We start from the raw sequence: 111,573 nt of genomic DNA on the forward strand, positions 1-111,573 counted from the left end.
TGGTACAGACGGCCCCGACGCCTGACCCGCCCGGGCCCGGAACCTACGCATGCGTTCGCGTCAAAGACCGTGGTTGCGGCATGGCTCCGGAAATCTTGCGAAGGGTGTTCGACCCCTTCTTCACGACGAAGGGTGAGAAGGGCACCGGGATAGGAATGTTGCAAGTGCAGGCATTGGCGCAGATGGTTGACGGTCGGATCAGGATAAGGAGTGAACAAGGAATAGGAACAACGGTCGACCTTCTTTTCCCGTCAATCCAAGCGGACATATAGACCCCTAACAAGAACGACTACAATTTGATGTCGGCGCTCGCGACGGAATGCAATCCTGCCAGGGCAGGACCTACCACGCTCTCGTCCGCACTTGCGGATTGCACCGCGTAAACCGGATAGGAGAACTGCGGCATTTCAGGCACAAGGTGCAGCCGGCCGGCTTCTATGTGAGGCTGCACGGAACTCATCCTGAAATAACCGGAGCCGCCGGTCGCAAGAACATAGTTCAGCGCGAGCGGACCGAGATCGAAAGAAAGATCCGGCGCAGCACTCGGGAAATTCATCCCGTGGTGAAGTTCAAAATCCGGCCCCCAATCCATATAAACATAATCGGATTCATCCAGGAGGCGCGTTTCGGAATTGGTAGTCACGAGGACGAGTTTCTCGTCCAGAAGCAGATCGATCTTCAAACCCGGTCTGTGCGGAGGGGCGTACATGATAGCTAAGTCGACCATTCCAGACGCGACCTGATTGATCAAATCCCGCGGCACATCGACGTGTACTCGAAGTGCGATGTCCTGCAGCGAGCGGCGCATCCAGCGGACCCAATCGAGCAGAAGAGGTTGCGCAAGGCTGACTTCGCTGCCGACCGTCAGAACAGCCCGGCGTCCCGGGGGCACGGCAACCTGGTGGAGGGTGCGTTGCCATAGTTGGACGAACATCGGGGCGTGGCGCAGAAATTGCTCACCGGCCGGGGTCAGCGAAGCTCCGCCTTTGTGACGAACAAAAAGCGTGCGGCCCAATTGCTGCTCGAGGTTGCGGATTCGTGCGCTTACGGTCGTCTGGGCGACATTCAAACGCTCAGAGGCTCGAATGAAGCTCCCTGTTGAAACGATCTCGATAAAAGTGCGCGCGAGCTCGATATCCATGAGCGAGATAGCATAAAAATTGCGCTTAAATGTCAATGAATTTCGTTTGCTAGATAGTAAGCGCAAGCACTAGGCTTCGGACAAATCCACCAAGCTTAGCGCTGGATGCTGCGCAGCGCCGGTTGGAGAGGGCGCCAGCTCTCTCCATCCTCACCCATCCTTTGCCTGCAGCGTCACAGGAGAAATCATGTCGACGAGAGAGAAGAGTAGGCAAGGCGGTGTAGGGCGTCGTGACTTTCTGAAACTGTTCGGCGCGGCAGGAGCGGCAGCGAGTACTCTGCCGCTTGGTGGATCCGCATCGGCGGACGAAATCATGGCTGCGACCGCCACAGATACGAAACATCATCACGCCGCTGCCGCACCTCATGCCGGGGGCCCCGGCTACGAATTCTTCAATCTCGACGAGTCCGCTTTCGTCGAAGCGGCGGTCGATACGCTCATTCCCAGCGATTCAACTGGCCCCGGCGCCATGGAACTCGGCGTAGCGACGTACATCGATCGGCAAATGGCCGGCGGATACGGCAAGGGCGATCGGCTGTATCTGGAAGGGCCATTTGGCGAGGGTACGCCCGAGCAGGGCTATCAATTGCCGATGACGCCCTCGGAGCTGATCCGGGCGGGCATCGCCGATGTCAATGCCGTTGTACAGAAAAGCCACAAGAGCAGCTTCGCGGCCCTTTCGGCAAAGGATCGCGCCGCGGTGATGGCCGACCTTGACGGCAAGAAGACTGAGCTTCCAACAGTGCCGACCGCGACCTTCTTCGGACTCCTGCTGCAGCTCACGATCGAGGGTTATTTCGCGGACCCCATGTATGGCGGAAACAAGGAGGCGGCTGCCTGGAAGATGATCGGCTTCCCCGGCGCGGATGCCATGTACACGGACAAAATCGAACCGTTTCGAAACAAACCATACAAGGCTGAACCGAAGGGCATCCAGGATCTCATTTAATCGGCGGAAGAAGAAGGAGACTTTGACATGGCCACCAAACTGAACGCGGTCGATGTCCTGATTGTCGGTCTTGGGTGGACAGGCGGCATCATTGCCAAGGAGCTTGCGTCCACCAAGCTGAAGATCGTCGCCCTTGAGCGGGGAGGCCCGCGTGACACCAATCCGGACTTTATCGACCCTGAAATCCATGATGAACTGCGCTACGCAGCCCGCTACGACCTCATGCAGAACGTGCGGCGGGAAACCATCACATTCCGCAATAGTGAATCGCAAACGGCGCTGCCTATGCGTCAACTCGGCTCATTCCTGCCCGGCCAGGGCGTCGGAGGCGCCGGCGTGCACTGGAACGGCGTCACCTGGCGCTGGCTTGAATGGGATCACCAAGCGCGTAGCCGGACGATCGACAAGTACGGCGAAAAGATCATCCCCGCGGATATGCACCTGCAGGACTGGCCGATCACCTATGATGATCTCGAACCCTACTACGACAAGTTCGAAAAGACATGCGGCACCTCCGGCAAGGCTGGCAATCTTAACGGCAGGAAAATCGACGGTGGCAATATCTTCGAGGGATCGCGAAAGGAAGAATACCCCAATCCGCCAATGACTGCCGCGCAGAGCATGGTGATGTTCGAGAAGGCGGCCCGCAATCTCGGATACCATCCTTTTCCCAATCCCTCGTCCAACGCGTCGCGCGACTATGTCAATCCTGATGGCGTGGCCTTCGGCCAATGTCACTATTGCGGCTTCTGCGAGCGCTTCGGCTGCGAGGCGAATGCCAAGGCCAGCCCGCATTTCACCGTCATTCCGCTGGCGGTGAAGAACCCGAATTTCGAACTGCGCACAAATTCGATCGTGCTGAAGGTCAATCTCGATTCGACCCGCAAGAAGGCGGTCAGCGTCACCTATCTCGACGCACGCGGGCGCGAATTCGAACAGCCTGCCGACCTGATCATCCTGTCAGCCTATGCGCTCGGCAACGTCAACCTGCTGCTGCAGTCAGGGATTGGCGTGCCCTACGACCCGGCAACCGGGAAGGGCGTGGTCGGCCGGAACTATGCCTATCAGTGCGGTGGCGGGGCGACCGCATTCTTCGACAAGAAGACCGTTCTGAATCGTTTCATGGGCGCAGGCGCGCTCGGCACCTGCATGGATGATTTGAACGGCGATAACTACGATTTCGTGAAGGCCGGCTACATCGGAGGCGGCGGCATCAGTTGCAGCAACTCGGGCGCTCGGCCCATCCAGTCACATCCAACGCCGCACGGCACGCCTCGTTGGGGCTCCGAGTGGAAGAAGGCAGTGGTCGACAATTATGACCACGCGGCCAGCGTCGGCAATCAAGGCGCGGTGATGGCCTACCGGCAGAACTATCTGAGCCTTGATCCGACCTACACCGACGTTTTTGGACGTCCGCTTATGAGGATGACATTCAATTTCCAGGACAACGAGATAAAGCAGATGAATGCTCAGGCCGACATCTGCGTGACCCTCGCGAAGGAGATGGGTGCGACCAAGATCGATCGAAACGTGCCGCCCGTGCCCTATTCGATCGTGCCCTATCAGAGCACGCACAACACAGGCGGTGCAGTTTTCGGAGCCGACCCAAGCACCAGCGTCCTGAACAAATATCTTCAGGTCTGGGATGTCTCAAACGTATTCGTCACCGGCGCTTGCGTGTTTCCCCAGAACGCCGGGAAGAATCCGACCGGTCCGGTAGGCGCTCTTGCCTACTGGGCAGTGGACGCGATCAAGAACCAGTATCTGAAGAACCCCGGCCCACTGGTTCCCTCCTGAGACGACGTCTGCCGGATCCGGATCCGCGGTTCGGATCCGGCAGAGCTGGGTGTGTTTCGAACCCCATATTGCCCTGGGCCGGTTCGGCCGGAATCAGCCCTCAGCTGATTGAAAGAAGCAAACATGAAATCGACCATGCTTGGATTGACGGCCGCCATTCTCACTGCAGTTGGTTCGGCCCATGCGCAAGACCCATCTCCTGGCAACGCCGAAGCCGGTGCCGTCATCTTCAAGAGGTGCATGGCCTGTCACAAGGTCGGCCCTGACGCAAAGAACGGGGTAGGTCCGGTCTTGAACGGGGTCGTCGACCGAGCGGCCGGTACGTATCCGGGCTACAGCTATTCCGCGGCGAACAGGAATTCGGGTCTGACCTGGGATGAACCGACGCTGACGACCTATCTGCGCGCGCCGCGCAAACTGGTGCTAGGCACAAAGATGACATTCGCCGGTCTCAGCAAGGACCAGGAGATCGCCGATGTCATCGCCTATCTGAAACAGTTCAATGCCCAAGGCCAGAAGGTCGGGCCATGAGTGAGACGGTCAACCAGCCCTTTGCGAAAGCACAATCTTGACGAAGTTTCTCCTGCACAAGGGTTTGGGATACTCCACGGTCCATCAGATCGGTGACTATCTGCGCAGCTATGGTACAGGCCGTCACTGGATCGAGCGATATCGCGGCGACATCTTCGTGTTCGTATCGGATCGGGCAGACGAGGTGATCTTGAGGACAAAATTCTCCAGCCTTCTCGATGCTGTCAACGACACGGAGATGAACGGGATACGACGTCGATGAGCGAAGGTATCTTCAACGAGAAAGTAAAATTGAAACGGGCATATGAGAGCCCTTCTACTGACGATGGCAAGCGGGTGTTGGTTGACCGGCTTTGGCCGCGCGGGGTCAGGAAGTCCGAAGCCGCCATCGATTATTGGATGAAGGAACTTTCGCCAAGTACCGAGCTTCGGAAATGGTTCGGACACGATCCGGCCCGATGGGATGAATTCCGCCGGCGATACGCGGCGGAAATCCATCAGCATCGCGGTGAACTCGGCCAATTGCGCAGCCTCATGCAGGAGGGCGCCGTCACACTCGTCTACTCAGCTCATGACGAGGCCCACAATGATGCCGTCGTCCTTAGAGAGATTTTGCTGAGACATCGATAGAGTCGTCACGTCGGCTCATGCACGTGCCGCTGGCTTCAGCGACATAGGGCGCGCGATCACGAAAGCGACAACAAACTCGTCTCCCCGGGAACCATACCAAAGGAAATTGATCCAATCGTTGAGCGCGTCCGGTTGAGGAGAAACGCAATGAGATTCTTTGTCGATACCGCAGACATATCTGAAATTCGCGACCTTGCTACCGCCGGGTTTCTCGACGGAGTGACCACGAACCCGTCCCTTATCGCAAAGACCGGCCGGCCGATCAGGGACGTGATCAAGGAGAATTGCCAGACAATCGAGGGGCCGGTTTCAGCGGAAGTCACAGCGGCCGACTTCGACGGCATGATCGCCGAGGGAGAGCGTTTGGCCGACATCGCCGCCAATGTGGCCGTCAAGGTACCATCGACCTGGGATGGATTGAGAGCTTGCCGGGCGCTCAGCCAACTCGGACACAAGGTCAACGTCACCCTGTGCTTTTCAGCCAACCAGGCGCTGCTCGGAGCCAAGGCAGGCGCGACCTTCATTTCGCCGTTCGTCGGCAGGCTCGACGATCTCGGTCTGGACGGCATGGAGGTGGTCCGAGAAATCCGCGCGATTTATGACAACGACAAATCAATCACGACGGATATCCTCGCGTCTTCAATTCGAACACCCCTCCATGTCAAACAGGCGGCGATCGCAGGCGCCGATATCGCAACCGTACCGCCAGCAGTACTTAGAAACCTTGCCAAACATCCGCTCACCGACAAGGGTCTGGCATCTTTTCTTGCCGACTGGAGCAAGACGGGACAAGCGATCCTGTAAGTGCACGCGGCCCGTCGGCTCCTATCATAAAAATTGCTCGCAACTGCCGATTAAATTCGTTTGCAGGATGTCTGGAGTGGCGAGAAACTGTCGCTGAGTTCTAAAGCTATGATTAAGGAATTCCGGCTTCTCGACCGCAAAAGGCGCATCCGCTTCCGGAACGCCAAGGGAGAAGGCAATGGCCCAAGACCAAAGTAAGCCGACTGGACCGGATCTGATTCAGGGCATCGCGCTCGCGGACCTTCCTGATGGCGGCAAGCTGGTCGGCCGATGTGGCGACGACCAGGTCCTGCTGGTGCGCCGCGGCACCGAGGTGTTCGCGGTCAGTGCGACATGCACGCATTACGGCGGGCCGCTCGTCGACGGCCTTGTCGCGGATGATACCGTCCGCTGTCCCTGGCACCATGCCTGCTTCGATCTGCGGACGGGCGAAGCGTTGCACGCTCCCGCATTCAATCCTCTCGCCTGCTGGGCGGTCGAACAGCGGGACGGCCGCATATTCGTCGGCGAGAAACTGAAACGGACAGCTCGGAAACCGCGCTCCGGAAGCTCCGGCCAAGTGCCTGAGAAAATCGTCATCATAGGCGGCGGCGCGGCGGGGTTCGCAGCGGCCGAAATGTTGTGGCGGGAACAGTTCCAGGGCAGCATCGTCATGCTCAGCGACGACCAAACGCCGCCAGTCGACCGGCCGAACCTATCCAAGGACTACCTTGCCGGAAAAGCCCCGGAGGACTGGATTCCACTCCGCGGGGAGAAATTCTATTCCAAGAACAACATCGACTTGCGTCTCAAGACGGAAGCCGTTCAGGTCGATGCCCGTTCGCGGCAGGTGGTCCTCGCGGATGGAGAAAGGATCCCCTATGACAGGCTTCTGCTTGCGACGGGCGCGGAACCTGTCCGCCTGGCGGTCCCCGGAGCCGACCAGCCGCATGTCCATACGTTGCGCTCGTTCGCAGACTGCAAGGCGATCATCGCACGAGCCGCCACCGCGCGCCGCGTGGTGGTGCTTGGCGCCAGCTTCATTGGGCTCGAGGTTGCCGCGGCTCTCCGTGCGCGCGATATCGACATCCATGTCGTGGCGCCGGAAAAGCGGCCCATGGAGCGTGTCCTGGGCCCGCAGATGGGCGACTTCATCCGCGCCCTGCATGAAGGGCATGGCGTCGCATTCCACTTGGAGGAAACCGCAACCAGCATCGACGGCGGGAAGGTGCAACTCAGCGGCGGCAGTACCGTGGCGGCCGATTTCGTCGTCGTCGGCATTGGTGTGAGGCCGCGCACCGGGCTTGCCGAAGCGGCAGGGCTGGCCGTTGACCGCGGCGTCGCCGTCAACGCCTTCCTGGAAACCAGCGAGGCGGGGATCTTCGCGGCCGGCGACATCGCGCAGTGGCCCGATCCCCACAGTGGCGAGAACATCCGGGTCGAGCATTGGGTGGTTGCCGAGAGACAGGGGCAGACCGCCGCGCTGAACATGCTCGGACATCGCGCGAAATTTGTCGCGGTGCCGTTCTTCTGGAGCCAGCACTACGATGTTCCCATTAACTATGTCGGCCATGCCGGGCAATGGGACGAGATCGCGGTCGACGGCGACATCGGTGCCAAGGACTGCCTGCTGCGATACAAGCGCGAGGGGCGCACGCTGGCCGCCGCTTCGATCTTCCGCGACATCGAGAGCCTGGAGGTCGAGGTGGAAATGGAACGCCAAATGGCAACCTAACAGGCACTCTCTGGCGCTCCAATCCGAGAAGAGCGCGGTCAGAAATAGCGAAGCGGAATTTGGTTGTGATTGAAAGGAGTTCGACTATGTCCACAGTGCAGCAGGAACTTGGCGTCACCAGCGATTTGCGCACTGCTGCGCCCGCCCAGCATCATTCAAGAATCGTGAAATTCGTCGACGAGGTCGCCAAGCAGTCTGCCCACGAGGCACCGACCTCGGTTGAAATCTTCTCGGACAGTGGCCGCTGGTACTGCCGGGTTCGTCGGGGCGATGAAACGACCCGGCCGATGGGTCCCTATACCAAGCAACAGGCTGAGCGAGTCCAGGAGGCTCGGAGAATGTTGATCGCAAAAAGAGGAACCGCTCGGATCATTTTCGAGTAAGCTAGGAGCCCCCATCGCGCCGGCCGGGCGGCACAGCTCGAGGATCGTTCAGGCAGGTATCATCCGGCATACATAACCAGGGAGAAAGCCATGTCGATCAATACCTTGCGGCTTGCCGGCGCCCTTTTCGGAGCCGTCGCCCTTTACAGCGCGCCGGCCGTGGCGGAAGATCTGGTCTTGGGCGCCTCGGTGCAGCTTACCGGCCCGGTGGCCAATACCGGCCGTTACTACAAGGACGCCTACGAATTCACCATCGACAAGATCAATGAAGCCGGTGGCGTCAAAGTCGGCGACAAACAGTACAAGCTGGCGCTCAAGCTCTACGACAACCAGTCGGACGTAAACCTGTCGGTGCGGCAGTACACTCAGCTCATCACTCAGGACAAGGTCAACCTGCTGCTCGGGCCGTTCGCCAGCAACTTCGCACTGGCCGATTCGGCTATTTCGGAAAAATACCAGGTTCCCATGGTCCAGGGCGGGGGCGCTTCGGACCAGATTTTCTCGCGCAATTTCAAATACATCTTCGGTACGCTGGCACCGGCGAGCAACTACTTCGGCTCCACCATCGCGATGATGAAAGAACTCGATCCCGCGCCGAAGTCGGTGGCGTTGCTCTACGCCGACGACTCCTTTGACGTGTCTGTGGCCAAGGGCACGCGCCCGCTGCTCACGGATGCCGGCTTCACCATCGCGCTGGACGAGCGCTACACCTCGAACGCAAGCGACTTCAATTCGCTTCTCTCGCAGGTCAAGAACGCCAATGTCGACGCCGTGTTGATGGCGGGGCACGAAACAGAGATCCTGAACTTCGTGCGGCAGGCCAAGAGCCTTTCGGTGGCGCCGAAGCTCTATTCCTTTACCGTCGGCGTGCCGAGCGAGGATTTCCGCAAGGCTCTTGGCAAGGATGCCGACTACGCGTACGGCATGAGCGCCTGGCTGCCGTCGACCGATCTCAAGGACAGGTGGTTCGGCGATGCTGCCGCTTTCGCCGAGGCCTACAAGGCCAAGTACGGCTATGCGCCCGACTATCACGCCGCCTCTGGCGCGGCCGACGTCGAGGCCCTGGCGAAAGCGGTCGAGGCCGCCGGTACGATCGATCCCAAGGCGGTGCGCGACGCTATCGCCAAGTTGAATTTCGACAGTCTTTACGGCACCGTCGCCTTTGGCGAGAACGGCCAGATCAACCTGGCGCAGACGGTCGTCCAAATCCAAGACGGCAATCTGGCGGCAGTCTACGGCGGCAAGGGCTTCATCGAAAAGCCGAAATATCCGATGCCGACATGGGACGCGCGTTGAGGGTACGACATTAACGGGTGTCGGCCGGTTCCGCCGGATTGGCACCTATCCCAAGGGCGGCGGCGCAGCGAACTTGAGGCGTCCGCCGCCTCGGAGAGAAAGTACGAGGGACCGACGGCTTGGATCTACTCGCACAAGTCTTTGTCAACGGCATTCTCCTGGGCGGGCTCTACGCGATCATGGCGCTGGGGCTCGCTCTCGTATGGGGCGTGCTCAACATCGTCAATCTCGCCCATGGCGCCTTCATCATGCTGGGGGCCTATCTGTCATGGTATCTCTTCAAATATCTCGGGATTGATCCCTTCCTTGGCCTGCCGATAACCGCGATCGTTATGTTCGGGGCTGGATACGCCGTGCAGCGGGGCATGCTAAACCTCATCGTGCGCGCGCCGATGTTCAACACGCTGCTGGTCACCTTCGGCTTGGAGGTTGTGCTGACCTATCTGGCGCAACTGGCCTTCTCTGCCGATTTTCGCACCATCAACCCATCCTACGCCGGTTCGAACATCGCGATCGGTCCCGTCGTCGTTCCGATCGTGCGATTAGCCGCCTTTGGCGTCGCCATCGTGCTCGCCGTCATAATGTGGCTGTTCCTGTTGAGGACGCGGCTCGGCCGCGCTATCCGCGCCACCGCGCAGAACCTCGTCGCAGCTCGGCTCTACGGTGTCGAGCCTCGCCATCTCTACGCCACGACCTTCGGCATCGGGATCGGCCTGGCTGGCGTCGCCGGCGGTCTGTACGGCACGGTTTCGCAGATCAATCCCTATATCGGCGCAACGTTGACGGCGAAGTGCTTTGCTATTGCCATCATCGGCGGGCTCGAAAACCCGCTCGGCGTGATTGTCGGCGGACTCGTTCTCGGTATCATCGAATCGCTCGCCATTCTTTATATCGGCGCCACCTTCGGCGATGTCGCCAGCTTTGGCGTGCTGGTGCTGGTGCTCATTGTCAGGCCGAGCGGCCTTCTCGGGAGGACGGCATGAACAGTGCGATCCGCATCGCCATCGCGCTGCTGGCCGTTGTTGTTCTCGCGGCTCTGCCCTGGTTCGGCTCAGACGTTATCGTGCAATTCGGCATTTCGACGCTGCTCCTCGCGGTGCTGGCGCAAGGGTGGAACATTATCGGCGGCTATACCGGCTATCCTTCCTTCGGCAATTCCACCTTTTTCGGCCTGGGCGCCTATGGCGTGGCGGTCGCCATGGTGCAATGGAACATGCCGTTCTGGGTCGGCATGGTCTTCGGTGCCGCGATGGCGGTTTGCTTTGCCATCCTACTTGGTCTGCCGGTGCTCCGCCTGAAGGGGCATTATTTCGCCATCGCCACGCTGGCGCTGGCGCAGGTGGTTGCCGCGATCGTCTCCAACATCCCGCTTTTCGGCCAAAATATCGGCCTGGTCCTGCCGCCGCTCAACAATGACGCAATGTTCTATGAACTGTCGCTCGCGCTGCTGTTGATGGCGACCCTCACTGTCTGGTGGCTGACGCGAAGCCGTTTCGGCTTCGGCCTTATCGCCATCCGGGAGAACGAGGAGGGTGCGGCCGTGATGGGCGTCAACACGACGCTCTACAAGGTGATGGCGTTTGCGCTTTCGGGCCTGTTCTCATCGCTCGCCGGCGGCATTCAGGCCTATTGGATTACCTTCCTCGATCCAGCCAGCGCCTTCGACATCAGCCTGAACGTCAAGATGATAATCATGGCCGTGTTCGGCGGCCCGGGAACCGTGCTCGGTCCAATCGTGGGAGCCGTCGTCCTCTCCGCCGTCTCCGAAGTCCTCTCCAGCGAAGTGACCAACGCCGCCGGACTGTTCTTCGGCATCGTCGTGGTGGCCGCAGTCGTGCTGATGCCGCGGGGGCTTGCCGACATCGTCCACCACTTCCGCAAATCCGGCTGGCGCTATTTCGTGCAAAACATCAGGGCGCACCGCATATGAGCGCGATCCTGGAAATCGTTCATGTGACGCGGCGCTTCGCGGGGCTGGTCGCCGTCAACGATGTCAGCTTCGCCCTCAACGAGGGCGAGATCCTCGGAGTCATCGGTCCGAACGGCGCCGGCAAGACAACGCTGGTCGGCCTCATCAGCGGAACGCTGCCGCCGAGTTCGGGCGACATCGTCTTCAAGGGACGCTCCGTCACGTCGCTGCCGGCCTTCCGGCGCGCGCGACTTGGCATCGGCCGCACCTTCCAGATCATGCGCCCTTTCCCCGGCCTGTCGGTGCTCGACAACGTCGCTGTCGGCGCCCTATTCGGCTACGGAAGGGGCACTTCCGATCTTGAGGAAGCGCGCCAAAAGGCGCGCCGCAACCTCGAATTCGTCGGTCTGAGCCGGTTCGCCGACCATTTGGCCGACGAGTTGGGCGGACCCGGTCGCAAGCGTCTCGAACTCGCCAAGGCGCTCGCTATGGAGCCGAAGCTCCTGCTTTGCGACGAGGTGATGGCCGGCCTCAACCACGTCGAGATCGACGAAGTAATCGGCATCATCCGCAAGGTGCGGGATTTGGGCATCACCATCCTCGTCATCGAGCACGTCATCAAGGCGATCAAGAGCCTTTCCGACCGGCTGCTGGTGATCCATCACGGCGAGAAGATCGCCGACGGCATACCGGACGCAGTTTTGTCGGACAAGACCGTGGTCGAGGCCTATCTCGGCAAGAGGCAGGCATGAGCGTGGCAGGGAAAAGCACCGATGGCGCGCTGCTCAGGGTCTCCGGCCTCGGTGCCGGCTATGGCGGTATGCCGGTGCTGCACAGCGTTTCGCTCGAAGTGCGCCCGGCCGAGATCGTCGCGGTGGTCGGTTCCAACGGCGCCGGCAAGACGACCCTGCTGCGCGCGCTGTCGCGCGTCATTGCCGCGACGGGTCAGATCGAGTTCAAGGGCCGGGACCTTGTGCCTTTGACGCCGGACCAGGCGTTCGCTGCCGGTCTCGTCCAGGTGCCGGAAGGCCGGCAGCTTTTCGACCGCATGACCGTCGAGGATAATCTCCTGATGGCCGCCGACCGCCGTTCCGACAAGGCTGTCGCCCTCGAGGATCTAAGGCGCATGTATGCGCTGTTTCCTCGCCTCGGCGAGCGGCGGCGGCAGCTTGCCGGCTCGATGTCGGGCGGAGAGCAGCAGATGTGCGCCATGGCGCGAGCCCTTATGGCGCGGCCGATCCTGCTCGCGATCGACGAGATGAGCCTCGGTCTTGCTCCTGTGGTGGTCGAGCAGTTGATGGAAGTTCTGGCGAGAATCCGCGACGAGGGAGTAACCGTGCTTCTGGTCGAGCAGGATGTGCATCTCGCGCTTTCAGCGGCCGACCGCGGCTATGTGATGGAGACCGGCCGCATCGTGCACGAGGGCGCGGCCAAGGACCTGATTGACGATCCGGCAGTGCGAAAGGCCTATCTGGGGCTCTGAACCGGCAGCACCCCTCATGTGTTGAAGGGCTTTGGCCAGCGTCGTCGAGCGAAGTTTCATCAACACACATCACCCTCGCATCAAACTAGGCTATGTGAATATCGGGCGCGCCTGACCGCGGCCGCACCATGCCGGGCATTCGAGGTTGGCCGCCCACCAACTGCGAATAGCCTGTCAGGCAAACGTGTCGGATTTGCACATACTTGTTATTCGCCTTCGGTGGCGATCAATATCCAGTTGCGCTGCGTCGACGGGATTTCACAGGCGAACGTCCAGGTATCGATCACCTCGACGATCTGCCGGGGATCACCGGCGACGACCGCATCGTTTGCCGAGCGTGTAACGCTGACCACGTCGGAAACGTACCGGACAACAATCTCGGCGGCACCATCCTCCTTGAAAGCGTCGACGACCTTTGCTTCGCGCGTAACGATGACGGTGAGCTGCAGCATCTCCTGCCGATCCCGGCGTCCCGCAATCTCTCGCTCAAACTCTTCAAGAACTTCCGGCCCGACAAGGCGCTTCAACGCCTGGATGTCACTGTCCGCATAGGCCTGCAGGATAGCTTCATAGGCCCTCTTGGCACCGTCCAGAAATGCGGCGAGGTCGAAATCCGGGTCGATCTCACGAAGTGCATTCTGGGGCGTGTCCACGGAGGACGTGTGTTCGGTACTGCCGTCCCACCGCGTCGACGCAGCGTCCCGCTTGGCCCTCTCGTCGTTCCAGCGCGAGAGAAGCTGGCTCCAACTGCCCAGCATTGCCCAATAAAACGCGATGATAGCAACGAGCAGGATCTGGCTGTTCGCATCTGCGGTCTCGTTCATGAGATTCACCCGACGACTTGTCGAAGCATACAACCCGATTTGTTCAGTGGATGTGGGGCAGCCTTTCCCATTGATGAAAGGGCGGCGGCGAGGGCAGCTGCCATTCAAGCGTGGTCGCCCCTTCGCCCCATGGATTGGCGCTGGCCGGGCGCTTGCGGCTGAAAGCTTCCGCGACCGCGACGAAGAAAATGATCAGCCCCGCGGTCGAGATGTAGGATCCGATCGACGCGACGAAATTCCAGCCGGCGAAAGCGTCGGGATAGTCAACGTAGCGGCGCGGCATGCCGGCCATGCCAAGGAAATGCTGCGGGAAGAAGACGAGATTGACGCCTATGAACATCGTCCAGAAATGCAGTTTTCCCAAGGCTTCGCTGTACATGTAACCTGTCATCTTCGGGAACCAGTAGTAGAAGCCCGCGAAGATGGCGAAGACCGCGCCCAAAGACAGCACATAGTGGAAGTGGGCGATCACGAAATAGGTGTCGTGCAACGAGCGGTCGATGCCGGGGCTGGCGACCATGATCCCGGTGACGCCGCCGATGGTGAAGAGCAGGACGAAGCCGATCGCCCACAGCATCGGTGTCTTGAACTCGATCGACCCGCCCCACATCGTGGCCAGCCACGAAAACACCTTTACGCCTGTGGGAACGGCGATCACCATCGAGGCGAAGGCGAAGTAGCGCTGGCTGTCGACGGAGATGCCGGTCGTATACATATGATGCGCCCACACGAGGAAGCCGATCACACCGATGGCCACCATCGCATAAGCCATGCCGAGATAACCGAAGATCGGCTTCTTGGCGAAAGTCGAGATGACGTGGCTGATGATGCCGAAGCCAGGCAGGATCATGATGTAGACCTCCGGATGGCCGAAGAACCAGAATAGGTGCTGGTAGAGGATCGGGTCGCCGCCACCGTCGGGAACGAAGAATGTCGTGCCGAAGTTGCGATCCGTGAGCAGCATCGTGATCGCGCCGGCCAGCACCGGCAGCGACATCAGCAGCATGAAGGCGGTCACCAGCATCGCCCAGGCAAAGAGCGGCATCTTGTGCATCGTCATTCCCGGCGCGCGCATGTTGAAGATGGTCGTGATGAAGTTGATCGCGCCGAGGATCGATGACGCTCCCGCAAGGTGGATCGAAAGAATGACGAGGTCGACCGCGGGGCCTGGCTGGCCGGAGGTCGAGAGCGGCGGGTAGAGCGTCCAGCCGCCGCCATGGCCCAGCGTGCCTGGCGCTCCCGGCACAAACATCGAGGTGATGAAGAGGACGAACGACATCACCAGCAGCCAGAACGAGATATTGTTCATGCGCGGAAACGCCATGTCGGGCGCGCCGATCATGATCGGCACCATCCAGTTGCCGAAGCCGCCGATCAGGGCCGGCATCAGGACGAAGAAGATCATGACCAGGCCGTGGGAACTGACGACGACATTGTAGGCCATCGGATCGCTGAATATCTGCAGTCCGGGCTCCTGAAGCTCCATCCGGATCAGCACCGAAAGCGCGGTGCCGAGTATCCCCGCCATGATCGAGAACAGCAGATAAAGCGTCCCAATATCTTTGTGGTTGGTCGAGCACAACCACCTGACGAGAAAACGGGGCTTGTGGTCGTCGAACGTTGTGGCTGGGTTCGACATGGTGCTCTACCTGCCTTTCATTCAGGCATGCAGGATGGTTGCCACGATGGACGGCGTTCAGTTGCCGTCGCGATCGGGGAACCAGGCGCTGTCTGCTTCGTGTTTCAGTCGTCCGTGACGATGATGTCCATCGCAATGTCGTGGGGCTGCGGACGGATCGTTCGGAGCCGGCTTCCCGCGTAACCCACTCCGAGGACCAACGGCCGCCTGTGCATCGCCGCGAGCGTTCTGTCGAAGAAGCCGCCGCCATATCCCAGGCGGTAGTTCGCTCCGTCGAAGCCGACCACCGGGGCGATCACGATATCCGGCAGGACCGAGGGCCCGCGTGAGGGAACCAGGATGTTCCAAACGCCGCGCTCGAGCGGATCGCCCGGCCGCCAGACCCGGAACTCCAGCGGCCAGCCCTTCCTGATGACGACGGGAAGCGCGATCCGGCCGCCCCGCTCGACGACCTTGATCGCCCAGTTGCGAAGGTCGGGCTCGCCGCGGAACGGCCAATAGCCGCTGACGATGCGCCCGCTGACCTTGCCGATGGCAAGATCGAGGCGCGATGCGATGCGGTCCGACTTGATCTTCCTGTCATCGGCGTCGATGGCGAGGCGCTCCTCGATCAGCCTCTGCCGCTCCGCCTTGCGCCAGCGCAAGTTTTCGCTCCAGGATTCTCCAAGCTCCGAATGCCCGCCATACTCGGGCGAAAGCTCGTGCGCGAAGCAGGGCGGGGATGCGTATTCGTGGATTTCAGGGTCGGTGTATCTCTTCTCGGCCATCGCCAGCTCCGTGTCCGTGCCCACATGTTTGCTGGAACGTGCTCCGCAGGAAACAAGAAGGCAAACGGAATTAAATGCTGTATGAATGCAAAATTATTGCATTAATAGGAGGAGTCGGTGGACATCGATCGAGCGCGCACTTTCCTTGAAATCGTCCATTCGGGCAGTTTCCTGAAGGCTGCGGATCGCCTTCACGTGACGCAGACCACTGTGAGCGCGCGCATCCGCACGTTGGAGGACGAGCTCGGACGTCGCTCTTCATCCGTAACCGCAACGGCGCGCAACTGACGCCGGCCGGGCGCGAGTTCGAGCGGTTCGCCCAGTCGTTCGTGCAGATCTGGGAACGGGCTCGCCACCAGCTCGCAATCCCCTCGGGACGGACGAGTGTGGTGGCGCTGGGCGGCGAGCTGAGCCTCTGGAACCCGCTTCTTCTGGACTGGCTGGTCTGGATGCGGAAGGCGAGGCCGGAAATCGCCATCCACGCACAGGTCGGCGTGCCGGACCAGCTCATCGAGCAGCTCAGGACCGGGGTCCTCGATATCGCGGTGCTTTACGCGCCGAAGCTGCTCCCGGGTTTCAGGGTAGAGCTTCTCGTCGAGGAGCAACTCGTCCTGGTCCGGACGGCCGACAGAGACGGAGAACCTGCCGGCTCCAAGCACTATGTCTATGTCGACTGGGGGCCGCTGTTTGCGGCCCAGCATGATGCCAGTTCCTCTGCCTTTGGCGAGCCGGGATTGATGGTTGGCCTCGGTCCACTCGGGCTGAGCTACATCCTGCGCGCCGGTGGCATGGGATATTTCCGCAGGGGCGCCGCAGCTCCTTATATCGAGACGGGGCAGCTGGAGGTCGTGGAAGGTGCGCCGGAGTTCACCTATCCCGGCCTATGCCGTCTATCCGGAAGCAAGCGAGGCGCGAGCCGACGTGCAGGAGGCGCTGCGCGGCCTGAAGCAAGTTGTGAAATGATCGTTGCTCCCAGGCGCGAAGCCAAGTGGCTGGAAGGACGGATCGCTACGGATTGACCGAACATGCCTTATCCATTCTACACCATCGGTCACTCGACCCGGTCGATTGTCGAATTTGTTGGCCTGCTGCGAGTTGGAGAAGTCGCCCTGGTGGTCGACATAAGGACCGTCAGACGATCACGGGCCAATCCGCAATTCAACAGCGAGGTGCTTCCGGAAAGCCTGGCAGCATTCGGCATCGGTTATGAGTACATTGCCGAGCTTGGCGGCCTGCGCGGCAAGGCACACGACATTCCACCGACGCTCAACGCATTCTGGATCAATCAGAGTTTTCACAACTACGCTGACTACGCGCTGTCAGCGGAGTTTCATGGCGGCTTGAACCGGCTTGTGTCCCTCGGCAGGCAGCGCCGGTGTGCCGTCATGTGCTCGGAAACGCTCTGGTGGCGCTGTCACAGGAGAATCGTGGCTGACTATCTGATCAGCCACGGCGAAACCGTTTTTCATCTGATGGGCCATGACAAGGTCGAGCCGGCGAAACTCACCGACGGCGTGAGGGCCAGGGTCGACGGAACGCTTGTCTACCCGCCTTCACAGCCTTCGGGATAGTCGAGTTCTCAGGCGGCAGACGGACCCGGGTCGTCGAACCCGGCATCGAAGGCCGCCGCAACCTTGCTCTGAGCTTCGTCGTGCGGTTCATCGGAACGATGGACGACACGCAGACCCGGTCCGCCCAGCCGGTACGAGCCCGGCGCAGCAACTCCCGCCAGCTTCAGTCTCTCGCGCCTTGCGGCTTCTGGTTGATAAACCACTTCATGCACGGTCAGCGTTTCAAGGCTGCCGTCCGCTGTCGGAATGCACATGGACTGACCCTCGGCCAGACCGAGCAACGCCAGGCCGCGTGGATTGGTGATAGGCAAAAGCATGCCGACCAGACCGCGCATCTGGTCATGGGCCACGATGCGGGTTTCGGCAGGGCCGTCGTTCACCCGATAAGCCACGCGGCTGCTGAGTGTCACGACGTTTGCCGGGATGTCTTCCCGAAACATTACAACTGCGCTCGAAATCTTCCGTTGAAGAATAGTCGAGAAGGTTTCGTCGCGGATCGGATGGCGCTCCCGTATCACCTCAAGAATGGTGTAGTCCTTGGTCGTCAGTTGACAGGTGTCGGTAGTGGGCATGGCTGGTCTCCAGCCGGTCCATGAAAGGGAATCCGGCGCTAGGCAATTGATCGGATGTGGAAGCCGCCCCTGCGCCGAACCTAGATAGGCCGGCGCAGGGGTTAGCCTCCCGCGATCAGGCTCCCCGCATGATTGAGGAGACGTACGGAGATGCCCATGTCTAGACACTCGCCGCAATCGTTGGAGACGCAGGTGCGAGCCGCTCGGCTCCATCGCCTTCCGGGGCGGGCTGGTTCACGGCAAGGACCAACAATTCGTGCCGGCGCCCGTCTCGGGCGGTCCACATAATCGACTGTCCAGCCGAGAGGCCGATCAGGGCCGTGCCAATCGGTGTAAGGATTGAAACCTTGCCTTCAGAGATGTCCGCATCGCCAGGAAAAACCAGTGTGATCGTTTTCCGATCGCCAGTGTCGGGCTTGAACGTCACAGTCGAACCCATCCGGACGGTGCCAGCGGAGACCCAACCATCGGCGACGATGCGTGCGCGCTCGAGTTCGGCAAGCAGTTCATCGGAAGCCTCCGGATTTCGAGCGGCCACAGTGCTCGCAAGCACCGATAAACGTGCATGGTCCGACTGCGAGATGCGGATATTGGGCTTACGCCGGGTCTTCGTGTTGTGTTGCATTTGAATTCTCATAATTTTCAATGAGCCAGCCGCCATCAAGGGTGGCGGAACTGGCCATTTCGGGGAGATTTTTTAGCTTGAAGCGGCGATGTCCGGGGCCGTGCAGTCCCCTGCGGATCATCCCATGTCGATGGAAGTCATGCCCCTCGGCTCGGAGCACATGGCGGCCGAGCCGGAGGTTACGATCCCGCGATGGGGCAAACCCGGAAAAGAAAATCACAAAGAATTTTAGCGGCGGCATTCATAAGACCATAGTTGGGGAAGCAATCCCGGAAGTCAAGGCAGCCGCCTCAGCGGTGCCACTCTTGAGCTATTCGGGACGAACGCCGAGCAACGTGTTTATCACCAGTTCTCTTCCAGTCCTGTTTATGCCGGTTCCGCGCGATCTCTCTTCCGCCAGCCCGAGGAAGACGAGACGTTCGGCCAATGCTTTCGAGAGAGCCGGGTAGGGTCCGCGATTCATGCGCTTAAGCGCTGTTTGCTCCTCCTCCGTGAGATCACCCCACATAACCTTCATGACGCTCTCCTTGCTTGCACCTGGTCAGCCAATGCGGGATTCTGAATTGTCCATCGAGGGGGCTGCGACCGTGAATTCATCGATGCTCGGAAACCTGAGCCTATGGAACGGCATCTATCCCGACGATCCCACCTTCATTTTCGAGAACGCCAATTCGCCTGACTTCCGAGCGGTTGAGCTTGAGGCGAACGCCGATACCGCCACCGTTCTCCGCAATGAAAACTGCCCCGCGCTTTCGAGTGCCGTCCGTAGCCTGTCGCAGATGTCTCCGTCCGGGAGCGTGATCCGACGCTCGAATTCTTCGATGACCAACGCATCCACACCTGAGTTGCTGGCGAGCTTTTCGCGGGTCCATTCGACCAACGCGCGAGCGGCGCGGCATTGGGCTCCAGTGATCATCATTCAATCCCCTGTTCCGACGCTTTCGGGAGCGATATCACCGTCTACTGAATGCCAGCACGCCCCGGCACGATGGCTCGATCCCTCGAAAATGGATATCGAATCCGGAAAAGGGAAGGGCCGATGCCGCTCGCCGGTATCGAAATTACGATGCAAAAAAGTTATGCTAAAGCGACAATAAATTTCGTTTGTACTGCATATTCGTTTGTACTGCATAAATGAAAGGGCGAAGCTTTCGCCACGGCTTGGCGGCCGACGCTGACGATTCAAAGCGGCGAGAGTGCGAAATCTTGCGAAAGGCGCGGCGAGGCCCGCACACGATGGATAGGTCCAAACGCGATAGCTACCAGGTGCCTTCGTGGCCTGGCGTTCGGCCTCGCGGCAGGGCGCGGGCGCTGATCGCAATGGACATCATGACGTCACCAGTAGTCGCGGTGGGGCCGGACAGCACATTGGACGAAGTGTGCGACCTCCTCGTCACGCGCGATTTGAGCGCCGTTGCGGTGATCGACCAGGGTGTGCTGCTCGGGATCGTAAGCGAGGAAGACCTGATCCACAGAGCGGAAATCGGGAAAGCCACACCGCGGCGTTCTTGGTGGTTTCAGCTCTTCGGCAACAATACGGCGCTCGCGGCGGACTATTTAAGGTCGCACTCCATCCATGTGACGGACGTCATGACCAGAAAAGTGGTCACCGTTTCGTTGAGCACCCGATCGACGAAATCGCCGCACTGCTTGACGTCAATCGCACCCGGCGCGTCTTCGTCGTCAATAGCGAACGCGTCGTGGGGGTCGTCGCCCGGGCGGACCTGGTGCGTGCGCTGGCTTCCGTCAGGAAGAGCCTGCCTCGCCCGGTCTCATTCCATGACGATGCCAGTATCAGGCGCGAAATTGTGAGTGCCCTGCGCTCCGAGGCATGGCCGTCGATCGGAGAAGCTGATGTGATGGTGACCAACGGGGTGGTCGCCCTTTGGGGCGGCTACATGTCGGAACAGGAACGGAAGGCATCGCTTGTTCTGGCCGAGAACACCGCCGGCGTTCGGGCGGTCGATGATCACCGCGTTCCGCTCGACATTGCCTACGCGATGGTTTGAAGGCTCGACACGGACCGAACCAGTGGGCATCGACGTTAAGGCGCGCCGCCGCTGGCACCGGAAATCACGATGCTCTAAGGAGCCTAAACGATGTGAAGTTCGCGCGATGAGCGAAATTCCAGTGGACAGCGCGGTCATCGACGGTGAGGTTGTCGTCCTGAACGAGGGAAGTCTCTCCAACTTCGCGGCGCTGCGCAAGGCAATCACAGCGCGCCAGCATGATCTCTAAATTTAGAGCGCCAGCGCCCTATTGAGATCATCGTGCTCAAAGGCGCTCGCCATTCGGTTGATCTCGGCCGACCGCGCGCCCACCGCCTTGGCCGTATCACGCCACGTCGTGGTCACCGTCGCGACTTCCTTGATGATCGTTCGCGCCTGCGCGAGCGTGAGTCCAAAGAATTCCGATGCCGCCTCCAGCAGATCGAGAGAACACGTACCGTCGTCGAGGTCGATATTGGTCGTCAGAACCCGTGGTTTGAGATCAGTCGGGACGGGATTGATGTCGTAGGCAGGCGAGAGCGACCATCCGGCCTTCCCCGACCAAAGGAAGCCGTGGTTGCGCAGGTGATCATCGACGTTGGAAATAAGCACGTTGAAGACGACACGGCGATAAAGCGCATGCGCATCGGGTTTTCCGTGGGCGCCATGTTGCGTGAGTGCATCGACCATCTCGGGGTAGCTGCCGTGCTCACCGTCCTTGGCTCCCATCATCGCCATCGCGGACAGGAACGGGATACGGATCGTGCCGTCGCGATCGAAGCGTCTCGACAGCATGACCGGCTTGCCGGCGACTTTGATAAGATCGTGCTGCGGCGTGGTGATGCCGGCCTGGCCGGCCATGCGCAATGCGATCTCTTCCCAGGTCTCTATGCTGTAGTCATCTGTCTCCTTGGGAAACTTGGCGATTGCGAGATGGCCGTGTTGGTCGATGACCGACGCCTTCGGCCGCGCGCCACCCAGGGAAGAGCCAGGGGCAAAGATCAGTCGGAGATCTTCATCCGTCTCCTCATCCCGAAGGATTCGCTCGGTGATTTGTAGAAGCCGCCCGAGTTCGATGAGTGCAGGGACGCCGTCATGGATCGGCGCTTGGTAAACCTCTTCGCCGACCCATCGGAAGCGGAGAGCGCCAAGCCTCGTCTCATCCGCGACGCCGAGAAGGTAATCGCTCTCCATAAGGGTGCGAACGGCACGTCCATCGCGCTCCGCCAGGCGACGCTCGGAACGCTGCATGAGGCGTCGTCCCCAAGTGTCGGGAGCGGAGTCACCGATCGAGCCGAATGTGGCCAGTCCGGCAGGGGGGGCAAAGGCACCGCGGGTCAGCGCGAGAGCGGGTTCGAGGGAGAACCGGTCCGAATCCTTGAGCCATCCGCTGTCATATTCGAAGAGGATCGTCTCCGTGCCGCGGCCGCGATTACTCCTCGCCAGCCCGACGGGACGCGTGTGGCCGCCAAGATCGATATGGACCTCGAAGTCAGTCATCGCGACGTCCCGGGTGGCCGCTTAAGATGGACGTGCTTGGGTAGTTCCGCGCTGGCCAGAGCCTGGCCGACCTTGTCATTGCTGATGTCGGCCACCAGGCTCAGACCATCGAGCAGGCCGAGTGCTTGAAGAACGCCTGCATATATGCCGATGCTGACGTTGGTGTCGCCGGCTTCGACCCGTTGCAAGGTCGAGCGCGAGGTGAAGGCGCGTTCGGCGACGACAGCCATTGGGAGCCTGCGCCGCCGCCGGGCATCGTGGATATCCGCTCCCAGCTTGCGCAGGGCGCGTCTAACAGCGGCTGGAGGATTGTGTGGAGTGGGCATTTGACACCTTCGCACTGCAGATTAGGCAATTATGTAGCACGAAGATTACAATTTTCCTAGTGTGACCAACATGATCCGATCTCGAAGCGTGCGCTCGCCTGCATCGAGCACCCGGCCGTCTGATCGAAAGTCAGTAGGTTCAAAGTGGGTCCGGCACGTCTCCAACCTATTTCGCCAGAAACAGCGTGGTTCTGACATCAGGACGCCTTGCGGCGTGTCATGGAGCCGAGTTCGGCAAGATGGCCAGCAGCTACCGCGCCATAGGCGACCGACAGCGCGGCCTGATGGCCGCAGCACTTGCCGGTGTCGCTGCGCATCCCAATGACAGCGGTCTCAAGAGAGGCTACCGCAAAATCCGTGGCGGGCGCTTGAGGCAGGTGGTGGCGTTGAGGAGACGGGCAACCTCGTCGCGGCTGAGCACCACGGGCAGCTTGCGCGGATGCTTTCATCGCGCCAGACAAGGCGTGCCCCTTTCGAAGTTGCCGGCAACCACGCTGCGCCGTCATCTGGCGGTGCTGGTCGACTGCGGGCTGGTCATTCGCCCGGACAGTCCGAACGGCAAGCGCTTCGCGCGCAACGGCCGGGGAGGGGAGATCGAGCAGGCCTATGGCTTCGATCTGGCGCCGATCGTGGCGCGCGCGGAAGAGTTCAGGGAGCGCGCCGAAGCGGTTCAGGCCGAGAAGAAGGCGTTTCGCGTCGCCCGGGATCGCCTCACGCTGCTACGCCGCGACATCGTCAAGATGATCGACGCCGGCATCGAGGAGAAGGTGCCCGGCAATTGGGGCCGCATTCTGCAGGCCTATCAGGCGATCATCGGCCGGCTGCCGCGCACGGCCTCGAGACAGTTGATCGAGAGTATCAACAGCGAGCTTGAGGACCTCTGGGCGGAAATCCGTGACACACTGGAATCATTCGCAAAAACTCCGAATCCGGACGCCTATGAGTCCCATTCCGGTCGCCACATACAGAATTCAAACCCAGACTCTCCATCTGATTCTGAAAGCAGCTCTAGAAAATATGATGAAGCGGCGACGTTTGCGGAAACCGAGAACGTACGCAGCCTGCCAAAACGGGATTTGCCCTTGGGTATCGTGCTGGATGCATGCCCGAATCTGCGCGAACTGGCCCAGGGCGGCCAAATTCGCCATTGGCGCGATTTTCTGGCCGCGGCGGAGGCCGCCCGGCCGATGCTCGGCGTCAGTCCCGGCGCCTGGAAGGCCGCGCTGGATGTGTTGGGCGAGCAGCAGGTCGCGATTACGCTCGCCGCGATCTACCAGCGCAGCGCGCAGATCAACAACGCCGGCGGTTACCTGCGCAGCCTGACTGAGCGTGCCAGGGACGGCAAATTCTCGACTTGGCCGATGGTGATGGCGCTGCTCAGGGCCAAGCTCGATGCCGGCAAGCCGGAACAAGCGGCCAGGAAGGGGCAGGGCGCGCCGCAAGCGAGCCGTCCACCGAGTGGCGAAAGTCTTCAGGTGTCGGACGCGCTGCGCCGCAGCCTGGAAAAGCCGAAATGGTGATGTGTTGCGTGGAAAGTCGATGCAAAGAGCCGGGTAACGGCTTCGGAGCAGGGGGAGGGGGCTCTTGAGCCCGCCTTGAGGGAATAATGCAGGAGCTTCGCATCATGCTTCGTCAAGCAGCGCCCGGCCCAGATCCTGCAAGGGCATCGCTTCGATGCCATGCTGGAGCGGAAAACGCTCCGCTCCTGGAAAGACGACGATACGCCGCTCCGGAGCAAGGTCCTCGCAGGCCTGGTGGAAGCCTTTTTCCACCTTTGGCGTCAGGCTTCGCTTGATTTCGATGGCCCAGAGGCGCTGGCCCGGCAATGTGAGCAGCAAGTCGATCTCCGCACCCGCGGCTGTTCGGTAGAAATTGCTCATCGTGCCCGCGGGTGCGGTCGCGGTGAGGGTTTCGATCACGAACCCTTCCCAGGAGGCGCCGGCCACCGGATGTCCGAGCACGTCTTCCTGCGTGGCGAGCCCAAGCAGCGCATGGGCAATGCCGCTGTCGCGGACATAGACGCGTGGGGATTTGACCAGCCGCTTGCCGACATTGGCGTGCCAGGGTTCCAGCCGGCGAACCAGGAGGAGATCGACGAGCAGGTCGAGATAAGACGCGACTGTCTTGCCATCGACGCCGAGCGCGCGGGCGAACTCGGCGGCGTTGAGCAGGCCGGCCTGGTGGTGCGCCAGCATGGTCCAGAAACGGCGCAGCGTCTCGGCCGGGATGCGCGGGCCGAGGAGGGGGACGTCGCGCTCCAGATAGGTGCGGATGAAATCCTGCCGCCACCGCTGACTGGCCCGGTCGCTGGCTGCCAAGAAGCTGTCGGGGAAGCCGCCGCGCACCCATAGCGGACCAAGGTCGGCGGCGCCGACTTCTATACCGTCGATCGGCCGCATTTCGAGATAGGCGATGCGGCCGGCAAGGGTCTCGCCTGACTGCTTCAGGAGGTCGATCCATGCCGATCCCAGCAGCAGGAAGCGGCCGGCTTTCCGACCGGCGCGCCGGCCTCGGTCGATCAGCCCGCGCAGGTTCTGAAACAGGTTCGGCAGCCGATGGACCTCATCCAGGATGACCAGCTTGTCCTCATGCTCGCCCAGATAAAGCTCCGGTTCGGCAAGCCGGGCGCGGTCGGCCTCGGATTCAAGGTCGAGGTAAATCGAAGGCCGCCGTTCGGCTATTTCGAGCGCAAGTGTGGTCTTGCCGACCTGACGCGGCCCGAGCAGCGCCACGGCGGGCATGCTGTCCAGCAGCTCGGTGAGTTCGGTCGTGATGCGGCGCGCAATCATCCTGGCAATTATGGAGTGTAGTTCCAATTTTGCAAGGAAGAAACGTAGCAGCGGTCAGGATAGCGGCCCGGAGCATGACATCTGAAACACGATGACGAAGTGCAACGGAGACCCAGTCCACGCGATGAGGAGGAAGTGACGCTTCGCCTGGAAGTCGGGGATTGCCCGGTTGGACGATGCGAAGCCGCCCTGTCAACAGTTGCGCCTACCAGGGAAGTTTCAAAGTAGGTTCTGATGATGCATTACTTATGGCGTCAGGGCGTCGGCGCCGACCGCTTGAAAAGATGACAGGCGTCCTCGAAAACAGCCTGGGGAAGGACGCGAAGCTCTTTTGCTTCGTACGGAAGGTGCTCGAGATATTGCGCCGTAAGACAAGCAACTGCATGCGCTTGGGCTAGGTCGCGCCGGCGCTTAATTGGCTCGCGATCAGGCTGTTTCGAGACCCAGAATTTGTGAGCAGCAAAGATCCTGGGATCGGGAACGATCAGGCGTAACGGTCCGCCTTTTTCATCAATCGCGATTGCTTCGAACGCCGGGGCATTCTCCAGCCATGCCAAACCGGCGATCTCGGCCGCCACCAATTCGTCGTCGGCCTTGCCAACAGTTGCGCGCGTCTGCTTCCAAGCCGGGTTCGCAAGCGGCTTGATCAGATCAACAAGATATCCATCGCGGTTGACCGCGCGGAACGTCGCGGACGACCGCTCGAACGAACGATCGACCTTGCGTAAAAGGTTGATGAGTGCCCCATCTTCAATGTTGGTTCCGGCAACGATTCTGAGCGATTGGCGGGCATCCATGAGGAGATCGATATCTTCGGTCGTCGTGATCCCCGGATCCACAAAAACCCCGGCCGCCGCCTCGTAGGCATAGATGGCGTTCGTTCCCACGATGCGAATGCCTTCACCCAGAATACCGGCATCATCGATTGCTCTGATAATCCGTGCGGCGATCAAGGGAACACGCCCAAGCCTGAGCGCTCGATTAACCGCGGATTGACGCTCCATTTGCTCCTGTCGCGCCGAGAGCGTCTGCCGGGCGGCAGCGCGAGACGCCTCCCAATTGGCTTTTCGAGTTTCGGTTGCAGGCGAGCGCCGGCCTTCCACCTTCTGGCGTCGCGCCCCGGTGGAATCGTAGTAGCTGCGCATAAGGTGTTCGGTGCCGTTTACCGTATGCCAAACGAGGGACCCTCGAAAGCTCTTCGCCTTTCTCCTGCCCTCGGTCAGCGCGGCGAAGCGCTGATCGGAGTTGATTTTTTCGCGCCGTTGATCGTTATTTAACTCAATAAAATCAGTCACTTCAACAGATGCTCCGTCAGCGCCTTGAAACTGTTGCAGATTACTCGGAGCGAAGGCCCACTGCAACAGTGGAGCACAAATTCATGCGAGACTGTTGATGTTATTGTAAAAAATGAAGAATTGATACCGCGCAGCAGACATTGCCTGTTCTCGGCGACCTGCGTGCATCCAACTGCGGGCAGACCCCCGGAATTAGATGCCAACCACCAGCGCTCCACCGGTTAGGCCTGCTCCCCGCCGTCCGCCAGCAGCAGTTTATCGCCCGGCCGAAGCGGTTGAACGTCCTGCAACTCCAAAGCTCGCGTCTTATTCTTCGCGGGACAATACCCAGAATGCGGACGCGCATCTTGCACTTGGGCGGCATTGGCAGGATCTCGTTTGCGAGATGGCCCCGGCCGAGACGACCTCAAGTCTCCTTCTTAGCGGCCCACCAATTTAGCCCGGGGGCGGCGCGATTTGGAATCACGAGAACGCCCATTTTGCATCGGATGCTCCGGTCGCCTGATCCTGTAGCCTTACGCAAAGCTCGGTCCAACGAGGGTCGGAAACAAAGCCGCCCATGCTTCCACATGCTTCTACGAAGGGCATGTTGCCGAAGTGGTACATGATGTCGCCGATTTCGCTTTTGAATAGCTGGAAGGGATCGTCGTCGCATTCAATTACCCTATGCCCCCAAGCGCCTGGCAGATCGTCGCTTGCGAGCGCACGTCGAAGATCGGCATCCGCGCCGACGGCTTCGAGCGCTCGACAGAAAACGTAACGCATCAGGGGATAGTAGATTGGCTGATGGCTCCCTCCGAGCGCGCGTACGCCAGGCAGGATCGACAAGACCAGAAACATCAGGAGTAGATTCGGAACAAGGCTGCGGCTCGTCAGTCCGTCGGTGATGTCGGGAACAGCGAAGCGAGCTACCTTCGATCCGGTTGCCGGATTGATGAGTTCTCCAGCCATCAGCCGCAGTGGCAGGCGTCTCCCGTTTTCATAGAACCAGAAGAAATCTGTACCGCGCGCGAGCCAACCGCTCCAGGGCCCGTCCACAAGCCTATCGATCTCGGCAAGGATGTTCGTAGCGAGCTTCGGATCTTCCAGAAAGCGCGCCCGTAGCCAGGAATTCTCGTCCGACAGATGGTCCACCACAAGGTCGGCAATATCCTCGTCATCGATCTGGAGGAAAGCAAAACCGCCTCCGAACAGCTTTGGCCAAAGGGCGAGATTGGCTGCCTTGATGGCATGCGCGGGCCGCTCGAATTGCGGGTCTGGCAAAAGGCTGCGAAGCAGCCGGAGAGCGTCTGACTCAGTGCCTTGCTCCGCAGGCACCAGCTCGAACCGATAGGCTCCCGGCCCGGTCAGGAGGTTATATCCAATCATCCGGCTTCGGCTGAGGCCGAAGACGTTGATCGGCTTGCCATCCACGGTGAGCCAGCCAGGCCCCTTGCGCGGCCTTTCGACAAGGCTGACCGTTGAAACGGCATAAGACACGTAACTTGAGCAGCCGTGAGTCGAGAGACCAAGGAGACTGAAGAGATGAGTATAGTATGCTTCCGGTTCCATCAGGAGAAACAGATGAGGGCCTGTCTGCAGCACGCGGCGTTCTTCGCATTCCCTGCAGATTTGCTCGACAGTACTGAGCGGCAGTCCGTTTCGCTTTCCTGCCTTCCCGATCGCGTCAAGCAGCTTGGTTAGGGCACGACGGCGGATTATTGGCTCGGCTTTAGCGCTTGGCGCTTCAAACAGGCGAGAAGCGTAGTCGCGGAGGGGCTTCAAATAGTAGGGTCGCATCCACGGGTAGAGCGCCGCTAGCGATCCAAGGACGGCCCCTTTCGCATCGGTGTCTGCCAGATCGTTCACCTCATGATTTCTCCTTTTGCCGCGTGATACCGATGCTCAATGCAGGAACGCTGATAAGCAGCACAACGCCGAAACTGAAGAAAACCGTTGAAGGAAATACACTGTCACCCAAAAGGGCTGCGGCGCTGAAAATGAGCATTCCCAGCGCCACAGCGAAACTATGCATGACGCCTTTGGCCCTGCCCAATGCACTATCGCATACCCGCGACTGCAATGTGACCTCGACGCTGACGCGCCCAAGGTTGTACACAAACCCAAGTGCCGCAAAGATGATCAGCGACCAAGGTAGGGGCATAAGTGGCAGCGCCGTCAGCGAGAGCGCAGTTGGGCCCAAAAGCACGAAATGCAGTCTGTGAGCACTTATTGTTCGTGTCAGCCTGACGGCAAGAACAGCTCCGATCAGTGAGCCTACCGACCACGTCGCCTCGACGTAGCCGAAATCGACGGCGGTACCTTTCTGTTCTTCGAAAACAAAGCTTGACCCCATCACACTGACCAGCACCGCGCCTCCATAGAGGAGCGCGTGGACGGTAAAGAGGCGAGCCAAACGCAAGTCAATGTTGAGTGCAAAGCTTTGGGCCCCGTTCACACTGTCCGACTTCGAATCCAACCGCACCGAAAACAGGCTGATTGCTGAAACAAAGAAGAACGCAGCAAGGACGGTGAACGCCAGGGCAGCGGAGTGCTCACCCAGCACGGGCCCGAAAAGCAGAGCCGCCCCGAGACAGCCGGATTGAATGACGAAGAAGACAGTGGAATTTGAGGTCGCGAGATCGCCGCCCCGCGTCACAACGGGGATCACTGACTGCGAGCTCGTAAGAGCCACTCGGTCACAAAATGCGAAGAGGACCGCTGAGAGGCAGATCGTCAGGAACACGTCCTCGTAGAGAAGCGCGCAAGCTGTGGCGAGCATGATAGCGAAGCGACCGAGGTCCCCAGCGATATTCAACCGCCGTCGGTCAAACCGATCCGCCACCACGCCGACCAGAGGGCTAGCGACGAGTTCGACTACACTGACGATCGCAAGCATCGTCGCCACACCGGTGCTTCCGTGCCCCGCGTCGACAAGGACCCATGCGGATGCAATGTAGTAGCCGTTTCGTCCGACGGCCGCCGACATCGTACTGGCCAGGAACCCGAGGAGCACCCGGGATTGGACGGTCGGTCTTTGGTCACAATAAATTCGACATGCCTCTGACATGGGCGGCGCATCCAACCATACAGCCGCTCGTCATACCCGCTGCAGCGAAGCCTTCTTTACAGCGATGCCGGACTTTTTAGATTCTTGCTGAAATCAGCCAGACCGTAGGGGTCTATGTCTTGCACTTGCGCCGGAATTCGATCGGATTGGCGCCGAAGGCTCGCCTGAAAGCGGTCGTGAAATGGCTCGAACTGCTGAAGCCGCATTCCATCGCGATTCTGGTCGCCGACAAGTTGGTCGATCGAAGCATATCCGCGGACTGCTCCAGCCGACGCCGTGCGATGAATGCATGCGGCGTCATTCCTGTCGACTGCTTGAAGGCCCTGCTGAAATGAAACCGGCTGATACCAAGCTCTCGTGCGAGGTCGGCCAGAGTGGGCCTGTCGTCTGACAACGACTCGATCATTGCCATCACCCGTTTGAGATCGAAAGCCGACAGACCGCCCTTTGCCGGCTGACGGCTGTTTCGATTCAACCTGACCAACTGCACGAACAATTGCGCGACCTGGCTTTCAACCATCGTGGCGCTGATCGGATCGGGATACCTGAGCTCGTCGGCTATCCTCTGCAGCGCCATCTCTATGGTGCTGTCTCGAAATCCGATCCACGGTGGCAGTTCCGCCGGGCGGCAGAAGGCTGATCCCCCAAAAGTCTGTTCGGCGAATTCCCGGTCGATCGACACCAGCAGGTAGGACGCTGTCGCATCACCCTCGTCCCAGCCAGTCCACTCGCGATCGGCAGGGATGTATATTATCGAGCCAGGCCGCCTTGCCGAGAAAGAAACCCGGCGCCCATCGATGAAGTCTTCTCCGCGCCGCGCCGCGCCCTTCAGGTTCATCAGGAACATATGCCGGGGATGCGAAATCCTTGTTTCCTGTCGCTCCAATCCCGTCCTACTAATTAAGTCCACCCGTATATTTCCCCAGCTCTCATAGTGATGAGCCAGCGTCTGGTGCCGTGAAGGACGTATCTTGTTGGGGTCAAGGTAAAAGGTCTCCGCCAATCGAAACGACCTCCTTTTAACGAGAAGCTCGCGCTCGTGTTTTGCAGAACCCCAGGTTGCTGGACAAATCACAAATAATTCTGAGTTGGTGGAAGATGTGGCTTTAGCGAAAAAACGGCAAACGAATGAAAGCCGTTACTACCAGGCCGGTCTATCCGATCCTTCCGCCTATACTCGACCAAGCGGAATATTCAGTCACGCTAATTTTCATTTTTTCGTCGAGCTTTAGGCGTCTCACCGATCAAACGGTTGTGGAGGTATATTGCTATGCGGGGACTCGATGATTTTCTGGCCGAATGCGACCGAGGCCCGCGGATCAACGAACTTACAGGCTTCTTTGCGGCGACCGCCGCCGGCCAGAGCGGAATGCCAATCCGGAAACCCTCAGTCGACGCGCGGCTGCTGCCCAGCGATGATCTGCTTCGCGGTCTGGTCGGCCTGCATGCGGCCCGGCAAGGCTTTTTCGACCAGCACTACCACGGCAGCATTCCCTACCGGTTGGAGGAGGAATGCCGAATGGCCTACGCCATGCTGAAATACGCGCGGTATTGTCTGGCTCCGCTGTCGCTATACAGCCTTGGGACAGCGGAGGGCACCATGGCGAGGACACTGTCGGAGTTGTCCGGTGGAAAGATCCGCAGCCTGTCGTGCAGCCCCAACGCGGAAAACTACAAGTGCTTCATGGCATATGGCGAACCGCCGGGCGCCGACTTCTTCGTTGGGCCCTTTCATCGACTGACCAAGGACGTTCTTAGCTCAGACGTCCGGCTGGCAAAGTTCGCGTCTGGATTCGATTTCATTCTAGAGGACACCACCTTCCAGATGTACTCGCCAAACAGGTTGAAGCAGATCGAGTTTGTCACGCAGCACCTCAAGGACGGAGGCATCTTCGTTTTCGTCGAAAAGTTTCGAGCGGCTGACGAAAACGACTACGCGCGCCGGGAGTGGCAGAAGGATTTCGGTTTCAAGGCGCGGTACTTTCCACAAGATGAAATCGAGAAAAAGAAGACCGCCGTTCTCAAGACGATGTTCAACAATGAGGTGACGCTGGAAGAGATGTTCCACGCAGCGGGCAGGCATTTCAATCACTGCGTCCTTACATGGAACAGTGGAAACTTCTGCAGCCTTGCAGCGAGCAACAGCAGAGAAAATCTCAACCTGTTCCTTTCGCAGATGGCGGACCCGGCCATTCCAAGCGAATATGTCTACGAGGCCAGTTTGAATCGGGGCCCCACCGACTACGCTGCCGGCCTGCAGCAAAAATGATGGCTCAGCGATGCTCTTTGAGACCGCGTCGTGCGGGCAAACGCACCCCTTCTGACCGCGATCCGCGCGGAGAACTGCCCGAACGCGTTGCGCCAAAACAGACATGATCCATGACAATATCCGCAAGACGCCCGATGCATGATGCGCAACGGCAACGCCCTTCGATTACTGGCCTACGCCTTTGCAGCCGTGGATCACGGCAGCCTGCGTCAGGCGGCAAGAGCCCTTAGGGTCCGGGAATCCTCCGTAAGCCGCAACGTCGTTAAACTTGAACAGCTTTTGGAGATGCAGCTGTTTGAGCGCGACGTTCGCGGCGTTCGTTTGACCGAGGCAGGGCGAGCCTGGACCGAGGTCGTACGGACCCATTTCGAAGGTTTGCAGGAAGCTTTCCGGGACACCGCCCGCGACAATAGGGACGCAAAGACGGTCCGGATTGGGCTGTGCGCGATAGCGGGAGGAGAATTCCTGAAGCGCCTTATCGATCGCTTCCGCAAATCCTGTCCAGATGTCAGTTTGGCCATCGAGGATATTCCGCGCGAACAATGCCTGGCGGCCGTATACCGTCGGCGCTTCGACATCGTCTTTGCGCCAAGCCTCGGCACCGTCACGTCGTGCTGCGCCGAGATGCTTTGTCGGGAGCGTGTCTTCGTTCTAATGCCTGCTGGTCATCCGCTCACCGAAAGGCGGGTTGTCACATGGGCGGATCTTGCGGACATGCAACTGCTCGTCCCGGTCGGAACGATCGGACCGTTGCTGGATTTCCATATGCTGGAAGGCATCCTTGCCGAGGGGTGCCGCCCAACTGTCAAGATGTGCAAACCTGGCCAAGCGACGGTCATCTTCAATGTACAGCTAGGCCAAGGCGTTACGTTGGCAGGGGAGAGCTTCGCTCAAACAGTCGCCATTGATGCAACGGCGTGGAGGCCTCTTGATGGCCACAACAGTCTCTGCTCGATCAAAGCCTTTTGGCTTGAAACGAATCCGAAACGTGCCGTTTTGCGGCTGATTGGCCTTGCCAGAAAGATGGCGAATACGATTCCGAGACCAGAACACCTGCGGTCCGCATGCGTTCGTGACCGCCTCGATCGTCGTCCCTAGCCCAGCGATCACACCGCAAAGATTGAGAGATCTTGTCGCGCAGCCGTTGTTGCCTGTTCCCGGATCCTAGCAAACCGAACACGGGGGCCTCTGACCCGCCAACAAGCCTATTGCCCTTGGTTGGCTGCGCGTTCGCTGATGTGAGCAGCCATTTCACGCGATGGTGGGCAGCTATTTCACGCGATGGTGAGCGCTCGTTTCATTTGATCGTGAGCAGGGATTTCGCGCGATCATGAACTGGGAGGTTTCGCGAGCGCGCCTTGGAGACGATCGCGTCGGCCGCATCTGCTTGGAAGTCGGGGTGGTGGTGGCCATAGGTCTGGATCAGCATGTCGACGGTCATGCCGAGGAAGCCGGCGGCTGCCCAGGGATCAGAGCCCTGTTGCATCAGTCGAGGTTACATAGCCTTCTCGATGATAGTTGTTCAGCGCTGACCGCAGGTCCTCCAGCTGTCGCCTAACGGCGGCACCGCCCCCGTGCGCTTTGGCATAGTCACGGCAGATCTTGCCGTGGATGTCGCCAATCATCATGTCGCCGAACCAGTTCAGCACCGCGACCATACGGCCAGCGGTTTCTTTCGGTTTGGCCTCCCGCGCGAGCTTTCATCGGAGCTGGACCTGCACTACGACGACGAGGATCTCCACGCCCTTGGGCAACAATCAAAACATTCCGCCGTGCTGCCATGTGGTCCTAACATAGCAATCCAACAACGAAAGTTCCACGGCGCCCAACCGCGCTGTGATCGCCAACCTCAGCCTGCAGAAAGACAATCAGCCCGTGAAACCGCGTCGCTTCGGCTGGAGATAGCGGCCAGCATCGCGTTCCCAGACGATACGATGGGCGCAACCGACCTACGCAACTATGAGGACGGTTGGTCACCGAAATGATCGCCAAGAAAAGTATGTCACCTTGGCCGCGATCGCCGAGATGAGGGAAAGATGTCGAGGACTTCGAAAGGGGCACGCCTTGTCTGGCGGGACGAAAGCAGGAAGCAGGACGGAGCCTTGCGCAGCCGGGCCGGCTGGTTCATCCGCGATGGCAGCACCTTCATCAGCGCTTGCGGCGGCACTGGCAACCGCGAACGCGCTGAAAAGCGGCTCGCCAGTTACATCACCGAAAAGTACCAGCCAGTCCGCGAGCGCGGTCGTGATCCCGCTACCGTCGCGATAGCAGACGCCGTTAGTGTTTACCTAACAGACGTCGCGCCCAATCACGGTCCGCCAGCACCTTTGCCGTTTGTACGGTCGATGGTCATGTGGGGGTCCTTTTGGGTTCGTTTAGGATAGTCCATATAAAGTACCATAGTACTATATTCGATACATAAGTAGCAATAGGGGACTGCAATGGGTTGCGAAAGTTTTTGGCGGAGAATGTTCGGATGACCGAATCCGAGTGGGAGCGGTTGATAAGCGGCGTGTTGAAGGCCGAGCTGAAGCTCCAAGGCCTGAGCTATACCGACTTAGCCGAGAAGTTGGCAGCCATCGGGGTCGAAGAGAAAGTGCCCAACATCCGCAACAAGCTATCGCGCGGGCGCTTCACTGCCGTCTTCTTCGCGCAGTGCCTTAAGGCGATAGGGTCGAAGAGGCTGAAGCTCGACTGAAAGTGAGAGGGGCCTGGCCGACCGTTGGGCCTTCCTGCGTCATCTGAAGCCTGTTCGCAGCAGTCTATGCCAAGCCGGCCTTCGCCGGCCCCAAGCGGTGCTCGCCTACCTTTCGCACTACACTCAGCGGGTCGCCATCTCGAACTGCCGCCTGATCGCCTGTCCTGCCGCGTGGGTTCCACCGCATCCGTCGCTATGGGCTGCTCTCCGGCTCCGCCCGCAGGGCCAGCCTCGCACTCGCGCGCGAACTGCTGAACGTCGCTCCGCCGGAAGACGACACTCCGGAAGAACCAGCTAACGTCCGCCCGCGTTGCCCTTGCTGCGGCGGACGCACGGTCATCATCGAGACGTTCGAACGGTGGAGGGAGTCGCGGACCGCCGAACACAAGGGCGACCAACCGGACAAGGCATCATGACCCGGCATGGCCCGTTTGCCCACACGACCGCGCCACGATCGAGCGTTCAACGGGTGTACGTCGCTGTGTCGCCAGTCGCGCGGCACGCGGACCCCGTCAGAATCACCGCGCAGTCCCTGCGACCTGGCCCGGAAATCCCGTACGCGACATGCCGACTGCACCCTATGCGGAAGTTCGCGACAGGCGCTGGCACGCCCCGAAACACAAATCCCCATAACTCACCACGGGCGGCCCGCGGGTTCCTGCATCAGAGACCTTCGTACGCCTGACAGCACCCGAAACCCTTCAGCATTCTAAGACAATCGATTGCCAGCATCTCGATGTTATATACCGAGCAGCGGGTATACTTTTCAACCATTCTGTGGGGATATCTGTGGGGTAGCCGAAGTGTCAAATCGCTAACCCATTGTTTTTTCTGGTCGGAGTGGCAGGATTTGAACCTGCGACCCCATCGTCCCGAACGATGTGCGCTACCAGACTGCGCTACACTCCGTGACCAGACGGCGGGCTTATAGCCGCCGCTTTCCGATCCTGCAAGCGCCAATGGCTACTTGTGTCGCATTTCGCCGGCTTTCACCAAGGTTGTCTGGAAGGCATGGGATTTAGCCATCGGGTAAAGACCGGCTTAAAGGCTTTTATGATAAGCCGCAGGCCCATAAATCGGCATTCCGGTCCCCCTTGGAGTTTCCACCATTGCCCCTGACGATTGTTGGCGAAGCCCGGCCCAACAGCTTCGAATTCGAGACCTCGGCGCTGATCAAGGCGTCGGGCTTTCGCGAATATGACGCGCGCTGGTGGTTCGGCCATCCCGGCTCGACGAAGGCGCCGGAGCTCAATTTGATCGGCGTCCAGGCGCTCGGCATGGGTCTGGGCACGCTGATCCGCCGCCTGGGTGCCGGGCAGGACATCGTCACCGGCCATGATTTCCGCTCCTATTCGCTATCGATCAAGCTGGCGCTCGTTTCCGGTCTGATGGCGGCGGGCGCACGCGTGACGGATATCGGCCTGGCCCTGTCGCCCATGGCCTATTTCGCCCAGTTCGCGCTCGATACGCCTTCAGTCGCGATGGTCACCGCCTCGCACAACGAGAATGGCTGGACCGGCGTCAAGATGGGTGCGGCGCGGCCGCTCACCTTCGGCCCGGAAGAGATGAGCGCGCTGAAGAGGATCGTGCTCAACGCAGACTTCGACCTCGCCGGCGGCGGCGCTTACGAATTCGTCTCCGGCTTTCGCGAAACCTATCTCGACGATCTGACCAGGGGAAAGCGGATATCGAGAAAGCTCAAGGTGGTCTGCGCCTGCGGCAACGGCACGGCCGGCGCCTTCGCGCCGGAAGCGCTTGCACGCCTCGGGTGCGAGGTGATCCCGCTCGATGTCGAGCTCGACCATGGCTTTCCGCGCTACAACCCGAATCCAGAGGACATGCAGATGCTGCATGCCATCAGCGAAAAGGTGCTGGAGACCGGTGCGGATGTCGGATTGGGCTTCGACGGCGACGGTGATCGCTGCGGCGTCGTCGACAATAAGGGCAACGAGATCTTCGCCGACAAGGTCGGCGTCATGCTCGCGCGCGACATCTCCAGTTTGCATCCGGGCTCGACCTTCGTCGTCGACGTCAAATCGACCGGACTGTTCGCTACCGATCATGTGCTCAAGGCGAACGGTGCCATCGCCGACTACTGGAAGACCGGCCATTCCTACATCAAGCGCCGCGTCACCGAACTCGGCGCCGTCGCGGGCTTCGAGAAGTCCGGCCATTTCTTCTTCAACCCGCCGATCGGCCGCGGCTATGACGACGGGCTGATCACGGCGATCGCCGTCTGCCAGATGCTCGACCGCAATCCGCAACGATCGATGGCCGATCTCTACCGCGCGCTGCCGCTGACCTATGGCACGCCGACCATGTCGGCGCACTGCGCCGACGAGGTGAAATACGGCGTGGTCGAGCGCGTCGTGGCCGATTTCCAGGCGATGCGGCGCGATGGCGATGATTTCGCCGGCCAGAAGATCGCGGCGCTGATCACCGTCAATGGCGTGCGTGTCGTCGCCGAGGACGGCACCTGGGGTCTGGTGCGCGCCTCCTCCAACAAGCCGGAGCTCGTCGTGGTGGTGGAGAGCCCGGTGTCGTCCGACCGGCGTCGGCAGATGTTCGAAGCCGTCGACGCCGTGCTGCGCCGCAATCCGGAAATCGGCGCCTACAACCAGACTTTTTAGCGCAGCGATCGAACGGTCAGCCGGCGGATGGAGCCCGTTCGAGGGCGCTCCAATCGAACGCTTTCGCCCAATCGGCAAAACTGTGCCAGCGCACCTCCGGGAAATCCTTGCGCAGAGCAGCGATGTCGACGTCGTAGCCGACGCGGTCGAACCATTCGAACATCGCAGCCGCATCCTCGCTCTGCTGGCGGGCCACGGCGATCGGGATTTCCTGATAGGTGATCGGCCGGCCGATAGCCTGTGACAGGATCCGCGCCTGCTCTTCGCCTGACAGCTCATCGCCTGCGAAATCGAAGCGCCTGCCGAACACGCTTTCACGCCGTTCGGCCAACGCCGTGACGAAGGCGCCGATATCCGCCAGCGCAACCAGTTGCAGAGGCCGTTTGGCGGGTAGCGCGAAGGCCTGGATGCCTTGGCTGAGCGCGCCGATCGACCATGGCGCGACGGCATTTTCCATGAAGGCGACCGGCGCACTGATCGTATGGGGAATGCCGAGCCCGGTGATGTGCCGCTCGACCAGATATTTGCTCTCGAAATGCGGGATGCCGGTCTTCTTGTCGGCGTCGGCGACAGAGGAATAGATCAGATGCCCGATGCCGGCAGCTTTCGCCGCGTCGGCGGCAATGATGCCCTGGCGGGTCTCCTCTTCCATCCCTGCCTCGTAGCTATTGCCCATCAGGAACATGGTGTCGACGCCCTTTGCTGCGTCGATAACCGAAGCCGCGTCGGCGAGATCGCCGGCAACAATGTTCGCGCCCGCCGATGCCAGTAGCCGGGCAGCATCGCTGTCCGGCCTGCGCGTCAGCGCTTTCACGCTGTGGCCCCTCGAAAGAAGGGCGCGCGCGACGGCGCCGCCCTGTTGGCCCGTCGCGCCGGTGACGAGAACGGTTCGTTTGCTGGTCATCTATCTGCTCCTTCGGTTTGCATGGAGCAAAGTTAGGGACTGTCAAATTGATGCATAATTGCCTATAATTGAGAAACTTTGTCCCATTGATGAATACAATGTTTGACCTTAACGACGTCGTCGTCTTCGCTCGTGTTGTGGAAGCCGGAAGCTTCACCGCAGCCGCGCGGCTGCTCGCCATGCCCAAGACGACGGTCAGCCGCCGTGTGGCCGCGCTCGAGCGCGAGGTCGGCGTCCGCCTGCTGCAGCGCACGACGCGCAGCCTCAGCATGACGGATGCCGGCCGCCTCTATTACGAGCAGAGCAGCCAGGCGCTGCGCACGATCGAGGAAGCAAATCTGCGTCTCGCCGAGGCAAGGGCGGAACCGACAGGCACCATCCGCATTTCTGCGCCCGTCGGTTTCGGCCCTTATTTTCTCAATCGTGCCGTCGTCGACTTTCTTGAGATGTACCCAAAAACCAAGGTCGAGCTTCGCCTCACCGACGAGAGGCTCAATCTTGTCGAGGATGGGATCGATGTTGCTTTCCGCACCGGGGTGCTCGAGGACTCGACCTTGATCGCCCGCAAGCTCGGCGCCACGCACAGACTGCTCTGCGCCAGTCCGGACTATCTGGCGCGCAATGGAGCGCCGGGCATGCCGGCGGACCTAGCTCGCCACGATTGCGTGATTGCCGGCCCTTCGGCGGTCAGCGCCCACTGGGTGCTGGACGGGCCGGATGGGCAGGAGACGGTCACAGTGACCGGACGCTTCGCTGCCAACGAGATGCAGGCGGTCGTCACCGCCGCCCTTGCCGGTTACGGCATCGCTCAAATCCCCAATGCAATAGCCGAAGGGCTGATAAGCGAGCGGCGGCTGCGCCGGGTTCTCGGCAGCCATACCACGCCTGCCGGCGGGCTTTATGTCCTTTATCCGAGCAGCCGCCATCTTTCGCCCTTGGTCAAGGCCTTTATCGATCTGGCAGCTGAGCGAATTTCCACCCGGTAAACACCGCTTAAAGCATCTGTGCTACCGGATCGGCCAACTTTGAGCGTGAGACCCGAATGAGCCAGCGCATCGTCAGTTTCGTCATGAGCGGCGGCGTCGGTTCGCGGCTATGGCCACTGTCGCGCGAGGACAATCCCAAGCAGTTCCATGACCTCTCCGGCGATGGCTCGATGCTGGCCAAGACGTTGCGCCGGCTAGCGGCTCGGCCCGAGGGCGAGACGCCGATCTTCCTGATCGCTTCGGAGCGCCACGCCGAGCGCGTCCATGCCGACCTTGCCGGCCTCGATCTCGCCGGCGGCGGTCCGCTTTTCGAGCCGACCGGGCGCAACACGGCGGCAGCCGTGGCGCTGGCGAGCCTGCGCACGCTCTCCGAATTTGGTGACGAGCTTGTTCTGGTGGTGCCCTCCGACCACGAGATCTCCACCGCGCGCCAGTTCTGGCAGAGCATTGAAGCGGGCGCTGCCGCTGCCAGTGCCGGCCGCCTGGTGGTGTTCGGCATCAAGCCGACGCAGCCCGAGACGGGCTATGGCTACATCGAAGTCGCCGCCGACCGGGACGGCGTGTTCGACGTCTCGCGCTTCGTCGAGAAGCCCGATCTTGCCACCGCGCAGACCTATCTCGATGCCGGCAATTTCTACTGGAACACCGGCATCTTCCTGTTTCGCGCCGGCGCCATGCGTGATGCCTTCGCCGCCTTCGAGCCGAACATCTGGCAGGCGACAGAAGTCGCCTATCACGCGGCGACCAGCGATCTTTCCGGCCTCTACATCCCGCTGGAGCTTTATTCGGCGATCCCGTCGACCTCGATCGACTACGCCATCATGGAGCGGGCCAAGGACATCGCCATGGTGCCGGCCGGCTTCCGCTGGAACGACCTCGGTTCCTGGCAGTCGCTGCTCGATGTCGGCCCGTCCGACAACAACGGTAATGTCATCCTCGGCGATGTCGTCGCCATCGATTGCGAGAACTCCTACATCCGCAGCGACGGCCGCCTGCTTTCGGCCATCGGCATGAAAGACGTCGCCATCGTCTCGACCGCCGACGCCACTTTCGTCGCGCCGGTCAGCCACAGCCAGCACGTCAAGAAGATCGTCGAGCAGCTGGAGAAATCCGGCCGGCTGGAAACGAGGTTCACGCCGGCGCATGACCGCGTCATCGAGAGCGGCGCCTGGCGGCGGCGCGTGCGCCACTGGCTGTTCGAGGAGACGCTGCCTTTGTGGTCGACCATCGGTGTCGACGATCGCCATGGCGGCTTCCATGAAGCGTTGGGCTTCGACGCCACGCCGCTGATGGAGCCCAAGCGCATGCGCACGCAGGCGCGCCAGGTCTATGCTTTCGCGGTCGCCAAGGAGCGCGGCTGGGACGGCCCCGCCGATCGGCTGATCGCGCATGGCATCGACTTCATGGCAGGTCGAGGTCGCACCGACAAAGGCGGCTGGGTGCGCACGCTCAACATCGACGGCTCAGTCGCCGATCCGGTCGAGGACGCCTACGACCATTCCTGCGTGCTGCTCGCGCTGGCGCACGCCCATATGTCGGGTCATCCCGAAGCCTTGCGGCTCGGCGAAGAGACCTTCGCCTTTCTCGACGCTCATCTTGAGGACAGCCGCATGACTGGCTTCCTCGAAACGTCCGACGGCGAGGGCGAGCGTCGCTCCAACCCGCACATGCATCTGCTCGAGGCTTTCCTTGCCTGGCACAAGGCCACCGGCGAGCGCGCCTATCTGCGCCGCGCCGCGCGCGTCATCGACCTCTTTCGCAGCCATTTCTTCGACGCCGAAAGCTGGACGCTGGGCGAGTATTTCGACGACGGCTGGAAGCCCGTGGCGGGCGAGAAGGGCGCCTGGACCGAGCCCGGCCACCATTTCGAATGGGCCTCGCTGCTCGTCGATTTTGCCGCCCGCAGCGGCCAGGCCGAGCTTACCGGCTTTGCCCGCAAGCTCTATGCCTCCGCCGTCGCCAACGGTCTCAACCGCGCCACCGGCCTTGCCTACGGCGCTGTCTCGCGCCAGGGCCTGCCGCTCGACCGCGTGTCGCGCAGCTGGCCGCAGGCGGAAGCGGTGAAGGCGGCGATCGCGCTCGACGGCTCGGGCGGGCCGGACGTCAAGCCCGAGATCGAGGCGCGTGTCGGCCGCCTCTTCCGCTGGCACATCGACCCGGCGCCGCTCGGCCTGTGGATCGACCGCATCGACGAGCGCGGCCGGTCACTGGCGACCGACGTGCCGGCGAGCATCTTCTACCACCTGGTCTATGCGCTGACGCAGTATCTGGACGGGACCGCGGAGAAGGGGTGAGGCGTCGAAGCTGCCAATCTCCCCCCTTGCGGGGGAGATGCCCGGCAGGGCAGAGGGGGGTGCTGTCCCGCCGACGTCCGTAATTTGTCAATCCTTCAGTAAGGCGCTGCCACGTCCCCGGTCTCGACATAGACCGCCTTGAGCTGCGAATAATGCGCCAGTGCTGCCAGCGAATTCTCCCGCCCGATCCCTGACTGCTTGACGCCGCCGAAGGGCATTTCCACCGGCGTCAGATTGTAGGCGTTGATCCAGCAGGTGCCGGCCTGCAACTCGGCGATCACCCGATGGGCGCGCGGCAGGTCGCGCGTGAACACGCCTGCCGCCAGGCCGAATTCGGTGTCGTTGGCGCGCTCGATCACTTCGTCCTCGCTGTCGAACTTCAGCACGCTCATCACCGGCCCGAATATTTCCTCGCGAGCGATACGCATGCCATCGGTGACATTGGTGAACACCGTCGGCTCGATGAAGAAGCCGCCCTCGAAGCCTTGCAGCGACGGCACGTTCCCGCCGCAGGCAAGCGTCGCCCCTTCCTGCTTGCCGGCGCCGATGTAGGAGACGACCTTGTCCTGCTGCGCCTTGTTGACCAACGGCCCCATATGCGTTTCCGGATCGAGCGGATCGCCGATGCGGATCTTCTTGGTGCGCTCGACCAATCGGTCGACGAAGCGGTCATGCAGGCCCTTCTGCACGAAGACCCGCGTGCCGTTGGAGCAGATCTGGCCGGTCGAATAGAAATTGCCGAGCATGGCGCCGCCGATGGCGTTTTCGAGATCGGCGTCGTCGAAGACGATCAGCGGCGACTTGCCGCCGAGCTCCATCGTCGCATGCTTCATCTTCGAGCCGGCAAGCGAGAGTACCTTGCGGCCTGTCGGCACCGAACCGGTCACCGAAACTTTTGCCACGACATCATGTCCGACGAGGCCGGCGCCGACATCGCCATAGCCTTGCACCACGTTGAACAGCCCGTCGGGCAGGCCCGCTTCGCTGTAGATCTCGGCCAGCGCCAGCGCTGAAAGCGGCGTGTTCTCCGATGGTTTGAACACCATGGCGTTGCCCATGGCCAGCGCCGGCGCCGACTTCCAGCCGGCGATCTGGATCGGATAGTTCCAGGCGCCGATGCCGACGCAAACACCGAGCGGCTCGCGCCTTGTATAGGCAAACGGTCCGCCGAGATCGATCATATCGCCGTTGAAGGCGGCGACCGCGCCTGCGAAATATTCGAGGCAATCGGCGGCCGAAGGCGCGTCTGCCACCAGCGTCTCCTGGATCGCCTTGCCGGTGTCGAGCGTCTCGATGCGGGCGAGATCGGTTTTGCGGGCGCGCAGGATGTCGGCGGCGCGGCGCAGGATGCGGCCGCGCTCGACCGGCTTCAGCCGCGCCCAGGCCGGCTGCGCGGCGCGTGCGGCCTCGATCGCCAGCTCCAGCACGTTCGGCGTCGCCGAATGCAGCGTGGCGATCGTCTCGCCCGTCGCCGGATAGATCACCGGCAGCGGCGCGCCGCCCTCGTCCTCGATATAGCGGCCGTTGACGTAATGCGATGCCGTCGGTTGGGCGCGCATGGCGGTTCTCCACTTCTCTTCGAGGGGCAGGGCGACCGCCCGGATCATGCGCTATCTGTCGGCCACCTGCCAGCGCGGATTGATCCATGGTTCCTGGTTGGACGGTGCCAGCGGCGTGCGGCCGAGGATGTGGTCGGACGCCTTCTCGCCGGTCATGATCGAGGGCGCGTTGAGATTGCCGTTGGTCACCCGCGGGAAGATCGAGGAGTCGGCGATGCGCAGGCCCTCGATGCCGATCACCCTGCATTCCGGATCGACGACGCTCGTCAGGTCGTCGGCGCGGCCCATCCTGCAGGTGCCGCAAGGGTGGTAGGCGCTCTCGGCATGGTCGCGGATGAAGGCGTCGAGCTCGTCGTCGGTCTGCACATGGTTGCCCGGCGAAATCTCCTTGCCGCGGAAAGCATCGAAGGCTTTCTGGCCAAAAATCTCGCGCGTCAGGCGGATGCAGTGGCGGAACTCGCTCCAGTCGTCCGGATGCGACATGTAGTTGAAGCGGATCACAGGCTTCGCTTTCGGGTCCGGCGAGCGCAGCGTCACCGAGCCGCGAGACTTGGACCGCATCGGCCCGACATGCGCCTGGAAGCCATGCGACTTCGCCGCCGCCTTGCCGTCGTAACGCACTGCGGCGGGAATAAAGTGATACTGGATGTCGGGATAATCGACGCCGGCCTGCGAGCGCACGAAGGCCGCGGCCTCGAAATGGTTGGTCGCGCCGAGGCCGGTCTTGAAGAACAGCCATTGCGCGCCGATCATCGCCTTGGAGAAGGGGTTGAGCACGGAGTTCAACGTGATCGGCTTGGTCGCTTCCTGCTGGATGTAGAGCTCCAGATGGTCCTGCAGATTGCTTCCGACGCCCGGCCGGTCGGCGACGACCTTTATGCCGTTTTCCTGCAGGTGCGCGCCCGGGCCGATGCCGGACAGCATCAGGATCTTCGGCGAATTGATCGAGGATGCCGCCACGATCACCTCACGTCGCGCCTTAACGACCTGAATCTGTTTGTTAGCTTCGATCTCGACACCTATGGCGCGTTGATTCTCGATCACCACACGTCGGGCGAAACCTTTGACCAGACTCACATTCTTTCGCCTGAGAGCCGGCTTCAGATAGGCATTCGCGGCCGACCAGCGGCGCCCGCCCAAAATGGTCTGCTCCATCGGCCCGAAGCCTTCCTGCTTCGATCCGTTATAGTCGTCCGTCAGCTCGAAACCGGCCTGGCGGCCGGCTTCCATGAAGGCACCGTAGAGCGGATTTTTGCGCGTGCCGCGCTGCACATGCAGCGGGCCGCTCTTGCCCCGCCAGCCGTCCTCGCCGCCGTCGGAATCCTCCATGCGCTTGAAATAGGGGAGCACGTCGGCGAAGCCCCAGCCGGCAGCACCTTGTTCAGCCCAGTGGTCGAAGTCGCGCGCATGGCCGCGCACATAGACCATGCCGTTGATCGAGGACGAGCCGCCGATGACCTTGCCGCGCGGCGTGGCAAGCACGCGGCCGCCGAGATGCGGTTCCGGCTCGCTGGCAAAACCCCAGTCATAGAGGCTCATGTTGAGCGGGATCGACAGCGCCGACGGCATCTGGATCAGCGGTCCGATATCGGTGCCGCCGAACTCGATGACGATCACCGAATGCTTGCCGTCTTCCGACAGCCGGTAGGCCATGGCCGAGCCGGCCGAGCCGGAGCCGATGATGACGAAATCCGCTTCAAGCATTGTTCATATGCGCCATAAAATCGGCCAGCGAGACATTGCCGCCGGTAGCCACAACCAGGACGGTCTTTCCCGTCACGTCGACTTTGCCCCCCAACAGAGCAGCGAGCGATGCCGCGCCCGAGGGCTCCAGCACCAGCTTCATCCGCTCGAATGCGATCTTCATCGCACGCCGCACCGCGGCGTCGTCGACGGTGACGCCGCGCACGCCGGCGGCACTCACCGCGGCGAAGGGCGCCTCGCCGGGCTTCCGCGCCATCAGCCCGTCGCAGATCGATTTCGGTCCGATCGGCATGGTCTCGATCGCGCCATGCGCCAGCGACGAGCCCATGCCGTTGAAGCCTTCAGGCTCGACGGCGATGATCTCCGTCGTCGGCGACAGGTAGTGGAAGGCGAGCGAGACGCCGCCGATCAGCCCGCCGCCGCCGACCGAGCAGAACACGAGATCGGCGTGAGCCTTCTTCGCCGCCAGCTGGTCGAGCGCTTCCAGCCCGGCGCCGGCCTGGCCGGCGACGATCTCGGGATCGTCGAAGGGATGCAGCAAGGTGAGGTACTCGGTCTCGGCGATCTCGCGCGCCTTGGCGGCCGCCACTTCCTCGCGGGCGCGATCGCCGTGATCGGTCAGCACCACCCGCGCGCCATAGCCGGCCGTGGCATCGCGCTTGGCGGCGGGCGCGTCGATCGGCATGACGATGGTGACGGGAATGCCGAGCGCCTGTCCGGCGGCCGCCAGCCCTTGCGCGAAATTGCCGGAGGAATAGGCGACGACGCCTTTCTTCGCTACGTCGGGCGACAGCCGCTTCAGTCGCCAATAGGCGCCGCGCACCTTGAAGGAGCCCGCCCATTGCAGCGACTCCGGCTTGACGAAGACGCGCGCCGCGCCCGTCTCCCTGGCGAGGGCGGCCGTCTCCAGCAGCGGCGTCACCTGCGTCGCCGTCGAGGTTGCGGCATAGGCCTGTTTCAGGTGGTCGAGGGTAGGGACGAGAATGTCAGCCATCATTCGCCTCGCGGATACCGTTTGCTCTCCTCGAGATTGTCGAGGTTCATGTGATTGCGCATGTAACGTTCCGATGCCTTCTGCAGCGGCTGGAAGTCCCAGGGGTAGTAGGCTCCGTTGCGCAGCGCCGGGTAGACCACCCAACGGCGCGCCTGGCTTTCGCGGACTGCGGCGTCGAAGCCGGCCATATCCCAGCGCGCCCGGACCTTGTCCATGAAAGCGGCCACCAGGGTGGCGTTCGCCGGATCGTCGGCCAGGTTGTCGCGTTCGAGCGGATCGGCTTCGAGATCGAACAGTTGCGGTGCGTCGAGCTCGCAATGAACGAACTTGTATTTGCCGTCGCGAATTGCGACTAGCGGCGCATATGAGCCTTCGGCGGCATATTCCATCAGCACCGGCGCGGTGCGTGCCTCGCCGCCAAGCAGGGGCAGGAGCGACTGGCCGTCGGTCCACGGCGTGATTGCCGCAATGTCGATGCCGGCGAGGTCGCAGAGCGTCGGCGTCACGTCGAGATTGGAAACCGGCGCCTCGATCAGGCCGGCCGGCACGCCCTTGCCGGCGATCATCAGCGGCACGCGCGCGGAACCCTCGAAGAAACTCATCTTGAACCACAGGCCGCGCTCGCCCAGCATGTCGCCGTGATCCGAGCAGAACAGGATGGTGGTGTCGTCGAGCATGCGGGTGCGCTTGAGAACGTCCAGAAGCTCGCCGAGCTTGTCGTCGACATAGGAAATATTGGCGAAGTAGCCGCGCCGGGAACGGCGCACCTGCTCGGGCGTGATCTCGAACGACGTATAATCGCTGGCGCGGTAGAGCCGCTGCGAGTGGGTATCCTGCTCGTCATGCGGGATGAACGGCGTTTCGGGATCGAGCGCCTGGCAGTTCTCGTAAAGATCCCAATACTGCTTGCGCGCGACATAGGGATCGTGCGGGTGGGACAGCGAAACGGTAAGGCACCAGGGCCGGCGGTCCGCATCGTCCTGCTCTCGCGACAGCTGGTAGAGCTTTTGCGTGGCGAGGAAGGTGACCTCGTCGTCATATTCCATCTGGTTCGTGGTCTCGGCGACGCCTGCGCCGGTGACCGAACCCAGATTGTGGTACCACCAGTCGATGCGCTCGCCGGGCTTGCGGTAGTCCGGCGTCCAGCCGAAATCGGCGGGATAGATGTCGGTGGTCAGCCGCTCCTCGAAGCCGTGCAACTGGTCCGGTCCGACGAAATGCATCTTGCCGGAGAGGCAGGTATAATAGCCAGCGCTGCGCAGGTGATGCGCGAAGGTCGGGATCGAGGAGGCGAATTCGGCCGCGTTGTCGTAGACCCTGGTGCGCGACGGCAATTGGCCGCTCATGAACGAGGCCCGGCCGGGCGCGCAGAGCGGCGAGGCCGTGTAGTTGTTGGCGAAGCGCGCCGAGCGGGCGGCCAGCGCCTTCAGATGCGGCACGTGCAGGAAATCCGCCGGGCCGTTTGGGAAGAGCGTGCCGTTGAGCTGATCGACCATGACGATCAGGAAATTGGGCCGTCGGGTCGTCAAGGCAGGCTCCGTCCGTTGAGCTTGGTTTCGAGATAGTCTTCGATGAGCGCGATCGCGGTCTGCGCGTTGGGCACGCCGTCCTTCAGCGCGCGCCGGATGTAGAGCCCGTCGATCAGCGCTGCCGTCGCTTCGGCGACGCGGTCCGCTTCGGCCTTCGGCAGGATGCCGGTCAGCCCGCTCATGAGGTTGGAATTGAGCCGCTTTGCATAGACGCGCAGCAGCCGCCGCAGGGCGGAAGACTGCTGCGCCTCGACATAGAAGGCGAGCCACGCGGCGATGATTTCGGCCTGGAACTGCTCGTCGGAGAAACTGACGGCGACCACGGCCGAGACGCGCTGGCGCGGGGTCGTTGCAAGGCGCAGCGCGCGCCTTGTGTCGGTGTTGAGTTCGGCAAGGATGTGCCGCATCGTCGCGAACAGCAGCTCGTCCTTGGCGCCGAAATAATGATGCGCCAGCGCCGACGACACGCCGGCGCGCCCGGCGATCTCCGACATCGTCACGTCCAGCGAACCGCGCTCGCCGATCGCCGAGATCGTCGCGTCGATGAGCGCCTTGCGGCGCAGCGGTTCCATTCCGATTTTCGGCATTTGGGGGATCCGGTTTCCGGCGAGATTATTTTTTATTGACGGATCAATCAATAAAAAAATCGACACTGGGATCAACCGATCGTGTCGCTCTGGCCCATCGTAAAGACTGGAAAAAAGTTCACTATTGAACAATATTGAATCACGTGCCGCGGCTGGATCGTGCTAGGCTGCGCGGCAAATGGAGGCTGCCATGACCGCATGCATCGTCGGCTGGGCGCATTCGCGCTTCGGCAAGCTCGAGGGCGAGACGCTGGAGGGCCTGATCACCAAGGTCGCCGTGGACGCGCTCGACCATGCCGGCATCGGTCCGGACGATGTCGACGAGATCGTGCTCGGCCATTTCAATGCGGGCTTTTCGCCGCAGGATTTCACCGCGAGCCTGGTGCTGCAGGCCGACGACCGGCTGCGCTTCAAGCCGGCGACGCGGGTCGAGAATGCCTGCGCCACCGGCTCGGCCGCGGTGAGACAAGGCATCCGCGCCATCGATGCCAGCGCCGCCCGCATCGTGCTGGTGGTCGGCGCCGAGCAGATGACGACCACGCCCGGCCCGGAGATCGGCAAGAACCTGCTCAAGGCCTCCTATCTGCCCGAGGATGGCGACACGCCGGCCGGCTTCGCCGGCGTCTTCGGCAAGATCGCCCAGGCCTATTTCCAGCGCTATGGCGACCAGTCGGACGCGCTTGCCATGATCGCCGCCAAGAACCACAAGAACGGTGTCGACAATCCTTATGCGCAGATGCGCAAGGACTTCGGCTACGAATTCTGCCGCCAGGAAAGCGAGAAGAACCCCTTCGTCGCCGGTCCGCTGAAGCGCACCGACTGCTCGCTGGTCTCGGACGGCGCGGCGGCGCTCGTGCTCACCGATACAGCGACCGCGCTCAAGATGCGTCGCGCCGTCACCTTCCGCGCCAACGAGCATGTCCAGGATTTCCTGCCGATGTCGAAGCGCGACATCCTTTCCTTCGAAGGCTGCGAGCGGGCCTGGGAGCAGGCGCTGAAGAAGGCCGGCGTCACGCTCGACGATCTCTCCTTCGTCGAGACGCATGACTGCTTCACCATTGCCGAGCTCATCGAATACGAGGCGATGGGGCTGGCCAAGCCCGGCGAGGGCGCGAAGCTCGCGATGGAGGGCGTAACGGCCAAGGACGGCCGCCTGCCGGTCAATCCCTCCGGCGGGCTGAAGGCGAAGGGCCACCCGATCGGCGCCACCGGCGTGTCGATGCATGTGCTGACAGCCATGCAGCTTACCGGCGAGGCCGGCGGCATCCAGGTGCCGGGTGCAAAACTCGGCGGCATCTTCAACATGGGCGGTGCTGCCGTCGCCAATTACGTTTCCATCCTCGACAGGATTCGCTAGAAGCAGCCCGCATTCCGCGGGAGAAAACATGGCAAATCCGGTTCTGGTCGAGGTCACGCGCGGCGCGATGGTCGAAAGCGCCCATCGCGGCGCGGTCTCTGTTTTCGATGCCGACGGCAAGTCCGTCTGGGAGATCGGCGACACGGAACGCCCGGTGTTTCCGCGCTCGGCCGTGAAGGCGATCCAGGCGCTGCCGCTGGTCGAAAGCGGCGCGGCTGACGCTTATGGCTTCGGCGACCGCGAACTCGCACTGGCCTGCGCTTCGCACTCAGGTGAACCGGCCCACGTCGAACTGGCCACCGCGATGCTCGCCAAGGCCGGTCTCGATAAAACAGCGCTCGAATGCGGCGCGCACTGGCCGTCGAGCCACGGTGCGACGATTGCGCTGGCTCGTGCCGGTGGCGCGCCGAATGCGCTGCACAACAACTGCTCCGGCAAGCATGCCGGTTTCCTGTGCACCTGCGTGCATTCCGGCATCGCCCATGGCGGCTACGTCAAGGCCGGCCATGCGCTGCAAGAGATGGTGCGCGACGCCATGGAATCGGTGACCGGCGCCGCTCATGACGTCGACCACTGCGGCACCGACGGCTGCTCGATCCCCACCTATGCCGTGCCGTTGAAGAGTTTTGCGCTGGGCTTTGCGCGTATGGCGACGGGCAGGGGCTTTGCGCCCGAACGCGCCAAGGCGGCGAAGCGGCTGCTCTCGGCCTGCATGGCCGAGCCGTTCCTGGTGGCCGGCACCGGCAAGGCGGATCTCGCGCTGATGCAGGCCGCGCCGGGCCGCATCTTCGTCAAGACCGGGGCCGAAGGCGTCTATTGCGCGGCACTGCCCGAACTTGGCCTCGGCATCGCTTTGAAATGCGACGACGGCGCCGGCAGAGGGGGGGAGGTGATGATCGCGGCGGTGCTCGCAAAACTGCTGCGCAGCGACGAAGCGCTCGCGGCAAAGCTCACCGGACTCGCCCGTCCGCCGGTCGAAAGCCGCATCGGCGCCAAGGTCGGCTCGCTGCGGCCGACGTCGGTTCTGACCTAGCGCGGACAATGCGACACGCATATGCTGTAGCGGCCTCCCCGGCGGACAGTTATCCCTTCTGAGCCATCTTCAGCGACAACACCAAAGTCATCGGATTTTTGGGGGAAGCCTGGAAGCCGTAGTGCTCATAAAACGCTTTGGCTTCGTCCGATATGGCATGAACCAAGAGACCGCGAATGCCGAGGATGGCTGCCGCTTGACCGGTCCGCAGCACCGCGTCCTGCAAAAGAGCGACGCCCAGACCCTTTCTCTGCCAGCTTAGATCGACACCCAAACGGCCAAGTACAGCCATGGGCACAGGATCGGGCATATTGCGTCGGATCGAACCGGGCGCGTCCGCCAGGTCAAGTCCGCCTGATGAAAGGCAATAATAACCGACAACGCGCGCGCTTTCTGCAATCACATAAGTTCTGGACGCTCCGCTGACTTGATTGGCGCGCGCCCGCCGTCGAAGCCATTGATCCAGGCTGTCGGTTCCGCTTTGAAAAAGGTCGAGTTCGTGACTATCGGCAAGAAGGGCTGGTGCCGATAGCATCAGTCCCGCCAAGGCTTGGGCGCATTCATCAGGCGGGAAAATCCTTCGCCGCTCGGTGGCCGATCGAGGATATCGAGATAATGCTGATAGCTTTCGGCATCGACCTTGACGAGCGTCTGGTCGAGCAGCGTGTCTTCGGCTGCACGGTAAGCGGCGTCGATCATGAAGTCGGAGCGGGTCTTCCCGCGTATCTTCGCGGCGCGATCGATCAGGATGCGGACATCCTCACGGATGCGCAGATTGACGAGCTTGGCGTGGGTGTCCTGGTTTTTCGGTGCCATGGCAATGAATCCTTCCGTCATCGATATAGCATATTTGCATACACAATGTGTATCTAAGTCGAGGCTGCCAATTTACGGCTAGGAGGCGAGAAGGATTGGCATCCGCAACCGACTACGCCGAATCCGTAATTGCTGACAGACGAGGTTGCCGCCAAAGATCCAGGCGCACATTATCGTGCCTGTGGCCTAGCTCACCTTGTTGCGCTCGACGGTCAGATGCGCATAACCCGTATCGCTTGACCGGGCGAGATCGCTGGTCACCGGGTCGGCCCAGCGCTGGCCGATGATGGCGCCGTTCGGTGCGCCGTCGATGACATTGTCGGAGATGACGGCAGTGCCGGAGCCTTCGACGACGCTGACGACGATGCCCGTGCCCGCCTTGCGGATGATGTTCCCCGTCGCCACCACATTGCGCAGATAGGGCCCCCAGCCAAGCAGCATGCCGTAGAGCGGCGCGTTCTCGACCACATTGCCGGAGACGGTGGTGTCGGCCTCGGCGCTGATGCCGACGCCGAAACCCGGCGGATCGGCGGTGTAGGGGCCAGTGGTCGAGAGGTTGCGCACGATATTGTTCGAGCACACTGCCATGCGGCCGCCCTCGTTGAAGTTGACTATCGAGATGCCGTTGGCAGCGCCGTCGACGAGATTGTTGCTGAGGATCGCGCCTTCGAAGGAGAACTCGGAATAGATCCCCGTTTCGCCCGAGCGCGAGCAGGTGTTGCCGGTGATCTGCAGATTGCTGGAGCTGTTGGCGCGGATCGCCGAGAAGGCGCAGTCCGAGACGATGTTGCCGGAGACGATGACATTGCCGGCCCGGAAGGCGTTGATGCCGTTGCCGTTCTGGCCGGTGCCGCCGCTCCTCGCGCCGATACGCTGCACGCGGTTGCCGCTGACGATGGTGCCATCCTCCGCCTGTTGCCAGCGATGCACCAGGATGCCGCCATTGGCGCAGTCGGACACGGTATTGCCCGAAATCTCCAGCCCGCCGGCCTCGACCGAGTAGATGCCGGCGTCCGCAGCACCGGAAATGTCGGAGCGGCCGACGCGGCCGGCGACATGCTCGAGCGCCAGTCCGTTCTTGCCGCTGCCCGTCACCTGGCAATTGTCGATGGCGAGATGGGCGACGCGGCGCAGATCGAGCAGCCCTTGCGTATAGTCGGCCAGCCAGCGGTTGCTGCCGTCGAGCACCAGCCCGCTGAGCTCGATATGCTCGGCCTGTTCGGCCATCATCAGGTGGCCGTTGCCGCCATAGACGATGCGGGTCGCGCCGGGCACGCCCGACAGGCGCACGCGCGCGGGCAGCTTCAGGTTGGAGACGAGATAGGTGCCGGGCGGCAGGAATATCGGCGCGTCGCGGTCGCTGGCTTCAGCGAGCATCTTGGCGAAGGTCTTGCTCTGGTCGTCCAGCGCGCCAGGCTGCACGCCGATCTCGATGGCATTGATCGAGCCGCGCATCGCGGTCTTCTCGATGCCGGGCAGCATCTTCGCCGACGCCTTGCCGGCAAAGAGACCGACGGCAGCGAGGCCGGCGGTCTGGGCAAGCAGCGTTCGTCTGTTCAACATCGGCACAGGTCCTGGCGTTTGCCTGATCTGTCGCAGGATTCGTGCCAGGCTGGTTCCCAGGCAAATCGCTTGTGCAGTTGTCGCGCCGGGCCTAAGTTCATTGCATGAGCAGAGCTTTCACGCGCGAAGAAGACAGCGAAAATGCCATCGCCGGCGTCGGCGAACGGCCGATCAGTTCGCACCGCAATCTGGTGACGGAGCGGGGGCTGGCGATGATCGAGGAGAATCTCGCGGATCTCCGCGATTTGATGGCCAAAGCCGAAAGGCGCGGCGACCGCGAGCGCCTTGCGGTGGTGTCGCGCGACCTGCGCTATTGGACCGCCCGGCGCGAGAGCGCCGAGCTTTCCGTGCCGGAGCCGGGCAGCGACGTGGTCCGCTTCGGCATGGGCGTCACGCTGGAAGGCGACGACGGCAAGAAGGTGCATTGGCGGATTGTCGGCGAGGACGAGGCCAACCCTTCGAAAGGAAGCATTTCCCACGTCTCACCAATGGCTGTGGCGTTGTTCGGCAAGAAGGTCGGCGAGGTCGTCAAGGTCAACGGCAAGGAATGGGAAATTGCCAAGCTCTCGGACAAGGCCGAGAACTAGTTCCCTAGCACAGAAATTTTGACCGGTCGGCTATGCTTGCGTTGGCAGGTCGCATGCCTTGGAGATTGGCCGAAACGCCCAACCCGTCGCCATCCTTGGGCGGAGCGGGAAGCGAAGCGTACCGCGTAGACCCAAGGATCCATGCCGTGACTTCAGAGCGCTGCTGCGATGCAGAATTCTGCTCCGCTGCACCCTTCGGTCAAGGTTACGGCATGGATCCCAGGGTCTCCGCGACGGAGCTGAGCTCCTGCCTCGCCCTGGGATGACGAGGTTGGGGAAGCTTCAGCTAATCTCCAGCGTTCGCTGATTTCACGGAAACGAACGGTGAAAATCTTGCCTGCCGACAGGTCTGCAACCTTTCAAAATCCCTGTGTCGACGAATTAGGCGGTAGCGTCTACTTTGCCAGCTTCTGCAATCCGACCGAGTATTTGTCCATGACATCGCGAGCGGCTCTCATCTGCCGCTTGAAGTTGTCATGCGCCGGCCTCACAATGATGCCGCCGTCAGTTTCGATGATCTGAAGCTGATCGCCCACCTGAAGATTCAAGCTGTCCAGCATTTCCCGTGGCACGATCACGGCTCCTGATCCGTCATCGAGCTTGTGAATGTTCGTTTTCACGGATGGCTTACCATTGGTTGCAGTAATTGCCATAATACAACCTTATCCGTAGTGCAATGTTCAGTCAGCCGCCAACAACCGATCCATCAGCCGGTCCGCCGCCTGTGGGATGACGGTTCCCGGCGGGAAGATTTCCGCCGCTCCAGCCTTCAGCACCGCGTCATAGTCCTGCGGCGGGATGACACCGCCGGCGACGATCAGCATGTCGCCATGGCCGAGTTTCTTCAGAGCGTCCTTGAGCTCGGGGATCAGCGTCAGGTGCCCGGCGGCGAGCGATGACGCGCCGATGATGTCGACGCCGTGTTGCACCGCCAACTTTGCGATCTCGTCCGGCGTCAGGAACATCGGCCCGACGGTGACGTCGAAGCCGAGGTCGGCGAAGGCGCTGGCGATCACCTTCTGGCCGCGGTCATGCCCGTCCTGGCCCATCTTGGCGACCAGGATGCGCGGCTTGCCGCCCGTCTTCTTCTCGAACGCCTCGATCTTGTCCTTGAGCCGGTCGACCGTCGGATTGTCGCCGAGCGCGTCGCGATAGACCCCGGAGATGGTCTGGACGGCGGCCGCATGGCGGCCGAACACCTTCTCCAGCGCCAGCGAGATCTCGCCCACGGTGGCGTTGGCGCGCGCGGCGCGGATCGCGAATTCCAGCAGGTTCTCGCCGCTCTCGGCAGCGCGGGTGAGGGCGGCCAGCGAGTCCTCCAGCGCCGCGACGTCGCGCGTGCCTTTCAGCCTCTGCAGCTTCGCCAATTGCCGGGCTTTCACCTCGGCATTGTCGATCTTCAGCACATCGACTTCGATATCGGCTTCCGGGCGATGCGCGTTGACGCCGACCAGCACCTGCTCGCCGGAATCGATGCGCGCCTGGGTGCGCGCGGCTGCTTCCTCGATGCGCAGCTTGGGAATGCCTTTCTCGATCGCCGCCGCCATGCCGCCGAGGCTTTCGACCTCCTCGATATGGGCGAGCGCGCGGGCCGCCAGGTCATGCGTCAGCCGCTCGACATAGGCCGAGCCGCCCCACGGATCGATCATTCGCGTGGTGCCGGATTCTTTCTGCAGGATGAGCTGCGTGTTGCGGGCGATGCGCGCCGAATGGTCGGTCGGCAGCGCCATCGCTTCGTCGAAGGAATTGGTGTGCAGCGACTGCGTATGCCCCTGCGTCGCCGCCATCGCCTCGATCATCGTCCGGGTGATGTTGTTGTAGGGGTCCTGCGCCGTCAGCGACCAGCCGGACGTCTGGCAATGGGTGCGCAGCGACAGCGAGCGCTCGTCCTTCGGCGCGAAATTCTTCTGCATCAGGCTCGACCAGAGCAGCCTTGCCGCCCGGAGCTTGGCGACCTCCATGAAGAAGTTCATGCCGATCGCCCAGAAGAAGGAAAGGCGCGGCGCGAAACGGTCGATGTCGAGTCTGGCGGCGACGCCAGCGCGTGCGTATTCAATGCCGTCGGCGATCGTGTAGGCGAGCTCGAGGTCGGCGGTCGCGCCGGCCTCCTGCATGTGGTAGCCGGAGATCGAGATCGAGTTGAACTTCGGCATGTGCCGCGAGGTGTAGGCAAAGATGTCCGACACGATCCGCATCGATGGTTTTGGCGGATAAATGTAGGTGTTGCGGACCATGAACTCCTTCAGGATGTCGTTCTGAATGGTTCCCGCCAGATCCTTTTGCTCGACGCCCTGTTCCTCTGCCGCCACGATGTATAAAGCCATGATCGGCAGCACCGCGCCGTTCATCGTCATCGACACCGTCATCTCATTGAGCGGGATGCCGTCGAACAGTTGCCGCATGTCGAGGATGGAATCGATCGCCACGCCCGCCATGCCGACATCGCCGGCGACGCGCGGATGGTCGCTGTCATAGCCGCGATGGGTGGCGAGGTCGAAGGCGACCGAAAGGCCCTTCTGTCCGGCGGCGAGGTTGCGCCGATAGAAGGCGTTGGATTCCTCGGCCGTCGAGAAGCCGGCATATTGCCGGATCGTCCAGGGCTGCTGGACATACATGGTCGGGTAGGGGCCGCGCACGAAGGGCGGCAGGCCGGGATAGGTATCGAGATTGGCGAGCCCCTTGAGATCGCCCTGGCCGTAAAGGTGTTTTACGGCGATGCCTTCCGGCGTCATCCGCTGGCCTTTGAGCTCGACCGGTGCGCGGCGCGGCGCCGACCAGCCGATCTGGCTGAAATCCGGGATCATGATCCGGCTCCGATCGACTGATCGATGCGCACTGGAAACAGCGGCTCGCATACCGCCACGCCCTCTGTCAGCGCGGGCCGGCGTTCGGCCGTCAATGTCTCGACCGGGCGCTCGCTGCCGGCGCGGAAAAGCGTCGTCCCGATAATGCCGCGTTCACCGGCCCGATAGGCGGCATTCCGCTTCGCGGCGGCCGTCTGCACGCGGTTCTGGATATAGCCCTGCTGCAGGCTGTTGAGCACGCCGCCCTCGGCCTCGATGCGCTGGAATTCTTCCCAGGCCGCGGCGCAAAGCTCGTCGGTCAAAGCCTCGACGGCGCCCGAGCCGCTTGCCGGATCGGCCACGTGATGGAGATGGCTCTCATGCGCCATGATCAACTGCGCATTGCGGGCGACGCGGCGAGCAAAACCGGCGGGCAATCCATGCGCAATGGTATGCGGCAGGATCGAGACGGAATCGGCGCCGCCGGTCGCCGCGGCGAAAGCGGCAACCGCGGTGCGCAGGATGTTGGTTTCCGGGTCTGCCATCGCCATCATGCGATAGGAGGTCTCGGCGTGGACGTTTGCCGTCGAGGCCGGGATCGAGCAGGCTTCCTGGATCCGCGCCCAGAGCGTGCGCAACGCCCGCACCTTGGCCATCGACAGGAACTGGTCCTGGTCGACGCTGAGGGCAAAGCCGATATAGGGCGCGGCATAGACCAGCGGCTGACGCGCCTTCTCGAACATCCTGAGATAGGAGACGGCTGACGCCATCATCGTGCCGAGTTCCTGCGCTTCGGTGGCACCGGCATTGTGGAAGACTCGGCCGTCGGCTTCGAGCAGCGCGCCCGGCACGCCCATCGAGAAGAAATGCGCCAGCGACTGCGGCATCGATTCCTGCAGCGCCTCGATCGAGGTGCGCAGCCGCCCGGTGCCGGCGAAGATCGCTGCCGGGTCGATGCCGAAGGAAAGGTTGAGCTTCGTCGGATCGGAGCGGCGCCGCGTCAGGAAGGCGAGCAGCCAGTCGGCCACGGCGCGGCTCCACGGATGCGCATCGATACGCACCTGCATGCGATTAAGCGGTACGCCGTCGAGCACCGTTTCCAGCGCCTCCGCCGTTCTGGGCAGGCCGTAGCCAAAAGCGTTCGGCGCGCCCTCGAAGACCAGCGACAGGCCGGTCGCGCCCTCAGCGATGTCCTCCAGCGCCTGGGCGCTGGCGCGGGCGATGTCCGGATCGTCGACGCGCTGGCTGACGATCCAGGGCGATTTCGGATTGGTGCGCACCAGCGGCTCGGCGCTGGCCGAGCGTTCGCTGAGCGGCTGGATTCGGATGCCGTCGTCGGTGTGCGAAACGAGCTTCTCCTCGAACGAGCCGCCGGCAAGCGCCTTTTCCGCCAGCGCCAGCCAGCGCTTGGCATCCGGGTTCGGAAGGTCGACATCCCTGGTCAAGGCGCCGGCGCCCATCGCACTCCTCATTTTCCCGTTCGCATCAGCCGGTCAAGCCAATCTAGGGCGCTGCGCCGGATATCACAATGCGGCATCCGTCGCGGCCGCCTTGCTGGCCGCTAGCCGATTGCCAAACATGCGCAAAATCCGCAAGCTTCGAAAGCTCAATTTCGGTTGCGGCGTCAATTTCGATGTCGGCCATTGCCGCTCGCCCATAGCGTTACTATACCTCGAACGAGGCTCGGGCTTTGACGGAACGGATTGCGGAGACTGGACATGGCCGACGACACCAGCATCTTCATCGGCGCCAGCCGCAAGCCTGACGATTCCTATCAGCGCGCCGAGGAGCTGCTGCTGCGCTACGGCAACCGCCACGGGCTGATCACCGGCGCCACCGGCACCGGCAAGACGGTCAGCCTGCAGGTCCTGGCCGAGGGCTTTTCCAACGCTGGCGTCCCGGTCGTCTGTGCCGACATCAAGGGCGACCTTTCCGGCATCGCCATGATGGGCGAGGCGAAGGACTTCCTGGTCAAGCGTGCCGAGCAGGTGAAGCTCGATCCTTACCAATTACAGGAATTCCCGGTCATCTTCTGGGACCTGTTCGGCGAGCAGGGCCACCCGATCCGCGCCACCATCTCGGAAATGGGGCCGCTTCTGTTGTCGCGGCTGATGAACCTCACCGAAGCGCAGGAAGGCGTCATGAACATCGCCTTCCGCATCGCCGACAAGGAGGGTCTGCTGCTGCTCGACCTCAAGGACTTGCAGGCGCTGCTCGCCAACATCGCCGAGCGTGCCGACGAGCTCAGCGCCCGCTACGGCAATGTCACCAAGCCTTCCGTCGGCGCCATCCAGCGCACTCTCCTGGTGCTGGAACAGCAGGGTGCCGCGAACTTCTTCGGCGAGCCGGCGCTGCGCATAGCCGATCTCATGCGCACCACGCGTGACGGCCGCGGCGCGGTCAGCGTTCTGGCCGCCGACAAGCTGATGATGAACCCCAGGCTCTACGCCACCTTCCTGCTCTGGCTGATGTCGGAGCTGTTCGAGGAACTGCCCGAGGTCGGCGATCTCGACCAGCCGAAGCTGGTCTTCTTCTTCGACGAGGCGCATCTGTTGTTCGAGGACGCGCCGAAGGTGCTGATCGACCGCGTCGAGCAGGTGGTGCGGCTGATCCGATCCAAGGGCGTCGGCGTCTTTTTCGTCACCCAGAACCCGCTCGACATTCCGGAAAAGGTGCTGGCTCAGCTCGGCAACCGCATCCAGCACGCGCTGCGCGCCTATACGCCGCGCGAGCAGCAGGCGGTGCGCACCGCCGCCGAGACCTTCCGGCCCAACCCCGACTTCGACTGCGCCACCGCGATTACCCAGCTCGCCACCGGCGAAGCCCTGGTCTCGATGCTGGAGGACAAGGGTGTGCCCGCCATGGTCCAGCGCACGCTGATCCGCCCGCCGTCGTCGCGGCTCGGGCCGATCACGCCGGCCGAGCGCAGCAAGATCATGGCCGAGAGCCCGGTCGCCGGCCAGTACGACCAGGTCGTCGACCGCGAATCGGCCTTCGAGATCCTGCAGAAGAAGGCGAAGGAAGCGCAGGACGCCGTGGCGCAGGCAAAGCAGGAAAACAGCGGCGGCTCGCGCTGGACCATTCCTGGCTTCGACGATGTCTTGGGAACGGGCAACCGGCGGTCTTCCAACCGCCAGACTGTCGCCGAAGCCGCCATCAAATCGGTGGTGCGTTCGGTCGGCTCCTCCGTCGGCCGCGCCATCGTGCGCGGCATCCTTGGCAGCCTGTCGAGGGGGCGCTAGGGCAATTCCAGGAAAAGTGTGACACGGTTTTCCGTCAGGAATTGCGCCAGAACAAAGAGATAGAGCGTTTCGCCGTTTCCGTGAAACGGTGAAATGCTCTAGCAGCGCCCCGCGACGGCCGACCGCCCCAACCTGGCCGGGTCGGACCGGCGCGGTTGCCATCAAGAGCGTTCATGACCGCCTCGGCCGTTCAACCACTTCGTTCCGCGAATCGAGCGCGCTGCCGGCGCGGAACTCCCAGCGGGGAAACGTCGCGCCTTGCTGCGACGGGGCGCATATTTGTGTCACCCGTTGTTACTCTTTGACGACCAAATCTTACCCCGCGACGATCGCTGAACGTCAGCATCATCTAAACTTTTCGCGAGGGAACTTTTTCCCTGCGGAACCGCAATTTCATGAAATACCGAGCGTGCCAAATCATGGCCTTTGACGTGCAGAAGCCGGGGGGCAAACTCGATAACCGACACCGCATGCGATCACGAATTATTGTGGCTGGGGAACCGAAAGCACCGTCTAAGGTTGGGCCAGGGCCGCGGGTGTTGGGCGTCAGGAGTCCGAATTGTCGCGTGACCACGATCTGCCAGCCTGGTTCTTGGAGATCCCGGCGGAGAGACGTCCGCTGCTGAACGCCAAAGGCGGGCTTTCGATGCGCGCCACCCGTCAGATCCTGAAGTTCCTGAACGAGAACTTTTCGCGAAAGCTTTCGCTCGCGGAAATGGCGGCCGTATGCGAGCTGTCACCCTACCATTTCGTCCGCGCTTTCTCGAAGACGTTCGGCGCCTCGCCGCATCAGTATGTCCTCGTTCTCCGCCTGGATTTTGCCGAAGAGCTGCTCGCCGACAGGCGCCTGTCGATCACGGACATCGCCGATTTGAGCGGGTTCTCGAGCCAGAGCCACTTCACCACCACGATGAAGAAATATCGCCACGTTACGCCCTTGCAGGTGCGGGAGAGGCGGCTTCGCGGCCAGGCGAATAAGTAAGAGAACACTAATTTAGCGATAGCGTTATTTTACGGGCCGGCTTATAGAAGGTATATCTAAAGTAATTTTGCGTTAACCTCCAGACGATCCGCTGGATGTTTTCGGATGAACAGCAATTTGTTGGAATACGAGACCCCGAAAAGCTGTCTTTCTGCAGCAAATCCGGTATTGGGATTCTCAGCTGGCTGCGGGGGCATATGCGCGACGATACGGCCATCGGTCGAAGCCTTTCCGAGGAGATCGGCTACTGGCTGGAGTCGGCATCCAGGACGCTTGAGAAACATTACGGAAGCGGCGTGCCGCTCGCCAAGCAGGATCTCCTGCTCGCCCATTACCTCTATGGCCTCACCGCCGCGGTTCACGCCGGCGACGAGCCAGCCGTCCATCTGGCGGCCGTGCGCACCTATCTCGAGCGGCTGATTCCCAAGGAGCGGGTCGCGACTGCGCTCACGGCCGTGCCCGAGGAGGGTGACGCCTGGCTCGAAAACACGCTCGATCGCGTCGAGGCGATCGGTGAAAAACAGGGCCATGCGCTGCTGGCGCGCGGCGCAGACGTCATTCCATTTTCGAGCAGAAACGCTTCGGCGGCAGGGTCGGCGGAACCTGTCGCCATCGAGCGCGACCCACCAAAGGAGGCATTCTCGCAATGAACGTCAGGCAAGGACGAACCATCCGGCGCCGATCGGGCAGCTTCACTGGAAACTGGGTTTCCGGCGCCGCCGAGACCCGCTCGCTCCGTCGTCGCCTGATGGCGGCGCTGCGCAAGGCGTATCGCGTGCTCGGCATGCGCCGCAGAGGCCTGGGGCTCGGAACGCTCGGTCTCTGCAAGGTGCTGACAGCGGCGCTGGCTACGTTCGCATTGGGCGGCATCGCCACGCCGGCGCTGGCGCAATATGCCGCCGGCGGCGGGTCGGCGACCGCTCCCGAGACCGTGGCGATCGGAAATGGCTCAACCGCCAGCCTTAACTGGGCCATAGCGCTCGGCTTCCAGGCTCAATCGACGGCGCAATACTCGGTCGCCATCGGCCGGACCGCATCGGCCACGGGCCCCGGCGGCGCGGTGGCGCTGGGCTCCGGCACGATCTCGAACAACGTCAATACAGTAGCGATCGGCGTCAACGCCAGTGCCACCAACGCCGGCGCCAGCGCCTTGGGCACCTTCGCCGTTGCTTCGGGAGGCAACTCCACCGCCGTCGGCGTCAGTTCGCTGGCCAGCGGCGGCACGTCGTTCGCCGGAGGCTGGGGGTCCCAGGCCACCGGGACGCGCGCCATCGCGATCGGGAGCCAGGCAGTCTCGTCGGGACTGGACACCGTTGCCCAAGGTACCAACACCATTGCAAACAGCCAAAATGCCATCGCTATCGGCTTCCAGTCGACCGCAACCGCGGTAAACGCCGTCTATCTCGGCGCGCGCACCGCCGCAGGAACGGGAGCGTTGGCCCAGAGCGCCATCGGCATCGGCACCGACGTGACGGCGTCTCAGGCTGACGCCATGGCGATTGGGCGCGCAAGCAAGGCGACCGGCGCCACCAGCATGGCGTTTGGTTTGCAGAGCCAAGCCACGGCGACCAATACCATCGCGGTTGGTCCCCAGGCGAATGCATCCGGCACAAACTCGGCAGCGCTTGGCAACGTCGCCACGGCTTCGGGCAATTTCGCGCTGGCCCTGGGCAATTCGGCCACGTCGAGCGGGGTAGGCTCGCTCGCGGCGGGCTCGGGAGCCCAAGCCACCGACGTCTCCACCACTGCCGTCGGCAACAACGCCGCGGCGACTGCCGCGAACGCAAGCGCGTTTGGACTGGGCGCCACGGCGGGTGGTGTAGACAGCACCGCGGTCGGCAGGTCCGCCAATGCGAGTGCGCAAAGCGCCATCGCCATGGGCACCACCTCAAAGGCGAGTGGCTCAGCCAGCACGGCGGTTGGCAACACGGCCGTTGCCAGCGGCGCAAACGCCTCCTCGTTCGGGTCTGGGGCGAGTGCGGCAGGAGACAATTCCCTCGCTGCCGGTGTCAGCGCCAACGCCGGCGGGAGCTCCAGCACCGCTCTCGGCATCGGCACCGTAGCCAGCGCCGACAATTCCACTGCCGTCGGACGTGAATCCCGCGCCACCGGATTCAACAGCACCGCGCTCGGCCGCGGCGCCCAAAGCAGCGCCCTGAACTCCATCTCTCTCGGCGCTGGGACGAGGGCGTCCGGGATAAACTCCGTCTATGTCGGCTCGAGCACTTTTGCAACGAGCGCCAGTGGAGCCAACGCCATCGGCATCGGCACGGATGTGACGGCATCTGCGGACGACGCCCTTGCGATGGGACGCGAGAGCCAGGCGACGGCAGCCAACGCCGTCGCGGTCGGTCTACAGTCGGCTGCGCTCTCCGCCGACTCCGTCGCCATCGGCACGGGCGCGACTACCGATGGCGGCAAGGCCGTGGCCATCGGCGCCGGCAACACCGCCTATGGCGACGGCGCGGTGGCCATCGGCGATCCGAGCTACGCCAGCGGCACCGGCGCCTTCACCGGCGGCGCCAACAACATCGCCAACAGCGACGGCACGGCGACCGCCACCGCCGCCAATATGGCCAACGGTGCCGTCGCCATCGGCAACAGCAACAAGGCGATCGGACAGGGCTCCGTGGCGCTGGGCAATGGCTCGACAGCGGGTGCCGCTGGCTTCGTCGGCAACGTCGCGCTGGGCAATGGCGCGACGGCAACGGCAAGTTCCGGGGACGTGGCCCTTGGCTCGGGCTCGGTGACCGCGACCGCGGTCGGCACCAGCGGCACGACCATCGGGAGCACGGCCTACAGCTTCGCCGGCACGAACCCGACGAGCACCGTCAGCGTCGGCGCGCTTGGCGCGGAGCGGACCATCACCAATGTCGCGGCAGGCCGGCTCAGCAACGCCTCGACCGATGCCATCAATGGCTCGCAGCTCTTCGCCACCAATCAGCAGGTGACGCAGAACACTACCGACATCAGCAATCTCAGCTCGTCGCTCACCAACATCAACACCGGCGCGGGTATCAAATATTTCCATGCCAATTCGACCTTGGTCGATTCCCAGGCGCTCGGGACGGATTCGGTCGCGATCGGCCCGAACGCGATCGCCAACAACGCCGGTGACGTGGCGATCGGCCTCAATTCCGCGTCCGGCACCACGACGGCGGTCGGCGGCACGACGATCGGCGGCGTGAACTACACGTTTGCCGGCGGGACGCCGGCCGGCGCGTTCTCGGTAGGCTCGGTGGGCGCCGAGCGCCAGATCCAGAATGTCGCGGCCGGGCAGCTGAACGGCTCCTCGACCGATGCCGTCAACGGCTCGCAGCTGTTCGCGACCAATCAGCAGGTGACGCAGAACACGACCGATATCGCTGCCAACACCGCCGACATCACCAATCTCGGCAACACCATCAACAACATAAACACCGGCGGCGGCATCAAGTATTTCCACGCCAATTCGACACTTGCCGATTCGCAGGCGCTCGGAACGGATTCCGTCGCGGTCGGCCCGAACGCCATAGCCAACAATGCCGGTGACGTGGCGATCGGCCTCAATTCCGCGTCCGGCACCACGACTGCGGTCGGCGGCACGACGATCGGCGGCGTGAACTACACGTTCGCCGGCGGGACGCCGGCCGGTGCTTTCTCGGTCGGCTCGGTGGGCGCCGAGCGCCAGATCCAGAACGTCGCGGCCGGGCAGTTGAGCGGCTCCTCGACCGATGCCGTCAACGGCTCGCAACTCTTCGCCACCAACCAGCAGGTGACGCAGAACACGACCGATATCGCCGCCAACACCGCCGACATCACCACTCTCGGCAACACGATCAACAATTTTGCCGGCGACACCTCGACGGCCTACACCGACGCCAACGGCGATGGCATCCGCTATGTGCGAACGAACGACAGCACCCTGCCGGTCACCGACGCCTTCGCTCAAGGGGTCGGCTCCTCCGCCCTCGGCTACCAGGCGACCGCCTCCGTCGGCGACGCGCTGGCGCTCGGCCGCGGCACCCAGGCCACCGTCCTTGGCGGCGTGGCGCTTGGCGCCGGCTCGGTCTCGGATCGCGCGGTCGCACCCGTATCGGGATCGATCCTCTCCGGCACCGGCCTCATTCCCTACAACACCGCGGATATGACCCTGCTTGGCGCCGTCTCGGTCGGCACGTCCACTTCCTATCGCCAGATCACCAACGTGGCGGACGGCACCGAGGACCAGGACGCGGTGACACTGCGCCAGTTGAAGGGGGCGCTGAGCTCCTTCGCGGTGACGGGAACCATGTACTTCCACGCCAATTCTGCCGCCTCCGACTCCCTTGCGGTCGGGGTCGACTCGGTTGCGATCGGCCCGCGCACCACGGTCAACGGCGACAACGGCATCGGCATGGGCAACGGCGCCATCGTGCAGCAAACGGCGCCGGGCGGCATCGCCATCGGCCAGACGGCGACCGTAAACCAGGCCGACAGCATCGCGCTCGGCACCAACTCGACCGCCAACGGCGCCCAGTCCATGGCGCTCGGCGCCGGCGCCACGGCCAACGAGCCGGGCAGCGTCGCTCTCGGCGCGGGCTCGACCACGGCGGCGGCGGTTGCCACCACCGGGACCACGATCAACGGCGTCAACTACACGTTTGCCGGAACAGCTCCGACCAGCACCGTCAGCGTGGGCACCGTTGGCAACGAGCGCACCGTCACCAATGTCGCGGCGGGCAGGATCAGCGACACTTCGACGGACGCCATCAACGGCAGCCAGCTTTACGCGACCAACCAGGCGGTCGAAGCCGTGCAGGGGAGTGTCGGCGATTTGAATGAGTTCGCGGTCCAGTACGACAAGAACCCGGACGGCACCAAGTCCAACTCGCTGACCCTGACCGGCGGCGACCCGAGCGCGCCGGTGATCATCCACAATGTCGGCGCCGGCACCGCCGACACCGATGCGGTCAACGTGCTGCAGCTCAACAACGGGCTGGCGACAACGTTCGACAACTCCAAGACCTACACCAATCAGGTGGCGGCAACGACGCTCCAGCAGGCAAACGCCTATACGGACTCCAAGCTCAGCCAGCTCAACATGGACATGGGCGAGGCCCGCGGCGAGGCGCGCCAGGCAGCTGCGATCGGCCTGGCCGCCGCTTCGCTGCGTTATGACGATCGTCCCGGCAAGCTGAGCGTCGCGGCCGGCGGCGGCTACTGGCGCGGCGAGGGGGCTGTCGCCTTCGGCGCCGGGTACACCAGCGAGGACGGGCGCGCCCGGGCAAACGTGTCCGGCACGACAGCAGGCGGGCACTGGGGCGTCGGCGCGGGTGTCAGCTTTACTCTGAACTGACGCTGCCATGGTCAAGCAAGCAGTCTTTGTTGTCGCGATGTGCATGACTTGCCTGGTCCTGTCCGGCCCGCACGGGGTCGGACAGGAGCAGGCCCCGTCAGGCTATCGGATAAAGCCTTCGGAGGTCGCCGTGCCACCGGACGTAAAGCTCGGCGAATATCAACGGACCACGCGTCCGTTCGAGAACTGGACATTGATCTGCGACGAGAACCTGCAGGCCAGGAAGAGGGTGTGCAACATCAGCCAGTCCTTCATCGATCAGGCCCAGGCGCTGGTGTTCAGTTGGTCGCTCGCGGCGGACGACAAAGGCAAGCCCTTCATGATATTGCGAGCTCCGAGCGCGACAGGCGCGGGAAGCAAGCTTTCGCTCAAATTTGCCGGCCGCAAGCAGCCGGTGGACGTTCAGCTGCAGGCCTGCGACGCCTCGGTCTGCGTCGGCTACGTGCCCGTAGGCCCGGTCCTTCGAGAGCAGATCGGCAAGGAGACCACTGTCCAGGTTTCCTACTCCCTGCCGTCGGGAGCGACCGTCAGTCTCGATGCTCCGTTCAAGGGGCTGAAGTCCGCCCTCTCGACCATCAAATAGAAAGACTTGTCGATGACCCGCCAATCCATCGAAGATCGAATCCTGACACGCTCTCAGCCCGTTCCGCTGCCGGAGCCGCCGGCAAGCCCGCCGACGCCGCGCTCGTCGGTATGGCGGCTGCTGCGAAACACCGCGCTGTTCGGCGCGTTCGCTGTCCTGGTCGCGGCGGCGGTCATCCTGTCGTTCCGCTTATACCCTACGCTTGGGACACTCGTCGCCGGCACGGCCTCGGCGCAAGCGCAGGCGCCCGCCCAGGGCAAGCCCGCGCAAGCTGCGCCGGCAGATGCCTCGGCGAACAAGACGCCGTTTCAGGCGCATGTGAGCCAGGCAGGCTTGCACACCTGCGCCAATCTCTTTGCCACGCTCGGGCAGGCTCTGACCGCCGGATCGACCTATGCGATCCAGACGCAATGGGACAACACCTCGCCCGATACCCACGCCGTGCAGGCCGTCGCCGGAATGAGCTACGACCTGCCGGACTACAAGACGCAGGCCGCCGGCGTCGTCTTTGCCTCGCCCGTCGGCCAGACCTGCGAGGGCGGCTTCGTGCGCGTGGCGCCTTTCCAGAAGTCTTGCCAGGAAGTCGCGCAGACCCTGCCGAAGGGCAGCGTTGCGGCGGAGAATCTTTCCAACACCATGCTTTTCAACCTGGCCAACAATGGCGGCCAGGCCTTGCTGGTCCCGACCGGAAACACCTGCATCGTCGTTTCGGTCGCACGCCTGGGCGGATAGCGGCCCGAGACCACGATGGATTGCTGAATGCTGCAACCTGGAGCACGAGAATGCTGATCGATCGCCGCCTTTCATTGCCGCTGCTTGCGGCGCTCGCAGGGCTTACGATTGCAAGCCATGCGGCGGACCTGGTGGCGCCGCCGCCGGCGCCGACCTGCGAGGAAAAGGGCATCTGGGGCGCGATCGCCTATTCGCCGGGCGACGGCCGGCACGGCTTCTTCTGGGGCGCTGACAAGCGGCAGGAAGCGGAGGACATCGCGATCAAATATTGCGAGAATGCGAATGGCGCGGGCTGCAGGGTGGTCGAGGTGTTCCGCAACCATCGCCATTGGGACGACGATGACGGCACCGGCTATCCCTATGAGCACTGCGCGGCTCTGTCGGTCGGCAAGAGCCGCGGCGCGGCAACCCCGTTCTGGGGCGCCGCGTCGGCCACGACCCGCCGCGAAGCCGAGGACAAGGCCACGGCGCAGTGCGGAGGCGAGGGGAAGGAGTGCAAGATCCGCGAGTGGGTGTGCACCTGAGCGTCGACTGCCGCCGGCCCTATAGATGGTCGGCTAGATGTTCTCGCGCGTGTAGATGTCGAAGGGCAGGATGGTCGTCACGTTGCCGGCCTCCTTCGGTGTGGAGACGGCGCGCACCATGCCGGCCAATGCCTCCTGCGCCATCCGCGCGAGCGGGTGCGAGATGACGAATGTCAGCGTGCCGTCGAGCAGCCCGGCACGGGTCACATCCATGAGCTCATAGGCCGACGACGACCAGCTTGCCGGCCCGACCGGTCGAGCGAAGCGCCGCGATCGCGCCGGTCACACCGCCGCCGGCGATATAGAGGCCGGCGAGATCCGGGTTCTCGGCGATCAGCTTCTCCGTCATCTCTTGCGCTATGGCCCTGGATTCGAAGGTCAGCACCGGTTCGAGCAGGGTAAAGCCAGGCGCGTGCTCGCGAAAATAGGAACGGAAGCCGCTCTCGTTCATTTCCTGGCAGCGGTAGCGGTGGCTGCCGATGAGGATCCCGAGCTTGCCCGGCGCGCGGCAGACATTTTCGAATACCCAGGCCGCGGTGCGCCCGACTTTCCAGTTGTCTAGTCCCACATAGTGGACCTCGCCTGTCGCGGAGATCTGCGAGATCAGCGCGAAGACCGGCACGTTGTGCGCCTGCAAGGTGTCGATCGCCTGCGTGACCAGGGGATGCACCGCCGCGACCACGCCGATGGCGTCGCACTCCTCGCCGAGCGTCAACATGCGCGACGCGATGTTCTGCGGCGAGAGATCGTCGAGGAATTCGGTGCGCACTTCGATCTCGCAGTCCGCGATCGCCTCTGCACCCAGGCGCAGCGCCTCGGCCACATTGCGGTAGAATGCGCGGCCGGGCTGGTGCAGCAGGAAGCCGAACCTGTAGCGCGGCCGCGCCGCCGCCACGCGGGCCCTCAGCGCGCCCATGCCGTAGAAGCCGATCTGCTGCGCCGCCAGCATGACGCGCTCGCGCGTACCTTGCCGGACGGCTTCCGAACCGCTGAGCACGCGGTTCACCGTTGCCACGGAAACCTTCGCTTCGCTTGCCACATCCCTGATCGTCGGGCGCTTCCGCTGATCCATTTCATCTCATCCAGGCACCAAGCATGACACAAAAATATCATGCGCGAAGCAGTTTTGACACGAATGATACAAATACTTTGGAATAAACATTCTATTCTTGATTCATTTTGGATCAAGATGATTATCAATGCAACGCAAGCAAGGCGGCATCGCCGGCTGACGGATAGCTAAAGCAGGAAGAGAAAGCGCTTCGACCCCCGCCTGAAGCGGAGGAAGCCCTTTCGCGCGGCCATCCTTGCCGGCGTTGCGGACGGAGGAGGCCCTTGATGGACGATCTCGCATACGGCAAGCGCGACAAGCGCGGGGATTGGAAGCCGAACCGGCGCCTCGAGGTCGCGCCGTTCTGGAGCTGGCCGCTGAAGCTGCCGAAAGTGCTCGCCTGGCTGCCGGGCTATTTCTGGCCGTGGAACGCCTTCCATATGGCGACCGCGCTGCTCTACTGGTTCTACATCGTCCCCGATGTCGAGACGATGAAGACGATCGGCTGGGGCTGGGCGCTGTGGCTCTACGCCGTCAACGCGGCTGCGATCTTCGTCTTCTACGGCGTTTTCGAGCTGCGCTATTACATCCAGCGGGCTCAGGCGACACGTTTCAAGTACAACCACAAATTCCCGGGCGACACGCCGTCGGACGTCTTCTGGTTCCAGAGCCAGAACCTCGACAATTTCCTGCGTTCCTTCTTCATCACCATCCCGCTATGGACCGTCGTCGAAGTGCTTTTCCTGTGGTGCTTCGCCAATGGCTTCGTGCCGTGGGTGAGCTGGCAGGAACACCCCTATTACCTCACCTTGCTGGTGCTGGTCGCGCCCGCCATCCACGAGGTGCACTTCTTCTTCATCCATCGCCTGATCCATTGGGGCCCGCTCTATCGCTGGATCCATTCGGTCCACCACAATTCGATCAACCCGTCGCCCTGGTCGTCGCTCTCCATGCATCCGGTGGAAGGGTTCCTCTACCACGCGGTCGCCTTCTGGCACCTCGTCATCCCGTCAAACCCGATCGTCGCGCTGTTCCAGCTGCATGTAGCGGGCTTCGGCGCGGTCAACGGACATCTCGGCTTCGAGAAGTTCGAACTGACGGAGAATATGAGCCTCGATAGCCATGCCTATGCGCATTACCTGCACCACAAATATTTCGAGGTGAACTACGGCGGCGACGGCCTGATCCCGCTCGATAGGTGGTTCGGCACCTGGCACGACGGCACCAAGGAGGGCGAGGCCCTGATGGACGCCCGTTTCCAGAAAAAGAGGGAGCGCGTGAACGCCCGGGCCTGAGCCCGGCGGGCCACCGATCATGCAGCGCGCGGACCGGGAGGGAAGCGCTCGCAGAGGCAGCAGTTTCAAAACCCGTCGAAGGACGGCAAATGGGAGGAGAGAAAATGAAGCGTATCACCAAATTCCTGGCGGCTTTCATGCTGGCGGGCGCAGCGGCAACGGCAGCCACATCGGCCATGGCCGAAGGCGCGAAAATCTTCGTCATCGGCGGCAAGGCCGACGATCCGTTCTGGTCGAAGGTCAAAAAGGGTGCAGACGACGCCGGCAAGGTCGCCGAGCTGACAGGAGGATCGGTTACTTGGCTCGGGCCCCAGAACTACGACAATTTGGGTCCGGACGCAGCCAAGCTCATCCGGACCGCGCTTAGCCAGAATCCAAGCGCTATCGTCGGGCCGGACTGGGTACCCGAAGCCATGGACGACGCGTTCAAGGAAGTCGTTGCCGCTGGCGTGCCGCTCATCATCTACAATTCCGGCGGCATGGACGCCGCCAAGCGCCTTGGCGCCATGAACTATGTCGGCAACGAGGAATACGCGGCCGGTCTCGGCGGCGGCACATACTACGGCAGCCATGGCGCCAAGAACGTGCTGTGCGTCAACACCTTGCCAGGGGCCACCAACACCGAAGACCGTTGCAAGGGCATTGCCGACGCAATCGCCAAGAGCGGGGGCAAGTCGAGCCAGTTGCCACTGCCGTCCTCGAGCTTCGGCAATCCGACCGCGGTCGCCGAGGCGATCAAGGCCGCCGTGCTGAAGGACAACGCCATTGACGGTGTCATCACAATTAGCGCGGGCGATGCCAACAGCGCTGCCAATGCCATCAGCCAGGCCAATGTCGGCGACAAGGTGAAGCTCGCTTCCTTCGACATGGACGAGACCGGCCTGCAGCGCATCAAGGACGGCAAGCAGTCGTTCGCGATCGACCAGCAGCCTTACCTGCAAGGCTACCTCGCAGTGTCGCTGCTCAATGGGCTCGTCAACTATGGGCTCGACCTGCCGACGAAGCCGGTGCTGACCGGACCAGGGATCGTCGACGCCTCCAATGTCGACGCGACATTGGCGGGTGCCGCCGCCGGTGCCCGTTAACGCTCATGGACGAACGGCCGGCCCGGGGGCCGGCCGCCGCCCCGCGCGCTCAAGTCACAACGCCAGGGACATAAGATGAAATCCCAAGCCCTTGACCAAGCTGCCCAGGCAGCGACTGCGCCGCATACCCCGAATTCTTCGATGCCATCGCTCGGCAGCCTCGTGCGGCGCCCCGAAGTCGGCTCGCTGATCGGGATGATCGCCGTGCTCGTCTTCTTCTCGATCTTTGGCGGTGCCAATTTCCTCGCGGCGGGCGGTGCTGCGAGCTGGCTCAACGTCGCTGCGGAACTCGGCATCATCGCGTTGCCGGTGGGGCTTTTGATGATCGCTGGACATCTCGACCTTTCGGTCGGCTCGATGGTTCCGGCCAGTTCGATGACCATCGCCATAATTTCGGGCCACTACGACGCGCCGATCCTGGTCGGCATCCTGGCCTCTCTCGGGCTTGGGCTGGCTATCGGCTTCATCAACGGGCTGCTGGTGATCCGCACCAAGGTGCCGTCATTCGTCGTGACCCTCGCGACGCTGTTCGCCCTGGCCGGCCTGACGCTTGGAATCTCAGTCATCCTGACCGGCAGCACCAGCGTCGCATTGAAGAGCGGACCGGTCGCCAAGCTCCTGCTGGGCGATTATCTCGGCGGCAAGTTCGAGGTCACCCTCTTCTGGTGGATCGCTTCCATCCTGGTTGTCGGGTTCGTCCTCAACCTCTCACGCTTCGGAAACTGGATCCTGGCTATGGGCGGCGATGCAGTGAGCGCCCGCAACGCGGGCATCCCGACAGACCGGCTCACCATCGCTCTGTTCATGAGCAGCGGCCTATGCGCAGCCTTTGTCGGCATGTCGCAGGCGATCCTCTACAACAGCGCTCAGGTGGCCGCCGGCCAGTCCTTCATCTTCAACTCGATCATCGCGGTGGTCATCGGCGGTGTGCTGCTCACCGGCGGATATGGCTCGGTGGTCGGCATCGTGCTCGGCACGCTGACCTTCGCCATTGTCAACCAGGGCATTTTCTACACCGGCTTCGACGCCAACTGGGCGAGCTTGATCATCGGTGTGCTGCTGCTGGCGGCCGTGCTCATGAACAACACCTTCCGCACCATGGCGCTTACCTATGCTCCGCGCAGCAAGGCGAGGACACGCTGATGACGACGCCCCTGCTCAAGCTGACCGGAATCAACAAGTCGTTCGGTCCGGTCGACGTCCTCCACGACATCTCGCTCGACGTTTACAAGGGTGAGGTGCTTTGCCTGCTGGGCGACAATGGCGCCGGCAAGTCGACACTGATCAAGATCTTCTCCGGCGTCCACAAGCCGACATCTGGCGAGATGGAGATGGACGGCAAGGCGGTCGCGTTCGACAGCCCACGCGACGCCAGTGACCATGGCATCGCCACCGTGCATCAGTTTGGTGGGACGTTCCCGTTGATGAGCATCGGCCGCTCCTTTTTTATAGGCGCCGAACCGACAAGGCGCTGGGGCCCGCTCACAATCTACGACCGCAAGCGCGCCAACGAGATCGCAGTCACCGAAATGCGCCAGCTCGGCATCACCCGCATCGACGACGGGGATCGCCTTGTCGGCGGACTGTCGGGCGGCGAGCGACAGGCGCTGGCGATCGCCCGCGCGGTGCATTTCGGCGCCAGCGTGCTTATTCTCGACGAACCGACTGCGGCCCTCGGCGTCAAGGAGGCGGCCCACGTTCTACGCATCATTCTGCAGGCCCGGAAGAAGGGCATCGCCGTCATCTTCATCACGCACAACGTCGTCCATGCGCTGACAGTCGGCGACCACTTCGCCGTCCTCATCAGGGGCGCCAAGGCCGCCGATTTCCGAAAGGGCGAGAAAAGCCGCGAAGCAGTCACCGACTTGATGGCCGGCGGCGAGCAGATGGCAGAACTCGAAGCCGAGATCGAGAGTTTCGCCGCCATGCAAGGCGAGCATGCATGAACTAGTTGAAGACGCCCACCTCCTCCACGGGCATCTTCCCTCGCGGCCGGCGCGATCAAGCGTCCCGCCGGCCGCTCTTCGACCAGCAGGGACAAATGGCAGGCAGACAATGGCAATGTGGATCGACGCCTGCGCGACGGAGGATATCGAGGAAGAGGACGTCATCCGCTTCGATCATGGCGACCGGACATTCGCCATCTACCGCAGTCCGGAGGATGACTACTTCTGCACCGACGGCCTGTGCACGCATGAAAAAGTGCATCTTTCAGACGGGCTCGTGATGGAACAAGATCGAATGCCCGAAGCATAACGGCGTCTTCGACTATCGCACCGGCGAGGCCTTGCGCGCGCCGGTCTGCGTGAACCTCAAAACCTACCGAACCAAGGTCGAAAACGGCCGCGTGCATATCGAGATCTGACATGTCCGAGACTTTCACTCTTGCCGCCTGTGCCGAAATGCTGTGGCGCGACCGGCCGATGGAATTCCGCGTCAAGCGCCTGACCGAATTGGGCTTCCAGGTTGGCCTCTGGAACTGGCCGGATCACGACCTCGCGATGCTGGAAAAATCCGGCGCCACCTTCTCGATCATGAACGGCTATCTGCGCGGCCGGCTCGCCGATGACGAGGGCGCGGCCGAATTGTTGAAGACGGCAAAGGAGACGGCCGCTGTCGGCAAGCGCCTCGGCGTCGCGCGGCTCAACCTGCATGGCACCAGCCTGGGCGAGGGCGGCTTGCCGGTCACGCCTTACGAGACGGTCACTGGCGCGATGTGGCTCAAGGCGCGCGATACGCTGAACCGCATCGCCGATCTTGCCGAGGCGGAGGCCGTCACCTTCACGCTGGAGAATCTGAACCTGCCGCTCGATCATCCCGGCGTGCCGTTCGCGCGCGCCGAGGACACGCTGGCGCTGGTATCGAGCGTCGATCGGCCGGGCCTTCGCCTCAACCTCGACCTCTATCACGCGCAGATCGGCGAGGGGAACCTGATCGAGCTCTGCCGCGCCTCTCTGCCCTGGATCGGCGAGATCCAGGTCGCGGACGTGCCGGGACGGCTGGAGCCCGGCACCGGCGAGATCAACTATCGCGGCATTGCCCGCGCGCTTAAGGACATGGGCTATCGAGGGCCGGTCGGGATGGAGGCGTTTGCCTCCGGCGATTCTGAAGCCGCGCTTGAAGCCTTCCGCAACGCTTTCACCATCTGAGGAAACAAAATGGTCACCAAGAATAACCGGCCGACCGTCGCCGACATCCGCGCAATGAAGGCGCGCGGACAAAAGATCTCGATGCTCTATGTCACCAGCCTCGAAGAAGCGGCGGCGGCGAACGCCGCCGGTGTCGATATGCTGTCGATCGAGGGCCGTTTCTTCTCAGCGGAAATGCGCGAGGCCGCTGGACGCTGCTTCGTCCAGGTCGGGCTTCCTTATGGGCCGGCTGGCGATCTGGTTTCGGCGGACGACTATCTGAGCGCTGCCTATCACTTCATGCGCATGGGCGGCGACTGCTTCTACTGCGCCGCCTCGCGCGATATCCAGAAGACGCTGTGCGACAACGCCGTGCCGGTCGTTGCCCATGTCGGCCTGATCCCCTCGCAATGCACCTGGACCGGCGGCTTCAAGGCGGTCGCCAGGACAGCCGAGAGCGCGCGGGCGGTTTGGGATCATGTCAAGCGCCTCGAGGCCATCGGTTGTTTCGGCGCCGAGCTGGAGGTCGTGCCGGACCGGATCGCCGAGCTGATCACCCGCAATACGCCGATGATCATGCTCGGCATGGGCGCGGGACCGCATGCCGATGCGCAGTATCAGTTCAGCGAGGACGTGCTCGGCCACACGGCTGGCCACAGGCCGCGCCACGCCAAGACCTATCGCAACTTCGCAGCGGAGTTCGAACGGCTGCAGCGCGAGCGCATCGCCGCCTATCGCGAGTTCATCGCCGACGTGCGGACCGGCGCCTATCCCGAGCCGCAGCATGTCGTCTCAATCACCGATGAGGAGCTTTCCGCTTTCAGGGCGTCCCTGGATCTTTGATGTAAGCCTGGCCCGGCAATCAGAGGGCAGGGCGCTTGGCTATGGCAAGGCCGATGCCGAGCGCGATCATCGCGCCGCCGGACGCTTCTCGCAGGCGGCGTATCACGCTGGTGCGTCCAGCCGCGCCTTCCCTGATGCGGCTGGCCGCGAAAGCGACCACGACATCGGCAAGGGTGTTTAGCGTTACCGATACGAAGCCCAGGGCCATAAACTGTAGGGCGACGTGGCCGGCGCCCAGATTCACGAACTGCGGGATGAAGGCCAGGAAGAAGGCGGCCGTCTTCGGGTTCAACGCCTCGACCAGCACCCCTTCGCGAAACGCTCGGCCCGCGCCGAGCGTGGGCGCAGCCGCGCTGCCGTCCAGCATTGTCTTTGCCTCGCGGCGGGCGGACTGGAAGGTGCGAAAGCCGAGCCAGACGAGGTAGATGGCGCCGATCAGCTTCAGCGCCGTGAACAGTTCCGCACTTGCAAGCACGATTGCCGAAACGCCCAGGCTGCCGGCAAGCACATGAACCATGCCGCCCAGGCCCGTCCCGAAACTGGAGGCAATGCCTTCCGCGCGTCCTCCGGCGAGCGTGCGTGCGGCGACGTAGAAGATGCCTGGCCCGGGCGTGATGGCGAGCAGCAATGCCGCGGCGAAGTACAAGGCGAACTGTGTCAGATCCGGCATGATGGGCTCGGCTTAAAGCGGACGGGATCGGGTGTCACGACGGGATGAGAGGGGCGACCCCGCGGTCGGAGGGCCGGTCGCTCGCCGCCAGACCTGACACGACACCGGCGCGATCTGCAGCGTTGCGATTCTGGCTCATCTTGCGCTTGCCTTCCAGCCTCGTGATCGGCATGCGCAGGCCGACAATGCCTCTCAATTGCGCCTGGATGAAATCCGGCGGCGCGTCGGAGACGGCCCAGGGCGAGGCGCGCCCACTTTCGTGGAGATTGGTCAGGCGCGTGACGACGTCGAGCAGCCTGTCGGCATCCTCGAAGAATTCGACCGCCCCGTGGACATGGACGGCGACATAGTTCCAGGTGGGCACCACCTTTCCGGTTTCCTGCTTGGTCTGGTACCAGGCCGGCGTCACATAGGCGTCCGGCCCCATGAAGATCGCCAGGCCGTCGCCCAGAGGCGGAATGCGCCACTGCGGATTTGCCTTCGCTACATGGCCATAGATCACGCCATGCTCGCCCTCGCTCTCGTCGAGGAAAAGCGGCAATGGCGTCGCCAGCGGCCCGTCCGCCGTGGCGGTGACCAGCGTCGCCAGCCGCGCGGCACGGATCGTTGCCCTCAGGCTTTCCTTGTCGGCGTCGCGGAAGGCGGGCGGTATGTACATGGCGAAACTCCTTGCATCGCATGGAAAGATGCCGGAAAGCTGGCTTGCTTGAAACATCCAGTTTTGAGGGTTTTCGGTGGTCCAGTTGGAACAAGATGGTGTCGCGCGCCGGATCATCGCGGCGATCAAGGCGCAGATCCACAGCGGCGGCTACCAGCCCGGCGACCGCCTGCCGTCGACGCGGGCCTTCGCCGCCGAATGGGGCGCGTCGCGAACCACCGTGACGGCCGCCTATAACCAGCTCGACGCCGAAGGCTATCTGATCATCCGGCAGGGCGCGCGTGCGATCGTTGCTCCGGGGCTGGAGAGAGCGTCAGGGGGGGCGCCCATCGCGAGCGATTCGCCCCGGAACCTCTCGGCATTCGCCCGCCGCCTGCTGGCTCTGCCTCCGCCGGCGGAACAGCAGCCGGCCAAGGTCGCGGATTTCCGCTATGGCGACCTGTCCGGAGCGGACTTCCCGGTGCTGGCCTGGCGGCGGGCGTCGAACAAGGCCATTCTCCGGCGCGCCGCGCGGCTGCGCTATGGCGATCCGCAGGGATCCTCCGTTCTGCGCAACGCGCTTCAGGCCTATCTCTGGCGCGCCCGCGGCATCAGTTGCGCGCCGGACCAGATCGTCATCGTCAATGGATCGCAGCAAGGGCTCGACCTTTGCGCGCGGCTGCTGCTCGACCCTGGCGATCCGTTCGTGATCGAGAATCCGGGCTATCTGCTCGCACGCCATGCCTTCGTGGCGGCAGGCGGTATTGCGATGCCCGTTGCGGTCGACGCGGACGGGCTAAGGACGGATGCACTGCCGCCGGCCCGTCTGGCTTATGTGACGCCGTCGCATCAGTTCCCGCTCGGCGGCGTGCTTTCGGCGACGCGGCGGCGCTCCCTCCTGGCCTGGGCCACGGCATCAGGCGCCTACATTGTCGAAGACGACTATGATGGCGAATACCGTCACGACATCGCCCCCATCCCGCCTCTGCAGACGCTCGATCAAGACTCGGTCATCTATGTCGGCACGCTGTCGAAGACGCTCTCGCCAACCTTGCGGCTCGGCTATCTCGTCGTCCCTGCAAGCCTGCGTCGGGCGTTCAGCGAAGCAAAGCGCCTTACCGACCGGCATGCTCCGATGCTGGAGCAGGACGCGTTGGCCGACCTGCTGGCGAGCGGAGCCTACGAGCGTCACGTCCGCAGCATCCGCAGGAAAAACGCCGAGCGCAGGGAGGTCCTGCTGCAGGCGTTGGCCGATCATCTGGGGCCAAGGGTCGTCGTCGCGGGAGCCGAAACCGGACTGCACGTCGTTGCCTGGATGAACGGCATCGCCGCCGAGCGCGAGCCGGCGATCATCGCGGCGGCGCGCGCCGCCGGGATCGGCCTCTATCCCGTGTCGCCGCTCTATGATCCGAGCGAGCCGCGACCTGGAACGGCCGGCTTCATCCTCGGTTACGCCGGGCTCGACACGGAGGCGCTGCGGCGCGGCGTTGCGGTGCTGGCGACGCTGTTGGCCGAGCACCGCTAAGGCAGCTCAGAAGATCTCGTTGGTCATCCGCCTTACCGGACCGAGCAGGATCGAGCCGGTCGGCACGCCGTTGTCGATCGGTATGGCTCGGCGCTCCGGCATGTCCGCCACGGGCTCGCCGATATCGGCCGTCACGACGACCGGCGATTTGTTCGGCACGCGGTCGTAGAGGTCGATGATGTCCTGGTTGATCAGCCGCACGCAGCCCGAGGAGACCGACTTGCCGATCGACCACCATTCCGGCGAGCCGTGCAGGCGATAGAGCGTGTCCTGGTTGCCCTGGAACAAATAGAGCGCGCGGGCGCCGAGCGGGTTCTTCAATCCGCCCGTCATGCCGCCGTTCTTGGCGCTGTATTGCGTCAGTTCCGGCTGGCGCGCGACCATCTCGTCCGGCGGCGTCCATTTCGGCCACTTCTGCTTCCACTGGACGACCGCATCGCCCGACCATTCGAAGCCGGCGCGGCCGAGGCCGACACCGTAGCGGATCGCTTGGCCGCCCTCACGCACCAGATAGAGGAAGTGGTTGGTGGTATCGACCACGATCGTGCCCGGCCGCTGTCCGGTCGGATCGGGAACGATCTGGCGCAAGAATCTGTGATCGATCTTGTTCACCGGGATGGCCGGCAGGTCGAAGCCGTTGTCCGACATCGCGCCATACATCGTCTCGTAATCGCCGAGCGGCGGCTCGACATAGGCCGGCGGTGGCGGCTGGACCGGTTCGGGACCTGGACCGGTGGTGGAGCAGGCGGAAACCGCGGCCGAAGCGGCGCCAAGGGCTGTGAGATTGAGGAAGCCGCGGCGGCTGATGCGGAAGGAAGCGTCTGACATGATTGCCTTTTCTAGGTCTTAATTCGCAAGAAAGCATGAATCCGCAGGCTGGCCGCCGGCGGTTCCAATAACAGTCGGCGGTGATAGGCGGTTCCAATTCTGACCTCAGGGTGGACAAACAAAGGCGAAGCTGTGACCGCGACACATCTGTTGCCCTGCAGCAACAGGAGGGTCAGACGTCCCCCAAAAGGCCTTCGAGCGAGGGCAGGATCAGCCCCGGCGGAAAGTCCCGGTATTCGTCCGGCTGGTCGGTGCGATTGATCCAGACGGTGCGGAAGCCGAACCTGGTGGCGCCCGCGACGTCCCAGCGGTTGGAGGACTGGAAGGACACCGCCCCCGGATAGAGCCGCCAGCCGGTGACCACCATGTCGTAGACCGAGGGATCGGTCTTGAAGCGCTTGATCTCATCGACCGAGAAGACGTCGTCCAGGATCTGGTCCAGCGCCGCGGATTTCACCGCCGCACGCAACATTTCCGGCGACCCGTTGGACAGGATCGCGAGCTTCGCGCCGGATGCTTTCAGCGCTTTCAGCACCGCCGGCACTTCCGGATAGCAGTCGAGCCGCCAATAGGCTTCGAGCAGCCTTGCTCTTAGCGTCGGATCGGCCGAGGGCACCTTCTTCAGCGCGAAATCCAGCGCCTGCTCCGTGAGCTGCCAGAAATCGGCGTAGGCGCCCATCAGCGTCCGGACCCAGGAATATTCGAGCTGCTTGGCGCGCCAGATTTCGGAGAGAAGTTGGCCGTCAGGCCCGATCTCGCCGGCATGGCGTCGCACGGCGGCGTGCACGTCGAACAACGTGCCATAGGCGTCGAAGACATAGGCCGCATGATGCATGAGGAGAAGTTTTGCGGCGCGCCGGGGCGCAGCGCAAGCAATGATTGAGGTCAAGTGCCTCTGGCCTCAACGATTTTTACCGATGTTGGTTGACGCCGGCTGTCAAAGCATCGTCCTATGGCGGCCTGAAATCATCCAAATGGACGGCAAACGATGACTCTGGCGGCGGCGGCGCAGTCCGCGACATGGACCTATGTGGACGGCGACTGGTATGAGGGCAACGTCGCCATTCTCGGACCGCGCAGCCATGCCATGTGGCTGGGCACCAGCGTGTTCGACGGCGCCCGCTGGTTCGAAGGCGTGGCGCCAGATCTCGATCGTCACGCCGCGCGCGTCAACGCCTCGGCGATCGCGCTCGGCCTGAAGCCTTCCATGACGACGGAGCAGATTGTCGGGCTGACCTGGGATGGCATGAAGAAATTCGACGGCAAGACCGCCGTCTATATCAGGCCGATGTACTGGGCCGAGCATGGCGGCTATATGGGCGTGCCGGCGGACCCGTCCTCGACCCGCTTCTGTCTTTGCCTCTACGAATCGCCGATGATTCCGCCTTCCGGCTTTTCGATCGGCGTCTCGCCGTTCCGGCGGCCGACCATCGAGACGATGCCGACCAACGCCAAGGCCGGCTGCCTCTATCCCAACAACGGCCGCGCTATCCTCGAGGCCAAGATGCGCGGCTTCGACAACGCGCTGGTGCTGGATATGCTGGGCAATGTCGCCGAAACCGGCACCTCCAATATTTTCCTGGTCAAGGACGGCCATGTGATGACGCCGGCCGCGAACGGCACCTTCCTTTCCGGCATCACCCGCTCGCGCACGATCAACCTGCTCGGCGACTACGGCTTCAGGACCACCGAGAAGGCATTGTCGATCCGCGATTTCCTCGAAGCGGACGAGATCTTCTCGACCGGCAACCATTCGAAGGTGGTGCCGGTCACCCGCATTGAGGACCGCAACCTTCAGCCCGGACCGGTGGCCAAGAAGGCGCGCGAACTCTACTGGGATTGGGCGCATTCGACTTCCGCCGCCTGAGCCGATAAAAAGGCGATCGGCGCTTCGTTCTGGAGTTGCCCCAACCCATTCCAGACCTATCTTAGTTCGGTAGTTTCACCGGATTTTTTCCACGAGGGAGTACCATCCATGGCTTTTGAGTTGCCCGCTTTGCCTTACGACTATGAGGCCCTGCAGCCTTACATGTCGAAGGAGACGCTGGAGTATCACCACGACAAGCACCACAAGGCCTATGTCGACAACGGCAACAAGCTGGCCGCCGAGGCTGGAATGGGCGACCTTTCGGTCGAAGAGGTCGTGAAGCAGTCCTTCGGCAAGAATGCCGGGCTCTTCAACAATGCCGCCCAGCACTACAACCACATCCACTTCTGGAAATGGATGAAGAAGGGCGGCGGCGGCAACAAGCTGCCGGGGGCGCTGCAGAAGGCCGTCGATGCCGATCTCGGCGGCTACGACAAGTTCAAGGCGGACTTCGTCGCCGCCGGCACCACCCAGTTCGGCTCCGGCTGGGCGTGGCTCTCGGTCAAGGATGGCAAGCTCGCGATCTCGAAGACTCCAAACGGCGAGAACCCGCTGGTCCATGGCGCTTCGCCGATCCTCGGCGTCGACGTGTGGGAACACTCCTATTACATCGATTATCGCAACGCGCGGCCGAAGTATCTCGAAGCCTTCGTCGATAGCCTGATCAACTGGGACTATGTCCTGGAGCTATACGAGAAGGTAAAAGGCTGATATATTTGACGAAAAGCCCCGGCATGCCGGGGCTTTTCTTTTTCTGCCGACACACGAGATTGATCACGATCGCGAAAATCGTGACGGCACCGGGGGAATATTCCCACGGTCAGGTCCGTTAACGTCCAGTCGCGAATTTTCTTCACCACGGAGCCAATCGAATGAGAAAGCTTGTCCTCGCCATCTCTATGCTCGCTATTGCCGTTTCGGCCGCTTTTGCCGATCCGATCAAGGATCGCCAGGCCCTGATGAAGGAGCGCGGCAAGCTCGCCGGCCAGTTGTCCAAGGTGGTCAAGGGCGAGGAGGATTTCGACGCGGCCGCGGTGCTGACGACACTTAAGGCCTTGCAGGCCAATGCCGAAAAATTCGATGCCGAGACGCTGTTCCCGGCCGGCAGCGACAAGGGCGACACCACGGCCGCGCCCAAGATCTGGGAAGACAAGGCCGGCTTCAATACGGCAGAGGACAAGCTGCTGACCCACGTCAAGGCCGCGGTCGCTTCCCCGCCGGCCGACGCCGATGCGCTGAAGGCGCAGCTCAACACGATCGGCGGCGACTGCGGCACCTGCCATCAGACCTACAGGATCAAGAAGGGCTGACAGTCGGCCATGGGCTGGCTGAGGAAACTCATCGGCACCGTCGTCGTTCTGGGCGGCGCCGGCGCGGTCGCCGGCTGGGCGCTGTCAGCGCCCGTCAGGCTTGATGCCGCGACCGTAGCGCAGCTCAGCCCCGGTGACGCGGCCAAGGGCAAGCGCATCTTCTATGCCGGCGGCTGCACCTCCTGCCATGCCAAACCGGGGTCCAAGGGTGATGCCCGCCTGGAGCTTGCCGGCGGGCTGGAGCTGAAGACGCCGTTCGGCATCTTCGTGCCGCCCAACATCTCGCAGGATGCGGGGGACGGCATCGGCGCCTGGAGCGAGGAAGACTTCGCCAATGCGATGCTGAAGGGCGTTTCGCCCTCCGGCGAGCATTTTTATCCGGCCTTTCCCTATGCCTCATATGCACGCATGAAGCCGGCCGATGTCGCCGACCTCTATGCCTTCATGAAGACGCTGCCGGCGGTCGCCGGCAAGGCGCCTGACCACAAACTCTCCTTCCCCTTCAACATCCGTCGCGGCATTGGCCTCTGGAAGTGGCTCTATCTCAGCCCCGGACCGGTGATCGTCTTGCCTGACGGCGCGCCGGACAAGGTGCTGGCCGGCCGCTATCTGGTCGAGGGGCCCGGCCATTGCGGCGAATGCCACACGCCGCGCGACTTTGCCGGCGGCTTCAAGAAGGCCGAGTGGCTGGCGGGCGCCGTGGCCGCCGAAGGCTCCGGCGTCATGCCCAACATCACCCCGCAGGGCGGCACCAAGGATTGGTCGGAGGCCGACATCGCCAACTATCTCGAAACCGGCTTCACGCCGGATTTCGATTCCGTCGGCGGCGCCATGGTCGACGTGCAGCGCAACATCGCGCAATTGACAGCCGACGACCGCGCCGCGATCGCCGCCTATCTCAAGGCCGTCCCGCCGCACCCCAATGGCTATCCGGCGCGCAAGAAGCCAGCGGGCTGATTTGATGCGTATTGCCCAATTCATGCTGCGGTTGGAGCACGGCAAACGACCGCATATTAGTTGACTTAAATAATCATGTATTATAGGCGCTTCGGCCAGTTTCCAGGCGGACCGAAGCTTGCCCATGCACTCTCTCGACCTTGTGTCCGAATTCGCCCGTGGCGAACAGCGCGCAGCATTTCTCTTCGCTGATGGACGAAGTCTCTCCTATGCGGAGCTCGACGACCTTGCGCGGCGCTTCGCTACACGGCTGGGGCAGGGGGGAAAGCAGCTCGTGGCTATCTCGGCGGAAGCCTCCGAGCATGCGGTCGTCGCCTATCTTGGAGCTTTGCGGGCGGGCCATGCGGTGGCCATGCTGCCGCCTTGCGACAGCCGGCTCTGGGAAGATTTCCTGGCAGCCTTCCAGCCGGATTTCACCTACCGGCCACTCGACGGCCGCTGGCGTCTCGTCAGGGAGGCGCAGCGCGCACGAGACGCTGAGCCGCTGTACCCCGATCTCGCGCTGCTACTGATGACATCCGGCAGCTCGGGCGCCGGCAAGGCGGTCAGGCTTTCCTATGGCAATATCGAGGCCAATGCGCGCTCGATTGCGGCCTATCTCGAACTCTCTTCGAACGATCGGGCCGCTCTCGTGCTGCCGCTCCACTATTCCTACGGGCTGTCGGTCCTCAACTCGCATCTGATTGCGGGCGCCAGCGTCCTCTTCCCCGGCATCTCGATCATGGACGGCGATTTCCTCAGAGTGATCGCCGACGGCGGCTGCACGAATCTGTCCGGCGTTCCGTATTCCTACGAACTCTTGGAAAGGGCGCGTTTTCGCGACGCTGAACTCAGGACATTGCGGACGATGACGGTGGCGGGCGGACAGCTCCGCCCCGACCTTATCCGCCTCTACAGGGATCACATGCGTGCCCGGGGCGGCCGCTTCTTCGTCATGTATGGCCAGACCGAGGCGACGGCGCGCATCGCTTTCGTACCGCCCGAGAGCCTTTCCGACAGGGAGGGGCGCATCGGCGTGGCCATCCCGGGCGGCAGCCTTGGCATCGCGATGCCGGAGGAGAGCCGATCAGGCGATCGGGTATTCCGGGAGAGCTCGTCTATCGCGGTCCGAACGTAATGATGGGTTACGGCGCGCAGCGTTGCGATCTGGTGCGCGGTGCCGAGGTCGAGACCCTGAACACCGGTGATATCGCCGTACGGGACGAGCACGGGTTCTTCCGCATCGTCGGGCGCAAGAGCCGCTTTGCCAAGATTGCCGGCCTCAGGATCGGCTTCGATATCATGGAGCAGGCGCTGGAGCGCGCGGGCATTGCGGCCGCGGTGCTCGGCGACGATCGAGGGTTGCAGGCCTATGTGATCGGCGCCGGCTCGGTGGGGAGGGCACAGTCTATCCTTGCCGAAGTCAGTCGCTTGCCCGCCAATCTGGTTCGCGTTGCCACGCGCGGCGACTTCCCCAGACTTGCCTCGGGCAAGATCGACTATACCTGCCTCCAGCGCGAGATGTTGCAAGGACGGGCGGAAATCCGCTCCGAAAGGGGCGGCGTGCTTGGTGCCTATGCCCGCGTGTTCTACCCGCTCTCCGTCGGCCGCAACGACAGCTTTGTCTCTCTCGGCGGAGATTCCCTTCGCTTTCTGCAATTGGCTCTGGAACTCGAGCGGCTTGGCTTGGAACTGCCGGACGGCTGGGAACGGCTAAGCGTCGCAGAATTGACAAATCTTCATGCGGCGGAGCGACCTCTCATGCGCAGGCAGGCAAGCGAGATGCCTGTCGATTTGGTGCTGAGGGTCATGGCGATCCTTCTGGTGGTCGTGCATCACGAGACGCTGTGGCCTATCCCCGGCGGCTCCGGCGTCATGATGCTGCTTGTCGGCTACAGTCTTGCGCGTTTCCAGTCGGTCCATTTCCTTGCCGGTCGAATCCGGCACGCGCTGAAACCTGCGATCGGTGTCCTGATTCCGCATTTTCTCATTGTCGCCGCTTACGCCGTCGCCTGGCAGGCGGCCCCCTGGGCCTCGATGACCCTTACTGGCAACTTCGGCTATGCCGAACCGGATCGTCACGAGATGATCCCGTATCTCTACTGGTTCATCGAGGCCTCTGCGCAGACGCTTCTGGTCTTCGCTCTCATCTTCGCCATTCCGGTTTTACGCAAGTTGGCCCGAGCTCGACCCTTCGCCTTCTCGCTTGGCCTTTTGGTGTTTGCCGCTGCCGCGCGCTTTTCAGTCCCATTGTTCGTCGACTTAGGCAGCCGCCAGATCTTCGCGATCTACTGGGTCTTCCACCTTGCTGTCTTTGGTTGGTGCGCCGGTTTGGCCGACACTCCCGCCAGAAAGCTCGTCGTGACCGCGTTTGCCGCCGCTGTGCTGGGCTATCTAGCCTTTTGGGAGTCGGTCTGGCTGGGGACGACGGTCAAGTATTTGATGATCTTCACCGCGCTTTCGGTTCTTCTTTACCTACCGCGTGTTCGCTTGTCAGCCGGGGTAGGGCGGGTGGTTACACAGGTCGCGGTCGCGGCTTTCCCGATCTACCTGTTCCACCGCTTCGTCCCGGAGCTTTTGATGGCGCCCGTCGCAGGCCGGCTGCCGGCTCCGGGCTTCAAACTGCTTGCGATTACCGGCGGCGTCGCTTTAGGCATCATCGCCGGCAAAGCCTTGGCAGGCATTCGAAACCTGCGCGGCAGATTGGCCATGGGACGCCAGCCGGAATTGCTCTCTGCGTAAGACGCGCCGTCCGCGGTCGCACTTGAACCGCTCCGACTACGGGTGGCGGTCGCCCAGGAAGTCGAAGCCGTTCTCGAAAAAGTGGTTGTAGTCACAGGTCAGTTCCTCGCCGGGCGCGATGTCGCGCAGCGCGTAGGTTTCCTCGGGCGAGGAGACGTCGCAATTCGGCTCGTCCGCATGGTTCATGTAGCGCGCATCGTCCGCCTCGAAGACGATGTAGTTCGGGTCGCGCCGGTCCGGATAGGAGTAGCGATCGAGGTAGGACTTCACCGGGCCGCTTTCGTTCTCATAGGTGTCGACGGGAATGCGCCGGTCGAACCTTGGGTCGAGCTTCCAGATCAGCGCGCCCTTTGGAATGCGGTGTTTGGCGAAGACGCCGATGCCCTGGATGGGCGATTTGTCGAGATAGACGTCGACGAGCAGCATGACGAACCCTGCGAATGACAGATGGCGCGACCCAGAAAGGCCGCGACCAAAAACGACGGCGCATTGCGTAGCGCGTGGCCCTTGCGATTGCGAGGGAAAAATCAGGCCTTGCCGGTCACTTTCAAGGCAAAGGCGTAGATGTACGCGATCTCCTCCAGCCGGGAGAACCGGCCCGAGGCGCCGGCATGGCCGGACTCCATGTTGATCTTGAACAGCACCGGATTGTCGCCCGCCTTGCGGTCGCGCAGCCGCGCCACCCATTTGGCCGGCTCCCAATAGGTGACGCGTGGGTCGGTGAGCCCGGCCAGCGCCAGGATCGGCGGATAGTGGAGCGCCGCGACATTGTCGTAGGGCGAATAGGCCGCGATCGTGCCGTAGTCGTCGGCCGACGCGATCGGATTGCCCCATTCCGGCCATTCCGGCGGCGTCAGCGGCAGGTTGGCGTCGAGCATGGTTGTGAGCACGTCGACGAACGGCACCTCGGCGACGATGCCGCCGAAGCTTTCTGGCGCCATGTTGGCGATCGCTCCCATCAGCATGCCGCCGGCCGAGCCGCCTTGGGCAACGATACGGTCATGCCTTGTGTAGCGTTCGGCCACCAGATGGCGCGCTGAGGCGATGAAATCCGTGAAGGTGTTCATCTTGTGCGCCCGCTTGCCGTCGTCGTACCAGCCATAGCCCTTGTCCTTGCCGCCGCGCACATGGGCGATGGCGAAGACGAAACCGCGATCGACCAGCGAGAACCAGTTGGTGTTGAAGGCTGCCGGCACCGTGATGCCGTAGGAGCCGTAGCCGTAGAGCAGGCAGGGCGCCGAGCCGTCGAGGGGCGTGTCGCGATGGTGGATCAGCGAGATCGGCACCAGTTCGCCGTCGGCGGCGGGTGCCATCAGCCGGCGCGTGACATAGTGCTCCGGATCGTGGCCTGAAGGCACTTCCTGCGTCTTCAACAGCACGCGCTCTCGGCTGCGCATGTCGTAGTCGAACACCTGTGCCGGCGTCGTCATCGACGAATAGGTGAAGCGCATCACCTCGGTGTCGTATTCGTAGGATCCGAAAAGGCCGAGCGAGAAGGCCTCCTCGTCGAAGGAAATGAGATGCTCCTCGCCGGTTGCCCGATCACGCACGACGATGCGTGGCAGGCCCTCCTTGCGCTCCAGCCTGACCATATGGTGCCTGAAGCCCAGCACCGACAGAATCAGCCGGCCGGGCTCGTGCGGCACCAGTTCCTTCCAGTTGGCGCGCACCGGGTTCTCCACCGGCGCGGTCATGATCTTGAAGTCCTTGGCGCCGTCGGCATTGGTGAGGATGAAGAAGACGTCGCCGCCTTCTTCCAGATCATATTGCAGGCCGGTCTCGCGCGCCGCCACCAGCGTCGGCTCGCCGAGCGGCTCGTCGGCGCGCAGAAGCCGGTATTCGGAGGTTTCATGGTCGTTGATGCCGATCATGATCCAATCGTTGGAACGCGTTCCGCTGACGTCCATGAAGAAGCCGGGATCTGTCTCTTCGTAGATCAGCCGGTCGTTCTCCGGACTGTCGCCAAGTGCGTGGAAGAACACTTTTGACGGGCGGTGGTTGTTGTCGAGGTGGGTGTAGAAGAAGCCGTCGTCTCCGGCGTTCCACACACCGCCGCCACCCGTATCCGGGATCTGGTCCGTCAGTTCCTTGCCGCTGGCGATGTCGCGCACGCGCAGGATGAAGAATTCCGAACCCTTGTCGTCGAAGGCCCAGAGCAGCTTGCGATGGTCGGCCGAATGGTCGACGCCGCCGAGACGGAAATAGGGCTTGCCTTCGGCTTCCGCGTCGCCGTCGAGCAGGATCTCCTCAGTGCCGCCGTCGCGCGGCGTGCGGAAGTAACGCGGCTGCTCGCCGCCCAGCCGGAAGGACGAGCCATAGGCATAGGGACCGTCCTTCATCGGCACGGTGGAGTCGTCCTCCTTGATGCGCCCCTTCATCTCGGCGAACAGCTTGCTCCGCAGCTCGGCCGTGTCGGCCATCAGCGTTGCCTGGTAGGCATTCTCGGCCTCGAGATGGGCGCGGATCGCGCCGTCGAGGAGCGATGGGTCCCTGAACATCGCCTGCCAGTTGTCGGCGCGCATCCAGGCATAGTCGTCGGTGCGGGCGATGCCGTGATGCACGTCGAAGATGGGGCGTTTCTCGGGCCGCGGCGGGTTGGCGGTCGGGAAGGCAGCCCGGAAGCTGGAAGGTCTGGTCATTACGTCTCGCTGTGGAATTTGCCTGAAATTTGCTTGAATGGCGAATGAACACGCCGCTCAGCGGCGGTTCAAGGGGTGGGGCTCAAGATGGTCTGCAGAAAGTAAGTCGAAGGGGGAAAAGATGAAATCCTATGTTCGCGCCGCGGTCGCCTTTGCTGTCGCTTCGACAGTGCTGGCCTTATCCAGCCAGTCTCATGCAACCGCGTTCGCCGCCTGGCAAGTGGCTGGCGTGCCGTTCGGCGACACGCTCAACGCGCGCAAGTATCCGTCAAACACATCGCAAAAGCAGGCGGCCTATCCGAACGGCACCGTCTTGCAGATGACCGGCCGCTGCACGGGTGGGATAGACCTGCTCGACGTTGCCGGCCAGCCGCATTGGAAGCAGCGGCAGGCGATCCGCTATCGCTGGTGCGAGGTCTGGCACGATCCTGCGCAGAACGGTCATTTCGTCACCGGCTGGGTCTACGGCAAGTACATCGCGCCCTACTGAATGTTCGTCGAGGCCATTTGGTGTTTGACGCGAGGATGAATGTCCGCGGCCTGTGGTCCACAGGATTTTTCGTCCTCGCCGCCCAGGGTAGCCAAGCATTGGTCAAGCATTGAGAGCCTTGTTTAGCGCCACCTGAGGTGTAAAAGCATGCTTGACGCCACGTCAGGCTGCGCTGGTCCGGCCAGAAAAATCTCGCTAAGTTACACGGCGAACGAAATTTTGAAGCTGAATCGGCAATATTTGATGAATATCGCCGAATATAATTCAATAGGTGAATTGACTTACTTGCAGCATAGCGTCATTAAGATGACGCGACGCGAATCGCGGGGCTTGCCTGCATGAAATTCGCGCGATGCCCGATCCAGAAAAGGGCGCAGTCTAGAAACAAACTCTCGTTGGGGCCTGAGCACAATGGATATCGTCGAAACACCTTCAAGGAATGGTGACGCGCTAATCGAGCTGACCGCTGATGTCGTGGCGGCCTATGTCAGCAACAACCCGGTGCCGGTCGGTGAACTGCCGAACCTGATTGCCGATGTTCATGCCGCGCTCGGCCGCGTCGGCGGCACGACGGAGCAGCCGTCGGCCGAGAAGCAGAAGCCGGCCGTCAACCCGAAGCGCTCCGTGCATGACGACTACATCGTCTGTCTCGAAGACGGCAAGAAGTTCAAATCGCTGAAGCGCCATCTGATGACGCACTACAACCTCACCCCGGAAGAATATCGCGAGAAGTGGGGTCTGGACGCCAACTATCCGATGGTCGCTCCCAACTACGCAGCCGCTCGTTCGCAGTTGGCCAAGAAGATGGGCCTCGGCCGTAAGCCCAAGGGTCGCCGGTAGCGGCTTGTACTCTTCAGCAAAGCGACGGCGCCCGCGGGGCGCCGTTTGCTTTTGAATTCCAGGAAAAGCGCGCGGCGGTTTTCCGTGAACGGGTAAACCCGCCGCAATGCGGTTCGTCGCTGGGTTTGGTTGAGTCAGGCGGTCTGCTTCAAAGCCGCTTCGGCGTCGCGCTTGATGCGCTTGACCATCGAGCGAAGGCCATTGGCGCGCTGCGGCGACAGATGGTCGTCGAGGCCGAGCTCTTTCAGCGTCACTTCCGCATCGGTGTTCTGGATTTCGCTGGCCGGCCGGCCCGAGAACAGCGCCAGCATGATGGCGACAAGGCCGCGCACGATGTGGGCGTCGGAATCGCCCTGGAAGGCGATCACCGGATCGACGCCTTCTCCCTGCTCGGTGATCAGCCACACCTGGCTGACGCAGCCCGGCACCTTGTTGGCCGGTGTGCGTTCGGCCTCGGGAAACGGCGGCAGCGCCTCGCCGAGCTCGATTACATAGCGGTAGCGATCCTCCCACTCGTCGAGCAGAGAGAAGTCGTCGCGGATCGTTGCGATCGAGGTCGTCATTGCCCGCATATAGTGACCCGGCGCCGCCGCGTCACGGAAAAAGAAAGACGCCGCGGGCGTCGAGAGGTCGGACCGGCCCGCGGCGTTAGAGCAATTCCAGGAAAAGTGTGAAACGTTTAGGTTCGGCGACTTCGCCGTAGCCCTCCGTCCGGAATTGCGTCAAAAATAAAGAGGCCGAGCGAACGGCTGAAAGCAATCTCAGTTCTTCGCCGTCAGCATCACCGGGATGTTGACCTTGGCGGGCAGCACGATGTCTTCGGCGACGCTGCCGGTGGTCTCGGCAGAGGTTTCCGCCACCCTCGCCCCGGGTGCTGCCGGCTTATCGGACTGCTGGTCGTCAAGCATGGCCGCGGCGATCTTGGCGGTTTCCTGGGCGCGGACGGTGATGGTGTGCATGGCCGATTTGCCGGTCTCGCAGACGTCCGGCTTGCGCTCGCAGATTCCGGCAATGTCGCCGACCGCCTCGCGCGCTGCAAACAGCGCCTGGATCGGTCCGACCGCCTCGCGGCCATCCTCGTCCGGGCCGACGCTGAGCGGCAGCGCCAAGAGCACCAGCGAAAACCAGAAAGCCATCCTGATCAGAAAGCCCATCTTAATGCCTCTCGTCCGTGACCGGATCATGCGTCCATTGGCATGACCTCTTTTTATGGGCGGGATAGTGGCACGGCCACGCAAAGGACGGCTTGCGCCCAAGCTGCGAATTTTCTTCAAATTTTAGATAAATTCGAAAGGATTGGTTTCGAGATTGATTTCATTCAAATCTCATCGATTGCATTAACTTTATGATAACCATCTATATAATTGTTTTAAAAGCAAAATTTCGAAACGAAGAAGGGCCGGCACGGGGTTTTCGGGAAGCCCGGCGCGCCTGTCGCGGCTAACGCTCCATTTACCATGGCGGCAGATCGACGGGCTCTGCGGCGCCGGCGTCCCAATATTTGCCTCGGGCGGGGGCGCTCGCCTCGTCTGCCTTATCCATTCCTTAAACGCTGGGTGCGAGTTTCAAGCCAACCAAGAGTCACCTGCAAAAAGCAGGGTAGTTTCACGACCGGGTACGAGTGCGTTGAGTTCGATTACGGCCAGATACGTTCATCTGCCTGGCGCGATTGCCGCCGGTTGCGAACGCATGGTTCATCCGACCGTCACGGGCGAGGCCGAGCGCCTGCGTCAGCGCCGCTTCATCGGCATCATGCTCGCCGCTCCTTTTCTCGCCGCGGGCGCGGCGGTGACGCTGGTCACCTCCAGTCTCGGCGCGGCCGTTACCGTGGCCGCGATCTTCGGCGCTTTCGGTTTGTGCTGGTTCGCGGCGCTTCTCGTTGCCGCCACCGGCTACATGGCGTTCGCCAGCCGTGCGGCATTTGCGATGGGTGGCCTCGCCCTTGCCGGCGCGATCGCCGCGGCAGGTGGCCTGGCCTCGCCGGTCGCGCTGCTTGCCGTCGCTTTGCCGGTCGAGGCCTGGTGGATCGCCGGATCGCGGCGCGCAGCAATTTCGGGCGCGCTGACGGCTCTCGCCGCCGTCGTGCTGCAGCCTTTCGCGAACCAGTTCCTGCCGCTTGGCGCGGCCGGGACCGCCACCTGGCACTGGCTGCTGCCGCTTGCCTGGGCGCTTACGCTCTTGCCGCGCGCGGCGGCCTTCGCCAATCCGGTCGGCGCCCGCCAGGCGGAACCTGCGGCCGACCGTCTCGAAGAGATCATCGACGCCGTCGTGCTGCGCGCCGGCCGCCAGGGCGAAGTGCTCGACGCTTCGGCCAAGGCGCGTTCCGTTCTGAAGCTGGCGCCGGAGTTGTTGCTCGGCACGGGCCTGTTCGAGCGCGTCCATCTTTCCGACCGCGTCGCCTATCTCACCGCGCTCGCCGACATGCGCGAGGGCGCGCCGAAGCGCCGGCTCGACCTGCGCATCCGGCTGCCGCGCGACGGTGGCGGCTCGGCCGACAATTTCCGCCCGTTCCGCCTGGAATTGATGCGCGGCGCGCTTGAGCAGGACATCTTCACCCTCGTGCTTCGTGAGAACGACGACGTAGCAGCGCTGCGCGAAGAACTTGCCTCGGCCAGGGACGCCGCGGCTGCCGCCGAAGTGGCCAAGGGCCGTTTCCTGGCGGTGGTCAGCCACGAGCTGCGCACGCCGCTCAACGCCATCATCGGCTTCTCCGACATGCTGCTGCACGAGATGTTCGGCGCCTTCCGCGATCCGCGCCAGAAGGAATATGTCGGGCTGGTCAGGGAGTCCGGCCAGCATCTTCTGTCCGTCGTCACCTCGATCCTCGACGTCTCGCGCATCGAGGCCGGCGCCTATGCGACCGAGCTGGAACCGTTCCGCTTCGCTGATGCCGTCGATATGTGCCGCTCGATGATGCGGCCGCTGGCCGACGCCAAGAGCATCGCGCTCGGCTCGCAGATCGCACCGGACGCCGGCGAGATCAACGCCGACCGCCGCGCCGTGCAGCAGATCCTGATCAATCTGGTTTCGAACGCCGTGAAGTTCACGCCCGACGGCGGCAGTGTGGTGATCGGCGCCAAGCGCGTCGGCTCGCGGTTGCATTTCTGGGTGAGCGACACCGGCATCGGCATCGCCGAGGAGGATATGGCCAATCTCGGCAAGCCGTTCATGCAGATCCAGAACGACTATACGCGCCGTTTCGAGGGAACCGGGCTCGGCCTGTCGCTGGTCAAGGGCCTGGTGGCGCTGCACGAGGGCACGATGTCGATCGAGAGCGCTCCGGGCGAAGGCACCACGGCGACGATCAGCCTGCCGGTGAACGGACCGAAGCGGCGCTCGGGCGCGCCGGCCGGTGTGCTGCCGATGCCGGTTGCAAAGCCGAAGGGGGATGCAGATGGGGACAGCAATGGCTCGCTCCGCAAGACGGCCTAAGGTGGTCGAACCCGAGCGCGGCGTCCTTGCCGAGGGCGCTGTGGCGGTTGGCCAGATGATCTCGCGCAATCCGGTCCTGGTCGGCGGCTCGACCGCCTTCCTGGTGACGCTCTTCTACGTTTCGGCCAACGCGCTCTGGTACCAGCCTTTTCCGCACACGGGCGCCTTCTTCGCCACCAGGAGCATCGAGAATTTCCCGCATGCCGTCTCCGACGAGCCGGAGACCACCATCAACATCGTGCGGCAGGCGCCGGCGCAGCCGGCTCCCAAGCCCGACCCGATCGTCCAGCAGGTGCAGGGCATATTGAAGGACCTCAATTTCTACGACGGCACCGTTGATGGCCTGACGGGGCCGGCCACGCGCAAGGCCATCCAGGCCTATCAGCTCAAGGTCGGCTTGCCGGCGTCCGGTGATATCGACGGTGCGCTGCTCGATCAGCTCGGCGCCAGGCAGACGACCGCTGCCATTCCGCATCCGGCGCCGCGTCCGGCCGATATCGCAACGGCCCAAGCCGCCAAACCGATGGCAATTCCGGTCTCCGCCCCGGCCAATGGAGCGGCGCAGGCGCCCGACGCCCGCATCGTCAAGATACAGGCCGGCCTCAAGGCGTTCGGCAATGACGACATGCAACTCGATGGCTTGGTCGGCGCCCGCACCAAGGCCGCGATCAAGGAGTTCCAGGCGCTGTTCGGGCTGCCCGAGACCGGCGAGCCGGACGAAGCGGTCTATGCCAAGATGCGCGAGATCGGCCTGACGAACTGAGGGCTGTCGGCGTTTCGGTTCCATTCCCAATGTTGTAGGGAACCGCGCATGCCCTCCGGAATCCCACCATGCGCGTGACCACCGATCTTTGGGTTTCGGCCCTTGTGCGCCGCGTGTTCGGCGCCGGCGGTTTTGCCGCCGTGGTCAAACGCGGCGCGACCGAGGCGGGCGCCGTCTTTGTGCTGTCGCGCGGCCGGTTGGGGGAGGTGGCTCTGTACGGGCCGGCACCGCAGACGAGCTACGATTCCGCAAAGCCCGACGAGCGCTTCTTCACCTTGCTCGATTCCAGCGACGAAGCCTCGGCATTCGATGCGCGGCTCGAGAAGGAAAAGCGATTCGATCCGGATATCTGGGTGGTCGAGATCGAGGCAGGCTCCGTTCCGATCGAGGAGCTTGTTTCCGTGAAGACGGAATAGGGGCTGCGGCCCGGCTTCAGGTCCGGCAATTCCCACGAAGAACCGCTGCCTGACTTTCTTGCTTCAGGACGCCTTGCGGCCGGCGGCCTTTTCATCGACGTTCGATGCCTGGCGCCCGGCGCTTGGCGTCTCGGTGGCGTTGCCGCGGATCGCTCGCGACAGGGTTTCGGCCTTCCAGGCCCGCACCTTGTCGAGCGCCGCCTCGCGATGCAGCAACCGGTAGCGGTCGAGGAACAGGCGGATCGCCTGCGGATGCGGGAACTCGCCCGGATAGACCGCGACCGCGATCAGGAAGGCCCTGTCTTCGCTGAGGTCGAGCGCCTTGAGCGCCGCGAGCAGTGCGGCATAGCCCGACTGCTCGGTGACCGAGCGGGCCGTGGCAAAATCGATGTCGAGCGCATCGGCAAGCGCTGTCTGGAAGAAGGCGGCGTTTTCGGTCAGCGCCGTCTCGCGCAGCCTCACATAGGTCGGCTGTCCAAGGAACAGGTTGACGGCGGCACCTTCGCCGGCGGGGCGCATCATCGAGCGCAGGCGGCGCCGCGCGTTTTCCTCGGCTTTGCCGGGATCCGGGCGGCTGTCTTCCGTCGTGCTAGCGGGCTCCGGTTTCACCGGTGCGAGCTTCGTGACCGTCTCAGGCGGCCGCGTCTTGACCAGCGTCGGCTTCTCCAGCGCACGGATCAGGTGGGCGATGGTCGCATTGAGTTCCTTGCGTCGCGCGATCGCGCGCGCGTGCGGCAGGCCATGGCGGCCGATCAGCGCGATGAGATCGATGTCGCTCAGAGCGTTCGAGCGGGTAAGCAGCGGTGCCGCGATTTCGACCGGCTCCTCGGCCAGCCGCCGCACCAGCGCGGCTGGCGCATATTCGCATTCGGAAAGGGCGGCGGCGACATAGCGGCGCGATTCGACCGACACCTCGTCGAAAAGCGGCAGCGTCAGATCCTCGAGCTGGGCGATCTCGCGGCGCGAGGGGCGCGTCAGCGAGCAGAAAGCCGACACGGCGGCGCGGAACAGCCTTTCGGCTTTTCCCGCTTCGGTCCGGATAGCGATGTGCCTGAAATCCGAAGAAGACACGGAGGATACGCCCGATACTCGACACAGACCTGGCCCCGCGCAATCCGGCCGGGCCGGTCACGCGTCTCCAGGGAACAAAGATCAAATTAGCGGCGATCCGTTAGCGCTCCGTTAACCCTCTGCCCGCCTTAATCAACTTTGGAGGCGTTGCGTTGTGCTCCGGGTCAACCGAGAGGAATGCACGAACCATGGGCATGGTCCTGTCTTTTGTGCCGAGAACGGCACCGGTCAATCGAGTAACTCACGCTACCGACACAGCGGCGGCGGTTATCATCTTCCCCGGCGTCCGCTACGAGCCGCAGCCGCAGGTCGGCGCGGCGCGCCAGGACTCTCCGGACAAGCCGCCGCGGCCTCCGGTGCCGCATCACTGACCTTACTCAGTAGTCCTGCAGCTCGCAGGCGCTCTGCTCGAGGAAGCGTGACACGATCGGCTTCCAGCTGTCGTCCGGAACGAAGGCGCGGACGACGACGATGCCTTCCTCGATGGGCGCCTCGACGAAGATCGCGCCCTGAAGCTCTTCAGGAAGGTCGCGCCGCACGTCGATCATCTGCGCCGGTGTTAGCACCACGGCATCGAGCTTCTCGCTGTTGGCGTTGTGGTCGTTGAAGGAATAGATGTTGTGGCCGCTGCGGTCATAGACCGAGGCCGACCAGAACGGCACGTCGCCCGGCGCCCGGATCCGCACCAGCCCGTCGGCGAGATCGAAGCGGCAGGCAGCCGCATAGAACATGGGGTCGACCGACTTCACCACCGGCGCCCCGCCGGCCTCCGCGTCCAGGCGCGTCATCTTGTAGAGGTCGGAGGCCATTGCGAGCCGCGACCAGGCATCGCGTTCGGAAAATTCCGGCACCAGGAACAGCACCGCGATATGCACGATGCCGGCGCCGAGCAGGCCAAGGATCAGGGCGTGCAGCAGGCTACGCATGGCAGCCCGCCTTCAGGATGCGCGGCAGCGTCACGTCGGAAAGCCCGGTGCTGCTCGCGATCGGCGTGTCGTAGAAGGTCAGCACGAAATACATCTTGCCGAAGCCGTTGGTGAGCAGCCAGTTGCCGGGGGCAGGGCGGTCGCCGACCGAGATGACGACCGAATTGTCGGGTTGGCGCAGCACCTCGTAGGATTGCAGCGCCGCCTGTCTCGCCTTGCCGGTGTCGATGACGCCGAGCGACTGGTCGGCGGCATAGAGCGTCCAGAACCGGGCCGTCGGATATCCGCCTACGATCGTATAGGCGCATTGCCGTTTCAGCGGCGCGCCGGACTCGTCGCGCTCGGCAACGAAGGACAGCCCCTCCGCCTGGCCAAGCGCCAGCACGCCCTCGCGCGCCACGCGGGCCTTGGAATAGGGGTCGGCGGCCTGGGTGCCGATTTCGGGAAAAGCGGTCCATTGGCCGATCCGGATCGCGCCGACGCCGTCCTGTGCGTTGAGCGCATACCAGACGCTGCCGCCGCCAAGGCCGATGGCGATGGCAAGCGAAAGCAGCGTGAGGGATGCGTTTCTGAGCATGAAGGGCCGGAACTGAGGAGGTTGTTCGGGATATCGCGGCGCGGGGTGACGTGGCAAGCCGGCTCGCTCTAAGGCGTGGCGATATTCAGGTGATACCGGCCTGCAAATGGCGGCCTCCTGCGCTTCCGGTACTGATGTAAATGGCACACTGCCATCAAGTCGCTTCTACCGAACAACGTGGCATTCCCCCTGCTGAAGACCGGCTTGTCATGGACAGGGTCCGTCCTGCGGCGCTGTAGGTGGCCATCCAATCCGATGCCTGTGCTTGAAGGCGCCGCCATTTCGTTCCACATCGATCGGGATGAAGGGCGAGACAGAAGAACGGCGTTGGAATTTGGCTTGGGCCTTGCCCGCATCGCTGATTCTGCATGTGCTCATCGCAGCGTTTCTGGTCCATAGCCTGCCGAGAACTGCCCAACAACCAGATCAGGAACAGCCGGTTAATGTCGCGCTTGTGCCTCCGCCCGAGCAGCAGAAACCGAAGCCTCCGCCCGCATCGCAGCCAAAGGAACTCAAGGCCGAAAGGCCGCCGGAACCGAAGGCTGAAAAACCGCCCGAGCAGAAAGTTGAAAAGCCGCCTCTGCCGGAAAAGCAGCCGCCGAAGCCACCGCCAATCGCGGTGCTAAAGCCCGTTTTTCAGTACGGCGACAAGGATACCGGCCCGAGGAAATCCCTGGATGGAGGCGGCGATCGAGACAACACGCCGTCGCCGACCAAGGATGACGACTCCAAGTTCCCTGCCGTGCCGAAGCCTGCGGAGAACCAATCTGCCGCGCCGCCAGGCTCCGATCGGCGGGCCGATCCAAGCAAGGCTGACGAGAAGCCGGTAAACGCCGCGACGGACGCCAAGCCCGCGCAGAGTGAGGAGAAGCAGGCAACCCATGACACGGATAAACAGCAGGCAGACGAACAAGAGACAGGAGCGCAAACCGCCGAAAGGCAAACAGCCGTGGCGCCAACGCCGCCGGGTGCTGAGAGCGATAGCAAAGTCGAGCTTCCGGCCGCGGCCGAAAAGCCGAAGTCCAAACCCGCAAATGCCCTGAAGTTCAGGCCTGCGAACGTCTCGAAGTCCCGAAGCAAGAGCGCCGGGACGCCAAGTTCCACCAAAGCCGCCGTTACTGCATCGCCGACATATTCGGGCCTTCCGGGTGTTCGAAAGCTCTACTCGCAGGGCGCTACCGGCGATGCGCTGGCCACAAGCTCTATGACCGGCGTGCCTCGCGATCAGCGGGTCGCCAACCTTTGCGGCAGCGTTTTGAACCAAGAATTGCAGGACGCCTCTTATTCTCCCAAATGGCTGCCATCCATTCCGCTGAAGGTGGGCAATGTTCTTAGCCCTCCGGAGGCCGCCTTCAGCACGACAACCACATGGTACCGCCTAAGCTTCCGGTGCGAGGTCGACGGCGATGCGACGAGGGTCTTATCGTTCAACTTCCGTGTCGGCGCTGAGATCCCACCCGGCGAATGGGCCCGTCTCAGATTGCCTAGTCTTCACTAGAGCATGTCTCCCGACAGCGGGAACCGGTTTCGGGACAAAGACGTGCGTAGGATCAAAACTAAAGCGCCGACAGCGTCTCCGGCGGGGTAGGCGCGTCGAGAACCGGCGCCGCTTGGAACGCCTTGGTTATGTCCCTCAGCGTCTGGGTGGTCCGGCTGGACAGCACCGGCGGACGCTCGGCCTCCGCCTGTGCCTCGGCATCCGCGGCCTCCTTCTTCGCCGCCTCCTCGGCCTTGGCTGCGACCTCCGGGTCGACCCACGGATGATCGAGGCCCGGGATCGGTTTCAGGTCGATGTTCTGGTGCGCATAGACCATCAGCCGCTGCCACACCATCGCCGGCAGCGAACCGCCGGTCATCTTGTTGGTCGGCGTGAAGTCGTCATTGCCGAGCCAGACGGCGGCCGTGTAGTTGCCGGTGAAACCGACGAACCAGGCGTCGCGGTAGGATTGCGTGGTGCCGGTCTTGCCGGCGACGACGATGTTGGGAAGCTGGGCGCGCCTGGCCGTGCCGATCGCCGGGACAGCCGCGAGCATGGTGTTCATGTATTTCAGCGCCTTTTCCGACAGCACACGGTGCGGCGGCGGCGCGTCCTTGGTCCAGTCATAAACCACGTCGCCGGTGCGCGTAACGAGCTGGGTGATGCCGTGGCGGGAGCCGACGAAGCCGTTTTGCGCAAAGACGCTGTAGCCCGTCGCCTGGTCCATCACCGTCATGAGGGATGTGCCGAGCACCATGGTCTTGTGCGATTCCAGGGGCGACTCGACGCCCATCGATTCCGCCATCGCCTTGATCGGAGCGATGCCGAGATAGTCCTTGGCGAGGCGCACCGGCACGGTGTTGATCGACTTGGCGATGGCCGTGAGCAGCGTGACATTCCCAGCCGATCCGCCGCTGTAGTTGTGCGGTGACCAGCTGCCCCAACTGACGGCACCGCCGGAAACCACCGAGTCCGGCGTGAAGCCGTGCTCCATCGCGGTGGCGTAGACGTAAGGCTTGAACGACGATCCGGTCTGGCGAAGCGCCTTGGTGGCGCGATTGAACTGGCTGGCGCCATAGTCGCGGCCGCCGACGATGGCGCGCACCGCGCCGTTGGTCTCGATCACCACCACCGCGCCCTCGGTGACGTTGTATTCCTTGCCGAACTGGCGAAGGTGGAACTCGACGGACTCTTCCGCCGCCTTCTGGATGTTGGCGTCGAAGGTGGTGTGAGCGACCAGCGAGTGCTGGCCGGGCTTGGCGATCTTCTTCACCTCGTCGAAGGCCCAGTCGAGGAAATAGTCCGGGCTCTTCTGCTCGCCGCGGTCGACGACGTCGGCCGGATGCAGCCTGGCCTGCAGCACCTGACCCTCGGTCATGAAGCCCGAGTCGACGAGATTGGAGAGCACCACATTGGCGCGGGCGCGGGCGGCCGGCAGGTTGATATGCGGGGCGTATTTGGTCGGCGCCTTGAACAGGCCGGCAAGCATCGCCGCTTCGGCGAGGTTCAGGTCCTTGACGCTCTTGCCGAAATAGAAATCGGCCGCCGCCTCGATGCCGAACGTGCCGCCGCCCATATAGGCGCGATCGAGATAGAGCTGCAGGATCTCCTTCTTGGAGAGGTTCGCCTCCAGCCACAGCGAGAGAAAAGCTTCCTTGATCTTGCGCTCCAAGGTGCGCTCGTTGGAAAGGAACAGGTTCTTGGCGAGCTGCTGGGTGATGCTGGAGCCGCCCTGGACCACCGAATTGGCGCGCACATTCTCGAAGATCGCGCGAGACAGGCCGAGAACGTCGATGCCGTAATGATCGAAGAAACGCCGGTCCTCGGTCGCCAGCACCGCCTTGATGACGATGTCCGGCATCTCGTCGACCGGCACGGAATCGCGCTGGATGATGCCGCGCTGGCCGATCTCGTTGCCGTAGCGGTCGAGGAAGGTGACGGCGAAGTCGCCCTGGTTGCGCCAGTCGCCGGCGGTGATCTCGAAGGCGGGCATCGCCAGCGCCAGGAGCACCACGAAGCCGCCGGCGCCCATGGTGAAGCCTTCGCTGAGCACCTCGATAATGGCGCGTCGCCAGCCATGCAGGCGGAAGCGGCGGGAAAAGATGGTTGCCGCTTCCCAGAATTGGCGCGCTTTGAAGCTGATCTCATAGAGCGAGGAATCGAGCCACGCGTCGACGGCAAGAGCCGCCGAGGCGACCCGGCCTCTTCTCTTGCGTGGTTTCGAAGGACTTGCCATTCCAGACTTCCGCCCCAACGCGCTTTCGCCCGAAAACAGCATGCGGGCAGTTTCAGGGTGGCACCCCGTCAAACTATTCGATCATTTTATCACCGCTCACAAGGGCAGCGAAGCCACAGCGCAAGCTTTGTTGAATGGGAACGCATCGGCCGGCCTAAAAGCGTCGCGATCTTTCAGATTCGCTCCTGCGCTTCAGGTCTTTGATCTTACGCATGTCTCTGTCCCGAAGCCGGTTCCCGCTTTCGGGAGACATGCTTCCTGATATCACCGCGCCGCGATGAAGCGCATGAAATGCGCCACATCCGCGTCTGTCGGCTCCTGGCCGGTGAAGGAGCGCAGGTAGGCGGCGAGATGGCTGACGCGGGCCTCGACCGGCTCCTTGAGGTCGAGCACGTAGTAGCCGATCTGCATGTAGTAGAGCACGCGGGCGCGAATGAACGCGTCCTCGTCGTCATAGCCGTGCCGGCGGTACATGTCGCGGATCGCAGTGAGGCGCTCGTCGTCGGCCTGGTCGATCATCCGCCGCACGTCGATCGAGCGCCTGGCCCATTCGCGGACGGCGAAATCGAGCCTCGGGTCGAACAGGCGCTCGTCGGCCCAGCATTCGAAGACGTTCATCACACCCATGATGATGGTCTCGGCCGGGCGCCGGGCGCGCTCGACGATCGCCGTGGTGTTGGTGTCGTGCCAATACTTGAGCAATTGGTCGAGCAGGTCCTGGCGGCTTTCGAAATACCAGTAGAAGCTCGATCGCGACACGCCGAGCTTCTGGCCGAGCGTAAGCACCCGCACGCTCTCGATGCCATCTGAAATCAGTGTCTCAAGCGCCAGATTGATCCAGTCCGAGCGCGTGACCTTGATGTTGGCGGGCGCCGGCTCGGTCTGCGGAGCGGTCATGATCATGGCCGCACAATAGGCACGGCACGAAACTCTGCGCAAGCTCTGGACAGAAGTGTCTAGACACATATGTCCAGGAGATGTATCGTAAGGGCCTCCAACGAGAGGGAGAGGCTCGTGAAATCGCATTACCGGGCAGTCGTCATCGGGGGAGGCGTGGTCGGCGCCTCGGTGCTCTACCATCTCACGCGGTTCGGCTGGAGCGATGTGGCGCTCATCGAGCGCGCCGAGCTGACGGCCGGCTCGACCTGGCACGCGGCCGCCGGCTTCCACGCTCTCAATGCCGATCCAAACGTCGCGGCATTGCAGGACTACACGATAAAACTCTATCGCGAGATCGAGGCCGAATCCGGCCAGAATGCCGGGCTGCACATGACCGGCGGCGTCAACATGGCGAGCGACCCGCAGCGCTGGGAATGGCTGAAATCGGCCTGGGCGGTATTCCAGTCGGTCGGCATCGAGACGGCACGGCTGATGACACCGGAGGAGATCAAGGAGATCTGCCCGATCGTCGATGTCAGCGACGTGCTGGGCGGCCTCTATGATTCCAACGAGGGCCATCTCGACCCCTACGGTACGACGCACGCCTATGCCGGCGCCGCGAAGAAGCGCGGCGCCGATGTGATCCTGCGCAATCGCGTCGTCGAGCTGAAGCAGCGCGCCGACGGCGGCTGGGACGTCGTCACCGAGAAAGGCACGATTGTCGCCGAGCATGTAGTCAACGCCGGCGGCCTCTGGGCCAAGCAGGTCGGGCTTATGGCCGGCGTCGACCTGCCGGTGACGCCGATGGAGCACCACTATTTCGTCACCGAGGACATTCCGGAAATCGCTGCGCTCGACAAGGAACTCGGCCTTGCCGTCGATCTCGACGGTTTCTCCTATCTGAGACAGGAGCGCAAAGGCGTCCTGCTCGGCGTCTACGAGCAGAACCCCAAGCATTGGAACATGGACGGCGCGCCCTGGGATTACGGCATCGAGCTCATCCCCGAGGACATTGACCGCATCAGCCCGGAGCTTTCCAAGGCCTATCAGCGCTTCCCGTGCCTGGCGAAGGCCGGCATCCGCAAATGGGTGAACGGCGCCTTCACCTTCACGCCGGACGGCAACCCGCTGGTCGGCCCGGTCAGGGGCCTCAGCAACTACTGGGTCGCCTGCGGCGTCATGGCCGGCTTCAGCCAGGGCGGCGGCGTCGGCAAGTCGCTGGCCGAATGGATGATTTACGGCGAGCCGCAGGCCGACATCTTCGGCATGGACATCGCCCGCTACGGCGCCTTCGCCGCCAACCGCGAATATCTCAAGCAAACGACGGGCCAGTTCTATGCCCGCCGCTTCGTCATGACCTTCCCCAACGAGCGCTTGCCGGCAGGCCGGCCGCTGAAGCGCCCCGGTGCTTATGATGGCATGAGCGCCGCCGGCGCCGAGTGGACGGCGTCCTGGGGTCTGGAAATCCCGGCCTATTTCGCGCCTATGGGGTTCCGCGAGGAGACGACGCTGAAGCGCTCCAACGCTTTCGACATCGTCGGCGACGAGGTGCTTCAGGTGCGCCGCGCAGCCGGCCTCGTCGATACCACGGCCTTCTCGCGCCACGCGGTGTCAGGCCCGGGCGCCGAGGCATGGCTCGACCGGCTGCTGGCCTGCAGGCTGCCGAAGCCCGGCCGCGCGAAGCTCGCGCCGATGCTCGGTCATGACGGACGCCTCAAGGGCGATCTCACCGTGCTCAACTGGGGCGGCGGCGACTACTGGATCATGGGCTCCTACTATTTGCGCGAGTTCCATATGCGCTGGTTCGAAGCGCATTTGGCCGAAGGTGTCTCGGTCACGGACATATCGGACGCAATGTCCGGCTTCCTCGTCACCGGACCGAACGCAAGGAAGATCGTCGAACGCACCACCCATCAGGACATCTCCGCCAAAACCCTGCCGTTCATGGCTTGCGGCGCGTTCGACATCGGCATGGTGCGCGCCCGCGTCGCCCGGCTGTCGATCGCCGGCGAGCTCGGCTTCGAGATCAACTGTCCGGCCACCCTGCATGCGACCTTGCGCGAGACGCTGCTGGTCGCCGGCGAGGATCTCGGCCTCGCCGAGATCGGCTATTACGCGCTCAATTCGCTGCGGCTGGAAAAGAGCTTCGGCATCTGGTCGCGCGAATTCACGCAAGGCTACACGCCCGGCCAGACCGGGCTCGACCGCTTCATCGCCTTCGACAAGGGCGATTTCGTTGGACGCGAAGCGGCGCTCGAGGAGCGCGAGGCCGGTGTCGCGCGACGGATCGCGACGCTGGAGGTCGATACGGTCGACGCCGACGCCAGCGGCTTCGAGCCGGTCTGGCACAAGGGACGCCGCGTCGGCTTCGTCACCTCCGGCGGCTATGGCTACACAGTCGGCAAGAGCGTCGCCCTGGCGTTGCTGGATGACGATTTCGCCGAGGAGGGGACGGAGCTTTCCGTACACATTGTCGGCGTCGAACGGCCGGCGTGCGTCATCGCGGTATCGCCTTACGACCCCAAGGGCGAGGCAATGCGGCAATAGGGAGGATTAGGCATGATTGACGAGGCCGCACGCGATCTGAGACGCGAACGCCGGCGCGGACGCACCGGCGACGCTGGCAGCGAATCGAGCCGCCGCCCGAACTACCGTTCGCTGAAGAACCCGTTCCTGCCGCAGCCGGTCTTTTCCGACGACCAGGTCGCCGCGATTCACGACACGGCGCTGCGCGTGCTGGAGGAGCTCGGCATCAAGGTGTTGCTGCCCGAGGCGCGAGCAAACTTTGCCCGGGCCGGCGCGCTGGTCGACGAGGACAGCCAGATGGTGCGCATCGGCCGCGACATCGTGTCGGCGGCGCTTGCCGCCGCGCCGCGCTCGATCCCGACGCGGGCCGGTGACCGCTCCCGCGATCTCGATCTCGAACTCGGCACGATGACGTTCCTCGCCGGTTGCGGCGCTCCCAACGTCACCGATCTCGAGCGCGGCCGGCGGCCGGGCACGCTTGCCGCCTTCGAGGAATTCATCCGGCTGGTGCAGCATTTCGACGTGCTGCACATGCTCGGTCCCTGCGTCGAGCCGCAGGACGTCGACACGCGCTTTCGCCACTATGCCACCGGCCGGGCACAGCTGACGCTGTCCGACAAGGTACCGTTCGTCTTCGCCCGCGGCACGCCGCAGGTCGAGGACAGCTTCGAGATGGTCCGGCTGGCGCGCGGCCTCTCCGAGGACGAGTTCCTGGCCGACGCGCATTGCTACACCGTCATCAACACCAATTCGCCGCGCCAGCTCGACATCCCGATGGCGCAAGGCATCATCGACTTTGCCCGCGCCGGCCAGGTGTCGATCATCACGCCCTTCTGTCTGGCGGGCGCCATGGCGCCGATCACGGTCGCCGGCGCGCTGACGCTGCAGCATGCCGAGGCGCTGGCCGGCTTGACGCTCGCCCAGATCGTGCGCCCCGGCGCCCCGGTGGTCTACGGTTCCTTCTCGTCCAATGTCGACATGAAGTCCGGCGCGCCGGCCTTCGGCACGCCGGAACATGTCAAGGCGACACTGGGCGCCGGCCAGCTCGCGCGCTTCACTGGCCTGCCCTGGCGCTCCGGCGGCGGCAGCGCGGCCAATATTTCCGACGCGCAGGCCGCGCATGAGACGCAGTTCGCGCTCTGGGGCTCGGTGCTGGCCGGCGCCACGGTCTGCATCCACGCCGCCGGCTGGCTGGAAGGTGGCTTGAGCGTCTCCTTCGAGAAGCTGATCACCGACATCGAGGCGCTGCAGACGGTCGCCGAGCTTTGCGCGAAGACGCCGGGCGACGCGGATGCCATCGGTTACGAAGCGATCGCCGAAGTGCAGCCCGGCGGCCATTTCTTCTCGGCCGGTCACACTATGACGCGCTACCGCACCGCCTTCTACGAACCGCTGGTGGCCGACTGGTCGAATTTCGGCAACTGGACGCAGTCCGGCTCAAAGACCGCCACCGAGCGTGCCACCGGCATCTGGAAGCGGATTCTTTCCGATTTTCAGCCGCCTGCATCTGCTGCCGCCACGGCCGGCGTGCTCGACGAATTCATCGCACGCCGCACTGAGGAGGGTGGTGCTCCGCCGGTGTCGTGATCGGCACAAGCCCCGTTACATCGGGCGCTTGTCGCCTGCCGTTTGCGGGTCCTGGCCTATAGTGCCGGCATCGGCTTTCTGGTGCTTTTCCGCGGCAAGCCGGCGAATGCGATCGAAGCGGCTTTCCTCGGCTGGTTCGCTTGCCGGCACGGCACTTGGCTTCGGCACGAACGTGATCATTTGTCGCGATCTCCTTGCCATTGGGCTGCGCCGGGGAGGATGCCCCGGCCGCTGTCTTTCAGGCTCTCGTGAAGAGGTCTTGCGCTTCGGATAGCTCGATGTTCAGGCGGCGAGGGCGACCGCGCAGCTTTCGGCACCCAACCTGTCGGCAGAGGTCTTGCCGGGCATGGTCGCCCAGCCGCCTGTCTCAATGAACTGCCGCTTCTTGTAACTGTCGGTCAGAGCCTTGAACTCGACACGCTTGGCGGCAGCATCGGGCGCCGCGTTGAAACGATCGACGCAGATGGCCGAGGCCAGCTCGCCGCGCGCCACATCGCCCGCGGTTGCCGCCAGCGAGCGCGACGTGCCGCCTGTCACCCAGCCGCCCCAGTTGAAACCGATGATCAGCGTGGCGACAACGGTCATCGCGCATGCCCAGAAAAGCGTGGATTTGGCCGGCTGGTAATCTTCCCATCGGCGCGCGAGAGATGGCTTGCTGCTTTGTGTGGCCATGGAACAGTTCCTTTTTGGTTGGTGTTCGGATCAGTCGCCCGGCTTGCCGGCGCCAGGCATTGCAGAGCTGTTTCCGGCAGGGGAGTTGGTTAGTAGCCCATGCCACCGCCGCTGGGAGAAGGCGCTGCGTCCTTGGCCGGAATGTCGGTGATCATGGCTTCGGCGGTGATCAACAGGGCGGCGATCGAACAGGCGTCCTGAAGTGCCGTCCGCACTACCTTTGCCGGATCGACGATGCCAGCCTTGATCATATCGACATAGATCTCGTTCTGTGCGTCAAAACCCTGATTGTGGTCCTTGCTGTCGGAAAGCTTGCCGATGACGATCGAGCCTTCGGCGCCGGAATTCTCGGCGATCTGGCGGATCGGCGCCTCGAGTGCCCTGAGCACAATCGAAATGCCGGCCGTCACATCGGCATTGGCGCCCGTCAGTCCGGCAAGAGCCGACCTTGCGCGCAGCAGCGCTACGCCACCGCCTGGAACAATGCCTTCTTCGACAGCGGCACGCGTGGCGTTCAGCGCATCGTCGATGCGGTCCTTCTTTTCCTTGACTTCCGACTCGGTGGCGCCGCCGACGCGGATGACCGCAACGCCGCCGGCAAGTTTCGCCAGCCGCTCCTGCAGCTTTTCCTTGTCGTAGTCGGAGGTGGTTTCCTCGATCTGTCCCCTGATCTGGGCGATGCGCGCCTGGATGGTGGCCTTGCTGCCGGCGCCGTCGACGATCGTTGTCGTGTCCTTGTCGATCAGCACGCGCTTGGCACGGCCGAGCATGTCGATGGTGACGTTCTCCAGCTTGATGCCGAGATCCTCTGATATCATCTGGCCTGCGGTGAGCACTGCAATGTCTTCCAGCATCGCCTTGCGGCGGTCGCCGAAGCCTGGCGCCTTGACGGCCGCGACCTTGAGGCCGCCGCGCAGCTTGTTGACGACCAGCGTCGCCAGCGCCTCGCCCTCGACGTCCTCGGAGATGATCAGCAGCGGCCTGCCGCTTTGCACGACGGCTTCCAGGATCGGCAACAGCGCCTGCAGATTGCCGAGCTTCTTTTCGTGGATGAGGACGTAAGGCTCCTCCAGCTCGGCGCGCATCTTGTCGGCGTTGGTGACGAAATAGGGCGAGAGATAGCCGCGGTCGAACTGCATGCCCTCGACAACGTCGAGTTCGGTGTCTGCGGTCTTGGCCTCTTCGACGGTGATGACGCCGTCATTGCCGACTTTGTCCATCGCCTTGGCGATCATGGCGCCGACGGTGTCATCGCCATTGGCGGCGATGGTGCCGACCTGCGCGATCTCGGCCGAGGACTTGACCTTCTTGGCACGCGCCTGGATCTCCTTGACCACGGCGGCAACCGCCTGGTCTATGCCCCGCTTGAGGTCCATCGGGTTCATGCCGGCGGCTACGAGCTTGGCGCCTTCGCGCAGGATCGAAGCGGCCAGCACCGTGGCGGTGGTAGTGCCGTCACCGGCAAGGTCGTTGGTCTTCGAGGCCACTTCACGCACCATCTGCGCGCCCATGTTCTCGAACTTGTCGGTGAGTTCGATTTCCTTGGCGACAGTGACACCGTCCTTGGTAATGCGCGGCGCGCCATAGGCCTTGTCGATGATGACGTTGCGGCCCTTGGGGCCGAGCGTCACCTTGACGGCGTTGTTGAGGAGTTCGACGCCGCGCAGCATGCGGTCGCGGGCATCGGTGGAGAATTTGATTTCCTTGGCGGGCATGATTTTTTCCAGTTCGGTTGGTTGAGGCAAGGCGCGCAGCGCCGCCTGAAAGCATCGCTCGAAAATCGGGATCGATTTTCGGAAGGGCACGACTCGCAATACAAAACTCGGTGCGTCGTTCGCGCGTCCGAAGACGCGCGGCGCTCCGATCAGGCTGCCTTCTTGGCAGCCACGGTCTTCTCGATGATGCCCAGGATGTCTGCCTCCTTCATAATCAGAAGGTCCTCGCCGTCGATCTTGACCTCGGTTCCCGACCATTTGCCGAACAGGATGAAGTCTCCGGCTTTCACATCGGGCACGATCAGCGTGCCGCTTTCGTCTCGCGCGCCCGAGCCGACAGCGATCACTTCGCCTTCCTGCGGTTTTTCCTTGGCATTGTCAGGGATGATGATGCCGCCCTTGGATTTGGTATTGCCTTCGGCGCGGCGAATGACGACGCGGTCGTGGAGTGGCCAGAATTTCATGGGAGCTTCTTTCTGGGGGCCGTCATAGGCGGCCGCTGCCCTTCTTATAGACCCATTGGCACTCGATAGATAGGAGTGCCAAAAATTATCCATGGGCAATGGAAAATATTGAAAAGATTATTTTGTGGATCGGTTTTTAAAAAGCCGAACAGCTCCAAATATTTCGAAAATTGAAATTTCCGTTATGGATAACTATCTTAAAAGGTGAATTCATTTTTCGCAGCGCTAGCCGCAAAGGGAGATTTCGACGATGGCCGAAGCCAGTCAAACCATCATGGAAAAAGCTGAAGCCCGCTTCTTGGAAAAGCAGAAGAAAACTGTGGAGCGAAACAAGGCGACGGCTGAGTACCTGTCTGAGGCGAAGGCCAGGATCATCAAGACGGCAAGGCTGAGGGAGTTGCGGCTGGCCAAGGAAGAGGCCGACCGTGTTGCAGAAGCCTTGAACCCTGCACCGAAAAAGAAGCGGGCACCGCGGACGGTGAAGAAGGCCGCTTCAACGGAGGTAAAGTCATGAGCCTTACATTTCCCAACCGAAGCCGCAGCTATGACGAGGCTGGCAGACGAATCCGCTTCGTCGGCCATGACGGCATGTTCCAGATTTCCTTCTCTGTCGCCGCGGATGCCATTTCCAATGCACCGCCAGGAACGGCGACCGCCGAAGCAACCTATCTGGCGGCCTTCGACACGGCTTCCGGCTCCATCCATGACGTCGCCAGCAAGGCCTATGCCCGCACCCGCAAGAGCATATATGTGCTGACCGCCGCCGATTTCGGCTGATTGGGACCGTGGCGTCTTTCGATGCCGCACGCTGCCACAGCTGTCGACGGTGTCGTGAACATCAAGGCAGCAGGGCAACTGCTTTGCGCGAATAGGCCGTGTCGCTGAGCTGATCGAGCGTGAAGGCTGCAACGTCGGCACGCGCCAGTGTCGGCAGCAGCGATCTGGCCCTGATGCCATTGCCATGGCGGAACCGGCCAGTAGCGCGGCCGTTGCCGAGCTTTGGTGGCCGCACGATCGTCCAGTTGAGGCCGGACTGCGCGATGAGCCTTTCCTTTGCTTCGTGATCCGCCACTTGATGGCGCAGCACGAGCGGCACGATGATGCCGCCGAGGTGACGCCGCTGGGCCAGAGACTGCTGCCGCTCTGCGAGGATTTGGAACGCGCCATTGAGGCGATGACGGCCTTGGCCCGTTCGGGCACGCGCCGCGTCAGGCTGGCGCTGCCGACCGGCTTCAGCCCCTTCTTTGCCGAGCGCATGGCGGCTTTCCGCAAGGCCTGTCCCGGCATCGGCCTCGATTTGACCAGCGGCAGCCGCCCCGTCGATCTGCGGCATGGCGAGGCCGACCTGGCGGTCAGGATCGGGATCGTGGTCGATGAAACGCTGGTCGCGCGCAAGCTTTGCGTCTCGGGGTGGTCGCTCTACGCATCCAGGGTCTATCTCGATCGCCTGCCGGTCGATCCACGCCGGCTGTCCGGGCACGAGATCATTGGCTTCCATGACAGCCTTGCGGGCGTACCCGGCGCCCGCTGGGTCGAAGCCTATGGCAAGGGCGCGACGATTGTGTTTCGCGTTGCAGAAATGACCGAGATGCTGGCGGCGGCGCTGGGCGGTGCCGGGCTGGCCGCGATGCCCTGCATGCTGGCCGAGCCGGAACCGCGTATGGTGCGGCTCACCCCTGATATTCTCGGCAGCCACCCGGTTTCGCTTGTCTATCGCCGCGAGATCGGTGATGAGGCGCCGGTGCGCGCCGTGATCCGCTTCGTGACCGCCGTGGTCAGGGACCATGCGGCGTTGATCGGTGGCTAGTGCCGCGCCGGCTTGCCGAAAGCGGTTCCCGGACCACGCCCACCGATCTGGCGAAGTGAGCGCAACGCGGTTACGGTGCGCGCGAAACTGCCGGCGTAAATGGTATTCAAGGCGTGTCAGGCGAACGGAGACGAGAGATGACGGCGCCTGGCGATTTGATGCAAGCCTTGTTCCTGCGACTGAAGACCGATGCGTCCCTGTCGGCGCTGCTGGGCGGCGCCGGCCTGCTCGAGCAGGCGAGCGACAAGGCGGCTTTTCCGCACGTCACCTACGGCCGCACCAGCGCCTTCAACCTGGACACCGGCGCCGACAACAACGACGACCAACTCATCACGCTGCATGTCTGGTCGAAGGCCCAAGGCGAGGCCGAGACGCGGCTCATCATGGACAGCATCAGGGCGCGTCTCGACGGCGCGGCGCTCTCGATCGGCCCGCGCGGCCAGACGCGTCTGTCGCTGGAATTCGCCGAGGCGCGCTATGACGATGACCTGGCAGTCCATCACGGGCTGCTGCGCTTTCGCGCGCTGACGCAGGAAAGTGCCTAAGGGAGCACAACTTCCTAAAGCTGAGCCTGGATGGCGGCCTTGTCGATGACCGACCAGACCTCACATATCCGCCCGTCCTGGAATTCATAAAAAACGTTCTCGGCGAAGGAGACGCGCTTGCCGTTCACCGGCAGGCCGAACAGCACGCCCTTGGGCTTGCAGTCGAAATGCAGGCGGGCCGCCACGCGTGGCGGTTCCGATACCAGAAGTTCGATGTTGAAACGCAGATCGGGAATGGACTCGAAATCGCCTTCCAGCATGCGGCGGTAGCCCGAAAGCCCGATCGTCTCGCCGTTATACTGCACCTCCTCGCCGACGAAGCAGCCGAGATTGTCCCAGTCCTGTTCGTTGAGGCAGGCGATGTAGGCTTTGTAGCGGTCGGCAAGATCCTCACGCGTCATGGCATTCTCCCGTGGTCGCGCTCTTTACGGGCGCTAACTAGAGCACAATCGCGCGCGCGAAAACCGTAGCCGCGCCGGTGCTTTTCCGGCTATGAATTCAGCGCCTGGCCTGAGGGGCCACGGCAGCAAGAACAAAATACTATGGGGCCATGGCGGGCATGGATTTTCGGCCGTTCACCGTTCATTTCACGTTCAGCACAGATGCGTTAGAACCGTGATCATGAAAACGTTCCGCTCCCATATCCGCGCCGCGACGCTGACGCTTGCGGCAGCCGGCCTTTTCGCGTCGCAGGCGATCGCCGTGCCGGCCATCGAGCCGTCGGCCGATGAGCCGATCGTGCTTGCCGCCAGCGATTGCTACGCGATCGGCCAGCAGGTCGCCGCGCAGAATGGCGGCACGCTCGCCAAGGCCTCGCAGGCGACCCGCGGCGGACAGCAAGTCTGCGTCATCGTCGTGCTGGTGCCGGGCAAGGAGGGCCAGCGTCCGCGCCGTTCCGAGATCGTGGTGCCGCTGAACTGAGCCCATCGTTTCCCTGGCCCGCGGAATCGGCCTATACCTCTACCCAACAACAGGCTTCAATCCATGCGTGTGCTCGTCGTCGAGGATGACAAGGATCTCAACCGGCAGCTGGCGGATGCGCTGGTCGACGCCGGCTATGTCGTCGACCGCGCCTATGATGGCGAGGAGGGGCATTTCCTCGGCGACACCGAGCCTTACGACGCCGTCGTCCTCGACATCGGCCTGCCGCAGATGGACGGCATCAGCGTCGTCGAGCGCTGGCGCCGCGGCGGGCGCAAAATGCCCGTGCTGATCCTGACCGCGCGCGACCGCTGGAGCGACAAGGTGGCGGGCATTGACGCCGGTGCCGACGACTATGTCACCAAGCCGTTCCACATCGAGGAGGTGCTGGCCAGGGTGAGGGCGCTGATCCGCCGCG

The 111,573-nt window shown here is 62.9% G+C and carries 112 protein-coding genes, 1 tRNA gene and 4 pseudogenes (2 of these 117 cut by a window edge); 66 read left to right on the top strand and 51 right to left on the bottom strand.

What is annotated here, in order from left to right:
- Positions 1 to 272: the 3' portion of an ATP-binding protein gene (locus AU465_RS15015; protein ID WP_246506108.1), read on the top strand. The gene continues 409 nt to the left of window position 1, outside the view; the window shows 272 of its 681 coding nt (coding positions 410-681); its start codon lies off the left edge, out of view; it ends in the stop codon at positions 270 to 272.
- Between the two features lie 17 nt (positions 273 to 289).
- On the opposite strand, the gene AU465_RS15020 is transcribed toward AU465_RS15015, so the two are convergent.
- Positions 290 to 1,141: a LysR family transcriptional regulator gene (locus tag AU465_RS15020; protein WP_192248744.1), complete on the bottom strand. Its 852-nt coding sequence runs from the start codon at positions 1,139 to 1,141 to the stop codon at positions 290 to 292.
- Positions 1,142 to 1,328: 187 nt separating this feature from the next.
- Here AU465_RS15020 and AU465_RS15025 point away from each other — a divergent pair, with 187 nt between their 5' ends.
- The 13 genes from AU465_RS15025 (at position 1,329) to AU465_RS15085 (ending at position 12,637) form a co-directional block, all read left to right on the top strand.
- Positions 1,329 to 2,090 carry a gluconate 2-dehydrogenase subunit 3 family protein gene (locus tag AU465_RS15025; protein WP_192248748.1) on the top strand — a complete coding sequence of 254 codons (762 nt, stop codon included), beginning with the start codon at positions 1,329 to 1,331 and terminating at the stop codon, positions 2,088 to 2,090.
- Positions 2,091 to 2,117: 27 nt separating this feature from the next.
- Entirely contained in the window at positions 2,118 to 3,887 is a 1,770-nt protein-coding gene (locus AU465_RS15030) for a GMC family oxidoreductase (protein WP_192248751.1), read from the top strand.
- A gap of 123 nt (positions 3,888 to 4,010) precedes the next feature.
- Positions 4,011 to 4,418, top strand: a complete 408-nt coding sequence (locus AU465_RS15035) for a c-type cytochrome (RefSeq protein WP_192248754.1) — start codon at positions 4,011 to 4,013, stop codon at positions 4,416 to 4,418.
- A 37-nt stretch (positions 4,419 to 4,455) separates the two neighbouring features.
- Positions 4,456 to 4,680 (top strand): hypothetical protein, encoded by a 225-nt coding sequence (locus AU465_RS15040; RefSeq protein ID WP_192248757.1) that lies wholly within the window; start codon positions 4,456 to 4,458, stop codon positions 4,678 to 4,680.
- Positions 4,677 to 5,048: a DUF488 domain-containing protein gene (locus tag AU465_RS15045; RefSeq protein WP_192248760.1), complete on the top strand. Its 372-nt coding sequence runs from the start codon at positions 4,677 to 4,679 to the stop codon at positions 5,046 to 5,048. Before AU465_RS15040 ends, AU465_RS15045 begins: the two co-directional genes overlap by 4 nt.
- Before the next feature lie 147 nt (positions 5,049 to 5,195).
- Positions 5,196 to 5,852, top strand: a complete 657-nt coding sequence (fsa, locus tag AU465_RS15050; protein WP_192248763.1) for a fructose-6-phosphate aldolase — start codon at positions 5,196 to 5,198, stop codon at positions 5,850 to 5,852.
- Positions 5,853 to 6,030: 178 nt separating this feature from the next.
- Positions 6,031 to 7,566, top strand: coding sequence for an FAD-dependent oxidoreductase (locus tag AU465_RS15055; protein WP_192248766.1), 1,536 nt, complete (start codon positions 6,031 to 6,033; stop codon positions 7,564 to 7,566).
- A gap of 86 nt (positions 7,567 to 7,652) precedes the next feature.
- Positions 7,653 to 7,949 (top strand): hypothetical protein, encoded by a 297-nt coding sequence (locus AU465_RS15060; RefSeq protein WP_192248769.1) that lies wholly within the window; start codon positions 7,653 to 7,655, stop codon positions 7,947 to 7,949.
- Positions 7,950 to 8,039: 90 nt separating this feature from the next.
- Positions 8,040 to 9,245 (top strand): amino acid ABC transporter substrate-binding protein, encoded by a 1,206-nt coding sequence (locus AU465_RS15065; RefSeq protein ID WP_192248772.1) that lies wholly within the window; start codon positions 8,040 to 8,042, stop codon positions 9,243 to 9,245.
- A gap of 119 nt (positions 9,246 to 9,364) precedes the next feature.
- Positions 9,365 to 10,228: a branched-chain amino acid ABC transporter permease gene (locus tag AU465_RS15070; protein ID WP_192248775.1), complete on the top strand. Its 864-nt coding sequence runs from the start codon at positions 9,365 to 9,367 to the stop codon at positions 10,226 to 10,228.
- Positions 10,225 to 11,175: a branched-chain amino acid ABC transporter permease gene (locus AU465_RS15075; protein ID WP_192248778.1), complete on the top strand. Its 951-nt coding sequence runs from the start codon at positions 10,225 to 10,227 to the stop codon at positions 11,173 to 11,175. The genes AU465_RS15070 and AU465_RS15075 overlap by 4 nt, the downstream gene beginning before the upstream one ends.
- Complete coding sequence (locus tag AU465_RS15080; protein ID WP_192248781.1) at positions 11,172 to 11,906, top strand: ABC transporter ATP-binding protein; 735 nt, start codon at positions 11,172 to 11,174, stop codon at positions 11,904 to 11,906. The genes AU465_RS15075 and AU465_RS15080 overlap by 4 nt, the downstream gene beginning before the upstream one ends.
- Positions 11,903 to 12,637: an ABC transporter ATP-binding protein gene (locus AU465_RS15085; protein ID WP_192248784.1), complete on the top strand. Its 735-nt coding sequence runs from the start codon at positions 11,903 to 11,905 to the stop codon at positions 12,635 to 12,637. The genes AU465_RS15080 and AU465_RS15085 overlap by 4 nt, the downstream gene beginning before the upstream one ends.
- 206 nt (positions 12,638 to 12,843) lie before the next feature.
- On the opposite strand, the gene AU465_RS15090 is transcribed toward AU465_RS15085, so the two are convergent.
- The 3 genes from AU465_RS15090 to AU465_RS15100 all read right to left on the bottom strand — a co-directional run bounded on the left by AU465_RS15090 (position 12,844) and on the right by AU465_RS15100 (position 15,867).
- Positions 12,844 to 13,461, bottom strand: a complete 618-nt coding sequence (locus tag AU465_RS15090; protein WP_192248787.1) for a Tim44/TimA family putative adaptor protein — start codon at positions 13,459 to 13,461, stop codon at positions 12,844 to 12,846.
- Positions 13,462 to 13,504: 43 nt separating this feature from the next.
- A complete protein-coding gene (ctaD, locus tag AU465_RS15095) occupies positions 13,505 to 15,100 on the bottom strand; it encodes a cytochrome c oxidase subunit I (protein WP_192248790.1) in 1,596 nt (531 codons plus the stop codon).
- Positions 15,101 to 15,204: 104 nt separating this feature from the next.
- The gene (locus AU465_RS15100) at positions 15,205 to 15,867 is read right to left on the bottom strand and encodes a 5-formyltetrahydrofolate cyclo-ligase (protein ID WP_192248793.1); all 663 of its coding nucleotides are present in this window, start codon (positions 15,865 to 15,867) and stop codon (positions 15,205 to 15,207) included.
- Between the two features lie 117 nt (positions 15,868 to 15,984).
- Between AU465_RS15100 and AU465_RS35960 the strand changes: the two genes are divergently transcribed.
- The 3 genes from AU465_RS35960 to AU465_RS15110 all read left to right on the top strand — a co-directional run bounded on the left by AU465_RS35960 (position 15,985) and on the right by AU465_RS15110 (position 17,438).
- Positions 15,985 to 16,155 (top strand): LysR family transcriptional regulator, encoded by a 171-nt coding sequence (locus AU465_RS35960; protein WP_210325107.1) that lies wholly within the window; start codon positions 15,985 to 15,987, stop codon positions 16,153 to 16,155.
- Between the two features lie 101 nt (positions 16,156 to 16,256).
- Positions 16,257 to 16,886, top strand: coding sequence for a LysR family transcriptional regulator substrate-binding protein (locus AU465_RS15105; protein WP_210325108.1), 630 nt, complete (start codon positions 16,257 to 16,259; stop codon positions 16,884 to 16,886).
- A gap of 6 nt (positions 16,887 to 16,892) precedes the next feature.
- Positions 16,893 to 17,438: a DUF488 domain-containing protein gene (locus AU465_RS15110; protein WP_192248796.1), complete on the top strand. Its 546-nt coding sequence runs from the start codon at positions 16,893 to 16,895 to the stop codon at positions 17,436 to 17,438.
- 8 nt (positions 17,439 to 17,446) lie between these two features.
- Here AU465_RS15110 and AU465_RS15115 read toward each other — a convergent pair whose 3' ends face one another.
- The 3 genes from AU465_RS15115 to AU465_RS15125 all read right to left on the bottom strand — a co-directional run bounded on the left by AU465_RS15115 (position 17,447) and on the right by AU465_RS15125 (position 19,152).
- A complete protein-coding gene (locus tag AU465_RS15115) occupies positions 17,447 to 18,010 on the bottom strand; it encodes a GreA/GreB family elongation factor (protein WP_192248799.1) in 564 nt (187 codons plus the stop codon).
- A gap of 160 nt (positions 18,011 to 18,170) precedes the next feature.
- The gene (gene rnk / locus AU465_RS15120; protein WP_192248802.1) at positions 18,171 to 18,635 is read right to left on the bottom strand and encodes a nucleoside diphosphate kinase regulator; all 465 of its coding nucleotides are present in this window, start codon (positions 18,633 to 18,635) and stop codon (positions 18,171 to 18,173) included.
- Positions 18,636 to 18,945: 310 nt separating this feature from the next.
- Positions 18,946 to 19,152 carry a hypothetical protein gene (locus AU465_RS15125; protein ID WP_192248805.1) on the bottom strand — a complete coding sequence of 69 codons (207 nt, stop codon included), beginning with the start codon at positions 19,150 to 19,152 and terminating at the stop codon, positions 18,946 to 18,948.
- A gap of 46 nt (positions 19,153 to 19,198) precedes the next feature.
- Between AU465_RS15125 and AU465_RS15130 the strand changes: the two genes are divergently transcribed.
- The 4 genes and pseudogenes from AU465_RS15130 (at position 19,199) to AU465_RS37155 (ending at position 20,873) form a co-directional block, all read left to right on the top strand.
- On the top strand, positions 19,199 to 19,732 hold the full coding sequence (locus AU465_RS15130; RefSeq protein WP_192248808.1) for a hypothetical protein: 534 nt from the start codon (positions 19,199 to 19,201) through the stop codon (positions 19,730 to 19,732).
- A gap of 232 nt (positions 19,733 to 19,964) precedes the next feature.
- Positions 19,965 to 20,099 (top strand): annotated as a pseudogene (locus tag AU465_RS37815) (CBS domain-containing protein); the annotation flags it as partial.
- A gap of 47 nt (positions 20,100 to 20,146) precedes the next feature.
- The gene (locus AU465_RS15135) at positions 20,147 to 20,644 is read left to right on the top strand and encodes a BON domain-containing protein (RefSeq protein WP_192248810.1); all 498 of its coding nucleotides are present in this window, start codon (positions 20,147 to 20,149) and stop codon (positions 20,642 to 20,644) included.
- A gap of 106 nt (positions 20,645 to 20,750) precedes the next feature.
- A complete protein-coding gene (locus AU465_RS37155; protein ID WP_281396762.1) occupies positions 20,751 to 20,873 on the top strand; it encodes a hypothetical protein in 123 nt (40 codons plus the stop codon).
- Between the two features lie 2 nt (positions 20,874 to 20,875).
- On the opposite strand, the gene AU465_RS15140 is transcribed toward AU465_RS37155, so the two are convergent.
- Together AU465_RS15140 and AU465_RS15145 are read right to left on the bottom strand one after the other, a co-directional pair.
- A complete protein-coding gene (locus AU465_RS15140) occupies positions 20,876 to 22,123 on the bottom strand; it encodes a type II toxin-antitoxin system HipA family toxin (RefSeq protein ID WP_192248814.1) in 1,248 nt (415 codons plus the stop codon).
- Positions 22,120 to 22,449 carry a helix-turn-helix domain-containing protein gene (locus AU465_RS15145; protein WP_192248817.1) on the bottom strand — a complete coding sequence of 110 codons (330 nt, stop codon included), beginning with the start codon at positions 22,447 to 22,449 and terminating at the stop codon, positions 22,120 to 22,122. The genes AU465_RS15140 and AU465_RS15145 overlap by 4 nt, the downstream gene beginning before the upstream one ends.
- A gap of 239 nt (positions 22,450 to 22,688) precedes the next feature.
- Here AU465_RS15145 and repC point away from each other — a divergent pair, with 239 nt between their 5' ends.
- Complete coding sequence (gene repC / locus AU465_RS15150; RefSeq protein WP_246506112.1) at positions 22,689 to 23,969, top strand: plasmid replication protein RepC; 1,281 nt, start codon at positions 22,689 to 22,691, stop codon at positions 23,967 to 23,969.
- A 102-nt stretch (positions 23,970 to 24,071) separates the two neighbouring features.
- On the opposite strand, the gene AU465_RS15155 is transcribed toward repC, so the two are convergent.
- From AU465_RS15155 to AU465_RS15175, 5 genes are all read right to left on the bottom strand, one after another.
- Positions 24,072 to 25,238 (bottom strand): ATP-binding protein, encoded by a 1,167-nt coding sequence (locus AU465_RS15155; protein WP_192248820.1) that lies wholly within the window; start codon positions 25,236 to 25,238, stop codon positions 24,072 to 24,074.
- Between the two features lie 254 nt (positions 25,239 to 25,492).
- Positions 25,493 to 26,533, bottom strand: coding sequence for a GSU2403 family nucleotidyltransferase fold protein (locus tag AU465_RS15160; RefSeq protein ID WP_192248823.1), 1,041 nt, complete (start codon positions 26,531 to 26,533; stop codon positions 25,493 to 25,495).
- Between the two features lie 462 nt (positions 26,534 to 26,995).
- The gene (locus AU465_RS15165) at positions 26,996 to 28,381 is read right to left on the bottom strand and encodes a hypothetical protein (protein ID WP_192248827.1); all 1,386 of its coding nucleotides are present in this window, start codon (positions 28,379 to 28,381) and stop codon (positions 26,996 to 26,998) included.
- 1 nt (position 28,382) lies between these two features.
- Entirely contained in the window at positions 28,383 to 29,501 is a 1,119-nt protein-coding gene (locus tag AU465_RS15170) for an MFS transporter (protein WP_192248830.1), read from the bottom strand.
- A 193-nt stretch (positions 29,502 to 29,694) separates the two neighbouring features.
- On the bottom strand, positions 29,695 to 30,420 hold the full coding sequence (locus tag AU465_RS15175) for a helix-turn-helix transcriptional regulator (protein WP_246506114.1): 726 nt from the start codon (positions 30,418 to 30,420) through the stop codon (positions 29,695 to 29,697).
- Positions 30,421 to 30,852: 432 nt separating this feature from the next.
- Here AU465_RS15175 and AU465_RS15180 point away from each other — a divergent pair, with 432 nt between their 5' ends.
- A complete protein-coding gene (locus tag AU465_RS15180) occupies positions 30,853 to 31,851 on the top strand; it encodes a class I SAM-dependent methyltransferase (protein ID WP_192248836.1) in 999 nt (332 codons plus the stop codon).
- A 138-nt stretch (positions 31,852 to 31,989) separates the two neighbouring features.
- Positions 31,990 to 32,949 (top strand): LysR family transcriptional regulator, encoded by a 960-nt coding sequence (locus tag AU465_RS15185; protein WP_192248839.1) that lies wholly within the window; start codon positions 31,990 to 31,992, stop codon positions 32,947 to 32,949.
- A 199-nt stretch (positions 32,950 to 33,148) separates the two neighbouring features.
- On the opposite strand, the gene AU465_RS15190 is transcribed toward AU465_RS15185, so the two are convergent.
- Positions 33,149 to 33,292: a hypothetical protein gene (locus AU465_RS15190; RefSeq protein ID WP_192248842.1), complete on the bottom strand. Its 144-nt coding sequence runs from the start codon at positions 33,290 to 33,292 to the stop codon at positions 33,149 to 33,151.
- Between the two features lie 28 nt (positions 33,293 to 33,320).
- On the bottom strand, positions 33,321 to 33,509 hold the full coding sequence (locus AU465_RS15195; RefSeq protein ID WP_192248845.1) for a hypothetical protein: 189 nt from the start codon (positions 33,507 to 33,509) through the stop codon (positions 33,321 to 33,323).
- An 818-nt stretch (positions 33,510 to 34,327) separates the two neighbouring features.
- On the opposite strand from AU465_RS15195, the gene AU465_RS15200 reads away from it, so the two are divergent.
- Both AU465_RS15200 and AU465_RS38035 read left to right on the top strand, forming a co-directional pair.
- Entirely contained in the window at positions 34,328 to 34,549 is a 222-nt protein-coding gene (locus AU465_RS15200; RefSeq protein ID WP_192248848.1) for a DUF6471 domain-containing protein, read from the top strand.
- Between the two features lie 13 nt (positions 34,550 to 34,562).
- Positions 34,563 to 34,951: pseudogene (locus tag AU465_RS38035) on the top strand (transposase); the annotation flags it as partial.
- Between the two features lie 430 nt (positions 34,952 to 35,381).
- On the opposite strand, the gene AU465_RS15210 reads toward AU465_RS38035, so the two are convergent.
- Positions 35,382 to 35,458 (bottom strand) — tRNA-Pro (locus AU465_RS15210).
- 200 nt (positions 35,459 to 35,658) lie between these two features.
- Between AU465_RS15210 and AU465_RS15215 the strand changes: the two genes are divergently transcribed.
- Complete coding sequence (locus tag AU465_RS15215) at positions 35,659 to 37,179, top strand: phosphomannomutase/phosphoglucomutase (protein ID WP_192248851.1); 1,521 nt, start codon at positions 35,659 to 35,661, stop codon at positions 37,177 to 37,179.
- A 16-nt stretch (positions 37,180 to 37,195) separates the two neighbouring features.
- Here the strand turns inward: AU465_RS15215 and AU465_RS15220 are convergent, their stop codons facing one another.
- The gene (locus tag AU465_RS15220) at positions 37,196 to 38,083 is read right to left on the bottom strand and encodes an NmrA/HSCARG family protein (RefSeq protein ID WP_192248855.1); all 888 of its coding nucleotides are present in this window, start codon (positions 38,081 to 38,083) and stop codon (positions 37,196 to 37,198) included.
- Positions 38,084 to 38,181: 98 nt separating this feature from the next.
- Here AU465_RS15220 and AU465_RS15225 point away from each other — a divergent pair, with 98 nt between their 5' ends.
- Together AU465_RS15225 and AU465_RS15230 are read left to right on the top strand one after the other, a co-directional pair.
- A complete protein-coding gene (locus AU465_RS15225; protein ID WP_192248859.1) occupies positions 38,182 to 39,069 on the top strand; it encodes a LysR family transcriptional regulator in 888 nt (295 codons plus the stop codon).
- 56 nt (positions 39,070 to 39,125) lie between these two features.
- The gene (locus AU465_RS15230) at positions 39,126 to 41,363 is read left to right on the top strand and encodes a mannose-1-phosphate guanylyltransferase/mannose-6-phosphate isomerase (protein ID WP_192248861.1); all 2,238 of its coding nucleotides are present in this window, start codon (positions 39,126 to 39,128) and stop codon (positions 41,361 to 41,363) included.
- Positions 41,364 to 41,458: 95 nt separating this feature from the next.
- Here the strand turns inward: AU465_RS15230 and betB are convergent, their stop codons facing one another.
- Genes betB through betI form a run of 5 tightly spaced genes read right to left on the bottom strand, consistent with a single transcriptional unit; the run spans position 41,459 to position 47,736 of the window.
- Entirely contained in the window at positions 41,459 to 42,922 is a 1,464-nt protein-coding gene (gene betB / locus AU465_RS15235; RefSeq protein ID WP_192248864.1) for a betaine-aldehyde dehydrogenase, read from the bottom strand.
- Between the two features lie 51 nt (positions 42,923 to 42,973).
- Positions 42,974 to 44,626 carry a choline dehydrogenase gene (betA, locus tag AU465_RS15240; protein ID WP_192248868.1) on the bottom strand — a complete coding sequence of 551 codons (1,653 nt, stop codon included), beginning with the start codon at positions 44,624 to 44,626 and terminating at the stop codon, positions 42,974 to 42,976.
- Positions 44,619 to 45,623 carry a threonine/serine dehydratase family protein gene (locus AU465_RS15245; RefSeq protein WP_192248871.1) on the bottom strand — a complete coding sequence of 335 codons (1,005 nt, stop codon included), beginning with the start codon at positions 45,621 to 45,623 and terminating at the stop codon, positions 44,619 to 44,621. The genes betA and AU465_RS15245 overlap by 8 nt, the downstream gene beginning before the upstream one ends.
- Positions 45,620 to 47,149 carry a choline-sulfatase gene (gene betC, locus AU465_RS15250; protein WP_192248874.1) on the bottom strand — a complete coding sequence of 510 codons (1,530 nt, stop codon included), beginning with the start codon at positions 47,147 to 47,149 and terminating at the stop codon, positions 45,620 to 45,622. Before betC ends, AU465_RS15245 begins: the two co-directional genes overlap by 4 nt.
- Positions 47,146 to 47,736 (bottom strand): choline-binding transcriptional repressor BetI, encoded by a 591-nt coding sequence (gene betI, locus AU465_RS15255; RefSeq protein ID WP_192248878.1) that lies wholly within the window; start codon positions 47,734 to 47,736, stop codon positions 47,146 to 47,148. The genes betC and betI overlap by 4 nt, the downstream gene beginning before the upstream one ends.
- Positions 47,737 to 47,926: 190 nt before the next feature.
- Here betI and AU465_RS15260 point away from each other — a divergent pair, with 190 nt between their 5' ends.
- Positions 47,927 to 49,093 (top strand): acetyl-CoA acetyltransferase, encoded by a 1,167-nt coding sequence (locus AU465_RS15260; protein ID WP_192248881.1) that lies wholly within the window; start codon positions 47,927 to 47,929, stop codon positions 49,091 to 49,093.
- Positions 49,094 to 49,121: 28 nt separating this feature from the next.
- Positions 49,122 to 50,126, top strand: a complete 1,005-nt coding sequence (locus tag AU465_RS15265; RefSeq protein WP_192248884.1) for an asparaginase — start codon at positions 49,122 to 49,124, stop codon at positions 50,124 to 50,126.
- A gap of 49 nt (positions 50,127 to 50,175) precedes the next feature.
- Here the strand turns inward: AU465_RS15265 and AU465_RS15270 are convergent, their stop codons facing one another.
- From AU465_RS15270 to AU465_RS15280, 3 genes are all read right to left on the bottom strand, one after another.
- Complete coding sequence (locus AU465_RS15270; protein ID WP_192248887.1) at positions 50,176 to 50,661, bottom strand: GNAT family N-acetyltransferase; 486 nt, start codon at positions 50,659 to 50,661, stop codon at positions 50,176 to 50,178.
- Positions 50,661 to 50,942, bottom strand: a complete 282-nt coding sequence (locus AU465_RS15275; RefSeq protein WP_192248890.1) for a type II toxin-antitoxin system TacA family antitoxin — start codon at positions 50,940 to 50,942, stop codon at positions 50,661 to 50,663. Before AU465_RS15275 ends, AU465_RS15270 begins: the two co-directional genes overlap by 1 nt.
- Positions 50,943 to 51,128: 186 nt before the next feature.
- Positions 51,129 to 52,505, bottom strand: a complete 1,377-nt coding sequence (locus AU465_RS15280; RefSeq protein WP_192248893.1) for a TIGR03808 family TAT-translocated repetitive protein — start codon at positions 52,503 to 52,505, stop codon at positions 51,129 to 51,131.
- 104 nt (positions 52,506 to 52,609) lie between these two features.
- On the opposite strand from AU465_RS15280, the gene greA reads away from it, so the two are divergent.
- Positions 52,610 to 53,092, top strand: coding sequence for a transcription elongation factor GreA (gene greA, locus AU465_RS15285; RefSeq protein ID WP_192248896.1), 483 nt, complete (start codon positions 52,610 to 52,612; stop codon positions 53,090 to 53,092).
- 395 nt (positions 53,093 to 53,487) lie between these two features.
- Here greA and AU465_RS15290 read toward each other — a convergent pair whose 3' ends face one another.
- From AU465_RS15290 to AU465_RS15305, 4 genes are read right to left on the bottom strand one after another with little or no spacing between them, the layout of a single operon-like run.
- Positions 53,488 to 53,745, bottom strand: a complete 258-nt coding sequence (locus AU465_RS15290) for an AbrB/MazE/SpoVT family DNA-binding domain-containing protein (RefSeq protein WP_210325109.1) — start codon at positions 53,743 to 53,745, stop codon at positions 53,488 to 53,490.
- 27 nt (positions 53,746 to 53,772) lie between these two features.
- Complete coding sequence (scpA, locus tag AU465_RS15295; RefSeq protein ID WP_192248899.1) at positions 53,773 to 55,896, bottom strand: methylmalonyl-CoA mutase; 2,124 nt, start codon at positions 55,894 to 55,896, stop codon at positions 53,773 to 53,775.
- A complete protein-coding gene (locus tag AU465_RS15300; RefSeq protein WP_192248902.1) occupies positions 55,893 to 57,335 on the bottom strand; it encodes a methylmalonyl-CoA mutase family protein in 1,443 nt (480 codons plus the stop codon). The genes scpA and AU465_RS15300 overlap by 4 nt, the downstream gene beginning before the upstream one ends.
- A gap of 43 nt (positions 57,336 to 57,378) precedes the next feature.
- Positions 57,379 to 57,519, bottom strand: coding sequence for a hypothetical protein (locus tag AU465_RS15305; protein ID WP_192248905.1), 141 nt, complete (start codon positions 57,517 to 57,519; stop codon positions 57,379 to 57,381).
- Positions 57,520 to 57,593: 74 nt separating this feature from the next.
- On the opposite strand from AU465_RS15305, the gene AU465_RS15310 reads away from it, so the two are divergent.
- The 7 genes from AU465_RS15310 (at position 57,594) to AU465_RS15340 (ending at position 67,255) form a co-directional block, all read left to right on the top strand.
- Positions 57,594 to 59,117 (top strand): helicase HerA-like C-terminal domain-containing protein, encoded by a 1,524-nt coding sequence (locus AU465_RS15310; protein ID WP_192248908.1) that lies wholly within the window; start codon positions 57,594 to 57,596, stop codon positions 59,115 to 59,117.
- 559 nt (positions 59,118 to 59,676) lie between these two features.
- A complete protein-coding gene (locus AU465_RS15315) occupies positions 59,677 to 60,099 on the top strand; it encodes an AraC family transcriptional regulator (protein ID WP_246506115.1) in 423 nt (140 codons plus the stop codon).
- Positions 60,100 to 60,296: 197 nt separating this feature from the next.
- Positions 60,297 to 60,749 carry a hypothetical protein gene (locus AU465_RS15320; protein WP_192248911.1) on the top strand — a complete coding sequence of 151 codons (453 nt, stop codon included), beginning with the start codon at positions 60,297 to 60,299 and terminating at the stop codon, positions 60,747 to 60,749.
- Positions 60,746 to 65,416: a YadA-like family protein gene (locus tag AU465_RS15325; RefSeq protein WP_192248914.1), complete on the top strand. Its 4,671-nt coding sequence runs from the start codon at positions 60,746 to 60,748 to the stop codon at positions 65,414 to 65,416. Before AU465_RS15320 ends, AU465_RS15325 begins: the two co-directional genes overlap by 4 nt.
- Before the next feature lie 130 nt (positions 65,417 to 65,546).
- Positions 65,547 to 65,999: an invasion associated locus B family protein gene (locus tag AU465_RS15330; protein ID WP_312891257.1), complete on the top strand. Its 453-nt coding sequence runs from the start codon at positions 65,547 to 65,549 to the stop codon at positions 65,997 to 65,999.
- A 12-nt stretch (positions 66,000 to 66,011) separates the two neighbouring features.
- Positions 66,012 to 66,731, top strand: coding sequence for a hypothetical protein (locus AU465_RS15335; protein WP_192248920.1), 720 nt, complete (start codon positions 66,012 to 66,014; stop codon positions 66,729 to 66,731).
- 50 nt (positions 66,732 to 66,781) lie between these two features.
- On the top strand, positions 66,782 to 67,255 hold the full coding sequence (locus tag AU465_RS15340; RefSeq protein WP_192248923.1) for a DUF4189 domain-containing protein: 474 nt from the start codon (positions 66,782 to 66,784) through the stop codon (positions 67,253 to 67,255).
- A 33-nt stretch (positions 67,256 to 67,288) separates the two neighbouring features.
- Here AU465_RS15340 and AU465_RS36545 read toward each other — a convergent pair whose 3' ends face one another.
- Positions 67,289 to 67,468, bottom strand: coding sequence for a hypothetical protein (locus tag AU465_RS36545; protein WP_246506116.1), 180 nt, complete (start codon positions 67,466 to 67,468; stop codon positions 67,289 to 67,291).
- 4 nt (positions 67,469 to 67,472) lie between these two features.
- A complete protein-coding gene (locus AU465_RS15345) occupies positions 67,473 to 68,327 on the bottom strand; it encodes a LacI family DNA-binding transcriptional regulator (RefSeq protein ID WP_246506117.1) in 855 nt (284 codons plus the stop codon).
- A 266-nt stretch (positions 68,328 to 68,593) separates the two neighbouring features.
- Between AU465_RS15345 and AU465_RS15350 the strand changes: the two genes are divergently transcribed.
- The 7 genes and pseudogenes from AU465_RS15350 (at position 68,594) to AU465_RS15380 (ending at position 74,657) form a co-directional block, all read left to right on the top strand.
- Positions 68,594 to 69,601 carry a sterol desaturase family protein gene (locus AU465_RS15350; protein WP_192248927.1) on the top strand — a complete coding sequence of 336 codons (1,008 nt, stop codon included), beginning with the start codon at positions 68,594 to 68,596 and terminating at the stop codon, positions 69,599 to 69,601.
- A 104-nt stretch (positions 69,602 to 69,705) separates the two neighbouring features.
- Positions 69,706 to 70,686 (top strand): sugar ABC transporter substrate-binding protein, encoded by a 981-nt coding sequence (locus tag AU465_RS15355; protein WP_192248930.1) that lies wholly within the window; start codon positions 69,706 to 69,708, stop codon positions 70,684 to 70,686.
- Between the two features lie 141 nt (positions 70,687 to 70,827).
- Positions 70,828 to 71,829, top strand: coding sequence for an ABC transporter permease (locus AU465_RS15360; protein WP_192248931.1), 1,002 nt, complete (start codon positions 70,828 to 70,830; stop codon positions 71,827 to 71,829).
- On the top strand, positions 71,829 to 72,632 hold the full coding sequence (locus tag AU465_RS15365; RefSeq protein ID WP_192248934.1) for an ATP-binding cassette domain-containing protein: 804 nt from the start codon (positions 71,829 to 71,831) through the stop codon (positions 72,630 to 72,632). The genes AU465_RS15360 and AU465_RS15365 overlap by 1 nt, the downstream gene beginning before the upstream one ends.
- A gap of 109 nt (positions 72,633 to 72,741) precedes the next feature.
- Positions 72,742 to 73,051 (top strand): annotated as a pseudogene (locus tag AU465_RS15370) (MocE family 2Fe-2S type ferredoxin).
- Position 73,052: 1 nt separating this feature from the next.
- The gene (locus AU465_RS15375) at positions 73,053 to 73,835 is read left to right on the top strand and encodes a TIM barrel protein (RefSeq protein WP_192248937.1); all 783 of its coding nucleotides are present in this window, start codon (positions 73,053 to 73,055) and stop codon (positions 73,833 to 73,835) included.
- 9 nt (positions 73,836 to 73,844) lie between these two features.
- Positions 73,845 to 74,657, top strand: a complete 813-nt coding sequence (locus AU465_RS15380; protein ID WP_192248940.1) for a 3-methyl-2-oxobutanoate hydroxymethyltransferase — start codon at positions 73,845 to 73,847, stop codon at positions 74,655 to 74,657.
- A gap of 19 nt (positions 74,658 to 74,676) precedes the next feature.
- On the opposite strand, the gene AU465_RS15385 is transcribed toward AU465_RS15380, so the two are convergent.
- Both AU465_RS15385 and AU465_RS15390 read right to left on the bottom strand, forming a co-directional pair.
- A complete protein-coding gene (locus tag AU465_RS15385) occupies positions 74,677 to 75,327 on the bottom strand; it encodes a LysE family translocator (RefSeq protein ID WP_192248943.1) in 651 nt (216 codons plus the stop codon).
- 34 nt (positions 75,328 to 75,361) lie between these two features.
- On the bottom strand, positions 75,362 to 75,985 hold the full coding sequence (locus AU465_RS15390; protein ID WP_192248946.1) for an FMN-binding negative transcriptional regulator: 624 nt from the start codon (positions 75,983 to 75,985) through the stop codon (positions 75,362 to 75,364).
- An 85-nt stretch (positions 75,986 to 76,070) separates the two neighbouring features.
- Here AU465_RS15390 and pdxR point away from each other — a divergent pair, with 85 nt between their 5' ends.
- Positions 76,071 to 77,489, top strand: coding sequence for a MocR-like pyridoxine biosynthesis transcription factor PdxR (gene pdxR / locus AU465_RS15395; RefSeq protein WP_210325110.1), 1,419 nt, complete (start codon positions 76,071 to 76,073; stop codon positions 77,487 to 77,489).
- A gap of 6 nt (positions 77,490 to 77,495) precedes the next feature.
- On the opposite strand, the gene AU465_RS15400 is transcribed toward pdxR, so the two are convergent.
- Both AU465_RS15400 and AU465_RS15405 read right to left on the bottom strand, forming a co-directional pair.
- The gene (locus AU465_RS15400) at positions 77,496 to 78,317 is read right to left on the bottom strand and encodes a L,D-transpeptidase (protein WP_192248952.1); all 822 of its coding nucleotides are present in this window, start codon (positions 78,315 to 78,317) and stop codon (positions 77,496 to 77,498) included.
- 172 nt (positions 78,318 to 78,489) lie between these two features.
- Positions 78,490 to 79,152: a haloacid dehalogenase type II gene (locus AU465_RS15405; RefSeq protein WP_192248955.1), complete on the bottom strand. Its 663-nt coding sequence runs from the start codon at positions 79,150 to 79,152 to the stop codon at positions 78,490 to 78,492.
- A gap of 153 nt (positions 79,153 to 79,305) precedes the next feature.
- Here AU465_RS15405 and AU465_RS15410 point away from each other — a divergent pair, with 153 nt between their 5' ends.
- The 5 genes and pseudogenes from AU465_RS15410 to AU465_RS37825 all read left to right on the top strand — a co-directional run bounded on the left by AU465_RS15410 (position 79,306) and on the right by AU465_RS37825 (position 85,172).
- A complete protein-coding gene (locus AU465_RS15410) occupies positions 79,306 to 80,184 on the top strand; it encodes a branched-chain amino acid aminotransferase (protein WP_192248958.1) in 879 nt (292 codons plus the stop codon).
- Positions 80,185 to 80,292: 108 nt separating this feature from the next.
- Positions 80,293 to 80,895, top strand: coding sequence for a superoxide dismutase (locus AU465_RS15415; RefSeq protein ID WP_192248961.1), 603 nt, complete (start codon positions 80,293 to 80,295; stop codon positions 80,893 to 80,895).
- A gap of 161 nt (positions 80,896 to 81,056) precedes the next feature.
- Complete coding sequence (locus AU465_RS15420; RefSeq protein WP_192248964.1) at positions 81,057 to 81,494, top strand: c-type cytochrome; 438 nt, start codon at positions 81,057 to 81,059, stop codon at positions 81,492 to 81,494.
- 9 nt (positions 81,495 to 81,503) lie between these two features.
- Positions 81,504 to 82,451, top strand: coding sequence for a cytochrome c (locus AU465_RS15425; RefSeq protein ID WP_192248967.1), 948 nt, complete (start codon positions 81,504 to 81,506; stop codon positions 82,449 to 82,451).
- 124 nt (positions 82,452 to 82,575) lie between these two features.
- Positions 82,576 to 85,172: pseudogene (locus AU465_RS37825) on the top strand (AMP-binding protein).
- A gap of 36 nt (positions 85,173 to 85,208) precedes the next feature.
- Here AU465_RS37825 and AU465_RS15435 read toward each other — a convergent pair.
- Complete coding sequence (locus tag AU465_RS15435) at positions 85,209 to 85,598, bottom strand: SET domain-containing protein (protein WP_192248970.1); 390 nt, start codon at positions 85,596 to 85,598, stop codon at positions 85,209 to 85,211.
- Between the two features lie 101 nt (positions 85,599 to 85,699).
- Complete coding sequence (locus tag AU465_RS15440) at positions 85,700 to 87,811, bottom strand: S9 family peptidase (protein ID WP_192248973.1); 2,112 nt, start codon at positions 87,809 to 87,811, stop codon at positions 85,700 to 85,702.
- A gap of 121 nt (positions 87,812 to 87,932) precedes the next feature.
- On the opposite strand from AU465_RS15440, the gene AU465_RS15445 reads away from it, so the two are divergent.
- Positions 87,933 to 88,301 (top strand): SH3 domain-containing protein, encoded by a 369-nt coding sequence (locus tag AU465_RS15445; RefSeq protein WP_192248976.1) that lies wholly within the window; start codon positions 87,933 to 87,935, stop codon positions 88,299 to 88,301.
- A 411-nt stretch (positions 88,302 to 88,712) separates the two neighbouring features.
- A complete protein-coding gene (locus AU465_RS15450; RefSeq protein ID WP_067320912.1) occupies positions 88,713 to 89,141 on the top strand; it encodes a Ros/MucR family transcriptional regulator in 429 nt (142 codons plus the stop codon).
- A gap of 134 nt (positions 89,142 to 89,275) precedes the next feature.
- Here AU465_RS15450 and AU465_RS15455 read toward each other — a convergent pair whose 3' ends face one another.
- On the bottom strand, positions 89,276 to 89,704 hold the full coding sequence (locus AU465_RS15455; protein WP_192249223.1) for a SufE family protein: 429 nt from the start codon (positions 89,702 to 89,704) through the stop codon (positions 89,276 to 89,278).
- Between the two features lie 198 nt (positions 89,705 to 89,902).
- Positions 89,903 to 90,295 (bottom strand): DUF5330 domain-containing protein, encoded by a 393-nt coding sequence (locus tag AU465_RS15460; protein WP_192248979.1) that lies wholly within the window; start codon positions 90,293 to 90,295, stop codon positions 89,903 to 89,905.
- Positions 90,296 to 90,830: 535 nt separating this feature from the next.
- Here AU465_RS15460 and AU465_RS15465 point away from each other — a divergent pair.
- The 3 genes from AU465_RS15465 to AU465_RS15475 all read left to right on the top strand — a co-directional run bounded on the left by AU465_RS15465 (position 90,831) and on the right by AU465_RS15475 (position 93,752).
- Positions 90,831 to 92,573 carry a sensor histidine kinase gene (locus AU465_RS15465; protein WP_192248983.1) on the top strand — a complete coding sequence of 581 codons (1,743 nt, stop codon included), beginning with the start codon at positions 90,831 to 90,833 and terminating at the stop codon, positions 92,571 to 92,573.
- Complete coding sequence (locus AU465_RS15470) at positions 92,548 to 93,336, top strand: peptidoglycan-binding domain-containing protein (protein WP_192248986.1); 789 nt, start codon at positions 92,548 to 92,550, stop codon at positions 93,334 to 93,336. Before AU465_RS15465 ends, AU465_RS15470 begins: the two co-directional genes overlap by 26 nt.
- 68 nt (positions 93,337 to 93,404) lie before the next feature.
- Positions 93,405 to 93,752 carry a DUF1491 family protein gene (locus AU465_RS15475; protein WP_192248989.1) on the top strand — a complete coding sequence of 116 codons (348 nt, stop codon included), beginning with the start codon at positions 93,405 to 93,407 and terminating at the stop codon, positions 93,750 to 93,752.
- Between the two features lie 63 nt (positions 93,753 to 93,815).
- Here the strand turns inward: AU465_RS15475 and AU465_RS15480 are convergent, their stop codons facing one another.
- The 3 genes from AU465_RS15480 to AU465_RS15490 all read right to left on the bottom strand — a co-directional run bounded on the left by AU465_RS15480 (position 93,816) and on the right by AU465_RS15490 (position 96,326).
- Entirely contained in the window at positions 93,816 to 94,823 is a 1,008-nt protein-coding gene (locus AU465_RS15480; RefSeq protein WP_192248992.1) for a DUF2336 domain-containing protein, read from the bottom strand.
- Positions 94,824 to 95,200: 377 nt separating this feature from the next.
- Positions 95,201 to 95,749 carry a DUF1254 domain-containing protein gene (locus AU465_RS15485; RefSeq protein ID WP_192248995.1) on the bottom strand — a complete coding sequence of 183 codons (549 nt, stop codon included), beginning with the start codon at positions 95,747 to 95,749 and terminating at the stop codon, positions 95,201 to 95,203.
- Positions 95,742 to 96,326 carry a DUF1214 domain-containing protein gene (locus AU465_RS15490; protein ID WP_192248998.1) on the bottom strand — a complete coding sequence of 195 codons (585 nt, stop codon included), beginning with the start codon at positions 96,324 to 96,326 and terminating at the stop codon, positions 95,742 to 95,744. The genes AU465_RS15485 and AU465_RS15490 overlap by 8 nt, the downstream gene beginning before the upstream one ends.
- A gap of 301 nt (positions 96,327 to 96,627) precedes the next feature.
- On the opposite strand from AU465_RS15490, the gene AU465_RS15495 reads away from it, so the two are divergent.
- Entirely contained in the window at positions 96,628 to 97,824 is a 1,197-nt protein-coding gene (locus AU465_RS15495; protein WP_192249226.1) for a DUF930 domain-containing protein, read from the top strand.
- Between the two features lie 58 nt (positions 97,825 to 97,882).
- Here the strand turns inward: AU465_RS15495 and AU465_RS15500 are convergent, their stop codons facing one another.
- Together AU465_RS15500 and AU465_RS15505 are read right to left on the bottom strand one after the other, a co-directional pair.
- Positions 97,883 to 100,039: a transglycosylase domain-containing protein gene (locus tag AU465_RS15500; RefSeq protein ID WP_192249001.1), complete on the bottom strand. Its 2,157-nt coding sequence runs from the start codon at positions 100,037 to 100,039 to the stop codon at positions 97,883 to 97,885.
- Positions 100,040 to 100,303: 264 nt separating this feature from the next.
- A complete protein-coding gene (locus AU465_RS15505) occupies positions 100,304 to 100,942 on the bottom strand; it encodes a TetR/AcrR family transcriptional regulator (RefSeq protein ID WP_192249004.1) in 639 nt (212 codons plus the stop codon).
- A gap of 111 nt (positions 100,943 to 101,053) precedes the next feature.
- Here AU465_RS15505 and AU465_RS15510 point away from each other — a divergent pair, with 111 nt between their 5' ends.
- Both AU465_RS15510 and AU465_RS15515 read left to right on the top strand, forming a co-directional pair.
- Positions 101,054 to 103,465 carry a GcvT family protein gene (locus AU465_RS15510; protein WP_192249007.1) on the top strand — a complete coding sequence of 804 codons (2,412 nt, stop codon included), beginning with the start codon at positions 101,054 to 101,056 and terminating at the stop codon, positions 103,463 to 103,465.
- A 12-nt stretch (positions 103,466 to 103,477) separates the two neighbouring features.
- The gene (locus tag AU465_RS15515) at positions 103,478 to 105,031 is read left to right on the top strand and encodes a trimethylamine methyltransferase family protein (RefSeq protein WP_192249010.1); all 1,554 of its coding nucleotides are present in this window, start codon (positions 103,478 to 103,480) and stop codon (positions 105,029 to 105,031) included.
- Positions 105,032 to 105,046: 15 nt separating this feature from the next.
- Here the strand turns inward: AU465_RS15515 and AU465_RS15520 are convergent, their stop codons facing one another.
- The 4 genes from AU465_RS15520 to AU465_RS15535 form a co-directional block, all read right to left on the bottom strand.
- On the bottom strand, positions 105,047 to 105,211 hold the full coding sequence (locus tag AU465_RS15520) for a hypothetical protein (protein WP_192249013.1): 165 nt from the start codon (positions 105,209 to 105,211) through the stop codon (positions 105,047 to 105,049).
- Between the two features lie 102 nt (positions 105,212 to 105,313).
- A complete protein-coding gene (locus AU465_RS15525) occupies positions 105,314 to 105,703 on the bottom strand; it encodes a hypothetical protein (RefSeq protein WP_192249016.1) in 390 nt (129 codons plus the stop codon).
- Between the two features lie 89 nt (positions 105,704 to 105,792).
- On the bottom strand, positions 105,793 to 107,418 hold the full coding sequence (groL, locus tag AU465_RS15530) for a chaperonin GroEL (protein ID WP_192249019.1): 1,626 nt from the start codon (positions 107,416 to 107,418) through the stop codon (positions 105,793 to 105,795).
- A gap of 149 nt (positions 107,419 to 107,567) precedes the next feature.
- A complete protein-coding gene (locus AU465_RS15535) occupies positions 107,568 to 107,882 on the bottom strand; it encodes a co-chaperone GroES (RefSeq protein ID WP_192249022.1) in 315 nt (104 codons plus the stop codon).
- 250 nt (positions 107,883 to 108,132) lie between these two features.
- Here AU465_RS15535 and AU465_RS15540 point away from each other — a divergent pair, with 250 nt between their 5' ends.
- Positions 108,133 to 108,396 carry a hypothetical protein gene (locus tag AU465_RS15540; RefSeq protein WP_192249032.1) on the top strand — a complete coding sequence of 88 codons (264 nt, stop codon included), beginning with the start codon at positions 108,133 to 108,135 and terminating at the stop codon, positions 108,394 to 108,396.
- Entirely contained in the window at positions 108,393 to 108,659 is a 267-nt protein-coding gene (locus AU465_RS15545) for a DUF1488 family protein (protein ID WP_027164842.1), read from the top strand. Before AU465_RS15540 ends, AU465_RS15545 begins: the two co-directional genes overlap by 4 nt.
- A gap of 61 nt (positions 108,660 to 108,720) precedes the next feature.
- Here AU465_RS15545 and AU465_RS15550 read toward each other — a convergent pair whose 3' ends face one another.
- Positions 108,721 to 108,978 (bottom strand): NAD(P)H-binding protein, encoded by a 258-nt coding sequence (locus AU465_RS15550; protein ID WP_192249034.1) that lies wholly within the window; start codon positions 108,976 to 108,978, stop codon positions 108,721 to 108,723.
- Between AU465_RS15550 and AU465_RS15555 the strand changes: the two genes are divergently transcribed.
- A complete protein-coding gene (locus tag AU465_RS15555; RefSeq protein WP_192249036.1) occupies positions 108,958 to 109,689 on the top strand; it encodes a LysR substrate-binding domain-containing protein in 732 nt (243 codons plus the stop codon). The genes AU465_RS15550 and AU465_RS15555 overlap by 21 nt on opposite strands.
- A gap of 137 nt (positions 109,690 to 109,826) precedes the next feature.
- On the top strand, positions 109,827 to 110,234 hold the full coding sequence (locus AU465_RS15560; protein ID WP_192249038.1) for a DUF3168 domain-containing protein: 408 nt from the start codon (positions 109,827 to 109,829) through the stop codon (positions 110,232 to 110,234).
- A 14-nt stretch (positions 110,235 to 110,248) separates the two neighbouring features.
- On the opposite strand, the gene AU465_RS15565 is transcribed toward AU465_RS15560, so the two are convergent.
- Positions 110,249 to 110,635: an ester cyclase gene (locus AU465_RS15565; protein WP_192249040.1), complete on the bottom strand. Its 387-nt coding sequence runs from the start codon at positions 110,633 to 110,635 to the stop codon at positions 110,249 to 110,251.
- Between the two features lie 220 nt (positions 110,636 to 110,855).
- On the opposite strand from AU465_RS15565, the gene AU465_RS15570 reads away from it, so the two are divergent.
- On the top strand, positions 110,856 to 111,155 hold the full coding sequence (locus tag AU465_RS15570) for a hypothetical protein (RefSeq protein WP_192249042.1): 300 nt from the start codon (positions 110,856 to 110,858) through the stop codon (positions 111,153 to 111,155).
- Between the two features lie 63 nt (positions 111,156 to 111,218).
- Positions 111,219 to 111,573: the 5' portion of a response regulator transcription factor gene (locus AU465_RS15575; RefSeq protein WP_041002188.1), read on the top strand. 311 nt of this gene lie beyond the right edge of the window; the window shows 355 of its 666 coding nt (coding positions 1-355); it begins with the start codon at positions 111,219 to 111,221; its stop codon lies off the right edge, out of view.

This window comes from Mesorhizobium silamurunense, assembly GCF_014843905.1.
Taxonomy (GTDB): domain Bacteria; phylum Pseudomonadota; class Alphaproteobacteria; order Rhizobiales; family Rhizobiaceae; genus Mesorhizobium; species Mesorhizobium silamurunense.

Bases quoted from the DNA above. Each gene is read 5' to 3' on its own strand.
- AU465_RS15020 (WP_192248744.1), bottom strand. From the start codon at position 1,141: ATGGATATCGAGCTCGCGCGCACTTTTATCGAGATCGTTTCAACAGGG.
- AU465_RS15025 (WP_192248748.1), top strand. From the start codon at position 1,329: ATGTCGACGAGAGAGAAGAGTAGGCAAGGCGGTGTAGGGCGTCGTGAC.
- AU465_RS15030 (WP_192248751.1), top strand. From the start codon at position 2,118: ATGGCCACCAAACTGAACGCGGTCGATGTCCTGATTGTCGGTCTTGGG.
- AU465_RS15035 (WP_192248754.1), top strand. From the start codon at position 4,011: ATGAAATCGACCATGCTTGGATTGACGGCCGCCATTCTCACTGCAGTT.
- AU465_RS15045 (WP_192248760.1), top strand. From the start codon at position 4,677: ATGAGCGAAGGTATCTTCAACGAGAAAGTAAAATTGAAACGGGCATAT.
- fsa (WP_192248763.1), top strand. From the start codon at position 5,196: ATGAGATTCTTTGTCGATACCGCAGACATATCTGAAATTCGCGACCTT.
- AU465_RS15055 (WP_192248766.1), top strand. From the start codon at position 6,031: ATGGCCCAAGACCAAAGTAAGCCGACTGGACCGGATCTGATTCAGGGC.
- AU465_RS15060 (WP_192248769.1), top strand. From the start codon at position 7,653: ATGTCCACAGTGCAGCAGGAACTTGGCGTCACCAGCGATTTGCGCACT.
- AU465_RS15065 (WP_192248772.1), top strand. From the start codon at position 8,040: ATGTCGATCAATACCTTGCGGCTTGCCGGCGCCCTTTTCGGAGCCGTC.
- AU465_RS15075 (WP_192248778.1), top strand. From the start codon at position 10,225: ATGAACAGTGCGATCCGCATCGCCATCGCGCTGCTGGCCGTTGTTGTT.
- AU465_RS15080 (WP_192248781.1), top strand. From the start codon at position 11,172: ATGAGCGCGATCCTGGAAATCGTTCATGTGACGCGGCGCTTCGCGGGG.
- AU465_RS15085 (WP_192248784.1), top strand. From the start codon at position 11,903: ATGAGCGTGGCAGGGAAAAGCACCGATGGCGCGCTGCTCAGGGTCTCC.
- AU465_RS15090 (WP_192248787.1), bottom strand. From the start codon at position 13,461: ATGAACGAGACCGCAGATGCGAACAGCCAGATCCTGCTCGTTGCTATC.
- ctaD (WP_192248790.1), bottom strand. From the start codon at position 15,100: ATGTCGAACCCAGCCACAACGTTCGACGACCACAAGCCCCGTTTTCTC.
- AU465_RS15100 (WP_192248793.1), bottom strand. From the start codon at position 15,867: ATGGCCGAGAAGAGATACACCGACCCTGAAATCCACGAATACGCATCC.
- AU465_RS15110 (WP_192248796.1), top strand. From the start codon at position 16,893: ATGCCTTATCCATTCTACACCATCGGTCACTCGACCCGGTCGATTGTC.
- AU465_RS15115 (WP_192248799.1), bottom strand. From the start codon at position 18,010: ATGCCCACTACCGACACCTGTCAACTGACGACCAAGGACTACACCATT.
- rnk (WP_192248802.1), bottom strand. From the start codon at position 18,635: ATGCAACACAACACGAAGACCCGGCGTAAGCCCAATATCCGCATCTCG.
- AU465_RS15125 (WP_192248805.1), bottom strand. From the start codon at position 19,152: ATGAAGGTTATGTGGGGTGATCTCACGGAGGAGGAGCAAACAGCGCTT.
- AU465_RS37155 (WP_281396762.1), top strand. From the start codon at position 20,751: ATGAGCGAAATTCCAGTGGACAGCGCGGTCATCGACGGTGAGGTTGTC.
- AU465_RS15140 (WP_192248814.1), bottom strand. From the start codon at position 22,123: ATGACTGACTTCGAGGTCCATATCGATCTTGGCGGCCACACGCGTCCC.
- AU465_RS15145 (WP_192248817.1), bottom strand. From the start codon at position 22,449: ATGCCCACTCCACACAATCCTCCAGCCGCTGTTAGACGCGCCCTGCGC.
- repC (WP_246506112.1), top strand. From the start codon at position 22,689: ATGGCCAGCAGCTACCGCGCCATAGGCGACCGACAGCGCGGCCTGATG.
- AU465_RS15155 (WP_192248820.1), bottom strand. From the start codon at position 25,238: ATGATTGCGCGCCGCATCACGACCGAACTCACCGAGCTGCTGGACAGC.
- AU465_RS15170 (WP_192248830.1), bottom strand. From the start codon at position 29,501: ATGTCGGCGGCCGTCGGACGAAACGGCTACTACATTGCATCCGCATGG.
- AU465_RS15175 (WP_246506114.1), bottom strand. From the start codon at position 30,420: ATGAACCTGAAGGGCGCGGCGCGGCGCGGAGAAGACTTCATCGATGGG.
- AU465_RS15180 (WP_192248836.1), top strand. From the start codon at position 30,853: ATGCGGGGACTCGATGATTTTCTGGCCGAATGCGACCGAGGCCCGCGG.
- AU465_RS15185 (WP_192248839.1), top strand. From the start codon at position 31,990: ATGATGCGCAACGGCAACGCCCTTCGATTACTGGCCTACGCCTTTGCA.
- AU465_RS15190 (WP_192248842.1), bottom strand. From the start codon at position 33,292: ATGACCGTCGACATGCTGATCCAGACCTATGGCCACCACCACCCCGAC.
- AU465_RS15195 (WP_192248845.1), bottom strand. From the start codon at position 33,509: ATGGTCGCGGTGCTGAACTGGTTCGGCGACATGATGATTGGCGACATC.
- AU465_RS15200 (WP_192248848.1), top strand. From the start codon at position 34,328: ATGACCGAATCCGAGTGGGAGCGGTTGATAAGCGGCGTGTTGAAGGCC.
- AU465_RS15220 (WP_192248855.1), bottom strand. From the start codon at position 38,083: ATGACCAGCAAACGAACCGTTCTCGTCACCGGCGCGACGGGCCAACAG.
- AU465_RS15225 (WP_192248859.1), top strand. From the start codon at position 38,182: ATGTTTGACCTTAACGACGTCGTCGTCTTCGCTCGTGTTGTGGAAGCC.
- AU465_RS15230 (WP_192248861.1), top strand. From the start codon at position 39,126: ATGAGCCAGCGCATCGTCAGTTTCGTCATGAGCGGCGGCGTCGGTTCG.
- betB (WP_192248864.1), bottom strand. From the start codon at position 42,922: ATGCGCGCCCAACCGACGGCATCGCATTACGTCAACGGCCGCTATATC.
- betA (WP_192248868.1), bottom strand. From the start codon at position 44,626: ATGCTTGAAGCGGATTTCGTCATCATCGGCTCCGGCTCGGCCGGCTCG.
- AU465_RS15245 (WP_192248871.1), bottom strand. From the start codon at position 45,623: ATGATGGCTGACATTCTCGTCCCTACCCTCGACCACCTGAAACAGGCC.
- betI (WP_192248878.1), bottom strand. From the start codon at position 47,736: ATGCCGAAAATCGGAATGGAACCGCTGCGCCGCAAGGCGCTCATCGAC.
- AU465_RS15260 (WP_192248881.1), top strand. From the start codon at position 47,927: ATGACCGCATGCATCGTCGGCTGGGCGCATTCGCGCTTCGGCAAGCTC.
- AU465_RS15265 (WP_192248884.1), top strand. From the start codon at position 49,122: ATGGCAAATCCGGTTCTGGTCGAGGTCACGCGCGGCGCGATGGTCGAA.
- AU465_RS15270 (WP_192248887.1), bottom strand. From the start codon at position 50,661: ATGCTATCGGCACCAGCCCTTCTTGCCGATAGTCACGAACTCGACCTT.
- AU465_RS15275 (WP_192248890.1), bottom strand. From the start codon at position 50,942: ATGGCACCGAAAAACCAGGACACCCACGCCAAGCTCGTCAATCTGCGC.
- AU465_RS15280 (WP_192248893.1), bottom strand. From the start codon at position 52,505: ATGTTGAACAGACGAACGCTGCTTGCCCAGACCGCCGGCCTCGCTGCC.
- greA (WP_192248896.1), top strand. From the start codon at position 52,610: ATGAGCAGAGCTTTCACGCGCGAAGAAGACAGCGAAAATGCCATCGCC.
- AU465_RS15290 (WP_210325109.1), bottom strand. From the start codon at position 53,745: ATGGCAATTACTGCAACCAATGGTAAGCCATCCGTGAAAACGAACATT.
- scpA (WP_192248899.1), bottom strand. From the start codon at position 55,896: ATGATCCCGGATTTCAGCCAGATCGGCTGGTCGGCGCCGCGCCGCGCA.
- AU465_RS15300 (WP_192248902.1), bottom strand. From the start codon at position 57,335: ATGGGCGCCGGCGCCTTGACCAGGGATGTCGACCTTCCGAACCCGGAT.
- AU465_RS15305 (WP_192248905.1), bottom strand. From the start codon at position 57,519: ATGGCCGACATCGAAATTGACGCCGCAACCGAAATTGAGCTTTCGAAG.
- AU465_RS15310 (WP_192248908.1), top strand. From the start codon at position 57,594: ATGGCCGACGACACCAGCATCTTCATCGGCGCCAGCCGCAAGCCTGAC.
- AU465_RS15320 (WP_192248911.1), top strand. From the start codon at position 60,297: ATGCGCGACGATACGGCCATCGGTCGAAGCCTTTCCGAGGAGATCGGC.
- AU465_RS15325 (WP_192248914.1), top strand. From the start codon at position 60,746: ATGAACGTCAGGCAAGGACGAACCATCCGGCGCCGATCGGGCAGCTTC.
- AU465_RS15335 (WP_192248920.1), top strand. From the start codon at position 66,012: ATGACCCGCCAATCCATCGAAGATCGAATCCTGACACGCTCTCAGCCC.
- AU465_RS15340 (WP_192248923.1), top strand. From the start codon at position 66,782: ATGCTGATCGATCGCCGCCTTTCATTGCCGCTGCTTGCGGCGCTCGCA.
- AU465_RS36545 (WP_246506116.1), bottom strand. From the start codon at position 67,468: ATGGATGTGACCCGTGCCGGGCTGCTCGACGGCACGCTGACATTCGTC.
- AU465_RS15345 (WP_246506117.1), bottom strand. From the start codon at position 68,327: ATGGATCAGCGGAAGCGCCCGACGATCAGGGATGTGGCAAGCGAAGCG.
- AU465_RS15350 (WP_192248927.1), top strand. From the start codon at position 68,594: ATGGACGATCTCGCATACGGCAAGCGCGACAAGCGCGGGGATTGGAAG.
- AU465_RS15355 (WP_192248930.1), top strand. From the start codon at position 69,706: ATGAAGCGTATCACCAAATTCCTGGCGGCTTTCATGCTGGCGGGCGCA.
- AU465_RS15360 (WP_192248931.1), top strand. From the start codon at position 70,828: ATGCCATCGCTCGGCAGCCTCGTGCGGCGCCCCGAAGTCGGCTCGCTG.
- AU465_RS15365 (WP_192248934.1), top strand. From the start codon at position 71,829: ATGACGACGCCCCTGCTCAAGCTGACCGGAATCAACAAGTCGTTCGGT.
- AU465_RS15375 (WP_192248937.1), top strand. From the start codon at position 73,053: ATGTCCGAGACTTTCACTCTTGCCGCCTGTGCCGAAATGCTGTGGCGC.
- AU465_RS15380 (WP_192248940.1), top strand. From the start codon at position 73,845: ATGGTCACCAAGAATAACCGGCCGACCGTCGCCGACATCCGCGCAATG.
- AU465_RS15385 (WP_192248943.1), bottom strand. From the start codon at position 75,327: ATGCCGGATCTGACACAGTTCGCCTTGTACTTCGCCGCGGCATTGCTG.
- AU465_RS15390 (WP_192248946.1), bottom strand. From the start codon at position 75,985: ATGTACATACCGCCCGCCTTCCGCGACGCCGACAAGGAAAGCCTGAGG.
- AU465_RS15400 (WP_192248952.1), bottom strand. From the start codon at position 78,317: ATGTCAGACGCTTCCTTCCGCATCAGCCGCCGCGGCTTCCTCAATCTC.
- AU465_RS15405 (WP_192248955.1), bottom strand. From the start codon at position 79,152: ATGCATCATGCGGCCTATGTCTTCGACGCCTATGGCACGTTGTTCGAC.
- AU465_RS15410 (WP_192248958.1), top strand. From the start codon at position 79,306: ATGACTCTGGCGGCGGCGGCGCAGTCCGCGACATGGACCTATGTGGAC.
- AU465_RS15415 (WP_192248961.1), top strand. From the start codon at position 80,293: ATGGCTTTTGAGTTGCCCGCTTTGCCTTACGACTATGAGGCCCTGCAG.
- AU465_RS15420 (WP_192248964.1), top strand. From the start codon at position 81,057: ATGAGAAAGCTTGTCCTCGCCATCTCTATGCTCGCTATTGCCGTTTCG.
- AU465_RS15425 (WP_192248967.1), top strand. From the start codon at position 81,504: ATGGGCTGGCTGAGGAAACTCATCGGCACCGTCGTCGTTCTGGGCGGC.
- AU465_RS15435 (WP_192248970.1), bottom strand. From the start codon at position 85,598: ATGCTGCTCGTCGACGTCTATCTCGACAAATCGCCCATCCAGGGCATC.
- AU465_RS15440 (WP_192248973.1), bottom strand. From the start codon at position 87,811: ATGACCAGACCTTCCAGCTTCCGGGCTGCCTTCCCGACCGCCAACCCG.
- AU465_RS15445 (WP_192248976.1), top strand. From the start codon at position 87,933: ATGAAATCCTATGTTCGCGCCGCGGTCGCCTTTGCTGTCGCTTCGACA.
- AU465_RS15450 (WP_067320912.1), top strand. From the start codon at position 88,713: ATGGATATCGTCGAAACACCTTCAAGGAATGGTGACGCGCTAATCGAG.
- AU465_RS15455 (WP_192249223.1), bottom strand. From the start codon at position 89,704: ATGACGACCTCGATCGCAACGATCCGCGACGACTTCTCTCTGCTCGAC.
- AU465_RS15460 (WP_192248979.1), bottom strand. From the start codon at position 90,295: ATGGGCTTTCTGATCAGGATGGCTTTCTGGTTTTCGCTGGTGCTCTTG.
- AU465_RS15465 (WP_192248983.1), top strand. From the start codon at position 90,831: ATGGTTCATCCGACCGTCACGGGCGAGGCCGAGCGCCTGCGTCAGCGC.
- AU465_RS15470 (WP_192248986.1), top strand. From the start codon at position 92,548: ATGGCTCGCTCCGCAAGACGGCCTAAGGTGGTCGAACCCGAGCGCGGC.
- AU465_RS15475 (WP_192248989.1), top strand. From the start codon at position 93,405: ATGCGCGTGACCACCGATCTTTGGGTTTCGGCCCTTGTGCGCCGCGTG.
- AU465_RS15485 (WP_192248995.1), bottom strand. From the start codon at position 95,749: ATGCGTAGCCTGCTGCACGCCCTGATCCTTGGCCTGCTCGGCGCCGGC.
- AU465_RS15490 (WP_192248998.1), bottom strand. From the start codon at position 96,326: ATGCTCAGAAACGCATCCCTCACGCTGCTTTCGCTTGCCATCGCCATC.
- AU465_RS15495 (WP_192249226.1), top strand. From the start codon at position 96,628: ATGAAGGGCGAGACAGAAGAACGGCGTTGGAATTTGGCTTGGGCCTTG.
- AU465_RS15500 (WP_192249001.1), bottom strand. From the start codon at position 100,039: ATGGCAAGTCCTTCGAAACCACGCAAGAGAAGAGGCCGGGTCGCCTCG.
- AU465_RS15505 (WP_192249004.1), bottom strand. From the start codon at position 100,942: ATGATCATGACCGCTCCGCAGACCGAGCCGGCGCCCGCCAACATCAAG.
- AU465_RS15515 (WP_192249010.1), top strand. From the start codon at position 103,478: ATGATTGACGAGGCCGCACGCGATCTGAGACGCGAACGCCGGCGCGGA.
- AU465_RS15520 (WP_192249013.1), bottom strand. From the start codon at position 105,211: ATGATCACGTTCGTGCCGAAGCCAAGTGCCGTGCCGGCAAGCGAACCA.
- AU465_RS15525 (WP_192249016.1), bottom strand. From the start codon at position 105,703: ATGGCCACACAAAGCAGCAAGCCATCTCTCGCGCGCCGATGGGAAGAT.
- groL (WP_192249019.1), bottom strand. From the start codon at position 107,418: ATGCCCGCCAAGGAAATCAAATTCTCCACCGATGCCCGCGACCGCATG.
- AU465_RS15535 (WP_192249022.1), bottom strand. From the start codon at position 107,882: ATGAAATTCTGGCCACTCCACGACCGCGTCGTCATTCGCCGCGCCGAA.
- AU465_RS15540 (WP_192249032.1), top strand. From the start codon at position 108,133: ATGGCCGAAGCCAGTCAAACCATCATGGAAAAAGCTGAAGCCCGCTTC.
- AU465_RS15545 (WP_027164842.1), top strand. From the start codon at position 108,393: ATGAGCCTTACATTTCCCAACCGAAGCCGCAGCTATGACGAGGCTGGC.
- AU465_RS15555 (WP_192249036.1), top strand. From the start codon at position 108,958: ATGGCGCAGCACGAGCGGCACGATGATGCCGCCGAGGTGACGCCGCTG.
- AU465_RS15560 (WP_192249038.1), top strand. From the start codon at position 109,827: ATGACGGCGCCTGGCGATTTGATGCAAGCCTTGTTCCTGCGACTGAAG.
- AU465_RS15565 (WP_192249040.1), bottom strand. From the start codon at position 110,635: ATGACGCGTGAGGATCTTGCCGACCGCTACAAAGCCTACATCGCCTGC.
- AU465_RS15570 (WP_192249042.1), top strand. From the start codon at position 110,856: ATGAAAACGTTCCGCTCCCATATCCGCGCCGCGACGCTGACGCTTGCG.